This is a genomic window from Polaromonas sp. P1_F6, from assembly GCF_056405695.1.
In genome coordinates this window covers 1-113,520 of the sequence record NZ_JBFUBQ010000004.1, presented here as the reverse complement: position 1 = coordinate 113,520, position 113,520 = coordinate 1, and the positions used below count along the sequence as shown (strand labels likewise).

Genomic DNA, 113,520 nt, shown 5'->3' with positions numbered 1-113,520 from the left:
GCAAGAAGACGCTGGCTTCGCGCGTTGAAGGCCTGGGCAAGGTGGTGTATCACAACAAGCTGGGCACGCAGGGTGAGCGTACGCAGCGCGTACGCGCCATTGCCGAGGCCATTGCCAATCGCCTGAATGCCAATGTGGCCGATGTACAGCGCGCCGCCGAGCTGGCCAAGACCGACCTGGTGACTGACATGGTCGGCGAGTTCCCCGAGCTGCAGGGCACCATGGGCCGCTACTACGCGCTCAACGACGGTCTCAGTGCCGATGTGGCCGACGCGATTGAGGACCACTACAAGCCGCGTTTTGCCGGCGACGAACTGCCGCGCAACACCGTCGGCGTCATCGTCGCGCTGGCCGACAAGCTGGAAACGCTGGTCGGCATGTTCGGCATCGGCAATCTGCCGACCGGCGACAAGGACCCGTTCGCGCTGCGCCGCCATGCGCTGGGCGTGATCCGCATGCTGGTCGAGAAAGACCTGCCTTTGGACCTGCTTGAGCTGGTTCAGGGCGCCCAGCCGGTGTTCGGTGACAAGATCCAGGACGCGTCCATCGCGTTGGTCGATTTCATCTACGACCGCCTCGCCGGTTCCCTGCGCGAGCAGGGCTACAGCGCGCAAGAAGTCGATGCCGTGCTGGCCCTCAAACCCCAGCGCCTGGGCGATGTGGCCAAACGCCTGTCGGCTGTGCGCGCCTTTGCCGCGCTGCCCGAAGCACCGGCTCTCGCTGCGGCCAACAAGCGCGTCGGCAATATCCTGAAGAAGGCTGAAGGCACGGTTGAAGCAGCCGTCAAACCCGAGCTGCTGCAGGAAGCTGCCGAGAAATCCCTCGCGGATGCATTGAAAACAGTGGCGCCCAAAGCCGAAGCCGCTTTTGCCGCCGGTGACTACGCAGCATCGCTGCAGGCATTGGCCGCCCTGAAGGCGCCGGTGGATGCCTTCTTCGACGGCGTGATGGTCAATGCCGAAGACCCGGCGCTGCGCGCCAACCGCCTCGGGCTGCTGGCGACGCTGCACCAGGCCATGAATAAAGTGGCCGACCTGTCGCGCCTGGCGGTGTAACAGCGATGACGACGCCAGAATCGCCAAATAACCCTGAGATGGCGCAAGTGCGTCCGGCTCTGCGGTTTGAGCTTGTGCTTGGCACGTTCGCCGGCGTAGTGGTCCTCGCTTATGTGCTGGCGTATCTGGCGCTGATGTTGTTTGGTTTCGATTATGGGAGTGCCATTTTTGACGTTGCGCCCTTGTTTGGCGCATTGATGGCCAGTTGGCAGTGCGCCAAGCCCTATCGTTTCACGCTGACGAACATGGACTATTGGATACTTATTGTTGGCTGTCTGGTCATCGAAACCGGTATTTCGGCTCTGGTGATTTCCCAGTTCAATCCGCGCATACTGGCGATGCACCTTACCTTACTGCCTATGCGCCTGGGCTTTCATTTGCTGGCCCTGATGTACTTGTATTCGGATAAGCGGATGGCCCGGCAAATAACGTCGCTTGCGTCGGGGCAAAAAAAGTGAAGTGATGCATCACAAATGAAGTACTGTTTATCTAGCTACCAGCCTTATTCACCATGAAACTCGTCATCCTCGACCGCGACGGCACCATCAACAGCGACAGCGACGACTTCGTCAAGGCGCCGGACGAGTGGTTGCCGCTGCCGGGTTCGCTGGAGGCCATTGCGCGCCTGAACCACGCCGGCTGGCACGTCGTGATCGCGTCCAACCAGTCGGGGCTGGGGCGCGGCCTCTTCGACGTGGCGGCGCTCAACGCCATGCACGCCAAGATGCACAAGCTGCTGGCCGCTGTCGGCGGGCGCATCGATGCGGTGTTTTACTGCCCGCATGCCCCCGAGGAAAGCTGTACCTGCCGCAAGCCGTTGCCTGGCCTTTTTGAGCAGATCGGTGCGCGTTTCGGCGTGCCGCTCAAAGGCGTGCCCACCGCAGGGGATTCTTTGCGCGACCTGCAGGCCGGTGCGGCTGCCGGGTGCGAGCCCCACCTGGTCCTGACGGGCAAGTCGGCGCGCTACCGCAGCGGCGGGCGGCCCGAGGGCCTGCCCGAAGGCACCCAGCTGCACACCGATTTATCGGCATTTGCCGATTTCATCCTGGAACGCAGCGCCCGGCCCCTGCAAGTTGCCTTGTAGGTGATGCTATAAAAATGCTAGCTGCCCGCGCTGACCAGATAAGGGTTAGAGCCTTAAAACATCGTGAAAACTGCTGTACACCAGCATCCAAAACCTGCCTGATACCGGAAACCTTGACATGCGCCTGATTCGATCAATTCTTCACCTGCTGTGGATGGCCATCACAGTGATCCCCTGGGCTACTTTCGTGGTGATTGCCTCGGTGTTCGTCAGCAGCAATACCATGTACTGGATGTGCGCGGGCTGGCTGCGCGTGGCGGTCAGCGGCGGTACGTTCATCCTGGGCATCAAGAACCGGGTGACCGGCATGGAAAACCTCCCCACGGGCCAGACCAGCGCAGCCGTGCTGCTGCTCAAGCACCAGAGCACCTGGGAGACCCTGTGCATGCCCACGCTGATGCCGCACCCGCTGGCCTATGTGTTCAAGAAAGAGCTGCTCTACGTGCCGTTCTTCGGCTGGGCCATGGCGCGCATGGACATGATCCACATCGACCGGAGCCAGCGGTCGCAGGCTTTCAACAAGGTCGTGGTGCAGGGCAAGCGCCTGATGGCGCAGGGAACCTGGGTCATCATGTTCCCCGAAGGCACGCGCATCCCGCGCGGCCAGAAGGGCACTTACAAATCCGGCGGTACGCGCCTGGCCATTGAAACCGGCGCTCCCGTGATCCCGATTGCCGTGACCTCGGCCAAATGCTGGCCGCGCAAGGCCTTCATCAAAACCCCGGGCATCGTTGACATCTCCATCGGCAAGCCGATCGACAGCACCGGCCGGCAGCCCGACGAGTTGATGCGCGAGGTGGAAACCTGGATCGAAGCCGAAATGCGGCGCCTTGACCCCGAGGCTTATGCCGGTGAAGTGGTCGCCACGCCCGCCACACCCGTCGTACCCAATACCTGAGCGGCCAGCCTGCCCATGCTGTCAAGCTAAACTGCCATGATGCAACGGCTTCTTCAGTTCACGCTCGACCTGTTTGATTCCGCGCCGGCGCCGCTTGCTGGCGTTCCCAGCGGCTCAAAAGCCAGAAAAAACAGGCAAAAAAGGCCTGTAGCCCCCATAAATACTGCGCCGACAGCTATCGAAAACATAGCGAATGGTGAGTTCGTGGGGCCGCAACTACCCGCCCAAACCTTGCAGCAGGCGCTGGCACCCGCCACCTTCCGCCATCCGCGCGCCACCCGTGAGACCGTGCTGGACGGCATTTTGGTGGCTTATGAGTTCCGCCGCAGCAAACGCAAGACCATCGGCTTTTCTGCCGGCGCCGACGGCCTCACGGTGAGCGCGCCCAAATGGGTGCCGTTGTATGAAATCGACAAGGCGGTGCTGGAAAAATCCGGCTGGATCCTGGCCAAGCTGCAGGAAACCCGCGTGCGCCATGAGCGCCTGGAGTCCGCACGCATTGACTGGAAGGACGGCACCACGCTGCCTTTCCTGGGTGACCAGGTCATTGTGGTGATCGATCCGCGGCACGCTTTCGGCGGCGTCGGCGCCGAACTCAAAACCGGCACCGCGGCTGCCGAAGTCTTGTTGCAGGGCAACGACGATGCGTCCAACGGCACCTTGCCCGGTGTGGCGCAGCTGACGCTGCACGTGGGCCTGCCCCACCATGCCACGCCCGAGCAGATCCGCGACGCCGTGCAGGCCTGGCTGATGCGCCAGGCCAAGCGCATCTTTACCGAGCGGCTCAACCATTTCGCGCCGCACCTGGGCGTGCAGTGGCACAAGCTCAGCCTTTCCAGCGCCGGCACCCGCTGGGGCAGCGCCAGCGCGGATGGCTCCATCCGGCTGAACTGGCGCTTGATCCATTTCAAGCAGTCGGTGATCGACTACGTGGTGGTTCATGAATTGAGCCATTTGCGTGTCATGGACCACAGCCCGCGCTTTTGGGACACCGTGCGCGCGGTGGTGCCCGACTACGCCGAGCTGCGCGGCCAGCTCAAGGACGAAGCAATTCCCCGCTGGTAGGCCGGCGCTGCTGCGTTTTGCACGTCCGTTGAGCGACGTCAAAGGGGGTACAAATCACAGTACTGCGGCGTTTCTTTACTTGGTAATATGAGAAAACACCAAAAACCAGAAAACGACAGGGATTGACTCCGCGCACCTGAAGTCCACATGAACGACAAACTCATACTTGTAGTTGAAGACAACCCGGACCACCTGGAACTGACCGTGCTGACGCTGGAGGAGCAGGGCGTCACAGCCGAGATTGCCGTCGCCCGGGACGGTGTGCAGGCGCTGGACTTTCTGTTCGGCCAGGGTGCCCATGCGGGGCGCGACACGCAAAGGCAGCCGGCTTTCATCCTGCTCGACATGAAGCTGCCCAAGCTGTCCGGCCTGGACGTACTGCGCAGCGTGCGGGCCAATCCCCTGACCGCGCTGGTGCCGGTCGTCATGCTGACATCTTCCAGCGAGCGGTCCGACATCGTGGCGTGTTACCAGAGCGGGGCCAACGGGTTTGTCCGTAAACCCGTCGATTTTGGGGGGCTGACCGAAAAGCTCAACCGCCTGCAGGCGTACTGGCTGGGCGTCAATGAATCCATCGCGGCCGGCTGACATCCCGTGACGCACCGGTGGCCCAGAAACACCCGGTGCCGGTACCTGCGGCGCTGATGCCATGAAGCTTCAAATCACGCTGCGGACCCGCCTTGTCATGCTCGTGCTGGTGGCGATCGTGCCGATGTTTGGCCTGTCCATTTTCAAGGCCGTCTACAACGCCGACACCGCCGTCGAGCGCGCCCAGACCGACCTGCAATTCGCCGCATCGCTGGCCGCATCCAGCCAGCAGCGCCTGGCGGAATCGGCCCGGCAGATACTGACGGCGATTGTTCATGTGCCCGGCCTGCGGGACGGCAACGCCGACCGCTGCAACCGCTACCTTGTAGAGCTCAACAAGCTGTTTCCGCTTTACGCCAATTTCGGCATTGTGGGAACGGACGGCTATGCGCTGTGCAACGGGCAGGAAGGCGTGCGGCTCGGCTACCTGGGCGACCGTGCCTATTTCCGCAATGCTGTTGAGCAGCGCAGCTTTGTGGTGGGTGAATACATTGTGGGACGTGCCACGGGCCGGCCTTCCATCACATTTGCGTTGCCGCTGCTGGACAAGGACGGGCGCGTTGACATTGTGGCTTTTGCGTCGGTAGACCTGGCCGAGATGGCGAAGTCCACCATCGACGTCCAGCTGCCGCCCGGCGGCGCGCTGGGCATACACGACCGTGGTGGCGTGCTGCTGGCTGGCAAGCCCGACCTCCCCATACGAATCGGGCAGGTGGCCAGAAGCCCCGTGCTGAAGGCGGCCGTGCAGCAGATGCGTACCGGAACCAGCGATGGGCCGGACGGCACCGGGCAGCGCCGCCTGTGGGCTTTCATGCCCAGCAGCCCCGACGTGCACGCCGCTTTTTTTGTGGCGGTCAGCCTGGACCGCGAACTGGTCGTGGGCGCCAGCCGGGAACAGCTGTGGCTGGAACTGGTGGTGTTGTTGCTGGTGGCATTTGTGGGCGGCGGCGTCGCCTGGGTCATTGGCGGGCGTGCCATCGTGGAGCCCACCCGAAACATCCTTGAGGCCATCCGGCAGCTCCAGAACGGCCGGCTGGATGTGCGGATACCGCCAGGCCGGCCTGACGACTTCGGGGAGTTTGCGAGGATATCCACAGGTTTTAACCGCATGGCCGAGTCGCTTGAGCAACATCGGAGTGTCCTGGAGGCTGAACTGGCAAACAGCGAAGCCATCCAGCAGAAACTGCGGGACGCCCAGCGCCTGGGCCGCATCGGCTACTGGCAGCTGGACACCGGCACCGATGAAAGCTGGTGGTCCGATGAGGTGTACGAGGTGCTCGGCGTTGACCGCACGACCTTTGACAGGAGCCACGGCAGATTCATGCAACTGGTCCATCCCGGGGACCGCCAGGCCTTCAAGGAACGGCGCGATCTGTCCGTTCGGACCAACCAGCCGCTGGACATTGAGTTCCGCATCGTCACGTCCGCCGGCGAGATTCGATGGGTCCACCTGTTTGGCCGCGCTGACGAAGCACAGCCCGGGGACACCGGGCAGGAGGGGCAAGGCGCGGGCCGCGGCCCGTCGGGGCGCCGCCGCTCCGGCGTGATCCAGGAAATTACCGACCGCAAGCGCGCGGAACTGGTGGTGGCCCGCAGCACGGAGCTGCTGAACCGCACCGGCGCGCTGGGGAAAGTCGGTGGATGGGAGGTCGCTGTCGACACCATGACGCCTTACTGGTCTGAAGAAATTTACCGCATCCACGAACTCGATCCGGCGGCCGGCCTGGGGGTTGAGGAGGCGCTCGACTTTTACGCACCCGAAGCGCGGCGCACCATCCGCTCGGTCGCCCTGGCTGCCCTGAAGCAGGGTACGCCATGGGACCTGGAGCTGCCCCTCATCACGGCAAAGGGCCGGCGCATCTGGGTGCGCACGCAGGGCCGGGCTTTGCAGCGGGACGGCAAGGTTGTGAGCCTGGTCGGCGTGCTGCAGGACATCACGGAACAGCACGAAGCGCAGGCGCACCTGCGCCTTCTGGAAACCGCCGTATCCCGGCTCAACGACATTGTGCTCATCACCGAGGCCGCACCCATCGATGGCGCCGGCCCGCGCATCATCTTTGTCAACGACGCTTTTGAGCGCCGTACCGGTTACACGCGCGAAGAGGTGCTGGGAAAAACGCCACGCCTGATGCAGGGCCCCAAAACGCAGCGGGACGAGCTCGACCGCATCAAGGCTGCACTGGAAAAATGGCAGCCCGTGCGCGCCGAGCTGATCAATTACACCAAGAGCGGCGAGGAGGTCTGGCTGGAGCTCGACATTGTTCCGATCACCGACACCAAAGGCCACTACACCCACTGGGTCGCGGTGCAGCGCGACATCACCCAGCGCAAGCTGGCAGAGCAGGCGCTGGTAGAAAGTGAACACCGCTACTCGGCTCTCTTTGAAATGGCGCCGATCCCGATGTGGGTTTTTGACGCCGAGACCTATCGCTTCCTCATGGTCAACGAAGCCGCCGTCAAGAGCTATGGCTATACGATGGAAGAGTTTCTGTCGATGACGATCTACGACATTCGCAGCGAAGCAGAAGCTCAAAACCTCCGGACCCAGCACGCCGCCTCGCCTTTGATCGTCAAGGAGCGTTGGGAGCATCGCCGCAAGGACGGGTCGTTTTTCACCGCCCGCCCTTTTTCAACCTCGGTGCGGTATGCCGGCCGCCCGGCGCGTTTTGTCCTGGCACTGGATATCTCGGCCCAGGTCAAGGTTGAAAATGAGGTCCAGGAACACCTGTACACCTTGCAGCGCGCCGCTGACGCGGCCCAGGCCATCACCTGGCACCAGACGCTTGAAAGCACCATGCACGAGGTGGCCGAACAGGCCCGGGGGGTGATAGGCGCGCACCAGGCGATCGTCAGCCTCACCGTGAACAGCGACTGGGGGCAGGCCATCAACGCCCTGTCGCTTTCCGAAAAATATGCGAAATACCGGGACATGATCGAGGCGCCCGACGGCACCGGCATTTACGCCCTGGTCTGCCAGACCAACCGGTCCATGCGCATGACACAGGCAGAGCTGGAGGCGCATCCGCGCTGGCGCGGCTTCGGCAGCTACGCCGACAAGCATCCGGCCATGCGCGGCTGGCTGGCCGTACCGCTGACGGGCCGCGACGGCAAAAACATCGGGCTGCTCCAGCTGTCCGACAAATACCAGGGCGAGTTCACGCAGGAGGACGAATATGTGGCGCTCGAACTGGCCCAGCTCGCGTCCATCGCCATCCAGAACTCCCGCCTGATCGAGGAGGTCAGCCAGCTCAACACCGGGCTGGAGCAGAAAGTGGCGGACCGCACGCTGGCGCTGGAACGCCAGCAGGCCCTCTTCAAGGCGCTGGCCGAACAGGCGCCCCAGGTGGTATGGACCAGCGATCCGGACGGCGCGGCCACCTACTTCAACCGCGCCTGGTTTGACCTGGCGGGCGGCAAGATGGAGGACTGGACCGGCACGCAATGGTTTGCCGCCATTCATCCGGACGACCTCCCCGATATCAGGGCCCGCTGGCAGGTCGCCCGGGAGACGCGGTCGCAATATTCGGGCATACGCCGCGTGCTGGCCCGGGACGGCGTGCACACCATGTCCTACCGCGCATCGCCCGTGCTGGACGAACGCGGTGAAGTGGCCTTTTGGGTGGGCATCGACGCGGACATCACCGAGATCAAGGCCATTGAAGCCGCCCTGCGCCTGTCCAACCAGGAACTCGAAGCGTTTTCATACTCCGTGTCGCACGACCTTCGCTCGCCGCTAAACACCGTTGACGGCTTCAGCCGCCTGCTGGGCAAACACCTGGGGGCCGATGCCGGCGAGAAGGTGACGCACTACCTGGCACGTATCCAGGCCGGCGTGGCGCAGATGGGGCAACTGATTGAAGACCTGCTGTCGCTGGCGCAGGTGTCGCGCACCCCCCTGAATAACAAGGTGGTGGACCTGTCGGAGCTTGCCCGCATCATCCTGGACGAATGGCGGGTGCGCGACCCCGAGCGCAAGGTTGCGGTGAACATCGAAAAAGGCCTGAAGGCGCACGGCGACAGCCGGCTGGTCCGGGTGGTGATGGAAAACCTGATCGGCAATGCCTGGAAGTTCAGCGCCCAGCAACCCCTCAGCGAAATCACGGTAGGCTGCCAGCTTGATGCCGCGGGGCTGCCGGAGTTTTTCGTCAGGGACAACGGTGCCGGCTTCGACATGGCTTATGCCGACAAGCTCTTCAAGCCGTTTCAGCGTCTGCATGCTGTCGCGGAGTTTCCGGGCACGGGCATCGGGCTGGCCACCGTCAGCCGCGTGATCAAGCGGCACGGCGGCAGGTTGTGGGCCGAGGCGGCGCCCGGCAAGGGGGCAACGTTCTTCTTCACCCTGCCCACCGCACCGCTGTCTCCCTGACGCTGGCAGTGCCCGCTGGTGTTAGTTGATGCTTACTATCATTTTCTGTGAAGCGATTGAGTCGAATTGATTAAAATGCCCAAAATGAAACACTCCAATCCCCGTTCGGTCTGCCATGGCGCGTGAACCCAAGTCCTTCGAGGCCGCGATCACGGCTGCGGATTTCTCCAGCGAGGATTACTGCGGCACCAGCTATGCAGCCAAGCTTCTGGGGCTCTCCGTTGCGACGGTGCAGTCCCTGGTTGAAAAAGGGGAAATCGAGGCGTGGAAGACGCTGGGTGGGCACCGCCGCATTGCGCTGCAGTCCATCAACGCCTACCTGGCCAAAAACAGCCCACAGCTGTCCCGCGTCGACACCGACCCCAAAAGCCGCCTGCGGGTGCTGATGGTGGAAGACGACGAAGACACCCGCGAGCTGTACCGCTGCCAGTTTGAAGACTGGGACCTGCCGGTTGACTGCACCTGGATGCCATCTGCCCTGGAGGCCATGATGGATATCGCCAGCATGCGGCCCGACCTGCTGATCACGGACCTGTCCATGCCCGGCGTGGACGGCATTGAGATGCTTAAGGCGCTCAAACGCAACGTGCAGCTGGCCGATATGCAAATCGTGGTGATCAGCGGCCTGCCGCCCGACGCCATTGAGGCCCGCGGGGGCCTGCCGCAGCACGCCCACCTGCTGAAAAAACCTGTCAACTTTGAATGGCTGCACGGTTACCTCACCGCTTTGGTGACGGCTAACCGGAAGTGGCGTAGTTAAGCCCCCACGCTTTTCACTTCGCCTTCGGCTTCGTGTAATGCGCTGCCCCCCGAGGGGGCGCTGCGCCTGCGGCCCGGCAAAGCCGGTTCCGCGGCCCCGGCTGGTAAAGAAGGGGTCCCACGATCACTCATTCCTATGTGCCGAATCGGGCTGCAGGCCAATAGGGACGAGCGCGAGCAGCTACTAAAAACATAGCGGCCATGCTTGTGAGTGCAGCTCCGCCTGGCTCTGTTTACGGACCAACGCTGCTGAAACGGTAAATCCCATCGGCATCCAGCCGGCGCGTGAGCTTTTCGCCAAACCACAACGCATGCAGGTGCGCCACGGCTTCGCCCATGGCGAAGGTGGTCTGGTGCAGGTCCAGCTTGCGGGGGAACATAATGGGCAGTATGTCGGCCGCGCTGCAGGGCGCGGCGGTGCAGGCCTGCATGACTTCGGCCAGCCGGTCGCGATGGTGGTCGTGCAGCTGGCCTATGCGTGTGTGCAGGCCGCGAAAGGGTTTGCCGTGTGACGGCAGCACCAGCGTGTCTTCAGGCAGCGGCAGGAATTTGTCGATGGATTCCAGAAACAGCGTGAGCGCGTTCGACTCCGGCTCCATGTCGTACACGCTGACATTGGTCGAAATGCGCGGCAACACCATGTCGCCGCTGATGAGGGTGTTCAACTCTTCGCAGTGCAGCGCGATGTGTTCGGGTGCATGGCCGTAGCCGCTGATGCAGCGCCAGTCGCGCCCACCGATCCGAACCGTCATGCCGTCCATGATGCGGACGTAGCTGGCCGGCACGGCCGGCACCATGCCGGGGTAGTAGCTGGCCCGGCCGCGTATTTTCTCGACGGATTCCGGGTCAACCAGTCCGTGCGCGGCAAAAAAGCGCGCGGCGCTCTCGCCGCCGAAGCCGGTGGTGCTTTGCGAGCCAATGCGGGCTGACAGGTAGTCGGTGGCGCTGATCCACAACATGCAAACGTGTTTGGGCGTGGTCCAGCGCTCACACAGCCAGTGCGCCAGGCCGATGTGGTCGGGGTGCATGTGCGTCACGATGACGCGCAGCACCGGCAGGCCCTCAAGCTGGGTGGCAAAAACCGCCTCCCACTGCGCTATCGACTCGTCCCGGCTGATGCAGCAGTCCACGATGGTCCAGCCCTGGATCTTCGCGCCCGCCCGGTCCGGGTCGTCCATCTCGTCGCGCAGCAGCCACAGGTTGATGTGGTTCAGCGCAAAAGGCAGGGCCATGCGTATCCACTTGACGCCCGGCGCCACCTCCATGGTCATGCCCGACTCGGGCAGGGTGTCTCCAAAGGGGTAATCCAGTTGCTGCTCAAGGAGGTTCATGTCATCATTCGCGGTATATTTGACGTTTACGTAAACGTCATACACAACCATTGTAGGGACCGCGCCTGTTTCGCGCTGTCGCCCGCGTTTGCAAAGACCACATCATGGCCACCACCTACACCATCAGCGACCTGGCAAAAGAGTTTGACCTGACGACGCGCGCCATGCGTTTTTACGAAGACATGGGCTTGCTGCAGCCCCAGCGCGAAGGCGCGGGCGGGCGCAACCGCGTCTACACCGCGCGTGACCGTACCCGGCTCAAGCTTACCCTGCGCGCCAAGCGCCTGGGCCTGTCGCTGACCGAGGCCAAGGACATCATCGACATGTATGACAGCCCGCGCGACACCGGGCCGCAGCTGCGCAAGTTCCTCGCCATCCTGGCGCAGCACCGTGCACAGCTGGAGGAGCAGATGACCGAGCTGCAGGGCAACATCGAGGAGGTGAAAACGCACGAGCGCGAGGCCAAGGCGCTGCTGGCGAAACTTGAGAAGGCGAAGCAGGCGGCGTAGCGGTGACCTGCTTTGCGACTAGCCCCATGACGATCGATTCCCTGCGCCGCGCGGCCCTGGTCCTGTTCGCGGTGGGCCTGCCCGCCCTCGCGGCGGCCCAACAGGGATGCACCGGCTCATTCCTCAACCCTCAGCAGCGATTTCCGTTCAACGAAGCGCGGGCGGCTGCTGCGCCGGCGGTGTTTGGCCATGGCCTGCCATTGGAGAACGTGACGTATCGCGTTGCCGGGGATCCCGAAGCTCATTCGCTCGAGGAGTACCTGGCCCGTTTCTGCACGACGGGACTTCTCGTCCTGCATGAGGACCGGATCGTCTATGAGCGATACCTGCAGGGAACCGGCGCCCAGGACGCGCTGCACTCGGCGTCCATGTCGAAGACGATCCTGTCGCTGCTGGTCGGCGTGGCGATCGCGGAAGGCAAGCTGGCGCTGGACACCACCGTCAGGCAGGTCTTGCCCGACTTCGGAGCCAGCGCATTTGCCGACGACACGGTGGAGGATCTGCTGCGAATGGCCACCTCGGCCAAGCTTCATGCCGCCTACGAGGCGGGCGCAATATCGGACAACCGCGCGACCGACCCCACCGTCTCGCCGCGCCAGAGCATGCGGCGCTACCTGAAGGAGAAGACGGAGCGATCGCCCGCCGGCAAAACCTTCAGCTACAACGGCGCGGTGACCGCGTTGCTCGGCCTCATGCTGAGCGAACGTACCGGCATGAGCAACACCGCGTATCTGGAGGACAGGATATGGTCGCGCCTCGGGGCCGAGGGCGGCGGCTTCTGGATCAAGAACTTCCACGGCGAGGAGGGCGTTCAAGGCCAGTTCGCCGCGCGCCTGCGCGACTACGGCCGGCTGGGAGCGCTGGTGCTGAACCGGGGGCAGGCGGCAGGCGGGCAGGTCGTGCCCGCCGCATGGATCGACGAGATGGTCATGCTGCGGCCGGACAAGCCGCAGCCCAAGGGGGCCCCGTTCTATGGGTTGCACGTCTGGATTCCGCAGGCGGCCGGCGGCCGGTCCTTTTTCTGGGGTGTCGGCGGCCAGAATATCTTTGTCGATCCCGTCGCCCGCATGGTGATTGTCCATACGGGCAATTCGCGGGAAGCGCAATTTGCCGGCGATGCACATCTCTTTCCCCTTCGTGACGCGATCGCACGGACTCTCAGGTCGCGCGCGAAGCTTTCACCGCCCTTGGACAGTGCTTCCGCCAGCAGGCATAATTGACGTTTACGTAAACGTCAACTAAAACAAGAGCCGCCTTTTATCCGTTCAAAGGGTCTTCCATGGATGCAACCGCCGCACCGTCCACACTGTTTCGCCGCATTGAAGCCAGCTTTTTGCGCCAGGGCCTGATGCAGCACCTGGGCGCGCGCCTGCTGCGCGTGGAGCCCGGTCTGTGCGAGGTGGTCTTGCCCTATTCGGAGCGCGTGACGCAGCAGCAGGGCAGCTTTCACGGCGGCGCGATGGGCGCACTGGCCGATATCGCCGGGGGTTACGCCGCGCTGACCATGGCTGCGGAAGATTCCGAGGTCACCACGGTCGAATACAAAATCAACTTCATGGCCGGTTTCAGGGACGGCGAGCTGCGCGCCCTGGGCCGCGTCGTCAAGGCCGGCAAGCGCATCATCGTCACGACCGCTGAAGTCACGCACGTCGGCGCAGCGGGCAAGGAAAGCGCCTGCGCGCTGATGCAGCAGACGCTGGTGCCCGTGCCCAAGACCTACTAATCCAATCCCGTCATACGACTTCAGAAAGCCCACCATGACCAACATGCCCGGACTCAACTTCATGCTCGGTGAAGACATCGACGCACTGCGCGACGCAGTGCGCGAATTCGCACAGGCCGAGATCGCCCCGCGCGCCGCCGAGATCGACCGCAACGACCAGTTCCCGATGGACCTGTGGCAAAAAATGGGCTCGCTCGGCGTGCTCGGCATCACCGTGGGTGAGGAATACGGCGGCGCCAACATGGGCTACCTGGCCCACATGATCGCCATGGAAGAAATCAGCCGTGCCAGCGCCTCGGTGGGGCTGTCCTACGGCGCGCACAGCAACCTCTGCGTCAACCAGATCAAGCGCAACGGCACCGATGAGCAGCGCAAAAAATATTTGCCCAAGCTCATCACGGGTGAGCACGTGGGTGCGCTGGCCATGAGCGAACCCGGCGCCGGCAGCGACGTCATCAGCATGAAGCTCAAAGCCGAAGACAAGGGCGGCTACTACCTGCTCAACGGCAGCAAGATGTGGATCACCAACGGCCCCGACGCCGACACCCTGGTGGTCTATGCCAAGACCGAACCCGAACTCGGCGCGCGCGGCGTGACCGCCTTCCTGATTGAAAAAGGCATGAAGGGTTTTTCCGTTGCGCAAAAGCTCGACAAGCTCGGCATGCGCGGCAGCCATACCGGCGAGCTCGTCTTCAACAACGTCGAAGTCCCGGCCAGCCAGATTCTCGGCGGCCTCAACAGCGGCGCGAAAGTGCTGATGAGCGGGCTCGACTACGAACGCGCCGTGCTCACCGGCGGCCCGCTGGGCATCATGCAGTCCGTCATGGACAACGTCGTCCCCTACATCCACGACCGCAAGCAGTTCGGCCAGAGCATCGGCGAGTTCCAGCTCATCCAGGGCAAGGTCGCCGACATGTACACCGTGCTGCAGGCCGGCCGCTCATTTGCCTATACCGTCGCCAAAAACCTCGACATGCTGGGCACCGACCACGTGCGCCAGGTCCGCAAGGACTGCGCCTCCGTCATCCTCTGGTGCGCTGAAAAAGCCACCTGGATGGCCGGCGAAGGCGTGCAGATCTACGGCGGCAACGGTTACATCAACGAATACCCGCTGGGTCGCCTCTGGCGCGACGCCAAACTCTATGAAATCGGCGCCGGCACCAGCGAAATCCGCCGCATGCTGATCGGGCGCGAATTGTTCGCCGAGACCATGTAAGGCCAGTACCCATGCCAGTGACACATCAGACGGCGAGATGGCTCCTTGTGCTCGTGCTTGCCGCGCTTCTCGGTGCGTGCGAGAAAGATGAGCCCCCGCCCTACGCAGCAGTGCCGCAAGCCGACGCGACGTTCGAATGCGGCGTCCCCGAATCGCTGCGGGGAAAGGCCGTGAACGTCTTTCTTGATGCCTCAAGGGTGGGGGAGGTCTCCGAGGAAGCCGTGCTCGCCCTGAAGGGCCGCTTCGCGGCGTACGCTGTCGGTCTCACCCTGCGGGACGGCACAACCGTCAGCATCGACCTTGACGAGCCCATGGCTTTCACCGCCAAGGGCCAGACGCTTCATACAGGATGTGAGCAGTTCAAGTGGGCCAGCATGGGAAACCTCACGCTGTTTGAATACGCCCATGGCGCCGGAAATCCTTATCCCGCCCAGCAGTTGATGTATTCGCACGGCGCAACGCCTGACTTCAAGAACCTGCGCCCACTCCTTGCGGGAGGCAAGGGCGTATTCTATGAACGCGAAGGAGACCGCTGCCTGACCGGACTGGTCCAGGGTGACGGTGAGGTGGACAGGTGGTGCTACCAGAGCGGCAAGCTGCACCAGACCCGGAAGATGCTGACCGCGTCGCTCACTGACGGCAAATACCGTTTTGTCTGTGATTTTTCCGGAGAAGGCCCTTTGCTGGTCGATGCATCCATCGTGAAGTCCGGGCCGAACCCCACACCCTCGGCCCCGTTCAGCGACAAAGAGCTCGCCACCCTGACCGATAAATGCCTGGGCGAAAAAGCGCTGTTGAAGGCGAGGGCGATCGATGAAACATGACTTTCAGCCGCTTGCCGGACGGCATCCCCGCGGGCAGGCGAAAATACGCCCATGACCACTTCGCTCCAAGACCTCTTCGCCCATAACCGCGCCTGGGCCGCGCAGATGGAAGCCGAGCGCCCAGGCTTCTTCACCAGCCTTGTCAAGCAGCAGACGCCCAGGTATATGTGGATAGGCTGCTCTGACAGCCGCGTGCCCGCCAACCAGATCACCGGCCTTGAGCCCGGCGAGGTGTTCGTTCACCGCAACGTCGCCAACATCGTCGTGCACTCCGACCTCAACGCACTCTCGGCCATCCAGTTCGCCGTCGAGCGGCTCAAGGTCAAGGACATCATGGTGGTCGGGCACTACGGCTGCTCGGGCGTGCAGGCCGCGCTGGAAGGCGCGCGCATCGGCCTGGCCGACAACTGGCTTCGTCACATCCAGGATGTGCGCCACCGCCACCGCCAGCTCCTCGACAGCCTGCCCGAGGAAGTGCGTGCCAAAGCCCTGTGCGATATCAACGTCATCGAGCAGGTGGTCAATGTTTCCGTCAGCACCGTGATGGTTGATGCCTGGGCGCGCGGCCAGGAGGTCACCGTGCATGGCTGGGCCTTCGGTGTGCATGACGGCCTGCTGCAGGACCTGCAGATGAGCGTGTCGGCCCCCGACGAGCTCAACAAGTTCTACGGCAAGGCCATCGACCGTGTGTGGGACACCTGGAACGCCCGCGTCGGCGGCGGTGAACAGCAGCAGCTGGTCTGAACGGCGCAAAGCAAGCCATGTTCCCCCAGCGCCTGGACTCGAGCATTGCCTACGACATCGCCAAGGCGATGATGGACGGCTTCAACCGCCACTACCAACTGTTCCGAACCGAGTCCGCGCGCGCCAAGCACCGCTTTGAAACCGCAGACTGGCATGGCCAGCAGCGTGCCCAGCGCGAACGCATCGAGTTTTACGACTTGCGCGTGCGCGAAGCGTCCATGCGCCTGGAGCGCGAGTTCAAGGCCGGCGAGCAGCCCATGGACGTCTGGCAGCAGGTCAAACTCCATTACATCGGCCTGCTGGTCAACCACCACCAGCCCGAGCTGGCCGAAACGTTTTTCAATTCGGTCACCACCAAGATCCTGCACCGCAGCTACTTCCAGAACGACTTCATCTTCGTGCGGCCCGCCGTCAGCACCGAATACATCGAGAACGACGAGCTGGCTTCGCAGCCGACCTACCGCGCTTACTACCCCACGCGCGACAACATGCGCGAGGTGCTGCTGCAGCTGGTGCGCGACTTCGACCTGCGCCTGCCGTTTGACAACCTCGAGCGCGACGCGGGTTATGTGCTTGAAGCCATCAGCGGGCGGCTCACCGACGTCAAGCTGCGCGCCAACTTCCAGATCCAGGTGCTCACCAGCCTGTTTTTCCGCAACAAGGGCGCGTACGTCGTCGGCAAGATCATCAACGGCTTCAACGAAGTGCCGTTTGCGCTGCCGGTGCTGCACAACAAGGCCGGTAAATTGGTCATCGACGCCGCGCTGTTTGGTGAAGACGACCTGCTCATCCTGTTCAGCTTTGCTCGCGCCTACTTTATGGTCGACATGGGCATCCCATCGGCCTACGTGCAGTTTTTGCGCAGCATGATGCCGCACATGCCGCGCGCTGAAATCTACAACGCGCTGGGCCTGGCCAAGCAGGGCAAGACGCTTTTTTACCGCGACTTTCTGTACCACCTGCGGCATTCCACCGACAAGTTCCGCATCGCGCCCGGCATCAAGGGCATGGTCATGCTGGTGTTCGACTTGCCCTCGTTCCCCTACGTGTTCAAGGTCATCAAGGACTACTACCCGCCGCAAAAAGACACCACGCGCGAACAGATCAAGGGCAAGTACCTGCTGGTCAAGCAGCACGACCGTGTAGGCCGCATGGCCGACACACAGGAATACAGCGAAGTGGCCTTCCCGCGCGAGCGCTTTGATGATGAGCTGATCGCCGAGATCGAGAAATTCGCGCCCAGCCAGCTTGAAATCAGCGACCGCGACGGCGACGGTGCCACCGAAGTCATCATCAAGCACGTCTACATCGAGCGGCGCATGATCCCGCTCAATATCTATTTGCAGGAAGCCTTTGATGCCGGCGTGAAAGAGCCGGCAGCCCAGGACCAGATCGAGCGCGCCGTCGTCGAATACGGCAACGCCATCAAGGACCTGGTAGCCGCCAACATCTTCCCCGGCGACATGCTCTGGAAGAACTTCGGCATCACGCGCCACGGCAAGGTCGTGTTCTACGACTACGACGAGATCGAATACATCACCGACTGCAACTTCCGCAAGGTGCCAGCCGCGCGCAACGAGGAAGAAGAGATGAGCGGCGAGGTCTGGTATACCGTCGGCCCCAAGGACGTGTTCCCCGAGACTTTCGGCCCCTTCCTGCTCGGCAATGACGCGGTGCGCGAAGTCTTCATGAAGCACCATGGCGACCTGCTCGACGCCCATTTCTGGCAAAGCCACCAGGCACGCATCCAGGCCGGCCACGTGCACGACGTATTTCCTTATGAGCGCGAGAAACGCTTTGTCGCGCTGCACAGCCCCGGTGCTCCCCACGATGAAGTCCTCATGCAACTGCCGCCCGAGCCCGTGCTCACTGGCCTCAGCGGCCTGACGCCCTGAGGCGGCGGTGCACGGACAAGCGAATGGCGATGGATGCCTTTCAGACCCTGTGACCTGAAGGAGACGTTGATGATGTCCGGCCTCTTTTCCCCGCGCTTGTTGCCTCTGGCATGGCTCATGACTGTCGTTGCCGGCTCCCTGGTTGCACCCACCTACGCCCAGAGCCCGCCCGCGTCTGAGCAGATTTCCTACGCCATTGGCCAAATTGACGGCATGGCTGAGCAGTTGATGCGGCGCTCGGGGATTCCGGGTATGGCCGTGGCCGTGGTGGAGGGCGATCGCATCGTTTACGCCAAGGGTTTTGGTGTGCGTGCGGCCGGCTCCCCGGAGCCTGTCGATGCCGACACCGTTTTCCAGCTCGCTTCCATGTCCAAGCCGATTGGCGCCACGGTTGTCGCGCAGCAGGTCGGCGCCGAGAAGGTGAAGTGGGAAACACCCATGCGCAAGCACCTGCCCGGCTTTGCCCTGGGCAATGCCTACGTCAGCGAAAACATCACCATCGGCGACCTGTACGCGCACCGCTCCGGCTTGCCCGGCCATGCCGGCGACATGCTCGAAGAGCTCGGTTACCCGCAGCAGGACATCCTGCGCAGCTTCAGCCAGTTGCCGCTGACACCGTTTCGCGCTTCTTACGCCTATACCAACTACGGCATGACCGGCGCCGCGATGGCGGTCGCCGCGGCGGCCGGCACGGACTGGGCCAGCCTTTCGGAACAGGTGCTCTACAAGCCGCTGGGCATGGCATCAACCAGCTCGCGGTTTGCGGATTTCCTGGCCAGGTCGAACCGCGCGCCAGGCCATGTCAAGGAAAACGGCGTGTTTGTCATCGGTCCCGAGCGTGGCTACATCCCCGGCCGCCAGAACTGGTCCACGGGTTTCAACACCGACCGCCAGCAACCCTCCGGCGGCGTCAGTTCTTCGGCCAGGGATGTCGCGCGCTGGATGTCTTTTGTGCTGTCAGGGGGCATCGGCCCTGGCGGGCAACTGGTGCCGGCTGCTGCGTTGATGCCGGCCCTCACACCCAAGAACCTCACCCAGGAAGCCTCCGCGCCGGGCAAGCGTCCCGTGTTTTACGGCTATGGCTTCGCAATAAGCACCACCGAAGCCGGCCGCCCCGTGCTGAGCCACAACGGCGCATTTTCCTGGGGCGCGTCCACCAACTTCGCCGTCATGCCGTCGGCCAATCTGGGCATCGTGGTGCTCACCAATGCCTGGCCCACCGGTGTGGCCGAGGGGCTGGTGGCGCAGTTCTACGACCTGGTAGAGTTCCGCGCCGTGAAGAAGGATTGGTACGCCATTGCCGCCGCACAGATGGCCGAGGTCTTCACGCCGCAGGGCGAACTCGCGGGCAAGCCCCGCCCGGCGCAGCCCGCACCACCGTTGCAGGCCAACACGGGCACCTGGCGCAACGACTACCTCGGCCCGCTGCAGGTCGTGCGCACGGCGCAGGGTGCGCTTGAGCTGCGCATAGGTGCTGCGCCCCAGCTGGTCTTTCCCCTGCAGCATTGGGACGGCGACACCTATACCTTTGTGCCGCTCAACGACAGCGCGCCGCCGGGCTCGCTTTCCAAGGCCACGTTCAGCGGCAACCAGATCACCCTCGAGCACTACAACCAGCAAGGCCTGGGCACTTTCACACGCGTTGCGGCGCAGCCGTAAAGCCCGCCGCATTCTTTTAACTTTTTTTATCCCCCCCGTTTTTTTCAAGGAGAACCTCATGTCTGATTCCATCGTCATCCTCGGCGCAGCCCGCACCCCCATGGGCGGCTTCCAGGGCGACTTCGCCAGCCTGTCGGCCCATGATCTGGGCGGCTACGCCATCAAGGCCGCCATCGAGCGTTCCGGCATCGCGCCTGAAAAGGTCGACGAAGTGCTGTTCGGCAACTGTCTGATGGCCGGCCAGGGCCAGGCGCCTGCACGCCAGGCCGGTTTCAAGGGCGGGCTGCCTGCCAGCGTGGGTGCCGTCACGCTGTCCAAAATGTGCGGCTCCGGCATGGAAGCCACCATGCTCGCGCACGACCAGCTCATCGCAGGCAGCCGCGACGTGATGGTTTCCGGCGGCATGGAAAGCATGACCAACGCACCCCACCTGCTGCTCAAGGGCCGCAGCGGCATCCGCATCGGGCACGACCGCATTTATGACCACATGATGCTCGACGGCCTGGAAGACGCTTATGAACCCGGCCGCGCCATGGGCACCTTCGGCGAGCAGTGCGCCGACAAGTACAAGTTCACCCGCGAGGCGCAGGACGCTTTTGCCACCGCCAGCGTCAACCGCGCCAAGGCCGCCACCGAATCCGGTGCCTTCAAGGCCGAAATCACGCCCATCACCGTCAAGGGCCGCAGCGGTGAAACGGTGATCTCCATCGACGAAGGCCCGGGCAAGGTCAAGCTCGACAAGATACCCACGCTCAAACCGGCCTTCAAGAAAGACGGCACCATCACCGCCGCCTCCAGCTCGTCCATCAACGACGGCGCCGCCGCCCTGGTGCTGGCGCGCGAATCGACCGCCAAAGAACTGGGCGCCACGCCCATCGCGCGCATCCTCGGCCACGCCACGTTTGCGCAAGACCCTGAATGGTTCACCACCGCCCCTGTCGGCGCCGTCAACAAGCTGCTCAAGAAAATCGGCTGGAGCGCCAAAGACGTGGACCTGTGGGAAGTCAATGAAGCCTTCGCCGTGGTGCCCATGGCGGCCATGAAAGAGCTCGGCATCAGCCACGACATCGTCAACGTCAACGGTGGTGCCTGTGCGCTGGGCCATCCCATCGGCGCGTCCGGTGCCCGTATCCTGGTTACGCTGATCCACGCGCTCAAGGCCCGCGGCCTGAAGAAAGGCGTTGCCACCTTGTGCATCGGCGGCGGTGAAGGCACAGCCATGGCGATCGAGCTGGTATGACGCAAGAAGCACCACAAACGCTTTCACCCGCTGAGCTCGCCCAGCGCATTGATGCCTTCTGGCTGAAATTCCAGGAGGGCGAGGCGGAGCTTGTCCGCCAGCCGGTACGCGACCAGGTCGAGAACATCAATGAAGTTCTCGAGGAGTACCTGGAGGGGCTGGCGCTGGAAATGTCGGCTGACGACGGCGACCAGCAGGTCGAACTGATCGCCACCGCGCACGGCAGTACCGAAACCTTTCCGCTGCTGCTGGATTTCGTCAAGCGCGCGCCGCCGCTGAAGCACTACAGCCTCACCGCCTTTCGCGCCCGCACGGAGAGCCCCGACTTTCCCATGCGGATGGATAACTTTGAACTGGCAACCTCCGAGGTGCTGATCGGCCACGTCGCCGATGAAGGGCAGGTGGGCATCGAAGTCATGTTTGCGCGTGAACTGCCCAGCGACATGCAGGACCATGCGCGCAACATGACCTTCATCATGCTCGACCATGTGCTGGGCGAGTACGACTTCGCGGTCAAGGTGGGTTTTGTGGACTTCGTCGATGCGTTCTCGGACGAAGTGGCCGGCTCCACGACGCTCGACAAGTTCGGCGCTGTGCTCGACGCGTTCTGGACGAACGAACTGGGGCACACAGGCTTGTTCCCGAGCGGCGAACACCGGTGGTCTGTCATGACAGTCGTCTTTGGCAACGACGGGGACGGTGACGAAGAGGGCGACGAAGAAGATGACCAGGAGGGCGACAAGGCGATCGTGGCGGTCAACCAGAGCGCCAATGCGATTGCAGCGCGGCCTGACCTTGGTCACGCAATCGAGCTGCGCCTGCCCGTGGATGACCATGCGGCACTGGAGCGTGCCCGCGAAGTCCAGGAGCAGATTGCCACCCGCCTGGAGCTTCAGCATGCCGGCATCCTGTCCCACACCGTGGTCAGGAACGGCCGGCGCCTGGCCAACTATTACGTGGGCGACCTGCCTGCCGCACTCGGCGTGATTGACACCAGCTTGCGCGGCGCATCGTTCGCCGACGTTGAGCTGAGCAATGCGTTCGATCCGTCCTGGTCGAAGTATTTCAATTTTGCGGGCTAGGGCCTGCAAACACAGTGTTAACAGGCCCTAATCCATGAAAGTCCTCGTCATCGGCGCATCACGCGGCATAGGCCTTGAATTCGTCAGCCAATACCTTGCCGACGGTGCCAACGTCATAGCCACCGCGCGCAACGACGAAGGCCTGCAGCGCCTCAAGGCCCTGGGCGCCAAGGCCTTGCGGCTGGACGTGGCCCAGCCTGCCAGCATCAGCGGCCTGGCCTGGCTGCTGGACGGCGAGGAGATCGACATCGCCCTCTACGTGGCCGGCGTCTTTCCGCAGGGCGATGCACTCTCGCCGCCGACGCGTGAGGCGTTTGACCACACCCTGCACACCAATGTGCTGGGCGCCATGCAGGCCATTCCGCAGGTCGCGCCCATGGTCGAAGCCGCACGCGGAGGCAAGGGAGGCTGCTTTGCCTTCATCACCAGCGGCATGGGTTGCATTGGCGAGGTACCGTCCAGCAGCAGCTGGACCTACCGCGTCAGCAAGGCTGCGCTGAACATGGCCGTGGCGTCTGCCCAGCATGACTACCCGCGCGCCATCATGGTGGCCTTGTCGCCCGGCTGGGTTCAAACTGACATGGGCGGCCTGGACGCGCCGCTCACCACGGTTCAAAGTGTCTCGGGCATGCGCAAGACCCTGGCTGGGCTGACCGCCGCACACAAGGGCGCCTTTCTTGACTACGACGGCCGCCGCTTCAGCACATGGTGAGCCCTGCACTCTACTGAAAGATTTCGATGATTCTGACCCAAGACCAAACCATGATCCGCGACGCGGTGCGCGACTTTGCGCAGGCCGAGCTCTGGCCCCACGCCGCGCGATGGGACAAAGAGCACCACTTCCCGGTCGAGGCGCACAAGGGCCTGGCCGCGCTCGGCGCTTACGGCATCTGCGTGCCCGAAGAGTTCGGCGGCGCCAATCTGGACTACCTCACGCTCGCGCTGGTGCTCGAAGAAATCGCCGCCGGCGACGGCGGCACCAGCACGGCCATCAGTGTCACCAACTGCCCGGTCAATGCCATCCTCATGCGCTACGGCAATGCACAACAGAAAAAGCAGTGGCTGACAAAACTCGCGCAGGGCGAAATGCTCGGTGTCTTTTGCCTGACGGAGCCGCATGTGGGCAGCGATGCTTCCTCGCTGCGAACCACGGCAGTCAAAGACGGCGACGAATACGTGATCAACGGCGTCAAGCAGTTCATCACCAGCGGCAAGAACGGCCACGCCGCCATCGTGATTGCGGTCACCGACAAGGGCGCCGGCAAAAAAGGCATGAGCGCCTTCATCGTGCCCACCAGCGCGCCGGGCTATGTCGTCGCGCGGCTTGAAGACAAACTGGGCCAGCACTCCAGCGATACCGCGCAAATCAATTTTGACAACTGCCGCATCCCGGCCGAGAACCTGATCGGCAGCGAAGGCGAAGGCTACAAGATCGCGCTGGGAGCGCTCGAAGGCGGGCGTATCGGCATTGCCGCGCAAAGCGTGGGCATGGCGCGCAGCGCGTTCGAGTTTGCGCTCAGCTATGCCAAAGAACGCCAGAGCTTCGGCACCGCCATCTTCAACCACCAGGCAGTAGGCTTTCGCCTGGCCGACTGCGCGACGAAGATTGAGGCGGCCCGCCAGCTGATCTGGCACGCTGCCAGCCTGCGCGACGCCGGCCTGCCCTGCTTGAAGGAAGCCGCCATGGCCAAGCTTTTTGCCAGCGAAATGGCCGAAGAAGTCTGCAGCGCTGCCATCCAGACCTTGGGCGGCTACGGCTATGTGAGCGACTTTCCGGTAGAGCGTATTTATCGCGACGTGCGGGTATGCCAGATCTATGAAGGCACTTCCGACGTGCAAAAAATAATTATCCAAAGAGGACTTTGAGCACACCCCCGTTGAAGCTCACTGCGTGTAGCTTCCTCCCCCCTTGCAGGGGGCGGCGCCTGCGGCCCGGCAAAGCCGGTTCCGCGGCCCCCGCTGGGTTTGCGGGATTTCTCGCACTGCGCATGGAGTGCACGCCGTAAACTTGCTGATTCAGTTGCTATCCACAGCAGGAGACAGAGCATGCCCATCACCAAAGGATTCCGCGCACTGGTCGACGAGGCCATGGCGCAGGTCAAAACCTATTCCGTTGCAGAGGCCAGGTCAAAACTCGGCGACCCCAAGGTACAGATCGTCGACATCCGCGATGTGCGCGAGCTGGCAGCCGGCACTGTGGTGGACAGCTTTCACGCGCCGCGCGGCATGCTCGAGTTCTGGGTAGACCCCGAGTCGCCATACCACAAGCCCCTGTTTGCCGACGAAGGCAAGGAGTTCATCCTCTTTTGCGGGGCAGGCTGGCGAAGCGCGCTGGCCACCAAGACCCTGCAGGACATGGGCATGCGCAACGTCGCACACATCGACGGCGGTTATGCCGAATGGGTCAAACAGGGCGCGCCCACCGAAACGCTGGAAGAGCGCAAGGCGCGCGCCAACAACAACGCCTGCGGTTGATACCCGCGTGATGCCGACCCCGCAGCCGACCCAGCCATGTCCTTGCGGCCGCCCCGGCCCGGCGAAGAAACCGCTGCTGTTCGAAAATTGCTGCATCCGTTACCTTGACCACTTCGAGGCCTTGCCCGCGCCCGACGCCGAGTCCCTCATGCGTTCGCGCTACACCGCCTTTGTGGCCGGGCGTGCCGACTACCTGCTCGCTACCTGGCATACCAGCCATCGGCCGGCATCGATTGAATTCGATCCCGGTGTGAAATGGCTGGGCCTGGAAGTGCGCAGCCATCGCCAGATCGATGACATCCACGCCGAGGTCGAATTCGTCGCCCGCCAGAAAACCCCCGGCAGCCCGGCCGTGCGCCTGCACGAACGCAGCCGCTTTATTCTCGAGTTAGGTCGTTGGTACTACGTCGACGGCGACCACCTGTGATGAGCTATAAAAGGTGCTTTAAGCCCTTAATTGACGAGTTCTGGTTGCTCCTGTATTAATAGCATCTCGGGTGAAGAATGGATTTCATGAAAGAACAGCGCGCAACCCGTTCGGCTTCGTGGCGGCAGTGCAATCCGCTGCTCTGGACCGGTGTGTTGGGGCTGGTGTTTCTGCTCGGGCTGAATTCCCCGCCCGCCACTGCCGGCAGTCCGGCGTCCTACCCCGCCCCGCTGCAGGTGCTTGAAGGCTTGCCCGCAAGCGCCACCGTTGCGCAGGTTGCGGCCATGGATGCCGCGCTCTTCAAGCCCCTGGTGAGCGGCAAGCGTTATGCAGTGAGTGCGGCCTCGCCGCTTTGGCTGCGCATGACGCTGGCGCCGGGGGGCGTGGTGAATGGCGCCGATTGGCTGCTGGAATTTCCCACCGTGATCGTGGATCGGTATGAGTTCTTCCAGCGCGATGCGGGCGGTGCATGGCGCATGGCTGTGGCCGGCGATTTTGTGGCGCATGTGCGGTGGCCTGTCGATTCGCTGCGGCCGCGTTTTCCGTTGCCGCAGCCCGGCGCGGACGCGCAGGACATTTTTGTCCGCGTGGTACACCGCTTGCCCGTCAATCTGAGTCCCGTGCTGGTAGGTACGGCAGAGGCGTCCCGGCGAGATGTGGTGCAGATGTTGTGGGTGGGCCTGCAGCTGGGGGTGATCATCACGCTGGTTCTCTTCTGCGCCCAGATGGCGCTGGCCTATCGCGACCGCACCTATGCCTGGTATGCCGGCTACCTTGTGTTTACCGTCATGGCCACCCTCTGCTACACCGGCGCGGCCCAGCGTTACCTGTGGCCCCACGCCACAACCTTTGCCAGCCACGCGATTGTGTTGTCTGTGATGGGCGCCCTGGCCTTCAACCTCCAGTTCACCCGGTCCATCTTCGGCGGGCTGCAGGGGCGGAACTTTCACCGCATGGCGCGCGTGCTGGTTGCGCTGTGCCTCATGTACATGACGGCCAGCCCCTTCGTTGAGCAGTACGACCGCATGGTGCCGATGTTTCACGCCATCACACTCAGCGTTTTTGCCTTCACCATCACCTGCGCCTGGCGTGCCTGGCGGCGTGGTGTGGCCTTCGGCGGCTACTGGCTGCTGGTGTACCTGCCCTACCTTGTTTGCGTGGCCCTCGCCCTTGCCGAAAGCTCGGGGCTTATCAACGCGCCCTGGTTGCCCGGCGAAACTCCGGTCGCCGCTGCCCTGGTGGAGGTGGTGGTCATGATGCTGTGCATCAACGCCTGGAGCCGTCTGCGCCACGCCGATACAGTGCGCGAGCAGGCGGCCGAAGAGCACGATCCGCTCACCGGTTTCCTTAACAGGAAAACCTTTCGCGACCGCGCGGCCCGCATCTGGAACGCCGCGCCAGAGCTGAAGCGTGACCTGGCCATCATCTATGTTTCTGTGGAGCCGGCCGACCCGGACGGGCTGAACATCATTGAGGCCGAAGAACTGCTGGCCCGCAGCGTGCGGCTGGTACGCACCATCACGCGCGACTTCGACACCGTGGGGCGGCTTGGCCGCAACATGCTGGGCATTGTGATGGAGGGCGTGATGCCGGGTGAAGCGTTCAGGGCCCGCCTGTCCCGGCTGGTGGCCCTGGGGCTGATGCGTGATGCCGACGACCCCACCTCCATGGCGCTGCGGTTCACCGTGGCGGTGGGTAGCCGCCGTAGCGAGGTCGGAGACTTTGCGGCGCTCGACGCAGCGTTGCAGGGCCTGATGGTGGAGGATGACCAGGCCCAGCGCGCGATCCGTTTCCTGAGTCCGCCCGAAGCCGATGGCGACTCCATTCCCGTGCGCCGTTTCGGCTCCACCCCTGGCCAGTTGCAATGAACCGCCCGCCAGGAGCTCCGGCCCCGTTCGCACGGCAGGCCGTTGGTACCATGTGAGCGGTAGCCTTAACTGGGCGGGGAGCACCAATGTTCAATCAAACCGTGCGCGGCATGTATTGCCTGCGCTGCAGCAGCCGCAAGGTGGTTCGCGGCAATTTCGAAGCGGAGCGGTTCTATCCCTTGCGTGGCTTGCTGCGCTCGCTTGTCGGCAAGCCCGTGCTTTTGCAAAACCAGCATTCACATGCCTGCATGGACTGCGGCCTGGCCTGGAACGAAGTCGATGCCGCCGAGCTGCGCAAAAACCTGCGCGCTTACGGCCTGGCGCCACACAGCACCGGCGTGATGGAGGCCGTGAACGAAGCGGGTGTTGATGTCCGTTTATGAGCGCCTGGTAAAACTGCAAAGGTCTTGCTGGGCCTGCGTTCTGATTCCGGTGATTTTGCTGCTGGGCACATGGGTCGTCATCATCGAACCACGCTGGGTCGCCCACCGCGAGATCAGTGAAACCGTTCCGGACTGGAAAGGGCCGCCCGGCCTGAAAGTGGCCATTGCTTCCGACTGGCACTTCACCAAACGCCCGCTGTGGCGCATCATGACGGTAGAGCGTGCGCGTGACATCGTGGCGCAGATCAATGCCGCCCAACCAGACGTGGTGCTGTTGCCCGGCGACTTCATTGCCGACCGCGACTACAAGCCCGACACCGCCGCCACACCCGAGGACGAGATCGCCCAGGTGCTGGGCGGGCTGAAAGCCCGGCTGGGTGTCTATGCGGTCATGGGTAACCACGACTGGTGGCACGACGGCGAAAAATTCACCGCGGCATTCACCCGCGCGGGCATCACGGTGCTCGAGAACGACGCCGTGCCCTTACCCCTGCCCTTACCCGTGCCACCCGGAGCATCCGCAACGCCCGTCTGGGTGGTGGGCGTGGGCGACGACTACACCGGCCACTCCCAGCCGGCCAAGGCGATGAGCAAGGTGCCCAAGGGCGCGCACGCCCTGGTGTTCATGCACGAGCCGGCCAGCTTGATCGACTTGCCGCCCGCGCGCGGCCTCGTCGTAGCCGGCCACACGCACGGCGGCCAAGTCTACCTGCCCTTTGTCGGCGCGCTGGTCGTGCCCGGCGCCGGCCCGCGCGACTGGGCCTACGGCTGGGTCGGGCACGAAGACAATCGCATGTACATCACCAGCGGCCTGGGCGTCAGCATCTTGCCGGTGCGATTTAACATGAGGCCTGAGTGGGTGATGTTCACCCTCAACGCCGCCGGCGGCAAGCCCAAGGCGACCCCCTGAAAAAGAAAGCTGACAGATGAAGTTCGATGCCGTGTTATTTGACTGTGATGGCGTGCTGGTCGACAGCGAGCCGCTGACCAACGGCGTGCTCCGCGACATGCTGGAAGAGCTCGGCTGGAAGCTCGGCTCGGCCGAATGCATGGCCATGTTTGTCGGCAAGGCCGTCAAGGACGAAGCCGCCACCATCGAAGCCCATACCGGCAAGCCGCTGACCGAAGCGTGGATGCTGGAGTTTCGCGCCCGCCGCAACGAAGCCCTGGTCGAGTCTCTGCTGGCTGTGCATGGCGCGGTGGAGGCCGTCAGCCAGATCCACACGGCCTATCAGGGCCGCATCGCCTGCGCGTCCGGCGCCGACCGCTTCAAGGTCGAGCTGCAGCTGGAAAAGTGCGACCTGATGCCTTTCTTTGAGGGCAACATCTTCAGCGGGCACGAGCTGCCACGCTCCAAGCCCTTCCCCGATGTCTACCTGGCCGCCGCCGCCGCGCTGGGGGTAGACCCGAAGCGCTGCGCCGTGGTCGAAGACACTGTCACCGGCGTCACGGCCGGCGTGGCGGCCGGCTGCACGGTGTTTGGCTACAGCCCGCCCGAGCTGGGCCACGACGCGCCCGCAGCCCTGCGCGCCGCCGGTGCGGTGCATGTGTTCACCGCTATGGCCGACCTGCCGGCGTTGCTGAGCTGAAGCGACCGGGTGATGTCAGATCTTTGATGGGCTGATCTGCCAGTCAGGGCGGTTTGATGAGATCGTCAATGGCCTGCCGGTACTCGGCGATCATCGGTGTTTTCATGGCCTCGCTTCTCGTGATTCTGAGCGGATCTGGACTCGGCGGCGTGTTGACGTACCGGTACATCAAGGTCTGCTTTTCACCCAAGGTCATGACGTGCTTTTCTGTCGCCTTGACCTTGGCCAGATCAAAAATAGTTGTCGACAGCAGGTTGTGAAAAACGATGGATCTGGGGGCTTTCTCCCATGAGATGGGTTTGAATTCTCGACCATCCAATGTCGCAAGCCGATGTCCCATTGTGTTGTAACTGCTGCCCCAATTTTCTTTAGGCAGTGCTTGGTTCAAGCTGTCATCCAGTCCGGCCAGGACGAGATACCAGATTCCATCAAACCGGTTCAGGTAGATCGGCTGAAACTGAGTGATAACGGACACCTTGGGTTCACCCGCCGCCGGTTCAAAACTGAGTTCGGTACTCTGCAGGCGTGCATCCTTGAATTCGTGCAGCCGCCAGCCGGTGCGCTCATAGGTTCTGCGTGTTTCCACGACCTTCAGCTCACCATTGCCCAGCCGGATTTCTTCGCGCCATGCCAGGTCGAAGAATTGGGAGTAGAGCCCGTTCGTGGCAGTAAAAATCGCTGCTATGCCTAACGCAATAGTGACTCCTGTAAAAATGAATTGCGGCCCCGAAGGGGACCTCTGCTGTGGCTGAAAGCCGTAGTTAAGCCACTCCAGCACGTTCTTGAAGAACCACGCAAATACGAAAAATCCAGCCACCAGGCTGGGGATTCCCGTGAAGTAGGGTGAGACCACAAGAATCTCATCACCCCAGATGACAGTGGGTGCAAGATTGATGAGCAGGAAGCACGCGATGCCAATCCCTGCCGCGGTCAGGCCGCTCGACGCCACAAAAAGGACCTTGAAGAAATATCTGGATAACGAGTTCATAAGATGGGAAACCGCTTTTACTCATCGCCATGGATGCATTCCACATTGGCATCAATGTGCCTGATTGTCTACGGGCTGTCATCGCTGCGCGGGGTATGGGCTACCGCGCCAGCTGTGCTGGGGCTGCCGCCTTCCAACATGCGCCATGATGCGACCATGGCCGAATCTGGCATAAAGCCGGAATTTTCCGTGGCCAGCCTGTCGATTCCGGTCGAAGCCATTCGTCGTAGAGGTGTCAGCAACTACTTTTTGAAGGAAACACCGTGAAATACCTTTGCCTCGCCTATTACAACCCCGCCGAATTCGCCGCCATGCCGCCCGCCGACATGCAGGCCCTGGTCAGCCAGTGCCCGCCCAAGGACGCCCAGCTCAAGGCCACCGGCCAGCTGCGCGTCAGCGCCTCGCTGGGCGAGCCCGCCATCCGCCTGCAGCCGCGCGGCAGCAAGACGCAGAAGATCGACGGCCCGTTCACGGAGGCCAAAGAGCTGGTGGGCGGCTTTTTCATCATCGACGCTGCCAACCCCGACGAAGCCGTGAAAACCGCCTCGCTGCATCCCGCGGCCACGCTGGGCGAGCAGGCCGGCTGGCGCATCGACATGCACCCCATCGATTTCTTTGAGCAGTACGACGGCAAGGCCTGACGCGGCTGGGCGGGCGCCTGACCGGCCTTTTTGGGCCATTTTCAGGCACAAAAAAGGCCTCTGACCCAATAACAACGGGCGCAAGCAGCTATTGTTTTGATAGCGTTTCCGTGTGAGCTGAAAACTGGCCTGAGTGCTTTTTGAGCACAAGAAAGTGCCAAAAACAGGCGTTTTCAGGCATTAAAAGTGCCTGCAGCCCAATGGGAATCTGCGCAACCAGCTATCAATTTGATAGTGACTTCGCGCACTTGCCCGCTCCCTCAAATCTGCACCCGCGTCCCCAGCTCAATCACGCAGTTGTTGGGCAGCTTGAAAAACCCCGCCACGCTGCCTGCGTTGCGCGACATCAGGGCGAACAGCGCCTCGCGCCAGTGCACCATGCCCGAGCCGCGCGTGGGCACCACGATTTCGCGGCTTAAAAAGTACGAGGTCTCGAACAGGTTGATGGGCAGGCCCTGGGCCTTGCACAGCTCCAGCGCTTTCGGAATGTCGGGCGTGTTCTTGAAGCCGTAGTTCACCTCTACCCGCCAGAAACCCGGTGCCAGCGGCTGCACCTGCACGCGCTCGGTAAACGGTATCCACGGCACTTCATGAAACACCACCGTCAGGATCAGGTTGCGTTCATGCAAGACCTGGTTGTGCTTGAGGTTGTGCATCAGCGCCTGCGGCACCGTGTCGGGGTTGGCCACCGCATACACCGCAGTGCGCTGTACCCGGTTCACACTGTCGGCCGACAGCGCCGTCACAAAGGGCAACAGCTCCGGGTCGTCGTGGCGGATGCTTTCTACCAGCAACTCGCGTCCGCGCCGCCACGTCGCCATCACGGTGAAGATCGCCACACCCATCACCAGCGGAAACCAGCCGCCCTGCATGAACTTCAGCATGCACGACACCACCAGCAGCAGGTCCAGCGCCACAAAGACGGCGGTGGCGGCAATCGCCAGCGGCAAGGGGTAGCGCCAGCCCTGGCGTATGACAAAGAAGGTCAGCAAGGTAGTGATCAGCATGGTGATCGTCACCGCAATGCCGTAGGCCGCAGCCATCGCAGACGAGCTGCCAAAGCCGAGCACCGTGGCCAGCACCGCCGCCAGCAGCAGCCAGTTCACGCCCGGCATGTAGATTTGCCCGGCCTCGCGCGCCGAGGTGTGCAGCACGCTCATGCGCGGCAGCAGGCCCAGCTGTATGGCCTGCCGCGTCATCGAATAAGCACCCGAGATGACGGCCTGCGATGCAATCACCGTAGCCAGCGTAGCCAGCACCACGGCGGGAATCAGCCAGGCTTCGGCAAACATGCGATAGAAAGGGTTTTCCAGCGCCGCCGGGTCGCGCATCAGCAGCGCGCCCTGGCCCATGTAGTTGATGGCCAGTGCCGGCAGCACCAGGCCGCCCCAGGCAAACTGGATGGGCCGCTTGCCGAAGTGGCCCATGTCGGCATACAGCGCTTCAGCGCCGGTAAAGGCAAGCACGATGGCGCCCACTGCCACAAACATGTGCCAACCCTGCGCGCTCAAAAAGCGAATGGCGTTCAGCGGGTTCAGCGCGGCCAATATGCCGGGTTGCTGCGCGATCTCAATCGCGCCGGTAAAGGCCAGCACGCCAAACCACAGCACGATGACCGGGCCAAACAGCTTGCCGACCAGGCCCGTGCCAAAACGCTGCACCGCAAACAGCCCCACCAGCACCGCCATGCACACCGGCAGCACGTAGGGTTTGAGCGCGGGCGTCACTACCTCCAGGCCTTCGACCGCGCTGAGCACCGAGATCGCAGGCGTGATGACGCTGTCGCCGTAAAACAGCGCCGCGCCCAGCACGCCCGTCAGCAGCAGGGCGGTGCGCGCTTTCGGGTTGTGCCCGGCCGCCTTGGCCGCCAGCGCGGTCAGCGCCATGATGCCGCCTTCGCCGTTGTTGTCGGCCCGCAAGATCAGCAGGATGTACTTGAGCGTGACGATCATCATCAGGCCCCAGAAAATCACCGACACCGCGCCGATGAGGTGAGGCGCATCCAGCGGCACGCCCGTGGCGGGGCTGAAGATTTCCTTCATGGTGTAGAGCGGGCTGGTGCCGATGTCGCCGTACACCACGCCCAGCGCGCCCAGCGTCAGCGCCGCCACGCCTTCGCGGTGGCCTTTTTTACGCGTTGTGTTGTTGGCGGCTGTGGCCTGGCCCTCTGCAGCAGCATTCGCAGTCGTTGCGACATTTCCCATACATTCCATCCCGCAGTGAAGAAGCCCTCACTGTCAGCCGGCAGGCATCAGGAACGCATAAGTGCGCGTAAGGAAACCGCCGTTCAGGCCGGTTTCAGTCCACCGCCAGCCGGTAACCCACGCCGGTTTCGGTCAGTAAATGCCGGGGCTCGGCCGGTTCCTGCTCAATCTTGGCGCGCAGCTGCGCCATATACAGCCGCAGGTAATGCACGTGCTCGGTGTACTCCGGCCCCCACACGTCGGCCAGCAGCTGCCGGTGCGTCACCACGCGGCCCGCGCTGCGAACCAGCCGCGCCAGCAGCTTGAACTCGGTGGGCGTCAGGTGCAGCGTTTCGCCGTGCAGCTGCGCGGTGTGCAGCGTCAGGTCCACACGCAAACCATCAAGTTCATGCACCGTTACGGCCGCAGCCAGGGCCGTGCCGCGGTGGCGCAGCGCCACGCGTATGCGCGCCAGCAGCTCGCTCACGCTGAAGGGCTTGGTCAGGTAGTCGTCGGCGCCCGCGTCCAGCAGCTTGATTTTTTGCGCCTCCTGGTGGCGGGCCGACACCACGAGGATGGGCAGCGAATGCTTTCGCCGCACCTCCTGCACCAGCTCTGCGCCGTCACCGTCGGGCAGGCCCAGGTCCAGCACAATCACGTCGGGCGGGTCGTTGCGCACCAGCGCCGCGGCTTCGCTCAGCGACACGGCCGTCTGCACCTCAAAGCCTTCCACCGAGAGCGAGGCGCGCATCAGCTCGCGCAGGTCGCGGTCGTCTTCCACCACCAGAAGGCGCAGGCTCATGGCTGCATCCCCGCGGGTTGCTGCGCCTCGATGGGCAGCGTCAACGTAAAGACATTGCCTTCACCTGGTTCGCCAACATCACGGCGCGACGATAAAGTGAGCCGGCCCTGGTGCGCCTCTGCAATGGCCCGGCACAGCGCCAGTCCCAGGCCCGCGCCGCGCGGGCCGGATTGGTCACCGCGTGCATAGGGCGCAAAGATGGCCTCGTACTTGTCTTTTGCGATTTGCGGGCCGCTGTCCTTCACGGTCAGCCGCAAGATGTTGCCTTCGCTTCCCTTGTCTTCGCCCACTGTCAACTCAATCGCGCCCGTGCTGTATTTGAGCGCGTTGTCCAGCAGGTTGTCGACCAGCTGCGCCAGCAGCACCGGGTCAGCCTTGATCAGCGGCAGCCCGGCCTGCACGGTGGAGGTAATGCGGCGCTCGGGGTCGCGCTTGCGCACGCGCGCCAGCACGGTGCCGACAATTTCCTCCGGCGACTCCCATTGCCGTGCCGGCGGCTGCGCGGTGTTGGAGAGTTGCACCAGCTGCAGCGTGTTCTCCGTCACGGTCGATAAATAAGAGGCCTCACTCACAATGCTGCCCAGCAGCCGCGCCTGCTCGGCCGGGGCCAGCTTGTCGCCCTGCGTTTGCAGCGCTGATGCCGCGCCCACCACGGTTGCCAACGGCGTGCGCAGGTCATGCGAAATGGCCGCCAGAAAAGTGCTTTGCACCTGCTGGCGTTGCGCCTCGCCCTGCGCCGCCTGCATCGACTGGCTGAGCTGCAGCCGCCACAGCGCCTGCCCCAGCAGCGCGCACAGCGCCTCGGCATGCTCACGCCCGCCGGTGTCGTGTGCCGGTGCGGGCTCTACCCGGGCCGCGCCGTGCATCTGCGTCTTGTCGCCCAGCGGCAGGTACCAGGCGTTCAGCCCCGGCCAGCGCCCGGTGCCGGGCCCCAGCGTGGCCGCTTCGCGCATGCAGCACTTCATGCCGTCCAGCACTGAGGGCTCCAGCACGGCGGCGTTCGAGAGTTCGCCGCCGGCTTGCCGTGTGCCCAGCAGGCAGGGGCCTTCAAAGGCCTCGTCCAGCGCCGCCTGGCCCAGTGCCGCAATTTCTTCAGCGTTTGCTGCAGCTGCCAGCTGTGTGGCCAGGCCCTGCAGCTGGCGCGCCCGCTCTTCGTTCAACCGGGCCACCGCCGTTTCGCGCCGCAGCCGCGCAGACAGGTGGCTGATGGCCAGCGCCACCAGCAGCATGCTGAAAATCGCAATCAGGTGATCCCGGCTTTCCACCTCAAAGGTAAAACGCGGCGGCACAAAAAAGTAGTTCAGCGCGGTCACGGCCACTATCGCGCAGGTCACGGACTCCTTCCAGCCCATGGTGTAAGACACCACCACCACGACCAGCACATACAGCATGGCCTGGCTGGCAATCGTGACTTGCCTGTCTAGCAGCAGCCCGCCGCCGGTGGCGGCCGCCAGCAGCAGGGCCACGATGGCCCAGTGGCGCAAACTTGTACCGGTGGCGGGTGTGGGTTCAGCAGCTTTCATCATCAGAAGCCCAGCGTACCATCGGCCGCATCAGGATTGCATCAGGAAGGGCTGGCGGGGTGTGGCGGCGGGTGTGGTGCACCGCAAGGCGCCCAAACCGCCCAAATTCTTGATTTGTATCAACTTTTGCCTATAAAAAGTGCCTGCAGCCCAATAAGAATCTGCGCGAGCCGCTATGAAATAAATAGCAGACGGTGCCCCTGGAGCGCCCGCCGCACAGCCTTCCCACGCCGCTCCCACACCCTGGGGCCTCCAGCCACCACGCATAACCCCACTGCCAAGATCGCCTCATCCTGTTAAGCTGGCTGCCCGACTTTTAATAACGATTTGAGAGACAACACCATGCCCGGACTCATCCCCAACGTTGACCCTGACGGCCTGCTCGAGTTTTCGGTGGTCTACACCGACCGCGCCCTAAACCACATGTCAAAAAGCTTCCAGGGCGTGATGAGCGACATCTCCCGCATCCTCAAAGACGTGTACAAGGCGCACGCCGTGGCCCTGGTGCCCGGCAGCGGCACCTACGGCATGGAGGCCGTGGCCCGCCAGTTTGCGGGTGGCAAGCACGTCATGGTCATCCGCAACGGCTGGTTCAGCTACCGCTGGACGCAGATCTTTGACATGGGCCACATCCCCGCGTCGCACACCGTGCTCAAGGCCAAACAGACCGGCCCCGGCGCGCAAGCCCCCTGGGCGCCCGCACCCATCGCCGATGTGGTCGCCGCCATCGCCAAAGAAAAGCCCGCACTCGTTTTTGCCCCGCACGTAGAAACCGCTTCCGGCATGATCCTGCCCGACAGCTACCTGCAGGCCGTGGCCGCGGCGGTGCATGCCGTCGGCGGCCTCTTTGTGCTCGACTGCATTGCCTCCGGCGCCATGTGGGTCGACATGAAGGCCACCGGCGTTGACCTGCTCATCTCCGCCCCGCAAAAAGGCTGGAGCAGCTCACCCTGCTGCGCCATGGTCATGCTCAGCGAGCGCGCCCGCGCCGCCATTGACAGCACCGCCAGCTCCAGCTTTGCCTGCGACCTGAAGAAGTGGATGCAGATCATGGAAACGTATGAAAACGGCGGCCATGCCTACCACGCCACCTTGCCCACAGACGCCCTCACGCGCCTGCGCGCCGCCATGAAAGAAACGCAAGACTACGGCTTTGCCAAAGTCAAAGCCGAGCAGGAAGCCTTGGGTAGCAAAGTGCGCAAACTGTTTGAAAGCCGCGGCCTGCCCAGCGTGGCCGCCGAAGGCTTCAAAGCCCCGGGCGTGGTCGTCAGCTACACCACTGACCCAGACATCCAGTCCGGCAAAAAATTTCTTGCACAAGGTTTGCAAACCGCTGCCGGCGTGCCGCTGCAGTGCGATGAGGGCGCCGACTTCAAGACCTTCCGCGTCGGCCTGTTTGGCCTCGAGAAATGGCACCAGTCTGACCGCACGGTCGGCCAGCTCGCTGCCGCACTCGACCAGATCGGCCTGACCGAGAAGGCGCGCCAGGCTGTCGCGGCCTGAGCGGCTGTTTCTCATCGGGAGCTTCGGCTCCCTTTTTTATTTCTTCCTTCCGTTCTATCAATCCATTTATTCCTGAAGAGACGTATCAATGAAATGCGCTTTGGTCGGTTCCCGTTTTTTCGCAGCCTCGGTGTTTGAGGCGCTTCGCAAAGAAGAAGGCATTGAGTTCACCAGCATCGTCGCCCCGGCTGAAGACGACCGGCTGGCGATTGCCGGCCGCGCCGCCGGCATCCCCGTGCACGTGCTGGCCAACCCGAAAATTGTGCCCGGCGAGGCGATTGCCGAAGGCACCGAGCTCATCATCGCCGCGCACACGCATGCCCGCGTGAGCGACGACGCCCTTGCGCGCTCGCGCCTGGGTGGCATCGGCTACCACCCCTCGCTGCTGCCACGCCACCGCGGCATCGCAGCCGTTGAATGGACGATTCTGGAAGGCGACCCGATTGCCGGCGGCTCCGTCTATCACCTGGCCGACGGCTGGGACGCCGGCGCCATCGCCGCGCAAGACTGGTGCTTTGTCAAGAAAGGCGAAACCGCCCGCGAACTGTGGGAACGCGCCCTGGCGCCCATGGGCCTGGCGCTGCTCAGCAAAGTCGTGCACCACGCCCGCCTGCAAGGCAGCCTGCCCGCCGACGTGCAAGACCCGGCCTTCGCCACCCGCGCGCCCATGCTGCGCAAGGCCGTGGTGCTGACCGAAGAGGTCTCATCCGCCAACACATCGTTGGTCGTCTCCATCGTCGGCACAGACCGGCAAGGCATCGTCAGCTCTCTGGCCGACAAAGCCCAACGCTTCGGCGCCAACTGGGCCGCCAGCCGCATGACACGCCTGGCCGGTGAATTCGCCGGCATGGTCCACTTCGAAGTCCCGCGCGAAAACGCCGACAACCTCGCCAACTCACTGCGCGGCCTGCAGTCCAGCGGCCTGCAAGTGGTGGTGGCAAAGAGCGACGGCGCCAACACCCCCGCCGCCCTGCGCGTGTTTGAACTCGAGCTGGTAGGCGAAGACCGCCTGGGCATCGTCAGCAACCTGACAAAGATGCTGGCCGAGCGCGGCATCAGCATCGAGAGCATTCACACCGACATCGTGCGCAGCGGCGTCTCAGGCAAACAGACTTTCAAGGTCGAGGCGCATTTGCTGGTACCGGCCAAGTTGTCGGTGGAGGCGTTGCAGAAGGAACTGGGTACCCTGGCCAGCGAGATGATGCTGGATATTGCGTTGGGGGAGCGGCAGCTTGCTGTCGGGTAAGTCAATACGCATCTCGGGCATGAAGTGAGCTAAGAGTACGGAATAGCAATGGTTGAAATCGTTGTGGCGGTGCTGGTTGTTGGGGGCTTGGGTGTGCTTCCCATCGTTGGGCTCATCATCCAGGTGTGGCGTGACCGCCGGGGCAAGCGGAGGAATGCGCAGGGCAGGTGTTACGCCTGCGGCGGGTCGGGTCTGCTCTTGCCTCTGCCTCACTACAAAGGCGCAACCTTCAATTACTGCCTGCCATGCAGTCAACGCCAGCGCCGGATGTCCACAATGACCGGGCTTGTCGCTGCCGGGGTTCTGGTGGTGGGCTTGTGTGCCTGGTTGATCGTGCGCGAGTTTTAAGATATTTCGCTTGGAAGGGCGGCAGGTTGCCGGCAAGTCAGCTGAGATTCGGTTTGTCCGGCGTGGTGGCTGAGAGTGGTGGCAGTAACGAAAATCATGATTTGCTGTAATAGCCCTGAGTTCAAGCAATACTACAAATCCTGAAACCATGACCAATGACCGCATCTCAAAATTACTCGACGACATACGTCTTCTTGATTCTGAACGCTTCGAGCTTGTGCAAGCACTGAGAAAAATCATCCTTGGCCTGGATTCCTCGATCTCTGAAGAGGTGAAATACGGTGGGCTCCTGTTCTCCGCTGTAAAGCCGTTTTGTGGGGTGTTCTCATACGCAAAACACGTCTCCCTGGAGTTCGGCGAGGGCGCATCACTGCCGGACAAGTTCAAAGTGCTCGAGGGCGAAGGCAAATTCCGTCGCCACATCAAATTGGCATCAGTTGAAGACATCACGGGCAAACATGTTCGTGACTATCTTGCTTTGGCGCTCAAGATGTCGGCGAAGGCGTGAGGATGCAAATGCGCGCCCACCTGAAACAGAAAATAATCGATGTTTGCGAAAACAAGATCAGAGAGAAAGGCGAAAACGTCGGCGTGTCTTTCTACGCGTTTTTTGCCAACAAGAATGACAACCCGGAACTCCTGATGGAAGCCGCAAAATGGTGGATCCAAACGCACCGGCTGGACCACTTTGAGAAAGCGTTGAAGATCAGGCGTCTGGTTGAGCAGGAAGCGGTCGATTGAGAAAAACCGCGCCTTGATGTAAGCGTCCTCCAGGGCCATATCCGCCCCAGGCACCTTTATCCTTCTCAGACGATTGCGAGACAGCTCACAAGCCGCTTTCAAGGATGCCAGCGCGACACCGCCCGTGGCGTCTGAGCCGACTTGCTTCCGGCGAGTGCATACGACAGCTGGTTCGCCGCGCGGATGACGCTTTTTGCGTGCTTCATCAGTTTGGTTTTTGACAGCCGCGCACTCGGGCCCGAGATGCAGATGGACCCCAGCAATCGCCAGTTAAGGCCGAACACCGGCGCCGCCACACTGGCCACTTCGGCTTCGCGTTCGCCCATCGAGATCTGGTACCCCTGCTCTCGGATCGACTCGTAGGGTTCTCCCGCTGCGCCGCTGAATGCCAGGATCACACGCCCCGGCGCGCCCTTGTTCAAGGGCAGCCGCTCGCCGACACGAACGTGGTGCCGCACCGATTGCGGCCCTTCGACGCGCGCCACGCAGGCGCGAATGTCGCCTTCGCGCACGTAGAACGACGCGCTCTCACCGCTTGCCTCGACGAGCGCGTGCAGCGTGGGCTCGACGATGCGGTTGACGTCGAACCCGGCCTGGTAGCGCGCACCCAGCCAGCCGGCGGCCGGCCCCAGCCGCCACTGGCCGTCGTCGGCCTGCACCATGTACTGCGACAAGGCCAGCGTGCGCGCCAGGCGCAGCACCGTCGTCTTGTGCATGTGTGAGCGCCGGCTCAATTCCGCCAGCGAAAGCGTCGACTCGCCCACCTCAAAAGCTTCCATCAGCGAGAGCGCCCGCGTCACCGCGATGACGCCGCCGCCCGCCTCAACTGGCTCATTTGCTGGATCGTTGCGCATGCCGCACCATGGTTCACTGTATGAAACGGTATTGTATGGCGTGCAACGCGCGCCTACAGTCACATCCATACCGCAGCTATTGTTTTAAAGCGGAGCCTTGGAGACATATTCATGAAACTTTCCCGCCGTTGCGTGCTGGCCGCTGCCATCGCGTGTTCCCTGGCCACTGGTGCCTTTGCGCAGGCCTGGCCCACCAAACCCATCCGCCTCGTTGTCCCGTTCCCGGCCGGCGGCGGCACCGACATCATTGCCCGCGAAGTCACGAACAAGGTCACGGGCTCGGGCTACACCTTCATCGTTGACAACAAGCCGGGCTCTGGCGGCAACCTCGGCGTGGACGCCGTGGCGAAGTCGCCGGCAGACGGCTACACGCTGGTGCTCGGCCAGACCAGCAACCTGGCCATCAACACCAGCCTGTATGCCAAACTTCCGTATGACCCCGTGAAGGACCTCACGCCCGTGAGCCTCGTGGCGAGTGCGCCCCTGGTCATCGTCGTCGCGGCGGATTCGCCGTACAAGACGCTCGCCGACATCGTTGCGGCGTCCAGGGCCAAACCCGGCTCCCTGAACTACGCGACCTCCGGCAACGGCACCGTTGCGCACCTTGCAACCGAATCCTTCCAGAAGGCCGCAGACGTCAAGCTGACGCACGTGCCGTACAAGGGCGCGGCGCAGGGCGCCACCGACCTGATTGGCGGGCAGGTGCAGCTCTATGTGTCCTCTATCCCCACGCTCATCGGCCACATCAAGAACGGGAAGATGCGCGCCATCGCCGTCACCTCGGCCAAACGCACCGAAGACCTGCCGCAGGTGCCGACCATTGCCGAGTCCGGCTACAAGGGCTTCGAGGCCGTGACCTGGTTCGGCATCGCCGGGCCTGCGAACCTGCCAAAGGATGTCGTCGCCAAACTCAACGCCGACATCAACAAGGCGCTGCAGGCGGCAGACCTGCGCAAGAAGCTGCGCGACCAGGGCGCCGACGTGGAGGGGAGCACGCCGGAGCAATTCAGCAAACTGATCCGGGAAGACATCACCCGCTGGGGCAAGATTGTTAAAGAATCCGGTGCGAAAGTAGATTGACATGACACAAGACATCATCCGCAAATTTGACCGCGTGCCGGCCGCCGTTGTGCGCCAAGCCGCTGCATTCCAGCCCGCCATCCTGGCCGACGTGGCCGGCCGCCGGGGCGCCATGCACGGGCGTATCAAGGCATTGCGCCCCCGCATGAAATTTGCCGGAACGGCCTTCACCGTTGAAGTTCGCCCTGGCGACAACCTGATGATTCACGCGGCCATGTCACTGGCGCAGCCGGGTGATGTGTTGGTCATTGACGGCAAGGGTGACCTCACCGCCGCGCTGATGGGCACCATCATGATGACCGCCTGCAAACAGCTGGGTATCGCCGGTGTGGTCATTGACGGCGCAGTCCGCGACACCCTCGAAATCGACGAAATGGATTTTCCTGTCTTTGCGGCCGGGTACAACCCGAACGGCCCCACCAAAACCTGCCCGGGGCGCATCGGCCACCCCGTGACGGCAGGCGGTGTCACCGTGCATGCGGGCGACTTCGTGATGGGCGACGCGGACGGCGTTGTCGTCGTTGAACGCGAGAAGATCGAATCCCTGCTGCCGGCCGCTGTGAAGAAGGTGGCTGACGAAAACGCACGGATAGCGGCGATCAAAAAAGGCGACACGGCGGCGAAGTGGCTGGAATCAGCACTGCGCAGTGCCGGCGTACTCAAAGAAGGCGAGTCGCTGTGAGCAACGGGCAACCTGTCATGAAAGCCGTCATGAAACCCGTCATTCTTGTCACTGCGGCAGACCTTGCACCCGAAGCGCTGGCACTTCTGCAAGGCTACGAAGTCATCTACGCCGGCAAGACGCCAACTGAAGAAGACATCGTCGCCCTCTGCAAGCGATACGACCCGGTGGGCATCATCGTGCGCTACAGCAAGGTGGGGTCTGCTGCCATCGCCGCGGCGCCATCCCTGCGCGTGATTTCCAAGCACGGCAGCGGCACCGACACCATCGACAAGGTGGCCGCCGCCGCGCGGGGCGTCGAAGTGCGTGCCGCGGCCGGCGCCAACGCCAATGCCGTCGCCGAACAGGCTCTGGCATTGATGCTCGCCTGTGCAAAGTCAATTCCCGTGCTGGACGCGCGCATGCGCGCCGGCCACTGGGACAAGGCCACTCACAAGAGCGTGGAACTGTATGGCAAGACTGTCGGGCTTGTGGGCCTGGGCGCCATCGGGCTGCGCTTTGCACGCATGGCGAGTGCGTTGGGCATGGAGGTATTGGGCTATGACCCTTACGCCAAAGAGCTGCCGGAATTCATGACACGGATCGAGCTGGAAACGCTTTGGCAAAACGCAGACGTGATTTCGCTGCATTGCCCGCTGACTGACGAGAACCGCAACCTGCTGAATGGCGCCACGCTGGCCAAGTGCAAGAGGGGTGTGATCATCGTCAACACGGCGCGCGGCGGGCTGGTAGACGAGGCCGCTTTGCTCGAAGGCCTTCGCAGCGGACAAGTCCATTCAGCGGGCCTGGACAGCTTCAGCGTGGAACCCATGGCGCCAGGGCACCCCTTCCAGAACGAGCCGGGTCTCGTCCTGAGCCCACATATCGGCGGTGTCACGAGCAACGCGTATGTGAACATGGGCGTTGCGGCTGCAGGCAATGTGCGAAGCGTGATTGAAGGCGTTACCGCTGGGGCTTTGGTTTAGCTACTTATCGACGGCTACTTGGGGCATGCGCCCAGCCCGGCCAGCGCCTTTTGCTTTTTACTGCGGCACCAGGCCGGCGGCTTTCACCAGATCGGCGTGGATGCGAATCTCTTCTGAAATCACTTGCGCCAGGGGCTTGGCCTCATCGGGCGCCGGCTCCATGCCGATTTCCAGCAGTTTGGTTTTGGCATCGCCCCTCAAAAACGCCTTCGCGGATTTGCTGAGCTTGTCGATCACCGGCTGCGGCGTTTTGGCGGGAACCAGCAGGCCGATCCACGCCGACAGCACCACATTGTTCACGCCGCCTTCACGCAGCGTGGGAATGTCAGGCGCAGAAATGGCCCGTTTCTCACTCAGCACACCCACCGCATGCAGCTTGCCCGACTTGATGTGCGGAAGCGCTTCCGGCAGCGGGGCAAAGGCCATGTCCACCACGCCGCCGATCAGGTCGGTAATCGCCGGCGCACCGCCCTTGTAGGGAACGTGCAGCAGCTTCGCGCCGGTCTGGCTTTCAAACATCAGCCCCGCCAGGTGCTGCGGGCTCCCGTCACCTGAAGAGGCATACGTCAGCTTGCCCGGGTTGGCCTTGGCCGCCGCCAGAATGCTCGCCGGCGTTCCATACTTTGCCTTGTCGTTCACCACCAGCACCATGGCCTGGTTGACCAGCTTGGTCACCGCCACAAAGTCGGTTTCGGGGTTGTAGGGCAGCGTCTTGAAGATGCTCTTGTTCGTCGTCAGAAAAGACGCCGGCGACACCATGATGGTGTAGCCATCCGGCACCGCCTTGGCCACCACCGGCACCCCAATCTGCCCCGAGCCGCCAGCACGGTTGTCCACCACAAAGGGCTGGCCCAGGTCGGTGGTCAGCTGCTGGCTGACCTGGCGCGCCACCATGTCGACGCTGCCGCCAGCCGGCAGCGCAACGATGACCTTGACCGGGTGGCTGGGGTAGGGCTCTTGCGCGAAGGAGGGAGCGGCCAGAGTCAGGCTGGATGCGGCGCAAAGGGCCAGGCAAGCTGTGCGGGTGAATGACATGGGTCGCTTTCAGAGTTGGGGGGTGCCGGGCGTCGCCAGTTCGCGCTCTGCAAACCTTGCTCCGCTCAGCGCGTGGGGATGCAATTTGTATGCCTGCGAGCACGTTTCAGAAGTTCAACTTGAGGGCGAAAACCGGTGGGCATCGTCAGCATTTGATAAAGATGCTCGCCGAGGGCGGCATCAGCATCGAGAGTATTCAAGCCGACGCTGTGCGCAGCGGCGTCTCAGGCAAGCAGACCTTCAAGGTGGAGGCGTTGCAGAAGGAGCTGGGGACGCCGGCTAGCGAGATGATGCTGGATATTGCTTCGGGGGAGAGGCAGGTCGCCGGGTCGTGAAAGTCGGTCTGGGCTAACGTTTTGGGAGGATTCGGTGCTACTCCAAGGGGAAAAAAGGCCGAAAGCCCTTTTTTGATGCGAAAAGTCGACATGAGGGCACGATTCGCGTACAAAATCCAATTACGTTTAACCTGACAAACAAGATCGATCACCGTGGCTAGCTCAGAACAACTCAAGGCGCTTATTAAGTCGCATACCAGTCGCGACGACGCGCAGTTTTATTCCGTCGCCATGCAAGTTGCTGCGCATGAAGCTAAGGTTGGCCACGGAAAATTGGCGGGTGAACTTCGCGACTTGATTGATTCCGCAAAGACTCGTCTTGCTCGCGACGCCACTGGAAAGTTGGTCGCGATTGGAAGTGTTGCAAAACCAAAGGGCGAACTCTCAACTCTTCTGACTGTGACTTATCCGGCGAATCGACTGTCCGATATGGTCCTTGAAGATGTGTCATCCAATCAATTGCAGCGGATCGTAAAAGAGCAAAAATTACTATCCAAGATCAAGGAGTACGGCCTGGCTCCGCGTCGCAAGCTATTGTTAGTAGGTCCACCTGGGACGGGAAAAACTATGACTGCTTCGGCGCTCGCCGGAGAGTTAGCGATTCCGTTGTTTTTAGTACGTCTAGATTCTCTGATTACGAAATTTATGGGGGAGACCGCAGCAAAGCTTCGGCAGGTCTTCGATGCGATTGCGGACGTTCGCGGCGTCTATTTTTTTGATGAATTTGACGCCATTGGCTCACAACGCGGAATGGCAAATGACGTCGGTGAAATTCGGCGGGTCTTGAACAGTTTTCTGCAGATGATTGAGCATGACCACTCAAACAGTCTCATCATTGCTGCAACTAATCATCCGGAAGTGCTCGACTACGCGTTGTTCAGACGGTTTGACGACGTGATCGAATATCAGTTGCCAACGCCAACGCAAGCGATTAGTTTGATTCGATCGAGATTAGGACCATTTGCTCCGAAACCATTCAAAAAAACCGGGCTAGGCGCAAAGGTAGATGGATTGAGTTACGCCGAGATTTGCCGAGCAGTTGACGCTTCCATTAAAGATGCAATCATGCATGAGCGCGAAACGGTGCAATCCATGGCCTTAGAGGGGGCACTGGAGGAGCGACGGCTCATAGGCGAAAAGTTGAGTCACAACAACAAATCTATCTCAACCCATGCCGGAACAAAATCCCGATAAACGTCGTCATCTTGTTGCAGCAAATACGGCCCAGGCGCGATCCTTTGTCGCTCATTCTCTTGGTAGAGATGGGGCGAAAAAAGTACCCAAGCTAGATCGTGCGCAGCACGGAGCAGCATTGCGAGCGCAATTGCTTGAGCTTCGCCCTGCTGCGGAGCAAGCGATCAAAGCTCAAGAGGAAGCCGGACTTCAAAGTGGGTTAGGTCTGCAGGTTCAGTTTGTCGGGCTACCTGACGTCGCTCTTGCATTTGAAAGCCTTGGCGATGAGCGCGGCAAGAATCAAAAAAAACATATAGAGGTGTTCAGTGTTAAGACAGAAGGCGACGTCACAGTAGCAAATGTCTTCGTGCCAGACGGGAAGTTAGAGCACTTCGAGAAGTATGTTGCAGAGTATTTGGCAGAAAGAAAAAATAAAAATGGCGACCTGATCGATCACGGGACGCTCTTGAACGCAATATCCTCAATAAGAGGCGCTGAGCTTGATGCGCTATGGACGGATGAGCTAGCGTTGCCGGAAGATCCAAATGAAGCTTTTTGGTGGGAGGTTTGGCTTCCTGTTCGCGGTGCGCGAAATGAAGTGGTCGCAGACTTTCGAAAATTAGCCGCACTGGCTAATTGCCAAGTAGGCGATCACCAACTCAACTTCCCAGAGCGGACTGTTGTGCTTATGTTTGGGTCGCAAAAGCAATTGACAACTTCAGTTATGACGCTAAATTGCGTCGCGGAACTGCGCAAAGCGAAGGATACGGCGGAGTTCTTTGATGGCATGGCTCCATTGGAGCAGCAAGAATGGGTTGGTGAAACCCTAGCAAAACTCAACTCGCCAGATGAGGGTGACGAAACACCGCGTGTGTGCCTGTTGGATTCGGGCGTTAATCGAGGGCATCCATTATTGGCGCCGTTAATTGCTAGCGGCGACTTGCACACGGTAAATGTCGCTTGGGGAACGGACGACACCGCTAACCATGGATCGGGCCTTGCCGGACTGGTTGCGTTTGGAGATCTGATTGATGCCTTGGCGTCAGCTGCTCCGGTGTATGTGGGGCACCGACTCGAGTCCGTAAAGTTGACCCCGGAGCAAGGTGCCAATGAAGGTGACGCCAAGCATCACGGCTACTTGTTTGCTGAGGCTGTTAGCCGGCCTGAGATTTCGGCACCGAACCGGTCAAGAGTTTTTACCTCTGCCGTAACTTCTTCAGATGATCGAGACAGAGGTCGGCCCTCTTCCTGGTCGGCGACAGTGGACAGGCTTGCCGCTGACTTTGACGGAAATGGTCAGTTTCCTCGTTTGTTCGTTTTATCTGCTGGCAATACTGAAGACGAGGCAGCATGGAGTGCGTACCCCGATAGTTTGACCACAAATCGCGTCCGTGATCCAGGGCAAGCATGGAACGCACTCACGGTTGGGGCGTACACAAACAAAGTTGCCATATCTGAAGCCGATGCTCAGCATTACCAGCCCATCGCTGGGGTCGGTGGACTTAGTCCATATACGACCACCTCCGGAGATTGGGATCAAGCATGGCCTTTGAAGCCGGATGTGGTGTTTGAGGGGGGGAATGCTGGGAAAAGTGATTTAGGGTCTGCAGGTATTTCTAGTCTTCATTTGTTAACGACAAATAACTTACCTGTCGAGCGGATGTTTACTACGACAAACGCAACGAGCGCGGCCTCCGCTTTGGCTGCCCGAATGGCGGCGCAGATCATGAAGTCCTATCCTGCGCTGCGTCCGGAAACCGTTCGCGGTCTGATCGTGCATTCGGCCGAGTGGACTGATGCGATGCGGGGGGCTTATCTGCCGGCGCATGGCACGCCAAACAAGTCAGATCACATTCACCTCATCCGTCATTGCGGATGGGGTGCTCCGAATCTCGACCGCGCACTGTGGAGTGCTGGCAATTCACTCACATTAATTGCTGAGGATCTTGTGCGCCCCTATAAAAAAGATAAAGGAAAGATGGCAAGTCGACATATGAATTTGCACTCATTGCCTTGGCCTAAAGATCAGCTACAAGCACTTCCTCCTGCTACTAAAGTAGAGCTTCGAATTACGCTTTCATATTTCATCGAGCCTAATCCTTCAGCCCGTGGAACCGCATCAAAATTTCACTATCCTTCCCATCGCCTTCGCTTTGATGTTCAGCGTCCGCTGGATCCAACTACCGAAGATTTTGTCGCTCGTATTAACGCTGCAGTCGAAAACGATCATGAGGATGGTGGGGACGCGGCCGACTCAAAGGATCCTCACTGGATTTTGGGGGAGAGGAAGCGGCACCGAGGCTCACTCCATCAAGATGTTTGGGTCGGAACCGCAGCTGAGTTGGCCAGTCGCGGCTTTATCGCCGTATATCCCGCGATGGGCTGGTGGCGGACTCGCCAGGCGCAAGAGCGGTATGATCTTCCTGCTCGCTATAGCCTCATCGTTTCAATAAGAACACCCGAAACTGAGGTGGATCTTTACACTCCGGTAGCACAGCAGATTGAACTTCAAGCTGGGGTACCTGTTGAGGTGGCCGTATAACTACTTGATCATCAAGTAGTTGGTGACTGGCTGTAGTTTGTTTCTGAATTCTCCCGGTACTATCCCTGCCCACTCCCGAAACGCCCGAATAAAACTCTTCTCATTCCGAAACCCCGAAGCCTCCGCCACCTGCTTGATCGGCTTTGAGGTTCGCAGCAATAACTCCTTCGCCTTCTCAAACCGCACTTCATCCTTAAGCTGCTGCAGCGAAGCCCCTTCTTCCTGAAGCTGTCGGTGCAACGAGCGCGCAGACATATTCAGCGCGGTCGCCAAAGTCTCCGCATTGTGCGAAGCCACCGCAGGATTCGCCAGTGCCTGCCGCACCTGTTCCACCAACAATCTGTCTCGCCGGTACTGCAGCACCGTGAGCGGCAGGGCGCGCTGCAGCATTTGCTGCAAAGCCTTTTCATCACGGCGCAGCGGCAAGCCCAGGTAGCGCGCGTCAAACCGGATCTCTGCCTGCGCGGCGTTGAACTGCAGCGGCCCGGGGAACATCAGCCCATAGGCCTCCACATGCGGTGGCGCGGCAAACGGAAATCTCGCGCCTTGCAGCGGAATGCGCGAATCCACATACCAGCAGGCCAGGCCATGGATATTGCGCAGCACGTGAACCAAAGCAAACTCACCGACCTGGCCGGGGTCTTTTTCTTCGACCGTGATGGCGGCGGTGTCGCCGGAGGTGGTGACGCGCAGGGTGATGTCGTCGGCAATCAGTGCGTGGTGGCGGCACCAGCGTTTCAGGGCCACGCCCAGGTTGGGTGAGCTGATGGATGCGCGGGCCAGCATGCCGTAGCTGCCCCAGGGCAGTTTGCGGCTGAAGGCACCCAGGCCTTCGTCGTTCAGTTCCTGCATGGCGGCGCCTGAAAGCAGCTCCATCTGGCGGGCGGTGATGTGGGCACTGGCTTGCTTGAGATGGGTTGGCGTGATCTGTGCCAGTTTCAGGGCGTCGGCCGGGCTTTGGCCGCGGCGCTTGTAGGCGACCGCAATGCTTCTGGCAAAGGCCATGGGCGTGGCGGCTTTGGGCGGATTGGTGGGCCTTGTGGCGGCTTTCGTGGGCATGGCGGTAATTTTCCGCGCACGTGGCAGGATTTGCAACCTCGTTGGCTGTGTGGATGGGGCGGGTTTTCGCTAAGCTGGCTCTTTAGCGCTAATCTGGCGCTAAGGTAGGGCCCACGCGCCCGAAGGTCTGGCGCAGGCCAGCCCCGTTTCAGCGCCTTTCACCCGTATTTCAGGAATTGCCATGCCCGCTCTGGAGACAAAACTCAACGCCCGTTCTGCCGACTTTCAGGCCAATGCCGCCGCCATGCAGGCGCAGGTAGACGACCTGAACGCGCAAGTCGCCAAGGCCGCCTTGGGCGGCGGTGAGGCCACGCGGGCGCGGCATGTGTCGCGCGGCAAGCTGCTGCCGCGTGACCGCGTGCAGATGCTGCTGGACCCGGGCACGCCTTTCCTCGAGCTCGGCCCCCTGGCCGCCAAAGACATGTACCCCGACCGTGACGGCACCGACAGCGCACCCTGCGCGGGTGTCATCACCGGCATCGGCCGCGTCAATGGGGTCGACTGCATGATCGTGTGCAACGACGCCACGGTCAAAGGCGGCACCTACTACCCGATGACGGTGAAAAAGCATTTGCGCGCGCAGGAAGTGGCGATGCAGAACAACCTCACCTGCATCTACCTGGTCGATTCGGGCGGCGCCAACCTGCCGAATCAAGACGACGTGTTTCCTGATCGCGACCACTTTGGCCGCATCTTTTATAACCAGGCCAACATGAGCGCGCAGGGCATTGCGCAGATTGCCGTGGTCATGGGCAGCTGCACGGCCGGCGGCGCGTACGTGCCGGCCATGAGCGACGAAACCATCATCGTCAAGAACCAGGGCACCATCTTTCTGGGCGGCCCGCCGCTGGTGAAGGCGGCCATTGGCGAAATCGTTTCAGCGGAAGATCTGGGCGGTGGAGATGTGCACACGCGCCTTTCAGGCGTGGCAGACCACCTGGCGCAAAACGACGCGCATGCGCTGGCCCTGGCCCGCCAGGCGGTGGCCAGCCTCAACAAGACCAAGCGCTTCGACCAGGCCCTGCGCACACCGGTGCCGCCGCTGCACAGCCCGCAAGAGCTGCATGGCGTGATTCCGGTGGACCCGAAAAAGCCGTATGACGTGCGCGAGGTGATTGCCCGCATCGTGGACGGCAGCGAGTTCCATGAGTTCAAGGCGCGCTTTGGCCCCACGCTGGTCTGCGGCTTTGCGCACATTGAGGGCATGCCGGTCGGCATCATCGCCAACAACGGCATTCTGTTCAGCGAATCAGCCCAGAAGGGCGCGCACTTTATCGAGCTGTGCTGCCAGCGCAAGGTGCCGCTGGTGTTTCTGCAGAACATCACCGGCTTCATGATCGGCCGCAAATACGAAGCCGAAGGCATTGCCCGCCACGGCGCCAAGATGGTGACGGCCGTGGCCACGGCCCAGGTGCCCAAATTCACCGTGATCATTGGCGGCAGCTACGGCGCCGGCAACTACGGCATGTGCGGCCGGGCGTATTCGCCGCGCTTCTTGTGGATGTGGCCGAACGCGCGCATCTGCGTCATGGGCGGCGAGCAGGCCGCCGGCGTGCTGGCCACCGTGAAGCGCGACGCGATTGAAGCCAAGGGCGGCAGCTGGAGCGCCGAAGAAGAGGCCACCTTCAAGCAGCCGGTGCTGGACCAGTTTGGCCAGCAGTCGCACCCGTATTACTCCACCGCGCGCGGCTGGGACGACGGCGTGATTGACCCGGCGGATACGCGGCGTGTACTGGCGCTGGGGCTGTCGGCCACGCTCAATCAGCCCATCCCGGATACGAAGTTTGGCGTGTTCCGCATGTAAGCCTGCGGAGCGAATAAAGACCATGAACACCTACGTCATTCTGAGCATACGGAAATCGTGTGGGAAAGAAATGGCCAAAAAGGTATTGACGTGAAACAGTATCGACTTTGGCCCTTCCTGTTATGTGCCGCAATGCTTGTCACCACCGGCACCGCGCAGGCTCGCTTGCGTGAAGACCAGTTCGACTTGCCGGTGAAGGTGGTCGACGCGTACGGCAAGACGATCGAGCACACCATCAAGGTGACCGTCTTCTCTGACGGCGTGAATCCCTGGCCGGCCCCGGTGCTGGTGCTCAACCACGGGCGTGCTGTCGAGCCGGAAGACCGGGTGAAAGTCGGGCGGGCACGGTTCAGCAACGCGTCGAAGTTTTTTGTCCAGCGCGGCTTTATCGTCGCCGTACCGACACGTATCGGCTACGGCGTGAGCGGTGGCGAGGACGTGGAATACAGCGGTGCCTGTAATCGCAAGAACTATCCACCGGGCTATGCGGCTGCGGCTGCGCAGACTCTGGCGGTGCTTGAGGCCGTGCGGCAACGTCCGGACGCTGCGAAGAACCGGGCTGTTGTGATGGGGCAATCGTACGGCGGAACTACGGCGGCTACCGTCGCTGCGCTCAACCCGCCGGGTGTGCAGGCCAGCATTAATTTCGCCGGAGGCGGGGGAGGCAACCCCAAAACCCACCCGCAACAACCCTGCCAGCCGCAAATGCTGGAACGCCTGTTTCGCGACTACGGGGCAACGGCGCGCATCCCCATGCTCTGGGTCTATACCGAAAACGACATGTACTCTGGCCCGAAGCTGCCAAGGGAGTGGTTCGACGCCTATGTGGCTGCGGGTGGCAAGGCCGAGATGACGCAATACCCTCCGCATGGCGAAGACGGGCACAGCCTGTTTTCCCGCTTTCCCGAGGTGTGGCAGCCGCGGGTTGCCGAGTTTCTTGATACCGTGGGCTTTAGCAAGCCAGCCGGAAAGGACAAATGAGATGAATCATCTGAACATCCAGATCGAGGCGCTGGTGGCGACCGTCACACTGAACCGCCCCGACGTGCGCAATGCTTTCAACCAGGAGGTCATTGCCGAGATGACCCAGGCTTTTGTCGAGCTGGGCATGCACGACGAGGTGCGCTGCGTTGTGCTGGCGGCCAACGGCCCGGCCTTTTGCGCAGGTGCCGACCTGAACTGGATGCGCAGCATGGCCGACTACACCCATGCGCAAAACCTGGAAGACGCGGGCCGCCTGGCGACCATGCTGCAGGCTGTTTATGAATGCCCCAAGCCGGTGGTTGCCCGCATACAGGGCGACGTGTATGCCGGTGGCATGGGCCTGGTGGCGGCTTGCGACATGGCTGTGTCGGTGGACACGGCAGGGTATTGCCTCAGTGAGGTGAAGCTGGGCCTGATACCCGCCACCATCAGCCCGTATGTGATTCGCGCCATGGGCGCGCGGGCCGCGCACCGTTACTTCCTCACGGCCGAGCGTTTTGATGCGGCGGAGGCCTTGCGCATTGGTTTTGTTCATGAAGTGGTGGCGGCCGACGTACTGGACGCCAAGGTGGCCGAGATGGTGAAGGCCCTTGTCAACGCCGGCCCGGAGGCCGTGAAGCTGTGCAAACAACTGGTGCAGGACGTGGGCGGCCAGCCCATCACGCCGGACCTGGTGCAGATGACGGTGGAAAGCATTGCCGATGTGCGCGTGAGCCCGGAAGGGCGTGAGGGGGTTCAATCCTTCCTGCAAAAACGCAAGCCCTCGTGGCTGCCTTCAAAACCCGAATGACGCCATGAACACGCTGGACACCGCACAACTGATTGCTCTCGCCGGTGCATTGGGCTGGGCCAGTGGTGTGCGCCTGTACCTTGTCGTGCTGCTGACCGGTCTGGCCGGCTTTATGGGCTGGGTAGAGCTTCCGCAGGGCCTGCACCTGCTGTCCAACCCGGTGGTGCTGGGCATCAGTGGCTTCATGGTGTTCATTGAATTTTTTGCCGACAAAATTCCGGGTCTTGATTCGCTGTGGGATGTGGTGCACGGCGTGATCCGCATCCCTGCGGGTGCGGCGCTGGCCGCCGCCGTGTTTGGCGCTGACAACGGCCTCGGCGCGTTGGTAGCGGCGCTGCTGGGCGGCACATTGGCCGCTACCAGCTTTGCCGCCAAGGCCACCACGCGCGCAGCCATCAACACCTCGCCCGAGCCTTTCAGCAATATTGGCGCCTCGCTGGTCGAAGACTCGCTGGTGCCGGCCGGCCTGTGGCTGGCGATTGCCCACCCGCTGGTGTTTGTGGTGGTGCTGGCTTTGGTGCTGGCGCTCAGCATCTGGCTGATCCGCGTTTGCTGGCGGTTCCTGCGTCAGCTGTTTATCCGCGTGGCCCGCATCTTCAGCGGGCGGCCCGACCCCGGCACCACTTCCGCATTTACCTTGAAGTCTCCTTTCTCAAAGAACGACCATGTTTAAAAAAATTCTTATTGCCAACAGAGGCGAGATCGCTTGCCGCGTTGCAGCAACTGCGCGCCGCATGGCCATTCAATCTGTCGCGGTGTATTCCGATGCCGATGCGGGTGCGAAGCATGTTGGCTTTTGCGACGAGGCTGTGCACATCGGCGGTAGCGCACCCAAAGACAGCTATCTGCGCTGGGAACGCATCATTGAAGCGGCCAAAGCCACGGGCGCCGAGGCAATCCACCCGGGGTATGGTTTTCTGAGCGAGAACGAGGAATTTGCCCAGGCCTGTGCCGACGCAGGGCTGGTCTTTATCGGCCCACCGGCGTCGGCCATCAAGGCCATGGGCCTGAAGGCCGAGTCCAAACAGCTGATGGAAAAAGCCGGCGTACCGCTGGTGCCCGGCTACCACGGCAGCGATCAGGACCCGGCGCTGCTCAAACGCGAGGCTGACCGCATTGGCTACCCGGTGCTGATCAAGGCCAGCGCAGGCGGCGGCGGCAAGGGCATGCGCGCTGTCGACAAGACGGAAGACTTCGACGCCGCTTTGGCATCGTGCAAACGCGAGGCCATCAACAGCTTTGGTGATGACGCGGTGCTGGTGGAAAAATATGCCCAGCGCCCGCGCCACATCGAAATCCAGGTGTTCGGCGACACGCATGGCAATTACGTTTACCTGTTTGAGCGCGACTGCTCGGTGCAGCGCCGCCACCAGAAGGTGCTGGAAGAGGCGCCAGCGCCCGGCATGACGGAAGCCATGCGCAAGCAGATGGGTGAGGCCGCTGTGGCCGCTGCGCGTGCTGTGAATTACGTGGGCGCGGGTACGGTGGAATTCATTGTTGAGCAGCGCGCAGATGGCTCCATGAATTTTTTCTTTATGGAAATGAACACACGACTGCAGGTGGAGCACCCGGTGACCGAAGCCATCACCGGCCTTGACCTGGTGGAGTGGCAACTGCGCGTGGCCTCAGGCGAAAAACTGCCGCTGGCGCAAGAGCAACTGCGAATCCACGGCCATGCCATCGAAGCGCGCATCTGCGCCGAAACGCCCGACAACAACTTTCTGCCTGCTACCGGCACACTGCATGTCTACAAGAAGCCGGTGCATACGGCGTTTGAAAGAGGACAGGTCCGGGTGGATGACGGCGTGCGCGAAGGCGACGCGATTTCGCCGTATTACGACTCCATGGTGGCCAAGCTCATCGTGCATGGCGCCACGCGCGAAGAAGCGCTGGCCCGGCTGGACGACGCGCTGGCGCAGACCCGCATCGTCGGCCTGAGCACCAATGTGCAGTTCTTGCGCTATGTGGTGCGCAGCCCGTCGTTTGCCAAAGCCAACCTCGACACCGCGCTGATCCAGCGCGAAGAAGCTGTGCTCTTCAGGCAGGAGCCGGTGGGCCTGGCCATGGCGGGTGCGGCGGCGGTGGCCAAAGCCCTGCTGGATGAGCGGGCCCTGGAAGGCGCAGACCCTTTCAGCCGCCGCGATGGCTGGCGCTCGCATGGTGTGATGGAGCGCCGCTTTGAGTTTGAATTTCACGGCGAACCCGCCAAGGCAACGCTTGCCTATCTGCACGACGGTGCGCTGCGCCTCACGATGGGCGAGGCATCGGGCCCGCTGGTGTTTGCCGAAACCGCCCAGGGCATTGACGTGCAGTTTGCCGGCCAGCGCATGACGGCTGCCGTGTATGCCCAGGGCGAGCTGGACCATGTGTTCACCGCCAAAGGCGCCACGCAAATCCTTTCCATCGACCTGCTGGCCCATGCGGGTGAAGCGCAGGCCGAAGGCGGCCGCCTCACGGCGCCCATGCCGGGCAAGGTGGTGTCGTTTGCCGTCAAGGCCGGTGACAAGGTGAGCAAGGGCCAGCCGCTGGCAGTGATGGAAGCCATGAAGATGGAGCACACCATTGCCGCGCCGGCCGATGGTGTAGTGCAGGAGTTGCTGTATGCGCCGGGCGACCAGGTGAGCGAGGGTTCGGAATTGTTGAAAATAGCCGTTTGATTTTTACTTTGCTTTGATTCAAACGGGATTTTCTTCATGCGCATCAGTTTTTGCTGTTCCGATATCAAACCCCAGCCTTGGGTAGACGGCCTGAAGGCCGAGTTTCCCGATGCGCAGGTGGAGTTGTGGTCCGCCGGCGCGGCGCCGGCCGACTACGCGGTGGTCTGGGCGCCGCCCCAGCAGTTCTTTGACGAGCAGCCAAAGCTCAAAGGCATCTTCAACATTGGCGCCGGTGTCGATGCGCTGATGAAGCTGCGGCTGCCAGCCGGCGTACCGGTGGTGCGGCTGGACGATGCCGGCATGTCCGTGCAGATGGCCGAGTTTGTGTGCCATGCGGTGATTCGCCACTTTCGCGAGCTCGATGGTTATGAGGCCGATATTGCCGAAGGCAAGTGGTCGTACCGCAAGCCGCGCCTGCGCACCGACTACCCCATTGGCGTGATGGGCCTGGGCGTGCTGGGCGAGCGCGTCGGCCGCGCGCTGGCGCAGTTTGACTTCCCGGTCAATGGCTGGAGCCGGTCGCCCAAGACGATTGAGGGCGTGCAGTGTTTTTCGGGCGATGCGGGCGGGCAGGGTTTTCAGGATTTCCTGGCGGCCAGCCGCATCCTGGTGTGCCTGCTTCCGCTGACGTCTGAAACGCGGGGCATCATGAACCTGGACACGCTGTCGCGGTTGCGGCCGGGCGGCTATGTCATCAACGTGGCGCGCGGCAGCCACCTGGTCGATGGCGACCTGATCACGCTGATCGACAACGGCCACCTGGCGGGCGCCACGCTGGATGTGTTTCACACCGAGCCGTTACCGGCAGACCACCCTTTCTGGAAACACCCGAAGGTCACGGTAACCCCGCACACCTCGGCCCGCACGTTGCGCGAGGAAAGCATCACCCAGATTGCGGGCAAGGTGCGTGCCGTCGAACGCGGGGAGCGGGTTGCTGGTATTGTTGATCCACTGCGTGGCTATTGAAGTGACCGTTGAAGCGCAGGCCCCGGAGTTTCATTGATGCCATCGTCCACATCTCACCGCCTGCTCAGTGTTTTGGGCTGGTTGTTGCTGGTGCCTAGCGGGCTGACAGCCCTGGCAGCGGCCTGGCTGCTGGCCTCAAGCCTGGGCCTTGGCAGCGACACCCGCACGGTAGCCGGGCGGGTGGTGGGACATGAAGCTTCCCGCCTGAAGCTCAGCACGGGCCAGAAAAGCATTGTCGAATTTTCCGCGCACGATGGCCGTACCCTGCGTGTGGCTGATCCGCTGGTGCGCCAGGGCGGCGCCGTCCATAAAGTGGGTGAGGCCGTGAAGGTGCGTTATCCGGTGGCAGATCCGGTGCAGGCCCAGATCGTGGGGTCGGTGCTGGTGCAGGGCTTTATCGGTGGGGTTCTTTTGGTGTTCAGTGCGCTGGGTGTGCTGGCCGGTTGGCTGCTTTTGTGGTTGCGCCCGCGCGGTGCGGCACCTGCGGCCGCCTGATACTTGAAATCGAATACGGAAAAACCATGTCCTTGCCCTCCAAAGTCAAAATTGTCGATGTCGGCCCGCGCGACGGCTTGCAAAATGAAAAAGCCCAGGTGCCTGCCGCCGTAAAGATCGAGCTGGTGCACCGCCTGCAGGATGCGGGCCTGACCGAGATTGAGGTGACCAGTTATGTGTCGCCCAAGTGGGTGCCGCAGATGGCCGATAACGCCGAGGTGATGGCGGGCATCAAACGCAAGCCCGGTGTGCGCTATTCGGTGCTGACGCCCAACATGAAAGGCTTTGAAGCCGCGATTGCGACGCCGCGCGAACTGTGGCCCGACGAGATCGTGGTGTTCGGCGCGGCCAGCGAGGCTTTCAGCCAGAAGAACATCAACTGCTCGATCACCGAAAGCATTGAGCGCTTTCGCCCCGTGGTCGAGGCCGCGCGTGAAAAAGGAATCTATGTGCGAGGCGCGATGTCCTGCACCGTGGGCTGCCCCTATGAAGGCGACATTGCGCCTGAACGTGTGGACATGCTCGCCGGCCTGATGAAGGGCATAGGCGTGCAGCATGTGGGTGTGGCCGACACGATTGGCGTGGGCACGCCGCTCAAGGTGCAGCGTGCCATGGAGGCGACGCTCAAACATTTCGACATCAACGATGTCTCCGGGCATTTTCACGATACCTACGGCCAGGCACTGGGCAATACGCTGATGGCATTGCAGATGGGCGTATGGCAATACGACACCTCATCGGCCGGCCTGGGCGGCTGCCCGTTTGCCAAGGGCGCGACGGGCAATGTGGCGACCGAAGATGTCGTATACATGCTGCATGGCATGGGCATTGAGACGGGCATTGACCTGGACAAGCTCATTGATGCGGGAAAATTCATCAGCGATTTTCTGGGGCGCAAGCCGAACTCCCGCGCGGCAACCGCGCTTCTTAACAAACGAATGAATTGACATGTGTGGCGCTGAATTGAAATCGTTACCGGAAGGCGTGCAGCGGGTTGCCGCAGTGCTGCTGGACAGCGGCCACCTGCATGCACCCGTCATGCTCGACGATGCCGCGCGCACCGCGCAGCAGGCGGCCGATGCATTGGGTGTGCAGGTGGGCCAGATTGCCAAGAGCATTATTTTTCGCCGCAAGTCCGACGATGCCGCCGTGCTGGTGGTGACGTCCGGCGACCAGCGGGTCGATGAAAAAAAGGTCGAGGCCATGGTGTGTATCGATGGCAAGCGCCTGGCACGGGCCGATGCGGAGTTTGTGAAGGCGCGCACGGGGTTCTCCATAGGCGGTGTGTCGCCGCTGGCGCATGCCACGCCCTCCGTGACGCTGATTGACCGCTCGCTGTTCCGCTTTGAAACCGTGTGGGCGGCCGCGGGCCATCCGCATGCGGTGTTCCAGCTGTCGCCGCAGGAGCTTGAGCTGCTGACGGGCGCACCGGTGGCGGACTTTGCGGTGAATGTGGACGAAGACAAACTGGCGAGGAAGCACGCGATCGAACTGGTGTCCCTGCGCGCGGCCACACTCGACGATGAGCCGGACGTTCCGTCGCCCTGCATTTCCGTGTGCCGCATGAATTCGACTTCGGGCCTGTGCGAAGGCTGCTTTCGCACGCGCGATGAAATTGCGCAGTGGAGTGGGGCCGACGACACCGCAAAGCGCCATATCTGGACATCCATAGGGCAGCGCATGGCTGCGATGCAGCCATGACCGGCGAGAACACAACGATGAAGCCGGCAGCCGGTGATGCACCCGCGATCAAGCACATCACATGCTACTTCGACGTCATTTCGCCCTATGCCTTTTTGGCTTTTGAGCGCCTTCCAGAAGCGCTGAAGGGTGTGAGCTACAGCGTGGCGTACACGCCGGTGCTGTTCGCGGGCATGCTCAAGCACTATGGCCAGCTGGGCCCTGCGGAGATCGCCCCCAAACGCGACTGGACCTACCGGCAGGTGTTGTGGCTGGCGCACAGCCTGGGTATCGCGATGAAGATGCCGGTCAGCCACCCCTTCAACCCATTGCCCTTGCTGCGCCTGGCTGTGGCCTGCGGCCCCGAGGGGCATGGTGGCACGCCCAACCGCTATGCGTGCGAAACCATCTTTCGTCATGTCTGGGGCGAAGGCGGTGAAGCCGGCGATGCGGCCCGTTACGAAGCGCTGCTCAAGCAGCTTGCGCCGGTACGCGATGTGCAGGACGATGGCGTGAAGGCGCAGCTTAAAAGCAATACGGAAGCGGCGATTGCCAAGGGCGTTTTTGGCGTGCCGGCGTTTGAGGTGGACGGCAAAATTTTCTGGGGCCTGGATGCGTTGCCGATGCTGCGCGAGTACCTGCTCGGCAGCCCCTGGTTTGATGGTGATGGCTGGAATGCCGTGTGTAAGGTTGCGACGGGCATCAAACGCGGGGCCTAAGAAGGTTTTAAGCGTTTTCCCTGAGGTGCTTCGCATGCTGAAAAGTTCTTCAAGGGTTTCCCCTTGACTTGTCAGCCAAGCATAAGTTTCGTGAAAGCTCCTGTTAGTTTCACGTCAGAGCTAGGTCAGGCACAACCAAAATAATGAAGGTAGCTTCCATACCGGAAGTCTCATTATTTTGGAGACAACATCATGGCAACAGCCGTCGACAACAGGCCGATGACAGCCGAGCAGAAGAAGGTGATTTTCGCCTCCTCGCTCGGCACCGTATTTGAGTGGTACGACTTCTATCTCTACGGTTCATTGGCAGCCATCATTGCCAAGCAGTTCTTCAGCGGACTGGATGCAGGCTCTGCCTTCATCTTTGCGCTGCTCGCTTTTGCAGCCGGCTTCATCGTGCGCCCCTTCGGCGCGCTGGTGTTCGGCCGCCTGGGCGACATGATCGGCCGCAAGTACACCTTCCTGGTCACCATCGTGATCATGGGCTTGTCGACCTTCATCGTCGGCCTCTTGCCCAACTACGCATCCATCGGTGTCGCCGCTCCGGTGATCCTGATTGCCCTGCGCATGCTGCAAGGCCTGGCGCTCGGCGGTGAATACGGCGGTGCAGCTGTCTATGTGGCCGAGCACTCGCCACAGGGCAAGCGCGGTGCCTATACCTCCTGGATCCAGACCACAGCCACGCTGGGCCTGTTCCTGAGTCTGCTGGTCATCCTGGGTGTGCGTACCGCCATGGGCGAAGTCGCATTCGCCGACTGGGGCTGGCGCATTCCGTTCATCGTCTCCATCCTGCTGCTGGCCGTGTCGGTCTACATCCGGTTGTCGATGAACGAATCTCCTGCCTTCCAGAAAATGAAGGCTGAGGGCAAGACCTCCAAGGCACCCTTGTCCGAGTCTTTCGGCCAGTGGAAAAACCTGAAGATCGTGATCCTGGCGCTGATCGGCCTGACCGCCGGCCAGGCTGTGGTGTGGTACTCCGGCCAGTTCTACGCGCTGTTCTTCCTGACGCAGGCGCTCAAGGTCGACGGCCCCACGGCCAACATCCTGGTGGCTTATTCGCTGATCCTGGGTACGCCTTTCTTCGTGATCTTCGGAACGCTGTCCGACAAGATCGGCCGCAAGCCCATCATCATGGCCGGCTGCCTGCTGGCTGTGGTCACCTACTTCCCCGTGTTCACTGCGCTGACCAAAGCCGCCAACCCTGACCTGGCCGCGGCACAAGCCAAGAACAAGGTGGTTGTGACCGCCGATCCGAAAGAGTGCTCGTTCCAGTTCAACCCGACCGGCACCGTCAAGTTCACCAGCTCTTGCGACATCGCCAAGCAGGTGCTGGCAGGCGCTTCGGTGAGCTATGACAACGTCGCAGCACCCGCCGGCACCGTGGCCACCATCAAGATCGGCGAAACCGCCATCCCCAGCTACAACGCCAAGGGCCTGAGCGCCGACGACGCCAAGAAGAAGGACGCCGAGTTCAAGAAAGCGGTCGCGGACGACCTGAAGGCTGCCGGCTACCCGAGCAAGGCTGATCCAGCCAAGGTCGACAAGGTCATGGTCACGGTCATCCTGTTCTATCTGGTGCTGCTGGTCACCATGGTGTACGGCCCGATCGCCGCCATGCTGGTGGAGCTGTTCCCGACGCGCATCCGCTACACCTCCATGAGCCTGCCGTACCACATCGGTAACGGCTGGTTCGGTGGCTTGCTTCCCACCACGGCTTTTGCCATCGTGGCGCAGACCGGCAATATGTACAACGGCCTCTGGTACCCGATCATCGTCGCCGCCATGACGCTGGTGGTTGGCACCTTGTTCATCAAGGAAACCAAGGACGTGGATATTTACGCCAACGACTGATGGGTATTTGCGCCGGTGCGGGCCAGGAGCCCGCACCGGCCTTTTCAGGCTGAAAAGCCTTGTGTTTTTTACGGGCCCTCGTCATCCATTTGCCGGGGGCTTTTTTTTGGGAGAAAGAAAGATGTGGAAAATTGTTGTGGGTTTTATCGTGATTGCCGGGCTGGCATTATTTCTGTTGAACAAGGGCGGCGATATTGATCTGAGTGGTGAAAAACATGGTGCTTCGCGGCTGGATGTACCTGTTGTTGCGGCTGCTTTTGGGGTTGATGCGGGCGGTTGAGTGAAGGGATCAGGCTGGCAGCGCGTGGCGCATTCGCAGGCAGGACAGTGCCGCGACATGCCCGAAATAGGTGCGGCGCAGGTAAAAATGAGGTAAATTGAATTAACAGAGACAAAACAAGCCATTACAGCGTCTCTGAATATCAAGCACCGCATGGTGGCGCCCTCGCGCATTTACTGGAGACCAGCCGATGATTTACACCAAGACGGAAGCCGGCCAGACCGCCGTACAGAACCGAACCGTCGCATTGACCCCCCGGCAGCGCTCTGCCTTTATCATGTTTGACGGCAAACGCAGCATGGCCGATGTGGTCAAGGCCACCTCAGGATTCGGCGTAACCGCAGAAGACATCAACCACCTGATTTCGCTGGGCCTGCTGGCGCCGCTGGCAGTGCAGCCGCCTGCCGAGCCAGCCCCTGAGGTGTCGGCGCACAACGCCGACGGCAGTCCCACCCTGAATGCACAAGAGCATTATTCAAGGGCCTATCCCATCGCCACACGGTTGACGGCCGCCTTGGGCCTTCGGGGTTTCAGGTTGAACCTGGCGGTGGAAGCCGCAGGCGATATCGACAAGCTCAAGGAACTGGCACCCAAGATCAAGGACGCTGTAGGCCCCGAGAAGTTCAAGGAACTTGAGCAGGCTCTGTACGGCTGAGCAAACCCGTACGGCTTGGCGCCGCAGGTGTGCGAATTCGCAAGCAGGGGCCGCGATCCGGCTATGCCGGGCGCAAGGCGCCCGTCCCCCCACAGGGGGAGGTGACGCTACACGAAGTGAGCGTCGGCAGGGGGTATCTTCAAACCTGCATGGCTTGGCCGCGGGTCTGCGAATTCGCAAGCAGGGGCCGCGATCCGGCTATGCCGGGCGCAAGGCGCCTGTCCCCCTGGGGGGAGGTGACGCTACACGAAGTGAGCGTCGGCAGGGGGGATTCTCTTTCCAAGCAGGGGCCGCGATCCGGCTATGCCGGGCGCAAGGCGCCTGTCCCCCTGGGGGGAGGTGACGCTACACGAAGTGAGCGTCGGCAGGGGGGGTGCTATTTATCTCTTGAATTTTCCATCGGTGCCGATGATGGACAGATCGGCAAAGTCCAGCCCGGTATGGTCTTCGGGGCTGTAGCTCACCTCAAGCCCGCCGATATCCAGCTTGCGCATGCCTTCCAGCGCGGCCTGGAGTTTCTCGCGCGTGGGTTTGGCGCCTGCCCGGCGCAAACCCTCCACCAACACCTTTGCGGCGGCAAAACCTTCCAGCATCGCGGGGCTCACGTCGGCTTGCCCCTTGGCCTTGGCCAGCTCTTGTGCCTCCTTCACCATGGGAAAGGCGATGGAGCGCTCATACGGAAACACCTGCGTGACGATCACGCCGCGGGCGTTGTCGCCCAGGCTTTTCACAAAGCCGCCCGAGGCATTGTTCGAAAGCGTCACGATTTGCGCCGTAGAGCCACCCGCGCGGAAGGCCTTGATGCCGTCGACCACAGCCTGCCCTGAGGCCACCATGATGACGGCCTGCGCATTGGACTGGTAAACCTTGGGTGCGATGGGTCCGAAGTCGGGTTTGGAGCGGTCGAATTTTTCCAGTACAGCGGGCTGCAGCTTGGCAGTCGTCAGCCCTTTTTGCGCACCCGTCACGCCGTCAGCGCCGAAGCTGTCGTCGGCATACACGATGCCGATACGCGTGATGCCCATGGAATGCAGGTGGGTGACCGCCTTCTCGGCTTCACGCTGGTAGGTGGCGCGTACGTTGAACACATGTTTTTTGACGGGCTGGTGCAGCACCATGGCGCCGGTGGAGGGGCCAACCAGCGGCACGCCGTTCTTGTCGAGCAGCGGGATGATGGCTTCGGTATGGGGTGTGCCGCGCGTCAGGAACATGGCCAGCACGTTTTGTTCTTCAATCAGCTTGCGTGCGTTTTCGACTGCCAGCTTGGGATCGAACTTGTCGTCGAGTGACACCAGCTCAATCTTTTGCCCGCCCACACCGCCCTTGGCATTGACGGCGTCGATGTAGAGCTTGGCGCCTTCCGTGGTTTCCTTGACGCCGGCGCCCACGGCACCGGTGAACCCCGCGGTTTGCCCGACAAGGAGTTGCGCATGGCTGGCCTGGGCCACGGCCACCATCGCGATGGCGGCGCACCATCTGCTGAGTTTTGTCATGTTGTTCACAGTGTTTCCATCCGGGGTGAAATGATGTATCCATAAGTGAAGCATGAAAGCGCAAAAAATGCGATCAGGAAAACCAGAAGCCGCCCTAATTGGCGTAGCAAAAAGTGTGCAAAAAGGACATTAATCCCTACGCCCTGCACAGCCGGTTGCCCTGTCTAGAATGTTTGACCTCTTCAGGAAAGACTGCACTCATGTCCCAGGGAATCATCCGCATTCGCGGCGCGCGCCAGCACAACCTCAAAAACCTCGATCTGGATATTCGCACCGGTGAAATGACGGTCGTCACCGGCCCCAGCGGCTCGGGCAAATCTTCCCTGGTGTTCGATACCTTGTTTGCCGAAGGCCAGCGCCGTTATGTGGAAACCTTCTCTGCCTATGCGCGGCAGTTCCTGGATCGCATGGACAAGCCGGCCGTCGACAAGGTGGAAGGCGTGCCGCCCGCCATCGCCATCGACCAGACCAACCCGGTGCGCAGCTCGCGCTCCACCGTGGGCACCATGACGGAGCTCAACGACCACCTGAAGCTGCTCTACGCGCGCGCCGCGCAGCTCTTCGACAAGCAGACTGCGCAGAACGTGCGCCACGACACACCCGAATCGATTTACGCCGAACTGATGGCACGCACCAAAGAGGGCGACCCACGCGTCGTGCTGACCTTCCCGGTCGAACTGCCCGGCAACACCAGTGCCGAACAGGTCGAGCAGTGGCTCTCTGTCAGCGGCTTTACACGCGTTCATGCCCAGCGCGACGTCGCCACGCCCGCCGGTCCGCACAAGTTGCTGGATGTGGTGGCAGACCGCTTTCGCACGCACGCAGTGGAAAAAGCCCGGGTCATGGAAGCCATCGAGACCGCGCTTAAACGCGGCGGCAGGCTCAATATCTATGTGCAGCACGCTGAGGACGGTCAGCCCGATGTCATGTGGCGTTTCTCCACCGGCCTGCATTGCCCCGACAGCGACTTGCGCTACACCAACCCCACGCCTTCGCTGTTCTCCTTCAACTCGGCCATGGGCGCGTGCGAAACCTGCCGCGGCTTTGGCCGTGTCATCGGCGTTGACTACGGCCTGGTGATTCCCAACGACAAACTCACCCTGCGCGCCGGCGCGATCAAGACCATCCAGACCCCGGCCTGGAAAGAAGCGCAGGACGACCTGCTGCGCCACGCCGAAGCGGCCGGCGTTCCGCGCGACACGCCCTGGTACAAGCTCACGCCAGAGCAGCAGGGCTGGGTCATCAACGGCACGCCGGGCTACAAGGACGGCAACTGGAACAAGCAGTGGTACGGCATCAAGCGCTTCTTCGAATACCTCGAAAGCAAGGCCTACAAGATGCATATTCGTGTGCTGCTGTCCAAATACCGCAGCTACACGCAATGCGAGACCTGCGGCGGTGCACGCCTCAAGCTCGAGTCTTTGCTCTGGCGCCTCGGTTCCAAAGAAGCCGCAGATGCGGTGCTGCCGCCCAGCCAGCGCTTCATGCCGGTGGGTGTGCAGTGGAGCCGCGAGCAGCTCGAAGCCCTGCCGGGCCTGGCGCTGCACGACCTGATGCGCCTGCCGATCGACAGGCTGCGACAGTTCTTCAGCGGCCTGTCACTCGACGTGATGGGCGACGATGCCGAGTTGCAGGCGCTCAAGTCGCTGTTCGAAGAAATCCAGACGCGCGTCAAATACCTGTGTGATGTCGGCATCGGCTACCTCACGCTCGACCGGCAAAGCCGCACGCTCTCGGGCGGCGAGGTGCAGCGTATCAACCTCACGACCGCACTCGGCACCTCGCTGGTCAACACGCTGTTTGTGCTGGATGAGCCCTCCATCGGCCTGCACCCCCGCGACATGAACCGCATCACCCAGGCCATGCACCGCCTGCGCGATGCCGGCAACACGCTGGTGGTGGTCGAGCATGACCCCGCCGTCATGCTGGCGGCCGACCGCCTGATCGACATGGGCCCGGGCCCGGGCGAGAAGGGCGGCCAGATCGTGTTTGACGGCACGCCCGACGACATCAAACACGCCGACACGCTGACCGGCGTCTACCTCGGCTCGCGCAAGCAGGTGGGTATGGGCTTCAAGCGCGCGGTGACCGACAACACCCCGCGCCTCATCCTCGAAGGCGCGCGCGACCACAACCTGAAGAACCTGACCGTCGACTTTCCTCTGCAGCGTCTGGTGTGCGTTACCGGCGTCAGCGGCTCGGGCAAGTCCACGCTGATGCAGGACATCCTCGCGCCCGCGCTGCTGCGCCAGTTCGGCAAGGCGACCGAAACGCCAGGCCTGCACGACCGCCTCATGGGCGCAGACCACCTGACCGATGTGGTGTTTGTCGACCAGTCGCCCATCGGCAAGACAGCACGCTCCAACCCCGCCAGCTATGTGGGGGCGTGGGACGCCGTGCGTGACCTGTTCGCGCTGGCACCGCTGGCCAAACAACGCAGCTACACCGCCACCAAGTTCAGCTTCAACAACGGCGACGGGCGTTGCCCGACCTGCGGCGGCTCGGGTTTCGAGCACGTCGAGATGCAGTTTTTGAGCGACGTTTACCTGCGCTGCCCGGACTGCGACGGCAAGCGTTACCGCGCCGAGATCCTCGAAGTGACGATTGAACGCAAGGCGATAGGCGACGTGAAGCCGCGCCTGCTCAATGTGTCCGACGTACTGGACCTCACGGTGAGCGAGGCGGTTGCCCTCTTTGCGCAAGACCGCGAAGTGGTGCGCGCGCTGCAGCCCATCGTGGACGTGGGCCTGGAATACGTGAAGCTGGGCCAGCCCGTGCCTACGCTTTCGGGTGGCGAGGCGCAGCGCCTCAAGCTCGCGGGTTTCCTCGCCAATGCCAGCAAAACCACCAGCGCCAGCAAGCAGGCGCTGGCGCTCAGGCAACCGGGCCGTGGCACGCTGTTTTTGTTTGACGAGCCGACCACTGGCCTGCACTTTGACGACATCGCCAAGCTGATGCGCGCGCTGCGCAAGCTGCTCGAAGCCGGCCACTCCCTGATCGTCATTGAGCACAACCTTGACGTGATCCGCTCGGCCGACTGGCTGATCGACCTCGGACCTGAAGGCGGCGAGGCCGGCGGCCTGCTGGTGGCCCAGGGCACGCCCGAAGAAGTGCGCCAACACCCGACATCGCACACCGCACTGGCATTGCGCGAGTACGAGCAGGCCATGGGCAAGGTGCACGGCGTCGAAGAGTCGCGACCCAAGGTTTGGGCCACGCGCCCGGCCTTCTCCAACCTGATCCAGATCGTCAACGCCAAAGAAAACAACCTCAAGAGCCTGTCGGTCGACATTCCGCGCGGCAAGTTCAACGTGGTGACTGGCGTGTCGGGCTCGGGCAAGTCCACGCTGGCCTTTGACATCCTGTTCAACGAAGGGCAGCGGCGCTACCTCGAATCGCTGAACGCCTATGCGCGCAGCATCGTGCAGCCGGCGGGCCGGCCCGAGGTGGATGCGGTCTATGGCATTCCGCCCACCGTGGCGATTGAGCAGCGCCTCTCTCGCGGCGGCCGCAAGTCCACCGTGGGAACGACGACCGAAGTCTGGCATTTCCTGCGCCTGCTCTACGTGAAGCTGGGCATCCAGCACTGCACCAAAGACGGCGCGGCCGTGATGCCGCAAAGCCCCGAAAGCATTGCCGCGCAGTTGATCAAAACCTACCGCGGCCAGCACATAGGCCTGCTGGCCCCGCTGGTGATTGCGCGCAAGGGCGTCTACACCGAGCTGGCCGACTGGGCGCGCCCGCGCGGCTACACGCATTTGCGCATCGACGGCGAATTTTTGCCGACCACCGGCTTTCCGCGCATTGACCGATTCAAGGAACATACGGTCGAATTGCCGATTGCCGACATTCATGTCTCGCCCGACAACGAAGCGGCCTTGCGTGCCGCGCTGGCGACCGCGCTGGAACATGGCAAGGGCGTGGTCCATGTGCTGGCCCCGCTTGATGGCCTGCGCGGTGCGATGATGGCCGGCGCCAGCGCCAAAAACATCGGCAAGCTGATCGCCTTTTCCACCAAGCGCGCCTGCCCGATTTGCGCCACCTCGTATGCCGAACTGGACCCGCGCCTCTTCAGCTACAACAGCAAGCACGGCTGGTGCCCCGACTGCGTGGGCACGGGCGTGAAGCTCACCAAAGAGCAGCGCAAGGTGTTTGATGACTCGGTGATGGACGACGACAACAAGGGCCGTGAGCAAAGTTTTGCCGAGCCCGAGGTGGAAGACGTGGCCGGCACCGCCTGCCCGTCCTGCGAAGGCACGCGCCTCAATGCCAAGGCCCGCGCGGTGAAGTTCGCGGGTGTCGGCATTGCCGACATCGCAGCGCTGTCGGTGACTGACGTGCGGGGGTGGGTCGAAAAACTCGCGCTGCTGGGCCGTGAGGCCGGTATCGCGCGCGACCTGATTCCCGAGATCAAGAGCCGCCTCGAATTCCTCGAGGACGTGGGCCTGGGCTACCTCACGCTGGACCGCGGCGCGCCCACGCTCTCGGGCGGCGAGGCGCAACGCATACGCCTGGCGGCGCAACTCGGCTCCAACCTGCAAGGCGTTTGTTATGTGCTGGACGAGCCGACTATCGGCCTGCACCCGCGCGACAACCAGATTTTGCTGAGCGCGCTGGGCAAGCTCAGCGACCGCGGCAATACCCTGGTGGTCGTCGAGCATGACGAAGACACCATTCGCCGCGCCGACAACATCATCGACATCGGCCCCGGTGCAGGCAAGCGCGGCGGCACGCTGGTGGCGCAGGGCACGGCGGCACAGCTGTCTGCCGTGCCGGAATCGCTGACGGGCCGCTACCTGGCGAACCCCTTGATTCATCCGCTGCAGTTGCGGCGCGAAACCCGCAAGGGTGCGGCGCCTGCGGCCGCGGTGAAAGAAGCAGCCGTTGATGTGAATGCCAAGCCGGTGAGCAAGCAAAAGGCGGCCACGCTCAAGGCCGCGGCGCTCAAGGCCGCTGCAGCCAGCGCCAGCGCGCTGCACAACGCGGCGCCGGCGGCCGCGGGGCCTTTCACCTCCTGGCTCACCGTGGTCAATGCCGATCTGCACAACCTCAAGGACGTGTCAGTCACCGTGCCGCTGTACCGGCTGGTGGCGGTGACGGGTGTGTCGGGCTCCGGCAAATCAACGCTGGCGCGCGATGTGCTGCTGACCAATGTGCACGCGGGTGTCATGCAGCGCTCGACCAAATCCGGGCGCGACGCCGACGACAAGGGCAAGACGCCCGACTGGACCGGCTGCGAACGCATCGAAGGTTATGCGGCGGTAGACCGCGTGCTGGAAGTCGACCAGACGCCGATTGGCAAAACGCCGCGTTCCTGCCCGGCCACCTACATCGGCTTCTGGGACACCATACGCAAGCTCTTTGCCGACACGCTGGAAGCCCGCGCGCGCGGCTACAGCGCCGGGCGCTTTTCGTTCAACACCGGCGAAGGCCGCTGCCCCACCTGCGAAGGCGCGGGCGTGCGCACCATCGGCATGAGCTTTCTGCCCGACGTGAAGGTGTTGTGCGAAACCTGCCACGGCGCGCGCTTTAACCCTGAAACGCAGGCCGTGACCTGGCGCGGCAAAAACATCGGCGACGTGCTGAAGATGGAAGTGGACGAGGCGGTGGATTTCTTCTCTTCCATGCCCAACATCAGCCATCCGCTGCAACTACTCAAAGACGTGGGCCTGGGTTACCTCACGCTGGGCCAGCCGTCGCCGACGCTCTCGGGCGGCGAGGCGCAGCGCATCAAGCTGGTGACCGAGCTGAGCAAGGTGCGCGACGACATCACGCGCCGCGGCCAGAAGGCGCCGCACACGCTCTACGTGCTGGACGAGCCCACGGTGGGCCTGCACATGGCCGATGTGGAAAAGCTGATCCACGTGCTGCACCGCCTGGTCAACGGCGGCCACAGCGTGGTGGTGATCGAACACGACCTGGATGTGATCGCCGAAGCCGACTGGGTGATTGACCTGGGGCCGGACGGCGGCAATGCGGGTGGACGCGTGGTGGCTTCGGCTCCGCCCGAGGCTGTCGTCAAGCTCGGCACGCATACCGGGAAAGCCTTGGGAAGCGTATTGAACAGATAGCACCCCCGTCGGATGCTCGCTTCGCGTAGCACCTTCCCCCCTCGAGGGGGCGGCGCCTGCGGCCTGGCTAAGCCAGTTCCGCGGCCCCTGCTGGCAGAGATGGAGTCAACGCTGCGGCAGGCTTTGCTATTGAATTAATAGCTGCTTGCGCTGGTCCTGTATGGTTGAAACGCTTAAAACACCCAAAACGCCGAAGAAAGTGCTGACGCCGACGTGACAAGCTTTCAGGTGTTGCCCTGATGCGATGGCGGCTTGCTGCACGCATGATATGGGCTCAAGCCGCCATACTTTCAGGATCAGGAGATACACCGATGCAACGCCGCCCTTTACTGCAGATCACCGCCGCCCTGGCCATTTCACTCGCCGGCGCGTGGGGTGCGGCCCATGCGCAAAATTTCCCGGTCAAACCGATCAAGCTGATCATCGCCTTCCCGGCGGGCGGGCCCACCGACATCACCATGCGTTCGCTTGCCGACAATGCCTCGAAGATTCTGGGCCAGACGGTGATCGTTGAGAACAAGCCCGGCGCGGGCGGCACCCTGCCGGCCCAGCAACTGCAAAGCGCGCAGGCCGACGGCTACACGCTGGCGCAGATTCCGCTGGGCGTGTTCCGCCTTGGCTACACCACCAAGATCAACTGGGACCCGGTCAAGGACATCAGCTACGTGATCAACGTGACCGGCTACGCCTTCGGCATCGTGGTGCCGGCCGACAGCCCTTTCAAGACCTGGGCCGACTTTGTCGCCTATGCGAAGGCCAACCCCGGCAAGCTGACCTACGGCTCGACGGGCACACTCACCAGCCCGCACCTGACGACCGAACTCATCGCGCAAAAAGCGGGCATCACATTGCAGCACGTGCCCTACAAAGGCAGCGCCGACCTGATGCTGGCGCTGGTCAGCGGCCAGCTGATGGCAGGCGCCGACAGCACCGGTTTTGCGCCGCAGGTCGAGGCGGGCAAGCTGCGCGTGCTCAATACCTGGGGCGAGAAGCGGCTCGACAAATTCCCGAACGCACCCACCCTGAAAGAGCTGGGCTATGACATCGTGCAGAACTCGCCCTTCGGGATAGGCGCGCCCAAAGGCACGCCGCCCGAAGTGGTCAAGCGCCTGCACGACGCCTTCAAGAAAGCAATGGAAGAACCCAGCTACGTCGCGGCGCTGGGCCGCTACGACATGCTGCCCAACTACCTGAGCTCGGCCGACTACACCAAGTTTGCGCAAGACACCGTTGGGCGGGAGAAGGTGCTGATCGATAAGTTAGGCCTCGCCAAGCCCAACTAAAAGTAGGCACACCCCTATCGGGATTCACTTCGTGTAATCCCTTTTCCCCTTGCAGGGGACGAGGCTTGCGGCCCGGCGAAGCCGGTTCCGCGGCCTCCCCGGCTTTTTCGGGTCTATTTGCTGACCGGGTTTGCCAAGACAAACAATTCGTCGGCTAACTGTTCCGCCAGCGCGGGCGCGACGCCAGCGCCAAAAATCAAACGGTAAATGATGGGGGCCATCATGTGGTCCAGCACCTGCTGCACGGTGGGCGTGGCGTCGCCGCGGGCCTGGGCGCGTTTGACCAGAACTGTGGCTTCGTTGCGGCGGTTTTTCAGGCAGTTGGTTTCTTCTGATCCCGCCAGCGCGGCCGCGGCCTTCAGCAGCGAGGCATTGCCCGGCTTGTTGAGGTGGTTGATCAGTTCTTTGGCCCAGGCCGTGAGTTCGGCTTTCAGGTCGCCCGTCTCAGGCAAGGGGCGGTTCGGGTCCAGCCGCTGCTGGGCGGTTTCGCCGAGCAGGCCGTTCACGTCGCCCCAGCGCCGGTAAATGCTGGAGGCGCTCACGCCGGCGCGCTCGGCCACGGCCGGCACAGTGACTTTATCGCGGCCCTCCTGGGCAATCAATTCTTCCAGCGCCTTGCGCACCACGATTTGCACCTGGGCGCTGCGTCCGCCGGGGCGTTTGTTCTGGGGCGTTTGGAGGGTGCTCATCAGGGCGAATTCTAGCCTAAAAGCAACGATATTTGCGTTAATTTTTGAACGGGTATAGAATTTGCAAACGCGAATAAATTAGCTTTAAGAAAGTTGAGCGTTCCCCATGGCTACCCCTGTTGCTCCCGCCAATCCCTCATTGCAGCCATCCCGCTCGACGGCGGCCCGCTGGCAACTGCCGCCCGCAGCCGCCTTCCCCCTGCTGGCGATCCTGTTGTTCGCGTTCTTCGTGGCGGGCAGTGCGCCGTCGCCGCTGTTTGTCGTCTTCCAGCAGCAGTGGGGCTTTTCCCCCGCGCTGCTGACAGTGGCGTTTGCGATTTACGCGATTGCGCTCCTGGCCTCGCTGCTGGTGGCCGGTTCGCTGTCTGACCACATAGGCCGCCGGCCCGTGGTGTTTACCGCTTTGTTGCTGCAGGCCGGCGCGATGCTGACCTTTTTGCTGGCCGAAGGCATAGGCGGCATCATCGCCGCGCGCATCGTGCAGGGCATCGCCACCGGCATGGTCGGCGGCGCGCTGACGGCGGCGGTGGTGGAAGCCGCCCCCGCCGCGCAGAAACGCCTGGGCGCGATGATCGGCAGCGTCTCGCCGCTGGCGGGCTTGGCCGTGGGCGCGTTGCTCACCGGTATCGCCGTCAAGTTCACCTTGCACCCGGTGCCGCTGGTGTTTGGCGTGCTGGTCGCCATCTGCGTGGTGGGTGCGGTGGCCACGCTGTTCTTGCCCGAAAGCGTCACGCCGCGCCCCGGCGCGCTGGCTTCGCTGGTGCCGCGCATCTCGGTGCCGGTGCAGGCGCGCGCCGAATTTGTGCGCGGCGTGCCGACAATGCTGGCGGTGTGGTCGCTTGCGGGCCTGTACCTGTCGCTGGTGCCTTCCGTGCTGCAGCAAATCTTTGGCATCCACGACGGCATCGTTAACGGCCTGGCCATTGCGGCCTTCTTCGGCCTGGGCGCTGCTTCGCCGACTTTGTTGAGGCGCTTTTCGCCCGTGCGCATGAGCGCCATCGGCATGAGCTTGCTCGCCGTGGGCGCAGGTCTGGTGGTCCTGTCGCTGGCCACCCGTTCCGTGGCGCTGTTTTTCGCGGGGACGGCGCTGGCCGGTTTCGGCGGCGGCTCGGCTTTCTCCGCGCAGGTGCAGACGCTGGCGCCGATGGCACAGCCGCACCAGCGGGCGGAGTTGTTTTCTGCGCTGTACGCCATCAGCTACCTGGCCTTCAGCGTGCCCGCCATGCTGGCAGGCCGCTTGATCGCACCGCTGGGATTRCCGGCCACGGTAGAGGGTTATGCTGCACTGGTTCTGGCGGTAGCGGCCCTCGGCGCCTGGCTGCGCTGGGGCTCGGTGCGCCGCCAATATAGCTAACCCCTGCTGACGCTCACTTCGTGTAGCGTCCCCTCCCCTTCAGGGGACGGTGCCTGCGGCCAGGCAAAGCCCGATCCGCGGCACCCGCTGAGGTAACGCGGGGCAGCTGCGGTTGTTAATCCAGTAAAGCGCGGACTACTTCAGTGAAGCCCGCGCCGCGCTCACCCCGCGTGACATAACGCGGCAGGTGCGCCAGCTGCGGCACAAAGCGCGCGATGTTGGCAACGCCCACGCTGTTGGCAAAGGTCTTGAACATTAATTGGTCGTTGGTCGAATCGCCCACATAGACCCATTGGTCCATCTCGGCGTCCAGGTCGCTCTGCCAGAGCTGCCGGACTATCCAGCGCGCGCCTTCGAGCTTGTTGTGGCTGCCATACCAGCCGTTGATGTGGATGCTGCTGACGGTGGCGTGCATGCCCTCGCTTTTCATCATTGCCACCACTGCGGCGATTTGCGCGTCGCTCAGTTGCACAAACTCACTGTGATCGATGGCGATGTCGGTTTCACGGCCCGGCGAGTCGGTGGCGCGGGTGATGCCCGGCATCTCGCGCTCGATGCGCGCCAGCACGGCCTGCATGCGGGCGAAGTTGGCAGCGCGTGTCGCGGAATCCTGTTGGTATATTTTTGATAGCTGATTGCGCAAGGCTGGTGCGGCTTGCGGGGCTTTTTTGTCTAAAACCTGCGCCGGCAGCAGCGCCACCGCACCGTTCTCCGCCACGATGGCATCGACCGGCCAGCTTGCCGCGAAGGGCTCACTCCAGCCTACGGGCCGCCCGGTGATGGCTACCACCTTGAGCCCGGCGGCATTCAACGCACCCAAAGCCTCCAGCGCATCGGCGGTGATCGCTCCCTCGGTGGTCAGTGTGTCGTCGATGTCGGTGAAGACGCCGGTGATCTGTGCGCGCTCGGTGAGCGCCCAGGATGTGAGGTCCTTCATCGTTGCTTTCTCAGTATCTCGATGCCCATCAGAACGGCAATGCCTGTGATCAACAAGCCCGCGATCCCCTGGATCCAATCGTTGAACCACAGTTCCCCGGGCTCGAGCACCGCTTCGGAGGCATTTTCGGGATCGTAGCGCACGGCCACCGTGTCGCCTTTCTTGAACGCAGCCTCGAATAGCTCGGACTCTTCCTTCGAAAGGCAGCTGTCCGCCGCGCGCACACGTTGGCCGGTGAAGGTTCGGCCCTGCACCTTGTAGCTATAGGTGGCAAGCTGCTCATAGCAACTGGCTCGCTTGTCGGACGTGGCCTTCACGCTGGACGAAAGTATTTGCGCGCTGCCTGTTTCCCAATCGAGGGTTTGCAAGGCCCGGTATGCCTTTGATGCGAAGCTGGCGCTCATTCCCGCACCCATGATCAGGAACAAGGCACAGTAGACGGGCGCCAGACGGGGGTACATCAGGCCGCCCCGAAACCTGGATGCCCTACGGAAGAGGGGCGAAAGTGGCGGGCTGCGGACTCTTGCATGGTGAAATTCTCGCATGGTGTGGGCCCCCACGGTCGCTCACTGCGTGTAGCTCCCTGCCCCCTCGAGGGGGCCGCCCGCCTGCGGCCCGGCAAAGCCGAAAAATTGGCACACCCCTATCGGGCTCACTGTGTGTAGCCCTTTTCCCCTTGCAGGGGACTGAGCCTGCGGCCCGGCAAAGCCGGTTCCGCGGCCCATGCGGGTTGAAGCGCTCTTTGGGCGCGATCGGTGATGGCGTATTTCACCAGCGGGGGCCGAGGGTCCGGCTTCGCCGGCCCCAGGCGCCGCCCCCTTGAGGGGGGAGCAGGCTACACGAAGTGAGCCTGAACGGGGGAGTTCGGTATAATCGTGGCTTCCTGAGGAGCGTTGCAAGCCACACCATGTGGACCAGGCTCAGGACTTCATTGCAACCACGCTCACCCGCAAGTGCTCTCTCAAGCCGGGTGAATGACTGAATTCCCCCGCTGTTTCGAAAGCGCCTTGCCCGTGGCGATTTTGCCCAGTTGACGTTTGAATTTGGAGAACCGTATGAGCGCCGTCCTGAAACCTTCCACCGACTACACCATTGCCGATATTTCGCTTGCCGCCTGGGGCCGCAAGGAACTGAACATCGCGCAAACCGAAATGCCTGGCCTGATGGCCATCCGCGAAGAATTCGCGAAGGCGCAGCCGCTGAAGGGCGCGCGCATCACCGGTTCGCTGCACATGACGATCCAGACCGGCGTGCTGATCGAAACCCTGCAAGCCCTGGGCGCTGAAGTGCGCTGGGCTTCGTGCAATATTTTCTCGACACAAGACCACGCCGCCGCCGCGATCGCCGCCGCCGGCACGCCGGTGTTCGCCATCAAGGGCGAAACCCTGGCCGATTACTGGGACTACACCCACAAGATCTTCGAATTCAGCGGCGCCAAGGGCACGCCTGAAGAAGGTCCCAACATGATCCTGGACGACGGCGGCGACGCGACGCTGCTGATGCACCTGGGCACCAAGGCCGAAAAAGACGCGAGCCTCATTTCCAAGCCCGGCAGCGAAGAAGAAATCTGCCTGTTCAATTCGATCAAGGCCAAGCTGGCGCAAGACCCGACCTGGTACAGCCGCCGCCTGAAAAACATCATCGGCGTGACTGAAGAAACCACCACCGGCGTGTTGCGTTTGAATGAAATGTCGGCCAAGGGCACGCTGGCCTTGCGCGCCATCAACGTGAACGATTCCGTCACCAAGAGCAAGTTCGACAACCTGTACGGCTGCCGCGAATCCCTGGTTGACGCGATCAAGCGCGCCACCGACGTGATGGTCGCCGGCAAGGTCGCACTCGTGGCCGGTTACGGCGACGTGGGCAAGGGCTCCGCACAAGCCTTGCGCGCACTGAGCGCCCAGGTGTGGGTGACCGAGATCGACCCCATCAACGCCCTGCAGGCCGCGATGGAAGGTTACAAGGTCGTGACCATGGAATACGCTGCCGACAAGGCTGACATTTTTGTGTCCGCCACCGGCAACAAGAACGTCATCACTTATGAGCACATGGCGAAGATGAAAGACCAGGCCATCGTCTGCAACATCGGCCATTTCGACAACGAGATCGACGTCGCATCGCTCGAAAAATGCACCTGGGAAGAGATCAAGCCGCAAGTCGACCACGTGATCTTCCCGGACGGCAAGCGCATCATCCTGCTGGCCAAGGGCCGCCTCGTGAACCTGGGTTGCGGCACCGGCCACCCGAGCTTCGTGATGTCGTCGAGCTTTGCGAACCAGACCATCGCGCAGATCGAGCTCTTCACCAAGAAAGATGCGTACGAAGTGGGCAAGGTTTATGTGTTGCCCAAGCATCTTGACGAAAAGGTTGCCCGTTTGCACCTGAAGAAGGTTGGCGCTGTGCTGACTGAACTGAGCGACGAGCAGGCTGCGTACATCGGTGTCTCTAAAGCCGGCCCGTACAAGGCCAACACCTATCGCTACTGATTTTTCCTGGCTACTGCGCGACCCGATAGCGGCGTTGCGGGTCCCGATCAGGCAATCCTCATGCACCTCAAGTGCATTCCGGTTGCCTGGCGCCCGCGCCTTGCTCTCGGGCCGCTCGCTACGCCCTTAAGGCTGTTGCTGGAATACCGGAAGACACTACATGCGCGCTGACCTATTCCTCGTCGAACACGGCCATGCCGCCACCCGCTCGCAGGCCCAGCGCCTGATCGCTTCGGGGGTGCAGTGGCGTCCTGAAGCCGACGCTGCCTGGAAGAAGGTCGCCAAGAACGGCGACGAGATTCCGCCCGGCGCTGAGCTGCAGTTGCTGGACACCACCGAAGCCAAGTACATCTCGCGCGGCGGGCTCAAGCTCGAAGGCGCGCTGAAAGCTACCGGCCTGAAGGTGGATGGCTTGCGCTGCCTTGACGTGGGCCAGTCCACCGGCGGCTTTACCGACTGCCTGCTGCAGCACGGCGCCATGCAGGTGGTGGGCGTCGATGTGGGCCATGGCCAGCTGCACGCCAGCCTGCGTGAAGACCCGCGTGTGGTTTGCGTCGAGGGTCTGAATGCCCGTTCCATGACCGCCGCCGACCTGGTGGCCGGCCATGCAGGCGACAGCGGCGACATGGATTTTCCGGATGACTTCGATGGCGATGGGGATGACGCCGACCTGGACGAAGCGAGCCTGGCCGCAGAAGCCAACTTCGACTTCCTGACGGGTGATTTGTCCTTCATCTCGCTCACGCTGGTGTTGCCCGCCGTGGTTCGCCTGCTCAAGCCCGGCGGCGACCTGCTCATGCTGGTCAAGCCGCAGTTTGAATTGCAGCCCGGCCAGATCGGCAAGGGTGGCATTGTGCGTGACCCGGCGCATTTCGAGTTTGTCGAAAAGCGCTTGCGCGATGCCTGCGCATCGCTGGGGCTGGAAGTGAAAGCCTGGCTGGCGTCGCCGATTGAAGGCGGCGACGGCAACCGCGAATTTTTTATCCAGGCTGTCAAGGGCCAGGACGTGGCGGGCGAAGACCAGCCGCTGCCGGCCGCACCGCAGCGCAAGATTGCCAAGCGCGTGCCACGCAGCGAAATGCGCGCCTCCCGCGCGCCGCACGAAGACTCCGAACTTGCGCATGCCGGCCAGCCTGGCCCTGCGCGTGGCAAGCGGCGTGACAGCAAAACCGACACGACAAATAACGACGAGTGAGATCCGTGATGAGCCTGAATCTTCCCCTCAGTTTTGAATTCTTCCCGCCCAAGACACCTGAAGGCGCCGAGAAGCTGCGTGTGGCGCGCCAGGCGCTCTATGCGCACAAGCCCGAGTTTTGCTCGGTGACGTTTGGCGCGGGTGGTTCCACGCAAGACGGCACTTTCGGCACGGTGAACGAAATCCTGGCCGAAGGCGTGGCGGCGGCCTGCCATTTCTCGTGCGTGGGCGCCACCAAGGCCACGGTGCGCCAGCAGCTCACCACCTTGCAAATCATGGGTGTGAAACGCCTGGTCGCCCTGCGCGGTGACCTGCCCAGCGGCTACGGCGCGGGCGGTGAGTTCCACTACGCCAGCGACCTGGTGGCCTTCATCCGCGCTGAAACCGGCGACACTTTCCACATCGAAGTGGCCGCTTACCCGGAAATCCATCCCCAGGCCAGATCGGCCGATGCCGACTTGCAGGCCTTTGTGCAAAAGGTCAAGGCCGGCGCCAACTCGGCCATCACACAGTATTTTTTCAACGCCGACGCCTACTACCGTTTTGTCGACGACGCGCAGGCTCTGGGTGTGGACGTGCCCATCGTGCCCGGCATCATGCCCATCACCAGCTCTACGCAACTCATGCGCTTTTCCGATGCCTGCGGCGCCGAGATTCCGCGCTGGATCCGCCTGCGCCTGCAGGGCTTTGGCGACGACACCGCGTCCATCAAGAGCTTCGGCCTGGACGTAATCACCGGCCTGTGCGAGCAGCTCTACGCCGCAGGCGTGCCCGGCATTCATTTCTACACGATGAACCAGGCCGCAGCGACGACCGAAATCATCGGGCGACTGCAGCGCGCCTGAGGCTACACGCCATGCAGCAGGGTGCACGCCGGTCTGCCGTCACCCTCAGTGCTGCGGTGCTGCTGGCCTTGCTGGCCGCATGCACCACGCCGCCACCCAACAAGCCATCCACCGTGCCGGGTGCTGCTGCACCGGCGCCGCGTCCTTCACGTCCCGCCACCGATGCATCACCCGCGACCGGTGAGATAGCCGACGAGGTGCAGCCTTCTGCCGCTGCACCCAGGCCGTCGCTGCTGGCCGGCGAAGTGCCCCGCGAATTCCAGCGCGGCCAGGCTTCCTGGTACGGCCCGCGTTTTAACGGCCGGCGCACCGCCAGCGGAGAACGCTTTGACATGCAGGAGTTCACCGCTGCGCACCGCACGCTGCCTTTTGGCACCATGGTGCGTGTGCACAGCCTGGTCAACGGCCGTGATGTGGACGTCCGCATCACCGACCGCGGACCCTACAGCGGCAACCGCATCATCGACCTGAGCCGCGCCGCGGCGGAAGAGCTCGGCATGTTGGGCATGGGGCTGAAGGAAGTTGTGCTGCTGGTGCCGGAGTCCACACCGGAGGTCGCGACGACACCCGCGCCTGCGGTCCGGAAGCGCCCGCCTGCAAGGCGGCGCCCAGCGGCGCCGCGTACGCCGCGCTAAATCGCCCCGCTGACGAGGCGCGTTCGCTCAGTTCACAAAAGTCACGTCGTCCCTGGCCTGCGGCGGGATCTTGATGGCCAGCGCCTTGACGGGCCCGCTGGTCACCAGCGTGCCGCCGTGTGCCGTGCCTTTGGGAATGATGATCAGCGTGCCCGGCTTGAACTCCTTGCGCTCGCCGCCCAGCCACATGGCACCGCTGCCTTCGATGATGTACTGGATCTCGTCGGTTTTCGGGTGAATGTGTTTGGCCACATTGCCGGACTGAATGCCGATGGTGGCGTTGTCGGTGATGACCAGCCCTTTCGCATTCATTTCAGGGTTTGGGGTGCCGGGAATGTCGCCGTGCTTGAGCGCCGCAAGGTCAATCATCGCCGGCGCCAGGGGCACGGCCTGCGCATGCGCATCGGGCAGGGCGTGCTGGGCCAGCGGCGACAGCGCAATCCCGGCCACAAAGGCAACGGTGACGGAAAAGCCGAGGACGGTGGTGGTGTGGCGCATGGAATCCTTTTTGTGGGGTGTTGTGTATGGGCGGGCCAGTATGCCCATGTTGCGACGGGCTTGCCAATAGCGGTGACCCGACCCGGCAACCGGTCGTTTCGTTTCAGCGCAAATCCCGCTGCCACAGCTTGGGTTGTATGTTGGGAGTGCTATATATTTGATAGCTTATTGCGCTTGTCTGGATTGGCCTGAAGGCTGTTTTCATGCTGAAAATAGCCTTGAAACCGGCGAAAAACAGCTTTAGCTCGCACATGAACGTTTGCGGAGCCGCTTTTGACGCTGTTTTGGGGCTTTTTCACGCATGAGATTGGCCTCTAGCCCAATAGATACAAGCGCAAGCAGCTACGAATTCGATAGCAACCTGCCGGCACAAACTGGTGTCGGGTCAGGTCAGCGTTCGACGGCTACACCCGATTTCACCCGGCTGCACACAAGGTCAATCCGGTCGCCAGCGCAAATCGTTTCAATTTATTAGAATTTCAGTAATTCCTGAAAATTCAATAAACCAAAGAGGCCCTGCGCCATGAACCTTGCCCCCTTAACCCAGCGATTTGTCCTCCATTTCGGTGAAATGGGCAGCCGTTGGGGCATTAACCGGACTGTTGGGCAGATTTATGCCTTGCTGTACGTCTCGCCGCGGGCCCTGAATGCCGACGAAATCGGCGAGGCGCTGGCGTTTTCGCGCTCCAACGTCAGCATGGGGCTGAAGGAATTGCAGTCGTGGAACCTGGTGCGGCTGCAGCACCTGCCGAACGACAGGCGCGAGTATTTCAGTGCGCCGGAAGACGTCTGGGCCATCTTCCGCACACTGGCCGAGGAACGCCGCAAGCGCGAGATTGACCCGACGCTTTCCATGCTGCGCGATGCGCTGATGGAACACCCGGCCAACCAGGACGACATTCACGCCCAGGCGCGCATGAAGCAGATGCACGATTTGATCGAGCTGATGACAGGCTGGCTGGCCGATGTGCAGAAGATGGACTCGGCCACGCTGATGAGCCTGATGAAGATGGGCGCCAAGGTGCAGAAGCTGCTGGAGGTCAAAGACAAGGTCGCCAGCAGCATGAAGGCCGGTTTGACAGGCCGCACCGCATCCAGCAAAGTGGCGGCGAAGCCTTCCGGCGAGCTTCCCGGCCCAGCAGCACCCGCTGCCAACCTTCCCGACGAAAACAGGAGTTGATGATGGACGGTTTAGACGCATTCCTGTTGGCCCGCATCCAGTTCGCGGCCAACATCACCTTCCACATTCTGTTTCCCACCATCAGCATTTCGCTGGGCTGGGTGCTGCTGTACTTCAAGCTGCGCTTCGTGAAAACCAAAGCGCAATACTGGATGGACGCCTACCAGTTCTGGGTGAAAATTTTCGCGCTGACCTTTGCCCTCGGTGTGGTCAGCGGCATCACCATGAGCTTCCAGTTCGGCACCAACTGGCCGGGCTACATGCAGAAAGTGGGCAACATCGCCGGGCCGCTGCTGGCCTACGAAGTGCTGACGGCCTTCTTTCTGGAGGCCACCATGCTGGGCGTGATGCTGTTTGCGCGTGAACGCGTGAGCGAAACCATGCACACCATCGCCACGCTGCTGGTGGCGGGCGGCACCACGCTGTCGGCTTTCTGGATATTGGCGCTCAACTCCTGGATGCAGACGCCGGCGGGTTTTGAAATGATCAACGGCCAGGCGCATGTGACGAGCTGGTTCGAGGTGATCTTCAACCCGTCCTTTCCTTACCGCCTCACGCACATGCTGCTGGCGTCGGGGCTGACGGTGGCATTTCTGGTGGCGGGTGTTTCGGCCTACCGCTGGCTGCGCAACGATCGCGGGGCAGAAGTCATGGCCGGCCTGAAGACGGGCATCTACATGGCTGCGATGCTGATTCCGCTGCAGATCGTCGCGGGCGATCAGCACGGCCTGAACACGATGGAACACCAGCCGGCCAAGCTGGCCGCCATGGAAGGCATCTGGAAGACCGAAAAAGGCGTGCCCGCGATTCTGTTCGCATTGCCGGACGAAAAGGCCAAGGCCAACCACTACGAAATCGCAATTCCCAAGCTGGCCTCGCTCTACCTCACGCACAGCCTGGACGGCGAGGTCAAGGGCTTGAACGAGTTCGAGGGAAAACATCCGCCGGTTGCGCCGGTGTTCTGGGCGTTTCGCATCATGGTAGGCGTGGGCATGCTGATGTTGGCCGTGAGCTGGGCCAGTGTGTTGCAACTGGCCCCATGGAAGAAGGACCCGGCGCGCACGCTCACGGTGTGGCATGCCCGCGTGCTGGTCGCCATGACATTCGCCGGCTGGATTGCGCTCATCGCCGGCTGGTATGTGACCGAAATCGGCCGGCAGCCCTGGCTGGTGACGGGTGTGCTGACGGCGGCTGAGGCGGCTTCAAAAGTGCCGGCGCCGCGCATCGCGTTGACGTTGACGCTCTACCTCGCGCTGTATGCGGTGCTGCTGGTGTCTTATGTGTCGGTGGTCTTCTACCTCGCGCGGCACAGGAAACATGCGGACAAACCGTTCGGCGATGACAGCACCGCCGGTGCGACCGAGAAGGACCTCAACGTTGTGAACTACCCCGAAAAAGAAGGAGCTCCCCATGCTTGACCTTGCCCCTGACCTGACGCAAGCCGCCGGCTGGATGCCCATTGTTTTCCTGGTGGTGATGGGCCTGGCCATGCTGGCCTATGTGATTCTTGACGGCTACGACCTGGGCGTGGGCGTGTTGATGCGCACCGCCGGCGATGATGACAAGGACACCATGATCGCCAGCATCGGCCCCTTCTGGGATGCCAACGAAACCTGGCTGGTGCTGGGCGTAGGCATCTTGCTCACGGTGTTTCCGTTGGCGCATGGCGTCATCCTGGGTGCGCTGTATTTGCCTGTGGCGTTCATGCTCATCGGCCTCACGCTGCGCGGTGTGGCCTTTGACTTCCGCGTGAAGGCGCGCGCCAGCCACAAGCCCTTGTGGAACCGCATGTTCTACACCGGTTCGCTGCTCGCAAGCTGGTCGCAGGGCTACATGCTGGGTTCGCTGATCACCGGTTTTGCGGCGACCTGGTGGACGATTGTGTTCAACGCCGTCATCGGCGCGGCGCTGGTCGCGGCGTATTGCCTGCTCGGCGCCGGCTGGCTCATCATCAAATCCGAAGGCGAATTGCAACTGCAAGCCGTGCGCTGGGCCAGGCGCAGCCTCCTGTTCACCGTGATCGGTATCGGCGCCATCTCGGTGGCCACACCGCTGGTGAGCCAGAGCATTTTCGACAAATGGTTTTCGTTTCCGAACATCGTGCTGCTGCTGCCAATCCCGGCGGCCACGGCGGTGCTGTTTGGCGTGATTTTCCGCAGCCTGCAGCGCCTGCCGGTGCGCCTGGCACAAGGCAATGAATACGGCGCATGGGTACCTTTTGGTGCGACGGTGGGCGTGTTTTTGCTGGCCTTCTACGGCCTGGCTTACAGCCTCTTCCCGTGGCTGGTGATCGACAAGCTGACGATCTGGCAGTCGGCCAGCGCGCCCGAGGCCATGGGCGTGATCCTGGCCGGCGCAGCGGTGGTGCTACCGATGATCATCGGCTACACCGTGTTCGCTTACCGTGTGTTCTGGGGCAAGAGCACTGCATTGAAGTATTAGCCCCACGGTCGCTCACTGCGTGTAGCTCCCTGCCCCCAAGGGGCCGCTGCGCCTGCGGCCCGGCAAAGCCGGTTCCGCGGCCCTGCTTGGTTGAAGAGTTCTATGGGCGCTACCAGCGGGGGTATTCACCAGTGGGGGCCGAGGGTCCGGCTTTGCCGGCCCCAGGCGCCGCCCCCTGAAAGGGGGGAACGGGCTACACGAAGTGAGCCTGGACGGGGGTTACAAACTGATCTCAGGCGCGGGCGCGATGGATTCGAGTTCGAGCAGAAAGGCTTCGGCTGATTCGTAGCGGTGCTCGGGGCTTTTGGCCATCAGCTTGTTGACGACGCCTTGCAATTCCGCATGCACTTCGGGAAGTGCGGGGGTATCGGCATTCAGGTGTTTGGCCAGCAGCAGCTCGAGCGATTCGGCAACGTAGGGCCTGCGGTTGGCCAGCATTTCGAACAGCATCACACCCAGGCTGTAGAGGTCGGACTGCGCCGTCACTTTGCGACCGGTGGCCTGCTCGGGGCTCATGTAGTAGGGCGTTCCCACGACGTCGCCGTGGTGGGTTTGGGTCAGGCCCATGCTGGGGGCCTGCAGCATGGATTTGGCGATGCCGAAGTCGGCCAGCGCCACGCTGCCATCGGCGCGCAGCATGACGTTTTCAGGCTTGATGTCGCGGTGAACAATGCCGTGCGCGTGGATGGCCGACAGCGCCTGGGCGACCTCGCGCGCCACCGTCAGCGCCTGCGAGCGGGCCAGGTCGGGCCCGAACAGGCTGCGCAGGTCACCGCGTTCGAAGTACTCCATCGCGATGTAGGCGTGCTCGTCGGTGAATCCCTGGTCGTAGATCTTGATCACGTGCGGATGGTCGATCTTGCAGAGCAGGGCGTATTCCTGGATGAAGCGCACCAGGTGTTCCGAGGCTTCCTTGCCCCGAGAGTCCAGCACTTTGAGCACGATCGGCAGGCCGTCGGATTCACGTTCGCTCAGGTAGACCTCGGTCATGCCGCCGGCGCCGATCTTGCGCGTGATGCGGTAGCCCTTGAGGCGTACCGCCTCGCTGCTGGCGTCAAAGCGCAGGTCTTTCAGGGCCGAGAGCTTGGCGTCCAGCGCGCCCTTGACCGCGCGTGCGGTGATGTCCGAATTGGCGCGCACGGCGTCGCTGATCTCGCTGGCGCGCTCGGTCAGGCTGGCCATGCCATGGATCTTGTCGTCCATGGTGGTGATGAGGCCTGTGACCTCGGCCACATCGATGGCGAGGTTGCGCCCGGGCAGCGAGAGCGAGGTGTGGATGCCGGTCTGGATGCCGGTGCCGGCTTCGCCGAGCGTCTGCTCGCTGGCCATCACTGTCCAGCCCTTTTCTTCGGTGGCGTCTTCCAGCCGCGAGGCCAGGGTTACGGTTTCGCCCACGGGCGTGAGTTCCTTGGTCTGCTGCGTGCCGAGCTGGCACAGCGTGACGGCGCCGCTGTGGATGCCGATGCCCATGGCAAACGGCGGCAGCGCGCGGCCGCCGAAGCGCTGCTCCAGCCAGTCGCGGAATTCGTGCGTGGCCAGTGCCATGGCAAGGGCCGCAGAAATAGCGCGGCGCGGGGCCGGCAGCGGCGAACCGGTGAGGGTGTCGACAAACACCGCCATCAGCCCATCGCCGACAAACTTGATGTGCCGACCACTGTTTTTCAGTACCGGTTCGGAGATACGTTCAAAATATTCGGTGAGCAGTTGCGACACTTCCGCAGCATTGAGTTTTTCAGCCAGCGAGGTGAAATTGCGGATGCTGGCCACCAGCACAGTGGCATTGGCCAGTTCTTCGGTTTGCGCGCTGGCCGGAATATCAACCGGTACGCTGTCGGGACGGCTGCCGCTGATGCGGCTGGCAAAAGCTGCACGCAGGCGTTCTTCGCCGGCGGCAACACCCGAGTCGATGGCTTCACGCACCCGTGCTTTTTTCTTCAGCTGTGCATTGACGGCGTCGAGCAGTTCTGCGCGGCTGAAGGGTTTTGACAAATAATCGTCGGCGCCGGCCGTCATGCCGCGGCGCATGCTCTCGCGGTCGTCCAGCGCGGTCAGCAACATGAAGGGGGTGTTGACCAGCAGCGGGTCGGCGCGCACGGCTGCCAGCAGTTCAAAGCCGTTCATGCCGGGCATGCCGACGTCGGAGACGATCAGGTCGGGGCGGCTTGCGCGGGCCTGCTCCAGGCCTTGCCGGCCATCTGCGGCCGCGGCCGTTTCAAAACCTTCAAGTTTGAGCAGCCGCACGATGTTGCTGCGGATGGCGTCGTCGTCCTCAACGATCAGGATCAGGGTCATGGGGTTCCTTGAGAAATGGGCAGGCTGATCGTGAACTGTGTGCCCGTTCCCGGCATGCTTGCCACCTCGATTTTGCCGTGATGCAGGTCAACGGCGTGTTTGACAATGGCCAGGCCCAGTCCGGAACCCTGGCGGTTGCCTACATTGGAGCCGCGGTGAAAGCTCTCGAACAGGCGCGGCAGGTCCGAGGGCGGAATGCCGATGCCTTCGTCACTGACGCGCAGGATCAGGTGGTCCCCGGACTCGTCCTGCCGGCGGTCCAGCGTGAGCACCACCACACTGCCGGCGGGCGAATATTTGCAGGCGTTGGCCAGCAGGTTGCTGGCAATGTGCCGGACCAGCCGTTCGTCGAGCATGACCAGCTGTGAAAAAGCGTCGTGGCCGATAGGGGCTTCAAATTCAATCGCATGCTGGCCGGCGTCGCTGGTGTGCATTTCGGTCACGAGCTTGCGGCACAGCGCYGCGATATCCAGCGGTTTCAGGTTGAGCTTGAGTTTGCCGGCGTCGGCCTGCCCGACGGTGAGCATGTCTTCAAGCATGCCCTGCATGCGTTTGACCGCGATCACCAGGTCGGCCATGATGTCCTGGCGCTCGCGGTGCGTGATTTTTTCGCCGTAGTGTTCGATCAACTCTGCGGACGACAGGATCGTGGCAAGCGGCGTGYGGAATTCATGCGAGGCCATCGACACAAAGCGCGTCTTGAGCTCACCCAGCTCGCGTTCGCGCGCCAGGGCCCGCCGGGCTTCTTCGTCGGCTACCTTGCGCCGGGTGATGTCCACGTAAGTCCACACCGAGCCTTCCTGCGGGCGGTTGCGGTCGAGCGCCGAGCCGTCAAGCTGAACCCAGATCAGCTCACCGCTTTTGCGGCGCATGCGCGTTTCCAGCGAGAACGATCCGGTTTGCGCGATCTGCGCGTAGGCGAGTTCGCCGGTACGTTCGAAATCCTCGTCACTGGGATAGTGAACGCGCGTCTCCTTGCCCAGCAGCTCGGCCGGGCTGTAGCCGAGCATGGCGGCCAGCGTGCGGTTCAGCCACTGGTGGCGCCGGCTTTTGAGGAAGGTGACGCCGACGGCGGTGGTTTCGAGGATGGCTTCGCGCTGCGTCAGCGCGGTCTTGAGTTCTTCGTCCAGCCGGCGGCGCTCGCTGATGTCGGACATGAGCACGAGCAGGGCAGGTTCGCCGTCCCATTCAATGCGCGTGCCGTAGATGCTGGCCCATCCGGTGCGCAGGTCCGGCGCCATGGTCTCGCGCGGTGGCGTGATGAAGCGGGCCTCGTAGGCGCTGACCATGGTGCCTGACTGCATGAGCTCGCGCTGGCGTTGCACCATGCCGCGGTCGTCGGGATGGATCAGGTGCATGGACGGCAGCCCGGTGAGCGTCAGGCCGAACATGGACTGGGCGCTGGTATTGGAAAAGCGCACGATGCCTTTTTGCACCACCAGGATCACGTCGTTGACGTTTTCCACGACCGCCCGGTAGCGCTCGGCGGCTGATCGGGTCAGGGCCTCGAGTCTTTTGCGCTCGGTGACATCTTTCAGGAAAAAAAGGTCCGCCGGCGCACCTTCCCAGTCCACCAGCACGCCATTGATTTCCACCCAGGAAATCGTGCCGTCGTCGCGCTGGAATCTCGCCTCAAAAGCCGGGACGACGTTGCCGGCGGCGCGCAGCTTGTGCTTGCCGGAAACAAAGTTGCGGTCTTCCGGATGGATGAACTCGATCATGGGCCGGTCGGCCATGGTGCCGACCTCTGTACCCAGCAAGGCCAGGCACGGCGGATTGGCAAAGCGCAGCAGGCCTTCCTGCCCGACGCAGATGTTTTCGGTTGCGAGGTCCACCATCGTCTGGTAGCGCGCCAGCGATGCACGAAGCTCCTGGGTGCGAAGCGCAACCCGGCGCTCGATTTCACTTTCCATGTCCTCTGGCGTGCCCATCGCCATCCCGCTTGCTGAGTCGGCGTTGACTCCCTTTTCCGCCGGTCTGGCCGTTTTCCCACGCACGCGCGGTCCACGGCCCGGCGTATCCGGGGCGGCGGATGGGAGAGCTTGAGCCTGGACGGGCATGTTAGTGGTGGAGCACCGAGGGAGCGGGGAGAGCCAAGAGGAAAGGAAGAAAAGAAAGCGGAAATCAGGACACAGGAAGCAGGGGAAACACGGCGGGACAATGGAGGCGCAGACTTTGGGAAAGTTTACGGGGCAACCTTGCCACAACTCACTGCGGCGGTAAAGACAGGAAAGTCTGGGCGCACAACACAGCCAACCTGGCATAACCGGCTGGCGGTGCCGGCTGCCATGCTCCCCTTGCAGGGCGTCGTCCTGAAAGCCCTAGCCGCCATGCTCCAGCGTGAAGCCGGCATTGCGGTCTTGCCCCAGCAGGGCCACCATTTGCGGCAAGGCCGCTTGCAGCTCTGCCTTGAGGGTGTGGGGCGGGTTGATGACAAACATGCCGCTGGCAGGAAGGCCTGGCCGCACCACGTCACCGGCGGTATCTGTTGTTAATTTGCTCGATTTCACCGTTAAAGCGGCATTCAGCCAGCTTCGGCTGGCTTTCACGGCCAGCGTCTTGAGCTTGCGGGGCAAGTCATGGGCTTCCGGCCGCGGAATGATGGGGTACCAGACGACATAGGTGCCAGTGGCGAAGCGCTTGACGGCGTCTGCCATGCAGGCCGACACACGCGCATAGTCGCTTTTCATTTCATAGCTGGGGTCACACAGCACCATCGCCCGGCGGGCGGGTGGCGGCAAAAAGGTTTTCAGCGCTTCAAAGCCGTCTTCGCGCGAAACCGCCACCTGGCGGCCGACACCCAACTGTTCAATGTTGCCGGAAAGCGACTTGAAATCGGTGGGATGCAATTCAAACAACTTGAGCTTGTCGCGCCCGCTCAGGAATTGCTGCTCGATGAAAGGGGAGCCCGGATAGATCTTCAGGTGCGCGATGTCGCCGCTTTCGGCGAATTGCGGGTTCAGGCCGCGCAGCAGGTCGATGTAGTCCTGCAGGGCAGGCGCCCAGCCGCCTGCGGCTGGTTTGGTGGTGGCGGGTTTTGCTATGGTTTTAGGAGCTGCTTGCGCACGCTGTACTTGGGCTGGAGCCGGCTTTGTCTGGGAAACAGGTTGGGAAAGCAGTCTGAAAATGCCCTCTTGAGCTTCCCCGCTGGTTTCGGTGTAATCTCCGTCAAGCCGGTACAGGCCCGCGCCTGCATGTGTGTCGATCACGGTCAGCGCCGTGTCTTTCTGGGTCAAATACTTCATCAACGCGATCAGCGTGGTGTGCTTGAGCACGTCGGCGTGGTTGCCTGCGTGGAAGGCGTGGCGATAGGAAAACATGGGTCTATCCTACCTTCTTGCATGGGGGAAATGCCTCATACCCGGCTGAATATTGACGCAAGTCCTTGATTTTTCATATAATCGTGGGCTCTGCAGCGCCTAGTGGTTCCGCGGCAGAGCTTGAAATACTGCCTAAGAGGTTCTCATCAGAAGAACACCGACCGCAGAAAAGAACCCGACAAACCATTTTTTCGAAAGAAAACTCATGAAAACGTTCAGCGCAAAACCCGCTGACGTGACGCACGAGTGGTTTGTGATTGACGCGACCGACAAGGTCCTCGGACGAGTAGCCAGCGAAGTTGCTCTCCGTTTGCGCGGCAAACACAAGGCCATTTATACGCCTCACGTCGATACCGGTGACTTCATCGTCATCATCAATGCAGCCCAGCTGCGCGTCACCGGCGCCAAGTCGACTGACAAGATCTACTATCGCCATTCCGGTTATCCAGGCGGCATCACTGCCACCAATTTCCGCGACATGCAAGCCAAGCACCCCGGCCGCGCTTTGGAAAAAGCCGTCAAGGGCATGCTGCCCAAGGGCCCGCTCGGCTACGCCATGATCAAGAAACTCAAGGTGTACGGTGGTGCAGAGCACCCGCATACCGCCCAACAGCCTAAAGTGCTGGACATCTAAGGAGCCATTGATGATTGGTGAATGGAACAATGGCACCGGCCGTCGCAAATCCAGCGTCGCCCGTGTGTTTATCAAAAAAGGCACCGGCAAGATCACGATCAATGACCGTGACATCCAGGTGTTCTTCGGTCGTGAAACCTCGATCATGATCTGCCGCCAGCCCCTGTTTCTGACGAACCACGTCGAGACGTTTGACATCATGGTCAACGTCCACGGCGGCGGCGAGTCCGGCCAGGCCGGCGCAGTGCGCCACGGTATCACCCGTGCCCTGATCGATTACGACGCAACGCTCAAGCCGGCCCTGAGCCAGGCTGGCTTTGTGACCCGCGATGCACGTGAAGTCGAACGTAAAAAAGTCGGTTTCCGCTCAGCTCGCCGCCGCAAGCAGTTCAGCAAGCGCTAATCCGCTCTCGCTGTTCCCCAAAAGCCGCCTGGTTCACCTGGCGGCTTTTTTCATGGCCGAAGCATTTGTGTGGCGCCCGCAACGCCCTGTCAATGCTTTGTAAGCGTTTAGTTTTCCTGATGCAAAGCCTTACCCGGCTTTACGGCTGAATCGGGCGGTTCAGCGGATGTCTGCGTGCACAATGCAGCTCCTCGAACCGAAAACTGCAGGGCCCCCGATTTGAAATTTCGCCTGTTTCGCCGCCGGCTGACGATCAGCTCTCCGCGCATGTCGGTGCGCAGCTCGCTCCCCTGGCCCTTGCGGTGGATCGCCGGTGCCCTGATGCTGGGTTTTTCCGCAGCGGTCGCCCTCTGGGCCTTCGAGTTCGGCAAGGGGATTGCGGGCGTGGATACCGATGCCAGGGAAGAGATCAGCGTGTTGCGTCAGGAAGTGGTCACTTTGCGTGCAGACCGCGACAGGGCGCAATCGATTGCCAATACTTCAGGCAGCCTGCTCACGGCCGAAAAAGCGGTGCAGGAAAAGATGATGAGCCAGATCCGGCAGCTGGAGAGCGACAACCGCAGCCTGCGTGACGACCTGGGATTCTTTCAGAAGCTTTTGCCGGCTGGTAGCGCCGAGGTTGTCGCCATCCGCAGCCTGCAGGCCGAGGTATTGTCGGGAACCCAGCTCAAATGGCAGGTCCTGGTGATCCAGCCCGTCAAGGGTGCACCTAATTTCAACGGGAAACTTGATCTGACGGTTCATGGCACGCAGGACGGAAAACCCTGGACGATGACTTTGCCCGGCGGACCGCAAACTTTACAGTTCAAACAGTACCTTCGTGTGGAAGGTGTCCTCGACTTGCCCCCCCAAGCCATGGTACAAACAGTTACAGCTAAAGTCATTGAGGGGACAGCGGTCAGATCTGCCCAGACCTTCAAGCTTTGAGAATTCCCCCGATTTCCCTTCCACCGCCACCCCCAGCACAGGAACCTTTGTATGTTTGGAAAAAAGAAGCAGCCGCCCATCAAAAGCCTGATCGCCCAAGGCAGCTGCATTGAGGGCAACCTGAAATTCACCGACGGCCTGCGGATCGACGGTGAAGTGATCGGCGACATCCGCGCCGCCGAAGGCAGCTCCAGCATTCTGGTGATCAGCGAGTCCGCCATCGTGACTGGCCATATTCATGCCGACCATGTGATCATCAATGGCCGGGTGATGGGCCCTGTCCACGCATCCGAGCTGCTTGAATTGCAGCCCAAAGCCAAAATCGAGGGCGATGTGTCTTACAAGGCGCTTGAAATGCACCAGGGTGCCGTCATCTTTGGACAGTTGCGCGCTACAAGCCACGCGGAGCTGGAAGAAAAACCCACGCTCAAACTGGCCGCCAACAACATCTGATTGATTGGGGTTAATTGAGCGAGTAAGCGCTCACAAATAGACCGAACGGCCTAACACGCATGGGCGTTATGGTTGATTGAATTGCTGTACTATTTGCCCATAAGTGTCGCCAGAGGCCTGAACGCCTCGAATCGCGAACCCTGATTCGCTTTATGTATTGGAGTCCCCATGAGTGCCGTTGCCGAAAATATCCAGACCGAAATGCCCGCGCCCTTTGTCTTCACCGACAGCGCCGCGTCCAAAGTGGCTGAGCTGATTGCTGAAGAAGGCAACCCGGATCTGAAGCTGCGCGTCTTTGTGCAGGGCGGGGGCTGCTCCGGTTTCCAGTACGGTTTCACCTTCGATGAAATCACCAACGAAGACGACACCACCATGACCAAAAATGGCGTGTCCCTGCTGATCGACGCCATGAGCTACCAGTATCTGGTGGGCGCCGAAATCGACTACAAGGACGACCTTGAAGGCGCGCAATTCGTCATCAAGAACCCCAACGCCACCAGCACCTGCGGTTGCGGATCCAGCTTCTCGGCCTGAGGCGGAACTCAACGCCTTCGCTTTAAAAGCCGCCTTCGAGGCGGCTTTTTGCTGTCCGGCCATCCTCTTGTCTTCTTGATTCCCCATGCGGTGAACCAAGTTCGCCTTTTCGCATCTCTCATCCATGCAGGCAGAAGAAAAATCATTGCGCATGCTGCTCTGGCTGGTGGCCATCGGCTTTTTCATGCAGACGCTGGACGCCACCATCGTCAACACCACCTTGCCGGCCATGGCCCGCAGCTTTGGCGAAAGCCCTTTGCGCATGCAGTCGGTGGTGGTGGCCTATTCCCTCACCATGGCCATGCTGATTCCCGCGTCCGGCTGGATCGCCGACCGCTTTGGCACGCGGCGGGTGTATGTGGGGGCGATCTCGCTGTTCGTCATTGGCTCCATCGCCTGCGCGCTGTCCGGCAACCTGATGCAGCTGGTGGCGGCGCGGGTGGTGCAGGGGATGGGCGGGGCGCTGCTGCTGCCGGTGGGCCGGCTGGCGGTGCTGCGCGCCTTTCCGCGTGAGCGCTTTTTACAGGCCATGAGCTTCATTGCCATTCCGGGCCTGGTTGGCCCGCTGATCGGGCCCACGCTGGGCGGCTGGCTGGTCCAGGTGGCTTCCTGGCACTGGGTGTTCCTCATCAACATTCCGGTGGGGGTACTGGGCTGCGTGGCGACGCTTTTCTACATGGAGGACAACCCACGACTTCAAATGCCGCGTTTCGACTTGCCGGGCTACCTTTTGCTGGCCTTCGGCATGGTGGCCGTGTCGCTGGCGGTGGATGGGCTGTCGGGCCTGGGCCTGAAACAGGCCAGCGTGCTGGTGCTGCTGGTGTTTGGCATGGCCAGCCTTACCGCGTACTGGCTGCATGCCGCCAAACGGCCTGACCCGTTGTTTTCGCCGCGGCTGTTCTCGATTCCCACACTCAGCATCGGACTGCTGGGCAATTTGTTCTCACGCCTGGGCAGCTCGTGCATGCCTTTCCTGGTGCCACTCCTGCTGCAGGTCAGCCTGGACTATTCGCCGTTGCAGGCGGGAATGATGATGGTGCCGGTTGCCGTGGCGAGCATGCTGGTCAAGCGCGTCACCACACCGCTGATCACGCGCTACGGCTATCGCAGGGTGTTGGTGAGCAACACCGCGCTGGTGGGCCTGACGATGGCGAGTTTTGCTTTCGTGACGCCGGCGCAGCCGCTGTGGCTGCACATCCTCCAGCTGGCGTGTTTTGGCGCGGTCAACTCGATGCAATTCACGGCGATGAACACCGTGACCCTGCGTGACCTGGACAGCAGCATGGCCAGCAGCGGCAACAGTTTGCTGTCGATGGTGCAGATGCTGGCGATGAGCATGGGCGTGGCCGCCGCGGGCGCGGTGCTGGCCGCGTTCACCGGCTTCTTCGGCGCGGGCGAGGCCGTGCAGACGCTGCATTCCTTCCAGGCAACGTTCGCCGCGATGGGGCTGATCACGCTGGCGTCGGCGGGGATTTTCTGGCAGCTGTCGCCGCAGGTGAGGGTGGTGAAGAAGGCTGAAGCGACCGAGGCTTCGGGGCAGGGCTAGTTTTATCTGCCGGCAGCCGCGTCAACTCACCAGTGCCAAGGCTGCAAAGTCCCCGACCCGTTCGCCCAGCCCGGCCGTCACCAGTTCAACGCCATCCGTCAGGGCGGGCAGCTTGCCCTGTATCTGGGCCCGAAGGCGCGGCAAAAGATAGTCGTGGTGATTCAGGAACACGCTCCCTCCGAGGCTGATGCGCTGGAGATCCAGCGTGACCACAAGGTTGTAAAGGGCGCGACCCATCACCCGGCAAAGCTCGTCGACCATCACCGTTGCGCTGGCATCGCCCGCGCGCGCGGCGGCAAAGAGGTTGATCGCGCCGGCGTGGCCCGCGCCGGCAAACCGCCGCTCTATCGCATTGCCGGCCACCAAGGCTTCCAGGTCGCCGATATTGCCGCAGCCGCACAGCGCGTCATGGCTGTCGCTCACAAACATGTGGCCGGCGTGGCCCGCATTGCCGTGCTTGCCGTGCAGCACCCGGCCATCAACACACAGGCCAACGCCGACGCCGGTGCTCCAGGTCACATAGGCGCAGTGCTCCAGACCCTGCAGGGCGCCCCAGCGGCGCTCGGCCTCGAGTGCGGCGATGCCGTCGTTTTCTACGCGTACGTTGGGAAAGGCCTGGCGCAGCGGTGCTTCCAGCGGCACGCTGAGCCAGTCGTTGGGCAGGCCACGCGCCTTGCCGGCCATGCCGCCGCAGATGTTTGGGGTTGTCAGCTCGATCAGACCGTCGTGCAGCGCAAACGGTCCGCACGATGCGACGCCCACTGCCGAAACGGCTGAGGGATCGATGCCCGCCTCGGCGCAGCTGCGTGCCATCAACACCAGAACCTGCTGGCCCAGTGCGTCGCGGCTGCCCTGTTTGACGGTGGCTTCGGTCACCCGGCCCCGCACGCCGTGCTCATCGGCCACGCTGACGGCCACCTTGGTTCCGCCTACGTCAACGCACAGCAAGGGTGCGGAGCCTTTGGGCAGCACGGGAATCTGAACGGGTGTCGGGAAGGGGGAGTTTGCGTTCAAGGCCGGGTCTCCAGAGGTGGGCCGATGGATGGATCAGTCAATGCGCATTGAGGATAGATGCTATCTGTCATCAGAGGGGGTGCGCGTAGTCTTTTGGCGTGATTTGTTTCATATGAGTTTGGCAACCAGCGTGGCGATCAGGCTCAGCAACACCGTGGTCGCCAATGGAATAAACCATTCCCGGCCAAACAGCCTGAAGCGGAAATCGCCAGGCAGCCTGCCGAAGCCCAGCTTGTGCAGCCAGGGCGTGAGGCCGCTGATGACTACCAGGACCAGGAAAATCACGATCATCCAGCGAATCATGGAGGTGCTTTCATGTGGGGCATTGTGGCGTGGGGCTCTACAGGGTGTGGCTTCTGTCGCCCTGAGAAAACCCCGATGCTTCCCATCCTGAATAAGGAGCGTCCGGAGAATCCACCGCAAACCCGATCACCTTGAACAGCTCACCCATTTCATGTTCGTTCACCAGCTTTTGCAGCATCGCCCGGTCCTGCAGGCTGGCGTTTTCCATGCCGTCCAGCAAGCCGCAATTGAGCAAAAACCGCCCCTGGCTGGTATAGCCCAGCACCTGCAGGCCGGCTTCCTGCCCTGCCAGGGCAACGCCGGTGAAGTTGACATGCGCCGTGATGTCCTTGTTGCCCACATCCGCCAGCGTATCGGCATCGGCCAGGTGGCCGCGGTGGCACATCAGCGTGCCCATGCTGCGTTGCGGATGGTAGTACTCGTGTTCGGGGAAGCCGTAGTCGAGCAGGAACACGGCGCCGGCGTCCAGCCGGTCGGCCAGTGTCCGCATGAAGCCTTCCGCCTGCGGATGGATTTCTGTGACGTAATCGTGTTCGCCTTCCACTTCAATGGGAGGCCGGAGATCGGTCGGGCTGTCGGCATGGACAAATCCTCCCTCAAGGCGGGCCACGCCGCGCTCGTGCCAGATGTTGTTGAGCCGCGCGAGCAGCTTCACCGGCATGGCGTCCAGCACTTCGTTGCCCACCACCACGCCCCGCATCTGCGCCGGGAGCTCCGCTACCCAGTCCACCTTGCCGGCAAAAGCCTGCAACCGTTCCTGCTGGCGCTCGCGCAGGCTGCCCGACAAATCGACGATGCGGTACTGCGTGACCGAGTCGCCCAGCGCATCCAGCAACTGGTGCGCCAGGGCGCCCGAGCCGGCGCCGAATTCCCAGATTTCCGTGGTGCCGGTTGCCGCCAGGGCTTCTTTCACCTGCCGGGACAGCGCGCGGCCAAAGTGGGCGGACATCTCTGGGGCCGTCGCAAAATCGCTGCCCGACTGCGGCATCAGGCCGAATTTGCGCGAGGTATTGGCGTAATAACCCCAGCCGGGCGTGTAAAGCGCCATGTCCATGAAACGGTCAAACCCGATCCAGCCGCCGGCAGCGTCAATGGCCTTGGCGATGTGGTCGGCAAGGCTGGTCGGTAAAATGGGGGGATTGGTCGTCTGGGTCATGTTTGTCACCGCCTGCAATTGTCGGCGATACGTCCCTGACCTTTTTGCCAACCCTAACCACCCATGACCCCAACCCCGCCATCATCCCGACCCGTTGTCCTCGTGACCGGCGCCGCCAGGCGGCTGGGCCGCGACATCGCGCTGGCGCTCGCGGCCGGCGGCTGGCAGGTGGCGGTGCATTACCGCAGCTCCGAAGAAGATGCTATTAAAACAGTAGCTGCTTGCGCACAACTGTCGGGCGCTGCAGCCGCTTTTCATGCAGATTTAAACGACGAAACGGCGGTGCGCGGCCTGTTGCCGGCCGTGGTGGAGCGCATGGGCCAGGTCGATGCCGTGGTGAACAACGCCTCGACCTTTGAGCAAGACAGTGCCGCCAGCTTCGGTTTCGCCGCCATGGACCGGCATCTGCACAGCAACACCGGCGCCGCCATCGTGCTGGCCCAGGCCCTGCATGCGCATGTGGCCTCGCGCGGTGCCAGGGGGGCCGTCGTCAACCTGCTGGACCAGAAGCTCTGGAACCAGAACCCCGACTTTTTCAGCTACACGCTTTCCAAGGCCGCGCTGGAAGCGGCCGGCACCATGCTGGCGCTGGCGCTGGCGCCGCAGGTTCGTGTGGTCGGCGTTGCGCCGGGGCTGACGCTGACCAGCCACCTGCTCACCGACGAACAATTCGAGGCCCGTCACAAACTGTCGCCGCTGGGCCGGTCGTCCACCCCCGCCGACGTGGCGGCCGCGGTGAAGTTTGCACTGGAGAACAGCTCCATCACCGGCACCACGCTGCTGGTGGATGGCGGCCAGCACCTGATGAAGTTCGAGCGCGATTTTTCGCTGATGTAAGCCATCGGCAACGGCTTACACATCACCACAACTGACCCACTACAGACTGGCACCATGTTCAATTCCCGGGGCACCCAGATCCTGAACCTCACCGGTTTGCGCTTTGACGCCAACCTGGGCATTCTGGATCACGAAAAAACCGCGCCGCAACCGATCCAGGTCGATGCCGAACTGAACCTGGGCACACAGCCGCTGCTGCCCCATGACGACGACATCCACCATGTGCTGGATTACCGCAAGGTGCGGCAGATCATCATCACCGAATGCACCTCGGAACACGTCAACTTGCTGGAAAGCCTGATCGGCAAGCTGGCGCACCGGCTGATGAAGTTGCCCGGCGTGCTGGGCGTGCGGGTGAAGATCGCCAAACTTGAAATTTTTGACGACTGCGAAGTAGCCATTCGCATCGAGACGGGACAGTGGTGAACGATATGGGAGTGAATGATATGAGTGCTGTTTGGGAAGATGCTGTCGCGGAACACGAGCAGCAGGAAAGCTCCGCGCGCGTGCAAAACAGCATGAAGATCGAGCGCGAAGACCACAAGCTTGAAAAACGCCTGTGCCGCGAAGTCGGCCGCGCCATTGTCGACTTCAACATGATTGAAGAAGGCGACAAGGTCATGGTGTGCGTCTCGGGCGGCAAAGACAGCTACGCCATGCTCGACATTTTGCTGAAGCTGCAAAAGCGAGCGCCCATCAACTTCGAACTGGTGGCCGTCAATCTCGACCAGAAACAGCCCGGTTTCCCGGAGCACATCCTGCCGGACTATCTCGGCAAGCTGGGCGTACCCTTTCACATCGAAAACCAGGACACCTACAGCATCGTCAAGCGCGTGATCCCTGAAGGCAAAACACTGTGCTCGCTGTGCTCGCGCCTGCGCCGCGGCATTTTGTACCGCGTGGCGGGCGAATTGGGCTGTACCAAGGTTGCGCTGGGCCATCACCGCGACGACATGCTGCAGACGTTTTTCCTCAACATGTTTTTTGCGGCCAAGCTCAAGGGCATGCCGCCCAAGCTGGTGAGCGACGACGGCAAGAACATCGTTATCCGCCCCATGGCCTACGTGACCGAGAAAGACCTGACGCGCTGGGCGCAGGTGCGCGAATTTCCCATCATCCCGTGCACGCTGTGCGGCAGCCAGGAAAACCTGCAGCGCAAGCAGGTCGGCAACATGCTGCGCGAATGGGAGAAAAAATTCCCCGGACGGCTGGAGAACATGTTCGCCTCGCTGCAAAACATCGTGCCGTCGCACCTGATGGACAACAAGCGCCACGATTTCAGGGGCATCAAGACAACGGGCATTGCCGACCCGGAAGGCGACAAGGCTTTTGACGCAGAAGAGTTCCGGGAGCCGGTGCCTCCGGGATTGTCCGTGATCGGCGTGCATTCGGGCTGATTGACTTTTTCAACGTTCTTCGTTTTCAACGCATTACCCTGGAGGCCCCATGAGACGTGCACTGGCGATTTTCTTCATGGCAGCCATGGCCCTTGTCATGGCGGGTTGTTCCACCGTGCGCCTGGTCGACAGTGATGTCACTGCCTTCTACAACTGGAACGGCCCGCCGCCTGCGCCTGGCACACCGTATCGCTTTGAGCGCCTGCCTTCCCAGCAGGCCGCCGGCTCGCCGCAGGATGCCGTTGAAGGCATGGCACGCAGCGCCCTGGCCAAGGTGGGAATGGAGCTCAACCCGCCCGTCGCACGCTACAGCGTGCAGATTGTGGCCACCACCCAGATCATCGACCGCGGCCCCTATGGCTACAGCCCCTACGGCGGTTTTGGGTTTGGAAGCGGTGTGTTCATGGGCGGCGGCAGCCGCGGCGTCGGGGTCGGCCTGTCGTTCCCAATCGGCGGCGGAATCTCGGAGCCGACCTATTTCAAGCGCGAGCTGAGCATCGTGATGCGCGACCTTCGCACCAACCAGGTCGCCTATGAAACACGGGCGCTGCACGACGGCGTCTGGTCGGATACCCCGGCTGTGCTGCCCGCCATGCTGGACTCGGCTCTGCGCGGCTTCCCGCAGCCGCCGCCGGGTACGCGCCGCATCAATGTCGAGATTCCCCGATAACAATGGAATCAACGCGCGTCATTGCCATACGTCACGGTGAAACCACCTGGAATGTGGATACCCGCATTCAGGGCCACCTGGACATCCCCCTCAACGACACCGGCCGCCGGCAGGCCGAACGCATGGCGCTCGCGCTGGCCGACGAACCGATCACTGCCATCTACGCCAGCGACCTGACACGCGCCTGGGAAACCGCGGAGTACCTGGGCCGTGTGCTGGGCATCGAGGTGACGCGTGAGGAAGGCCTGCGGGAGCGCGGCTTCGGCGACTTTGAAGGGAAAACCTTTTCGGAGATCGAGGCCCTGCTGCCCGAGCAGTCGATGCGATGGCGCAAGCGGGATCCGGAGTTTGCGCCTGCCGGCGGCGAGTCGCTGCTGGATTTGCGCAGCCGGGTGGTGGCCACCGCCGAGCGTCTGGCGGCCGCGCACCCGGGCGAGCTGATCGCCATGGTCGGCCACGGAGGGGTGATGGATGTGCTTTACCGCGCCGCCACGCGGCTGGACATCCAGGCCCCGCGCACCTGGGCGCTGGGCAACACGGCCATCAACCGCCTGCTCTGGACGCCCCAGGGCTTTTCCCTGGTGGGCTGGGCCGACACGCAGCACCTGGAAAACGACGCACTGGACGACAACGGATTTTCCGGCGGCGATGCCGGCGCCCGTCTCAGCGCACAATAAGCGCAGAATAAACATCAACGCACTCATGAGCACACAGCCGCCCCGCCTGGCCGAACTGATCGGGAAACCGGTCAACGACATCGACACGCCCGCCCTGGTCATCGACCTGGACGCAATGAAGCGCAACCTTGCGCGCATGGCTGAATTTGCCAAGAAGCACAATGTCCGCTGGCGTCCCCATGCCAAGCTGCACAAAAGCGTCGCGCTGGCCAAGGCGCAGATGCGGGCCGGCGCCATTGGCGTGTGCGTGCAAAAAACGTCCGAAGCCGAAATTATGGTGGCTGGCGGTGTGTACAACGTCTACATCAGCAATGAGGTCATCGCCCCGGCCAAGCTGGCCCGTGTGGCGGCGCTCACCCAAAAAGTCGCGGCCCAAGGCGGCCACCTTGCTATTGCGGTGGACAGCACCGAGGGTGTGATCCGTCTGGCGCAGGCCATGACGGAGGCCCGCATCAACAACAAGAATGCGGGTGCCACCGTGATCGACGTGTTTGTGGAAATCGACGTCGGCCAGGGGCGCTGCGGTGTCGAGCCCGGCGCCGCCGCCGTCACGCTGGTGCTGGAAATCCGCAAACACCCTGCGCTGCGTTTTGCCGGCTTGCAGGCCTACCACGGCAAGGCCCAGCACATGCGCAGCGCCCAGGAAAGGCGCGACGCCATTGCCAGGGCGGTGGAGGCCGTGCTCCTGACGCGCAAACTGGTAGAAGCCCAGGGCATCACGGTAGACCTGGTTACGGGTGCGGGCACCGGTAGCCTGATGCTGGAGGCCGCCAGCGGCGTCTACGGCGAACTGCAGGCCGGCTCTTTCATGTTCATGGACGCCGACTACGCCCAAAACGAACGGGACCCGTCGCAGCCGCAGTTCGAACACGCACTGTTCGTCAAAACCCAGGTGATCAGCACGCACGGCAGCCATGCGGTGTGCGACGCCGGCCACAAAAGCCACGCCATTGATTCCGGCCTGCCGCTGGTGCATGCCTTTGACAGCGAAAGCGAGCTGGCCTATTTCAATGGCGGCGACGAGCACGGTATCTTGCGGCCCGCGGGCGACAGCAAGCGCCTGCCGGGCCTGGGTAGCATGCTGTGGCTGATTCCCGGCCACTGCGACCCTACCGTGAATTTGCACGACGCCATGATCGGCGTGGCCGGTGGCCTGCGCCACGGTACGGTGCAGCGCATTTACCAGGTCGACGCCCGCGGCGCGCTGACCTGACTCCCCTGCGCGTAAAACAGCGCGCCTAGAAGTTCACGCCGTAGACTGCATACATCGGCGAGGGCGCGCCATTGATGCGCCCGCCCCGGTACTCCGCTTCGCGTGCCGACTGCAGCACGACCCCATTGAGCTCGGCATGTGTGGACGACAGCACCCGCGCATCGAGCAGCTTGCCCTCGGCGTCCAGCAGTGTGATCACGACGACGCGGCCATGGATGCCCTGCGCACGGTAAGCCTGCAAGGCGTCGAGCGCGCCGGGCTTGCGCACGCGCGCGATGGAAATTTTTTGCCCCATACCGTCGCCGTCCTGCATCTGTGGCGCCTGCGGATGATCAGCGTAGAGTTTTCCCATCTGCCGGAACAGCTCGGGGAATTCCGGCAGGCTGGACGTGGAAGCGAGAGGCACGGCTGGATTGGGCGTGCGCGGTCCCGGTGCCGGGACCGCGCAGCCCCCGACCGCCATTGCCCAACAAAACATCAGGCCCGGCGAAATCAGGGAACGGCGAGACATGGCTATTTTTCTCAGGGGTTGGATTTGGATTTGGATTTGGGCTTGGCGGCACTCACACGCTCGGAAATCCGCGCATCAATGGCCTTGAGCTCCGCGCTGATCACCCGTACGCGGGCCTGGCCGGCTGCGGCGGTGACATCGCCCTGCACGGCACGTGCAGTGGCCAGCTGGATTTGCATCAGTTCCACCATCAGATTGTTGGCGCGCTTGACGTCGCGCATGCCGGCGCCGATTTTGTCATTGGCGGGAATGTCCAGCGGGGCCAGGGCGCGCTGGACGGCCTGGTAACCCGGCAGGTGCCGTGCTTCTATCGCCTGGACAAATTCAGGCTCCGGCATCTTGCCTTCCCGAAAAGCTTTGACGTCGGCCTGAAAGGCTTTCTCCGCGGCTTGCATCGCGGGCAAAATGCGGGTCAACCCGGCCTGGAATTCAAACAGCTGCCGATGGTGCACGGAAGGGGTGGGTGTTGTGACTACCAGTGCGGCCACCGCCATGGCCGACACCAGCGCACCGATGGTTGCCGTTGAAAGCCGCCGCGCCGGCGTGACCGCATCAGCGATCTTCTCTGTCAGCAGCCAGGCCAGTACACATCCCGCAACGAGGCCACCCACGTGAGCGGCGTTGTCGATGCCCTGCTGGCTGAAACCCTGGACAAGGGCATAGGCCAGAAAAACCCCCTGGCTGGTCATCACCTTCTTGGTGGTGAGACCGGGTATCTGCCCGCGGTGCTGGTGCATCGCGACCAGCAAGGCCCCCAGGACACCGAACACCGCGCCGGAAGCGCCCACTGAAACCGATTGCTGTGCGGAAAAGTGCAGGCTGAGCGCACTACCGGTGAGTGCGCTGGCCAGATAAATCAGCAGGAACTGGAAATTGCCGTGAAGCCGGTTGAGTTGCCTGCCGGCCTCCCACAGGCCCAGCATGTTCAGCGCGAGATGCAAAAAACCGCCATGCAGGAAAGCGGCCGTCAGCAGGCGCCAGTATTGCCGGTCTTCCACTACCGAGGCCGCCGAATTGGCGCCCCAGGCCAGAAGCTCCGACGGCAAGGGCTTCAATGCGTTCAATCCGGAACCCAGATTGGCCAGCCAAACGGCAACATTCAGGCACACGACCAGGTAAAGCGCCCACGTCACGGGCGTGAGCTGTTTGAGCCGGGCCTCAAAGTCCTCGGCCGCCTTGAGTTCTGCCGTTCGTTGTGCCATGGCCTGCATGAAGCCGCGCCCGCCGTAAGCGGCAAAGGCCTGCGTCACAGCCGCTATCGCCTGGGTGTGGTCTTTGGTCTTGATGCTGCTCAATGGAACACCGAGGCGCTTTTTACGGCTGCCCCACCACCATTTTTCGTTCACGTGCGGCGCGAGCGACACGATGATCGACGTGTTGCCATGCACAGTCTGCGACTCAATGTCGGAAACCTCGGACCACGCGATGCACCTGTTTTTCAATACGGCGGCGCTGATGCCTTCCGGACCCACGCGAAGCGCGGGACGCTTGCTGACAAGCTGCCGCCCGAGAAGCCAGGCAAGCCACAGCAGGCCACCCAGGGAGAACACCCGCCACCCCGGAAAGCCGGTGAACGGGACAAACACGAGCATCAAGGCCGGAATGGCCGCGAGGAACAAAAAGAGGATCGTCAAGGTACCCGTCGTGCTGCGCCACGATGGGGAAAACTCACGCACATAAGCATCGAGAGTGGCGCCGGCAGCTACATCGCCATTCAGCTCTGCCGACGGAACGGTATCCGGAAATTCCATTATTCCCCCTCCTGCCCTTGCCACCCCGGTGAGCGGGCCTGTTTTTCAAAGGTGTTACGCGCCGAAAAAGTCCTGTCCCTGCTGCGGCGGCGCCACGCCCAGGTGGCGGTAGGCGGCCAGCGTGGCGATGCGCCCGCGCGGCGTGCGCTGCAGATAGCCCTGCTGGATCAAATAGGGTTCGATCACGTCTTCGATCGTGTCGCGCTCCTCGCCGATGCTGGCGGCGATGTTGTCCAGCCCCACCGGGCCGCCGTCGAAGCGGTGGATGACAGCCTCCAGCAGCTTTCTGTCCATCACGTCAAAGCCCTGCGGGTCCACGTCGAGCATGGCAAGCGCCTTGTTGGCGATGTCCAGCGAGATGTGGCCGGTGCCCTTCACGTCGGCATAGTCGCGCACACGGCGCAGCAGGCGGTTGGCGATGCGCGGTGTGCCGCGTGACCGGCGGGCAATTTCAAAACCGCCTTCTTCATCCATGGGCGCATTGAGCAGCTTGGCGCTGCGCCGCACGATGCGCGCGAGTTCGTCGGGCGTATAAAACTCCAGCCTCGCGACGATGCCGAAGCGGTCGCGCAGCGGGTTGGTCAGCATGCCGGCGCGCGTGGTGGCGCCCACCAGCGTGAAGGGCTGCAGATCGAGCTTGATGCTGCGTGCCGCCGGGCCTTCGCCGATCATGATGTCGATCTGGTAGTCCTCCAGCGCGGGGTAGAGGATTTCTTCGACCACCGGGCTCAGGCGGTGGATTTCGTCGATGAAGAGAACGTCGTTCTTTTCAAGGTTGGTCAGCAGTGCGGCCAGGTCCTTGGGCTTTTCCAGCACCGGGCCCGATGTTTGCCGCAGGTTCACGCCGAGTTCGTGCGCAATGATGTGGGACAGCGTGGTCTTGCCCAGGCCGGGCGGGCCGAACAGCAGCACGTGGTCCAGCGCCTCGCTGCGCTTTTTGGCCGCGCCAATGAAAATTTCCAGCTGGTCGCGCACCTTGGTCTGGCCGACGTACTCGTCAAACAGCTTGGGGCGCAAGGCGCGCTCGATCGCCTCCTCACCGGGTGAGGCCGGCGCGGCCGACATCACGCGCTTGGTGGGCGGAAAATCACCCGGAGAGAAGTCGTCAGTCTGAATGGTCATGCTGGACTACTTCGGCTATTTAGCCAAGGCCTTCAATGCCAGCTTGATGCCGTCGCTCACGCCAATGTCCTTGGGCAGTGCCTTCAGTGCCAGCGCCGCATCGCGGTCGCTGTAGCCCAGCGCCACCAAGGCCTGCAGGATGTCTGACTGGGCATCGTTGGCGACGCTGACCTGGATACCGATGTCGGCGCCCAGTTTGCCCTTGAGTTCCAGTAACAGGCGTTCGGCGGTCTTTTTGCCGATGCCGGGCACCTTGATGATGCGGCCGGCTTCCTGCTGGGTGACGGCTTGGGCAAGCTCTTCAACACTCATGCCGCTGAGCACGCTGAGCGCGGTGCGCGGGCCCACGCCGGAGATCTTGATGAGCTGGCGAAAGGCCGCGCGTTCGGTGGCGCTGCCGAAACCGTAGAGGATTTGTGCGTCTTCGCGCACCACAAAGTGCGTCAGCAGGCTGACTTTTTCGCCCAGGCCGGGCAGGTTGTAGAAGGTGCTCATGGGTACCAGCACTTCATAGCCGACGCCGTTGCAGTCCACCAGGATTTCCGGGGGATTTTTTTCGGCCAGCTGGCCAGAGAGTCTTCCAATCATGGGCAAATCTTATCAGTCAGACGCAGGCGGCTGTTTGGGCGGACAATTGTGTTTTAGGCCGTTATCAGCCTCCTTTTCAGGAAAACCATCGCCTTGATTCTTCGCCACACCTTTACGCCGCCGAACAACACCCGCATGGGCCACCTGTGCGGACCCATGGACAGCCACATCCGCACCATCGAAGTGGCGCTGGATGTCACGATTGCCCACCGCTTCGAGCAGTTCAAGATCGACGGCACCAAGGTGAAGGCCAACCAGGCGCTGGAAGTGCTCCAGGCCCTGTACGAAATCGCCCAGCGCCCCATAGAGCCCGAAACCGTGCAGCTGATGCTGGCCGGCGACACCGCGCTCAGCATCGCACCCGACGGCGCCATGGCGCTGTCGACCCGCCGCGCCGACCTGCGCGCCCGCACCACCAACCAGGGCACCTACCTGGAAAACATCGCCACCCACGACATCACTTTCGGTATCGGCCCGGCCGGCACCGGCAAAACCTATCTGGCCGTGGCCTGCGCCGTGGATGCGCTGGAGCGCAGCACGGTGCAGCGCATCGTGCTGACCCGCCCGGCGGTCGAGGCCGGCGAGCGCCTGGGTTTCCTGCCGGGTGACTTGAGCCAGAAGGTGGACCCTTACCTGCGCCCGCTGTATGACGCGCTGCATGAGCTGATGGGCTTTGAGCGCGTGCAAAAGGCCTTTGAGCGCCAGCAGATCGAGATCGCGCCGCTGGCCTTCATGCGCGGCCGCACGCTGAACCACGCCTTCGTCATCCTCGACGAAGCGCAAAACACCACGCCCGAGCAGATGAAGATGTTTTTGACCCGCATCGGCTTTGGCAGCAAGGCTGTGGTGACGGGCGATATCAGCCAGGTGGACTTGCCGCGCACGCAGCTCAGCGGCCTGGTAGACGCGGAGCGCGTGCTCAAGCGCGTCAAAGGCATTGCGATCACCCGCCTGACGAGTGCCGACGTGGTGCGCCACCCGTTGGTTGCGCGCATTGTGGATGCGTATGACAAATCGCCGGGCGCCGCCGGGCCCGCCGGCGAAGCCGACGCGGAACCCGTTGCCGCCCCAGCCCGCCGCGCCAGCGCCCGGAGCCGCAATGGCTCTTAAGCAGCTCAGCCTGTCGCTGCAGTTTGGCGACCTGAAGGACGCCGCCCGCCACCGCGCCGCCCTTCCGCGCCACAGCGTGGCCCGATGGATTCGCCACGCGCTGGCGCACGACGGTGAGATCACCGTGCGCATCGTCGACGCCGAAGAAGGCCGGGCATTGAACCGCGACTACCGCCAGCGCGACTACGCCACCAACGTGCTGACCTTTGATTACACGCAAGAGCCCGTGGTGACCGCCGACCTGGTGCTGTGCGCACCGGTGGTGGCCAAAGAGGCAAAAGAGAACAAAAAGACGCTGCAGGCCCACTACGCCCATCTGCTGGTGCACGGCACGCTGCACGCGCAGGGTTGGGACCACGAGACTGGCGAAGCCGATGCCGAAGCCATGGAAGCGCGTGAAATCGAGATCCTGGCCGGCCTGGGTATCCAAAATCCTTACCGCTGAGGTTCAAGGATTATTTGGCTGTAACCCAATAGGGACGAGCGCAAGCAGCTATTGAATTAATAGCAAATTCATGTGCCCGGTACGACCTGCAGGGGAATCGTCACCGGCCCGTCGTTGATCAGGTGCACCTGCATGTCGGCTGCGAATTGCCCGGTTTCGACTTGCGGATGCAGGCCGCGGGCCTGGGCCACGAAGTAGTCGTAGAGCCTGCGACCTTCGTCCGGCGCAGCCGCACCGGTGAAGCTGGGCCGGTTGCCGCCCGATGCGTCCGCCGCCAAGGTGAACTGGCTCACCACAAGCAGGCCGCCTTTGACGTCCTGCACGCTCAAATTCATCTTCCCCGCGCTGTCCGAAAAAATCCGCAGCTTGAGAATCTTGGCCAGCAGCTTGTCGGCCTGCGCTTCAGCGTCACCGCGCTCAGCGCACACCAGCACCAGCAGCCCGCCGCCAATCTGGCCGACGGTCTCGCCGGCAATCACCACGCTGGCCTCGGCCACGCGCTGCAGCACGGCCTTCATCAGTCAGTCACACCAGCAGCCACAAACAGCGGCTTGCCGACGGGGCCGGAAAGGAAACTGACGAACTGCTGGGCCACATCCTGCTGTTTGCCGGAAGCCAGCGGCGCGGCGGTGTACGACGTGTAGTTCTGCACTTCGGCCGGCACCGGCCCGACGAACTTCAGGCCCTTGTCCTTGTACAGAAGAATCTCGGTCATCGCACCGAAGCCGATCTCGCGCCCCTTGCCCTTGAGCACGTGCTCCATCACCGAGGCGCCGTCGGGGTAACGCGTGGTTTTGCTTTCCACCTGCGCATACACATCCATCTTCTTGAGCAGGCCTTCCAGGTACAAGCCGGTGGATGCGCGGTTGAACACCAGCGAGTCGGCGGCCAGCACCGAGCGTTTGAGTGCCTCGGCATTGGCGATGTCGGGCACAGGCGCGCCTTCGCGCACCGCCACACCCATGCCGACACGGCCGACGTTGGCGCGCGTTTCCGCCAGCTTGCTAGCCGCGGCAAATTCGCCAATGACGGCGGGCGGCGCGATCACCACGTCAAACGCCGGATTGCTGTCCATGCGCTTTTTCAGCTCGGGTGCGGTGTTGAAGGTGATTTTGGCGGTGTGGCCGGTCTGCTTTTCAAAAGCGGCCGCGGCCGCCTTGAGGCCGGGCTCGATGGCACCGGCGCTCAGCACCTGGAGCTCCGCCGCCTGCGCGGCGGCGCTGAGCAGTGCGCAGGCAAGGACGCGGGCGGCAAACGTAAGAGGGGTTCGTTTCATCAAGGCTCCTGGACTCATGGATAGAAGGTCGGAAGGTCGGGGAAATTATCGGTGGCCGGAAGAGGGCGGCAGGCCGTCAGATCAGGTCGGCCTCGTCGTCGAAATGGGCTTCCACATCGCTGGGCAGCAGCTGGATGCTGGCGCGCAGGCCGGGCACGGCGCTCATCAGGGCCTGCTCAACGCTGGTGCGCACGGCCGCCGCGCGGCCCAGTGACCAGCTGGCCGGCATGTGCATGTGCAGGTCGACAAAGCGCCGCTGGCCGGCGCGGCGCGTGCTCAGGTGGTCAAAGCGGATGGTGGGGTGGCTGAAGCCTGCGAGCGTTTTCTGGATCTCGGCCAGCACTTCGGGCTCCACCGCCTCGTCCATCAGGCCCTGTGACGAGCGCCAGACCAGCCGGCCGCCCTCCCACAGGATATTCAGGGCCACGCCGATCGCCACCACGGCGTCCAGCCAAAGCCAGCCGGTCAACATGACAGCGCCTATGCCGACCACCACACCAACAGAGGTCCAGACGTCGGTCACCAGGTGTCTGGCGTCGGCCTCAAGCGCGATGGACCGGTGCAGCCGGGCCGCACGGAACATCGCCCAGGCCAGCAAGCCGTTGAGCGCCGAGCTGCCCACCGACAACGCCAGGCCCCAGCCAAGCTGCTGCAGCGGCCGCGGGTCCAGCACGCGGTGCGCGGCAGCCCAGATGATGGCCACAGCCGCACCGACGATCAGTGCGCCCTCGAAGCCGGACGAAAAATACTCGGCCTTGTGGTGGCCATAAGGGTGGTCGTCGTCGGCAGGGCGCTGCGCAATCGTGACCATGGCCAGGCCAAAGAGGGCGCTGGCCAGGTTGACGAAAGACTCCATGGCGTCAGACAGCAGGCCCACCGAATCCGTGATGTACCAGGCCGCTGTCTTGAGGACGATGGTGACTGCGGCCACTGCGACGGAAGCGCGCAGCAGCCGTTGCGGCGTCAGGGACTGCCAGGCGGGAAAATTCATCTGTGCATTGTGAGGTATGGGGGCATGCCGGGTAACAAACCGGAGAAGGGTGGCGGGGTGGCAAGACTTGCCCGGCGAATCGTAACCAAAGGTAATGGATAATCCGCCCAAAGAGGTCTTCATGAAACATCGCTACCTGACAGCCTTGGCCGGACTGATGCTTGCAGCCGTGCAAGCCGCCGCACAAACCCAGCCGGAGCCTGCCGCGGCCGTTCCGGCCACGCCGGCAGCCGCGCCAGCCGAGGCATCGGCCCCAACCGCTTCTGTACCCTTGCCCCCACCTCCACTCGCCCCCGGGCAGGCCGGCTTTCTGAAAACCCTGCGCGGTGACGTCAAGCTGCTGGAGGCCGGCGGCGCAGCGCGGCCGGCAAAGGCCGGAGACCCTGTATTGCCCGCCGGCCGCATCGTCACAGGCGCCGACTCCGCCGCCAGCCTGGTCCTGCGCGACGGCACCACGGTGGTGGTGGGTCCGGCTTCGCAGCTGGACATCAAGGGTTTCAGCTTTGATGCCACCACACAAGAGGGCGGCCTGCTGCTCTCCCTGCTGCAGGGTTCGCTGCGCATGATGAGTGGCCTGGTGGGCAAGGCCCACCCCGAGACTGTGCGCATCGAGACCAAGACCGCTTTCATCGGCATTCGCGGCACCGACTTCATCGTGCAGGCGGACCCACAGCCATGAGAATCCATTTCCCCCTTCTCTCCGCCATTCTCCTGAGCACGCTGCTGGCGGCTTGTTCCACCGGCACCCGTGTTGTGCTGCTGCCGCAGGAAGACGGAACGCCGTCTGCCGTGGTGGTGCGCGCCAGGGAAGGCGCAGGCGGCGAAGCTGTGCTGTCCGTGCCTTTCCAGCGTGCCACGGCAGCGCGGGGTTCAACGGGTGCCCCCAGGGTGGACCAGGCTGATCCGGCCAAGGTTCGCGCCGATAACGCTGCGCTGTATGACATGGCGCCGCCCAGGGGCAAGCGTTACACCGTGTACTTTGATGCGGGCGGCACGGTGCTGACGGCCGAGTCGCAGAAAATCATGGAAGACGTGCTCGTCGATGCGCTGGCCCGAAGTGGCGGCGACATCGTGATCACCGGCCATACCGACACTGTGGGCGCCGGGGCCAGCAACGACGTGCTGTCGGCCCAGCGGGCGCAGCAGGTGCGCCAGATATTGATTGACCGCCAGTTTCCGGCGGAGCGCATCGAAGCGGCGGGCCGGGGTGAACGCGACCTGGCCGTGCCTACCGCCGATGAGGTGGAAGAGCCGCGCAACCGGCGCGTGGCCATCGAGGTTCGGTAACAAGATGACTGGTGTTCAGGCTAAATGCCTGTAGACCAATAGGGGTAAGCGCAAGCAGCTATTAAAACTGTAGCGCTCGGTCGCCGCCCCGAGTCTGCGGAAAGCGCCCCGTGCCGCAGTTCAGGCCAGCGTGACCCGGGCAAACTTGCGTTTGCCCACCTGCACCACATACGTTCCGCTGTTCAGCTTGAGCGCCTTGTCGCTCACCACGCTGGAGTCAATCCGCACGCCGCCGCCTTCAATCAGGCGCGTGGCTTCGCTGCCCGAGGGCGCGAGGCCAGCCGCCTTGAGAAGCGCGCCTATCCCCATCGGCGAACCGGACAGCGACACCTCGGGAATCTCGTCCGGCACGCCGCCCTTGCTGCGGTTGATGAAGTCCTGCTCGGCGGTGTCGGCTGCTGCAGCCGAGTGAAAGCGTGCCGTGATTTCCTTGGCCAGCGCGACCTTGGCGTCCTTGGGGTTGCGTCCGCCGTCCACTTCGGCCTTCAGTGCGGCGATGTCGGCTTCACTTTTGAACGACAGCAGCGTGTACCACTTCCACATCAGCACATCGGAGATCGACAGCACCTTGGCGAACATGGTGTTGGCGTCTTCGCTGATGCCGATGTAGTTGTTCTTGCTCTTGGACATCTTCTCGATGCCGTCCAGGCCTTCGAGCAGCGGCATGGTCAAAATGCACTGCGGCTCCTGGCCGTATTCCTGCTGCAGGTGCCGGCCCATCAGCAGGTTGAACTTCTGGTCGGTGCCGCCGAGTTCCAGGTCGCTCCTGAGCGCGACCGAGTCGTAGCCCTGCATCAGCGGGTACAAAAACTCGTGCACGCTAATAGGGGTGCCGGCCTTGAAGCGGTCGTTGAAGTCGTTGCGCTCCATCATGCGGGCCACGGTGTAATGCGAAGCCAGCTTGATCATGCCGGTGGCGCCCAGCGGTTCGCTCCATTCGCTGTTGTAGCGCAGCTCGGTTTTGGCGGGGTCCAGGATCTTGTCGGCCTGGGCGCGGTAGGTTTCGGCGTTGACCTTGATCTGCTCGGGCGTGAGCGGGGGTCGTGTGGTGTTGCGCCCGGACGGGTCGCCGATCAGGCTGGTGAAGTCGCCTATAAGAAAAATGACTGTATGGCCCAGATCCTGGAGCTGACGCATTTTGTTCAGCACCACGGTATGTCCGACATGAATGTCAGGCGCCGTCGGGTCCAGCCCCAGTTTGATGCGCAGCGGGACGCCCGTGGCCTCCGATTTGGCCAGTTTTTGTATCCAATCGTTTTCCGGGATCAGCTCATCGCAGCCGCGCAGGGACACAGCCAGGGCCTCCCTGACGCGGTCGGTGACGGGGAATTTTGTAACAAGCTCTTGATTCATAAGGGTTTTTCACATGTCGGGGAATTGTCCGACAGATATACTGGCGGCTCTCCTGCAGCGGCGGAGCCATTTTAGTTGGCCTGCAATTTGCTGATCAGGAAACTCATAACCGGATGGCTCCGGCCCCACCCCTGCATCCAGGGCTGGCCGCCAAAGCTCTCCACCTTTTATACAGCAGTCCGGTGCTCGCGCAGCGCCCGATGCACTTTTGTTGGGAATACTGCTTTGCCACTGCCATCTCCCTCCCAGATACTGCTGCCGATCGCCGACAGCCTCCGTCGCCATCCCAAACGGGTCACCGCCAGCCTTGCAGCGCTGCTGCTGGGCACAGGTGTCACCGCATTCGGCGTTGCGCCCCTGGCACCCGATGCGGCCAACCTGCCGGTCCGCCAGATACTCGAAGCGGTCGAGCCTTTGCCCACGCAGATACAGACCGATTCCCTCACCGATTTCCGTTTCAAGCTGTTCCGCACGGAAAGCACCCGCAGCAGCGATACCGCCGACACCCTGCTCAAGCGCCTGAACATCGACGACAGCGCCGCAGCCGCCTTTTTGCGCAGCGACGCCAATGCGCGCCTGCTGCTGTCGGGCCGTGCCGGAAAGAACGTAACCGCCGAAGCCAGCGACAGCCAGCAACTGCTCAAGCTCAGCATGCGTTGGCCCACTGACGACGAAACGATGTTCAAGCGCCTGGTGGTCGAGCGCGGCGCCGCCGGTTTCAGCTCGCGCATTGAAACCGCCCCGTACGCGGCTACTGCGCGCCTGTCCAGCGGCAGCATCCAGACCTCGCTGTTCGCCGCCACCGACGACGCCCGCATCCCCGACGGCGTGGCGGTGCAGATCGCCGAAATTTTCTCCAGTGACATTGATTTTCGCCGCGCACTGCGCAAGGGCGACCGCTTCAACGTGGTCTATGAAAGCCTGGAAGCCGACGGCGAGCCGCTGCGCACCGGTCGCGTGCTGTCGGCCGAGTTTGTCAACGCCGGCAAGGCCTACCAGGCCATGTGGTTCCAGCCTCCGGGCGTGGACGCCACGGGCGCTGCCAACAGGGGCGGCTATTACACGCTCGACGGCCGGAGCCTGCGCCGCGCCTACCTGAGCTCGCCCGTCGAGTTCTCGCGCATCAGCAGCGGCTTTTCAATGCGCTTTCACCCCATCCTGCAAAAATGGCGCGCCCACCTGGGCACCGACTTCGCAGCGGCTACGGGAACACCTGCACGTACCGTCGGCGATGGCGTGGTGGAGTTCTCGGGTGTCCAAAACGGGTATGGCAACGTGGTGTTCGTTCGCCACCGCAACGGCCATGAAACTGTTTATGCCCACCTGAGCAAAATCATGGTGCAGCGCGGCCAGAACGTCAGCCAGGGCCAGACCATCGGTCTCGTCGGCTCCACCGGCTGGGCCACCGGCCCACACCTGCATTTCGAGTTCCGCGTCAACGGTACCCAGCAGGACCCGATGACGATCGCCAAGCAGAGCGAGACCATTCCCGTGTCTACGGCTGCCATGCCGGCATTCAGGGAGCTCTCAGCGGGCGTGAAGACTCAGCTTCTGGCAGCCTCGACCATCACCCAGACCCGCGCTGAGTAAGTGACCCCCACGGTCGCTCACTTCGTGTAGCTCCCTGCCCCCCGAGGGGGCCGCTGCGCGTGCGGCCTGGCAAAGCCAGTCCCGCGGCCCCGGCTGGCAAAAACCGGAATCCTTTGCCCACTGCGTGTAGCTCCTGCCTCTTGAAGGTTGCCGTGTCTGCAGCTCCGCTAGATGGGAGCCTTGCGGCAGAATAGGCAAATGTCCGATTACTACATTGGCCTGATGTCAGGCACTTCGCTCGACGGTGCCGATGGTGTGCTGGTCGATCTTTCCGGTGGAAAGCTGCGCGTCCTTGCCGCGGCGACGGAATCCTTTGATGGGGTGTTTCGCGCGGAGCTGCTGGCGCTGAATTCGCCCACGGACAACGAACTGCACCGGGCCGCCGTTGCTGCCAATCACATCGCGGCGGCGTATGCCAAAGTCGTCGCTGCGCTGCTTGTCCAGGCTGCTGCACAGGGGATCGTCGCCTCGCAGGTTCGCGCCATTGGCGCGCATGGCCAAACCGTGCGGCACCAGCCGCACAGAACATCCCCCGACCCGGCGGGCGCAGGCTACACGCTCCAGCTCAACAATCCGGCTTTGCTGGCAGAGCTCACGGGCATCGATGTGGTGGCTGATCTTCGCAGCCGCGATGTGGCGGCCGGTGGCCAGGGCGCACCTCTGGTGCCGGCATTTCATCAGGGCGTTTTCGGCCATGCCGACGCCACGGTGTCGGTGCTGAATTTGGGTGGCATTTCCAACCTCAGCGTGCTGCCGCCTGGCGCGTCGTCACCCGTGCTGGGTTTTGACTGCGGACCGGGCAACGCCCTGATGGATGCATGGTGCCTGCAACACACCGGTCAGCCTTATGACGCCGGCGGCGCCTGGGCGGCCACGGGCAAGCTGTTGCCGGACCTGCTGGCCAGCCTGCTGGACGAACCATACTTTGCGCAACCGATTCCCAAAAGCACCGGCCGCGATCTTTTCAGCATGACCTGGCTGGCCGGCAAACTCGCGCCCTTTTCTGCGGCGCGGCCGCAAGATGTCCAGAACACCCTCGCTGAATTCACGGCCAGCGCCTGCGCGGCGGACGTCAACAGCCATGGAAAAGCCAGCAGCCTGCTGATCGTCTGCGGCGGCGGCGCGTTCAATACCCATCTTCTTGGGCGCCTGCAGGCCGGGTTGCCGCAGCTAAAGGTTGAGACTTCCGGCCAGCATGGTTTGCCACCTTTGCAGGTGGAGGCGGCGGCCTTTGCGTGGCTGGCACAGCAGGCGGTGTTGCGCAGGCCCGGTAATTTGCCAAGCGTGACGGGGGCGAAGGGGTTGCGGGTGCTGGGGGCGGTCTATCCTGCTTAGGCTGGGCAGGATAGTGGTCGGTTCTTGCTCCGGGTTGGATGTTCTCGTCTAAGGGTAGATGGCCGGGGGTAGCCCGGCGGCTACTCACTTTTCTTTTGGGTCGCCAAAAGAAAAGTAAGCAAAAGAAAAGGCGACCCTGCTGTCTGCGTCCCTCCGCTTCGCTACGGGCAACCTGCGGTGCTCGGTCCAGGCGGGGTCTCGCTCGAACTCGCTTCGCTCAGACAATCGCGATCCCTGATCCGCCTGGCCCTGCGCTCCTCGGCGCAGACAGAAGGGATGGGGAGAAGGAATACCCAACAGCCGAAGACAGGAATCC

107 protein-coding genes and 1 riboswitch (1 of these 108 only partly in view) are annotated in these 113,520 nt (G+C 62.5%); of the genes, 80 read left to right on the top strand and 27 right to left on the bottom strand.

What is annotated here, in order from left to right; genetic code table 11:
* From glyS to AC1DY9_RS13815, 8 genes are all read left to right on the top strand, one after another.
* Positions 1-1,055, top strand: the 3' portion of a protein-coding gene (glyS, locus tag AC1DY9_RS13850) for a glycine--tRNA ligase subunit beta (RefSeq protein WP_477666840.1). The gene continues 1,048 nt to the left of window position 1, outside the view; only the last 1,055 of its 2,103 coding nucleotides appear in the window; its start codon lies beyond the left edge, outside the window; the stop codon is at positions 1,053-1,055.
* Between the two features lie 5 nt (positions 1,056-1,060).
* Positions 1,061-1,513, top strand: a complete 453-nt coding sequence (locus tag AC1DY9_RS13845; RefSeq protein WP_477666839.1) for a hypothetical protein — start codon at positions 1,061-1,063, stop codon at positions 1,511-1,513.
* Positions 1,514-1,566: 53 nt separating this feature from the next.
* Positions 1,567-2,139 (top strand): D-glycero-beta-D-manno-heptose 1,7-bisphosphate 7-phosphatase, encoded by a 573-nt coding sequence (gene gmhB / locus AC1DY9_RS13840; RefSeq protein WP_457282820.1) that lies wholly within the window; start codon positions 1,567-1,569, stop codon positions 2,137-2,139.
* 118 nt (positions 2,140-2,257) lie between these two features.
* A complete protein-coding gene (locus AC1DY9_RS13835; protein ID WP_477666838.1) occupies positions 2,258-3,037 on the top strand; it encodes a lysophospholipid acyltransferase family protein in 780 nt (259 codons plus the stop codon).
* A 39-nt stretch (positions 3,038-3,076) separates the two neighbouring features.
* Positions 3,077-4,102, top strand: a complete 1,026-nt coding sequence (locus AC1DY9_RS13830) for a M48 family metallopeptidase (RefSeq protein WP_477666837.1) — start codon at positions 3,077-3,079, stop codon at positions 4,100-4,102.
* Positions 4,103-4,249: 147 nt separating this feature from the next.
* On the top strand, positions 4,250-4,690 hold the full coding sequence (locus AC1DY9_RS13825) for a response regulator (RefSeq protein ID WP_348049366.1): 441 nt from the start codon (positions 4,250-4,252) through the stop codon (positions 4,688-4,690).
* 61 nt (positions 4,691-4,751) lie between these two features.
* Positions 4,752-9,056: a PAS domain S-box protein gene (locus AC1DY9_RS13820; RefSeq protein ID WP_477666836.1), complete on the top strand. Its 4,305-nt coding sequence runs from the start codon at positions 4,752-4,754 to the stop codon at positions 9,054-9,056.
* A 115-nt stretch (positions 9,057-9,171) separates the two neighbouring features.
* Positions 9,172-9,816, top strand: a complete 645-nt coding sequence (locus AC1DY9_RS13815; protein WP_457282824.1) for a response regulator — start codon at positions 9,172-9,174, stop codon at positions 9,814-9,816.
* Between the two features lie 232 nt (positions 9,817-10,048).
* On the opposite strand, the gene AC1DY9_RS13810 is transcribed toward AC1DY9_RS13815, so the two are convergent.
* Positions 10,049-11,146 carry an MBL fold metallo-hydrolase gene (locus AC1DY9_RS13810; protein ID WP_477666835.1) on the bottom strand — a complete coding sequence of 366 codons (1,098 nt, stop codon included), beginning with the start codon at positions 11,144-11,146 and terminating at the stop codon, positions 10,049-10,051.
* Between the two features lie 104 nt (positions 11,147-11,250).
* Here AC1DY9_RS13810 and AC1DY9_RS13805 point away from each other — a divergent pair, with 104 nt between their 5' ends.
* The 18 genes from AC1DY9_RS13805 to AC1DY9_RS13720 all read left to right on the top strand — a co-directional run bounded on the left by AC1DY9_RS13805 (position 11,251) and on the right by AC1DY9_RS13720 (position 28,780).
* Entirely contained in the window at positions 11,251-11,655 is a 405-nt protein-coding gene (locus AC1DY9_RS13805) for a MerR family transcriptional regulator (protein WP_477666834.1), read from the top strand.
* Between the two features lie 26 nt (positions 11,656-11,681).
* Complete coding sequence (locus tag AC1DY9_RS13800) at positions 11,682-12,875, top strand: serine hydrolase domain-containing protein (RefSeq protein WP_477666833.1); 1,194 nt, start codon at positions 11,682-11,684, stop codon at positions 12,873-12,875.
* Between the two features lie 59 nt (positions 12,876-12,934).
* Positions 12,935-13,378 carry a PaaI family thioesterase gene (locus tag AC1DY9_RS13795; RefSeq protein ID WP_457282828.1) on the top strand — a complete coding sequence of 148 codons (444 nt, stop codon included), beginning with the start codon at positions 12,935-12,937 and terminating at the stop codon, positions 13,376-13,378.
* 34 nt (positions 13,379-13,412) lie between these two features.
* Positions 13,413-14,594, top strand: coding sequence for an isovaleryl-CoA dehydrogenase (locus AC1DY9_RS13790; protein WP_457282829.1), 1,182 nt, complete (start codon positions 13,413-13,415; stop codon positions 14,592-14,594).
* 11 nt (positions 14,595-14,605) lie between these two features.
* Complete coding sequence (locus AC1DY9_RS13785; RefSeq protein ID WP_477666832.1) at positions 14,606-15,418, top strand: hypothetical protein; 813 nt, start codon at positions 14,606-14,608, stop codon at positions 15,416-15,418.
* Positions 15,419-15,469: 51 nt separating this feature from the next.
* Positions 15,470-16,162, top strand: a complete 693-nt coding sequence (gene can, locus AC1DY9_RS13780; RefSeq protein WP_477666831.1) for a carbonate dehydratase — start codon at positions 15,470-15,472, stop codon at positions 16,160-16,162.
* A gap of 17 nt (positions 16,163-16,179) precedes the next feature.
* Complete coding sequence (gene aceK / locus AC1DY9_RS13775; protein ID WP_457282832.1) at positions 16,180-18,057, top strand: bifunctional isocitrate dehydrogenase kinase/phosphatase; 1,878 nt, start codon at positions 16,180-16,182, stop codon at positions 18,055-18,057.
* A 69-nt stretch (positions 18,058-18,126) separates the two neighbouring features.
* Entirely contained in the window at positions 18,127-19,716 is a 1,590-nt protein-coding gene (locus tag AC1DY9_RS13770; RefSeq protein ID WP_477666830.1) for a serine hydrolase, read from the top strand.
* A 58-nt stretch (positions 19,717-19,774) separates the two neighbouring features.
* Positions 19,775-20,956, top strand: a complete 1,182-nt coding sequence (locus AC1DY9_RS13765) for an acetyl-CoA C-acyltransferase (RefSeq protein ID WP_477649773.1) — start codon at positions 19,775-19,777, stop codon at positions 20,954-20,956.
* Entirely contained in the window at positions 20,953-22,038 is a 1,086-nt protein-coding gene (locus AC1DY9_RS13760) for a DUF695 domain-containing protein (protein WP_477666829.1), read from the top strand. Before AC1DY9_RS13765 ends, AC1DY9_RS13760 begins: the two co-directional genes overlap by 4 nt.
* Positions 22,039-22,072: 34 nt before the next feature.
* Positions 22,073-22,750 (top strand): SDR family oxidoreductase, encoded by a 678-nt coding sequence (locus AC1DY9_RS13755; RefSeq protein WP_477666828.1) that lies wholly within the window; start codon positions 22,073-22,075, stop codon positions 22,748-22,750.
* Between the two features lie 26 nt (positions 22,751-22,776).
* Positions 22,777-23,904: an acyl-CoA dehydrogenase family protein gene (locus tag AC1DY9_RS13750; RefSeq protein WP_477666827.1), complete on the top strand. Its 1,128-nt coding sequence runs from the start codon at positions 22,777-22,779 to the stop codon at positions 23,902-23,904.
* 180 nt (positions 23,905-24,084) lie between these two features.
* Entirely contained in the window at positions 24,085-24,513 is a 429-nt protein-coding gene (locus AC1DY9_RS13745; protein ID WP_477666826.1) for a rhodanese-like domain-containing protein, read from the top strand.
* 10 nt (positions 24,514-24,523) lie between these two features.
* A complete protein-coding gene (locus tag AC1DY9_RS13740; protein WP_477666825.1) occupies positions 24,524-24,940 on the top strand; it encodes a YchJ family protein in 417 nt (138 codons plus the stop codon).
* Between the two features lie 86 nt (positions 24,941-25,026).
* Positions 25,027-26,808: a sensor domain-containing diguanylate cyclase gene (locus AC1DY9_RS13735; protein WP_477666824.1), complete on the top strand. Its 1,782-nt coding sequence runs from the start codon at positions 25,027-25,029 to the stop codon at positions 26,806-26,808.
* 86 nt (positions 26,809-26,894) lie between these two features.
* Complete coding sequence (locus AC1DY9_RS13730; RefSeq protein WP_477666823.1) at positions 26,895-27,191, top strand: hypothetical protein; 297 nt, start codon at positions 26,895-26,897, stop codon at positions 27,189-27,191.
* Positions 27,192-27,240: 49 nt separating this feature from the next.
* Entirely contained in the window at positions 27,241-28,101 is an 861-nt protein-coding gene (locus AC1DY9_RS13725) for a metallophosphoesterase (protein ID WP_477666822.1), read from the top strand.
* Between the two features lie 16 nt (positions 28,102-28,117).
* Positions 28,118-28,780 (top strand): HAD family hydrolase, encoded by a 663-nt coding sequence (locus AC1DY9_RS13720; RefSeq protein WP_477666821.1) that lies wholly within the window; start codon positions 28,118-28,120, stop codon positions 28,778-28,780.
* Positions 28,781-28,823: 43 nt separating this feature from the next.
* Here AC1DY9_RS13720 and AC1DY9_RS13715 read toward each other — a convergent pair whose 3' ends face one another.
* Positions 28,824-29,768: a hypothetical protein gene (locus AC1DY9_RS13715; protein WP_457282844.1), complete on the bottom strand. Its 945-nt coding sequence runs from the start codon at positions 29,766-29,768 to the stop codon at positions 28,824-28,826.
* 54 nt (positions 29,769-29,822) lie between these two features.
* Here AC1DY9_RS13715 and AC1DY9_RS13710 point away from each other — a divergent pair, with 54 nt between their 5' ends.
* Both AC1DY9_RS13710 and AC1DY9_RS13705 read left to right on the top strand, forming a co-directional pair.
* Positions 29,823-30,035, top strand: a complete 213-nt coding sequence (locus tag AC1DY9_RS13710; RefSeq protein ID WP_457282845.1) for a hypothetical protein — start codon at positions 29,823-29,825, stop codon at positions 30,033-30,035.
* Positions 30,032-30,409 carry a YciI family protein gene (locus tag AC1DY9_RS13705; protein WP_457282846.1) on the top strand — a complete coding sequence of 126 codons (378 nt, stop codon included), beginning with the start codon at positions 30,032-30,034 and terminating at the stop codon, positions 30,407-30,409. The genes AC1DY9_RS13710 and AC1DY9_RS13705 overlap by 4 nt, the downstream gene beginning before the upstream one ends.
* 260 nt (positions 30,410-30,669) lie before the next feature.
* Here the strand turns inward: AC1DY9_RS13705 and AC1DY9_RS13700 are convergent, their stop codons facing one another.
* From AC1DY9_RS13700 to AC1DY9_RS13690, 3 genes are all read right to left on the bottom strand, one after another.
* Positions 30,670-32,613 carry a potassium transporter Kup gene (locus tag AC1DY9_RS13700; protein WP_477666820.1) on the bottom strand — a complete coding sequence of 648 codons (1,944 nt, stop codon included), beginning with the start codon at positions 32,611-32,613 and terminating at the stop codon, positions 30,670-30,672.
* 94 nt (positions 32,614-32,707) lie between these two features.
* Complete coding sequence (locus AC1DY9_RS13695) at positions 32,708-33,394, bottom strand: response regulator (protein ID WP_457282848.1); 687 nt, start codon at positions 33,392-33,394, stop codon at positions 32,708-32,710.
* Complete coding sequence (locus AC1DY9_RS13690; RefSeq protein ID WP_477666819.1) at positions 33,391-34,917, bottom strand: sensor histidine kinase; 1,527 nt, start codon at positions 34,915-34,917, stop codon at positions 33,391-33,393. The genes AC1DY9_RS13695 and AC1DY9_RS13690 overlap by 4 nt, the downstream gene beginning before the upstream one ends.
* A gap of 342 nt (positions 34,918-35,259) precedes the next feature.
* Between AC1DY9_RS13690 and AC1DY9_RS13685 the strand changes: the two genes are divergently transcribed.
* From AC1DY9_RS13685 to AC1DY9_RS13665, 5 genes are all read left to right on the top strand, one after another.
* On the top strand, positions 35,260-36,420 hold the full coding sequence (locus tag AC1DY9_RS13685; protein ID WP_477666818.1) for an aminotransferase class V-fold PLP-dependent enzyme: 1,161 nt from the start codon (positions 35,260-35,262) through the stop codon (positions 36,418-36,420).
* An 88-nt stretch (positions 36,421-36,508) separates the two neighbouring features.
* Positions 36,509-37,666: a formyltransferase family protein gene (locus AC1DY9_RS13680; protein WP_477666817.1), complete on the top strand. Its 1,158-nt coding sequence runs from the start codon at positions 36,509-36,511 to the stop codon at positions 37,664-37,666.
* A gap of 48 nt (positions 37,667-37,714) precedes the next feature.
* Positions 37,715-38,014 carry a hypothetical protein gene (locus tag AC1DY9_RS13675; RefSeq protein ID WP_477666816.1) on the top strand — a complete coding sequence of 100 codons (300 nt, stop codon included), beginning with the start codon at positions 37,715-37,717 and terminating at the stop codon, positions 38,012-38,014.
* Positions 38,015-38,162: 148 nt separating this feature from the next.
* The gene (locus AC1DY9_RS13670) at positions 38,163-38,522 is read left to right on the top strand and encodes a DUF1801 domain-containing protein (RefSeq protein ID WP_477666815.1); all 360 of its coding nucleotides are present in this window, start codon (positions 38,163-38,165) and stop codon (positions 38,520-38,522) included.
* Positions 38,523-38,530: 8 nt separating this feature from the next.
* Positions 38,531-38,755: a DUF6500 family protein gene (locus AC1DY9_RS13665; protein WP_477666814.1), complete on the top strand. Its 225-nt coding sequence runs from the start codon at positions 38,531-38,533 to the stop codon at positions 38,753-38,755.
* A 98-nt stretch (positions 38,756-38,853) separates the two neighbouring features.
* Here AC1DY9_RS13665 and AC1DY9_RS13660 read toward each other — a convergent pair whose 3' ends face one another.
* A complete protein-coding gene (locus AC1DY9_RS13660) occupies positions 38,854-39,609 on the bottom strand; it encodes an IclR family transcriptional regulator (protein ID WP_477666813.1) in 756 nt (251 codons plus the stop codon).
* A gap of 111 nt (positions 39,610-39,720) precedes the next feature.
* Between AC1DY9_RS13660 and AC1DY9_RS13655 the strand changes: the two genes are divergently transcribed.
* From AC1DY9_RS13655 to AC1DY9_RS13645, 3 genes are read left to right on the top strand one after another with little or no spacing between them, the layout of a single operon-like run.
* Entirely contained in the window at positions 39,721-40,689 is a 969-nt protein-coding gene (locus AC1DY9_RS13655; RefSeq protein WP_477666812.1) for a Bug family tripartite tricarboxylate transporter substrate binding protein, read from the top strand.
* 1 nt (position 40,690) lies between these two features.
* Positions 40,691-41,371 carry an RraA family protein gene (locus AC1DY9_RS13650; protein ID WP_477666811.1) on the top strand — a complete coding sequence of 227 codons (681 nt, stop codon included), beginning with the start codon at positions 40,691-40,693 and terminating at the stop codon, positions 41,369-41,371.
* A 29-nt stretch (positions 41,372-41,400) separates the two neighbouring features.
* A complete protein-coding gene (locus AC1DY9_RS13645) occupies positions 41,401-42,336 on the top strand; it encodes a hydroxyacid dehydrogenase (RefSeq protein ID WP_477666810.1) in 936 nt (311 codons plus the stop codon).
* 57 nt (positions 42,337-42,393) lie between these two features.
* Here the strand turns inward: AC1DY9_RS13645 and AC1DY9_RS13640 are convergent, their stop codons facing one another.
* Entirely contained in the window at positions 42,394-43,371 is a 978-nt protein-coding gene (locus AC1DY9_RS13640; RefSeq protein WP_477666809.1) for a Bug family tripartite tricarboxylate transporter substrate binding protein, read from the bottom strand.
* 89 nt (positions 43,372-43,460) lie between these two features.
* On the opposite strand from AC1DY9_RS13640, the gene AC1DY9_RS13635 reads away from it, so the two are divergent.
* The 3 genes from AC1DY9_RS13635 (at position 43,461) to AC1DY9_RS13625 (ending at position 47,421) form a co-directional block, all read left to right on the top strand.
* Entirely contained in the window at positions 43,461-43,706 is a 246-nt protein-coding gene (locus tag AC1DY9_RS13635; RefSeq protein ID WP_477666808.1) for a hypothetical protein, read from the top strand.
* A 153-nt stretch (positions 43,707-43,859) separates the two neighbouring features.
* A complete protein-coding gene (locus tag AC1DY9_RS13630; protein WP_477666807.1) occupies positions 43,860-44,900 on the top strand; it encodes an AAA family ATPase in 1,041 nt (346 codons plus the stop codon).
* The gene (locus AC1DY9_RS13625) at positions 44,878-47,421 is read left to right on the top strand and encodes a S8 family peptidase (RefSeq protein ID WP_477666806.1); all 2,544 of its coding nucleotides are present in this window, start codon (positions 44,878-44,880) and stop codon (positions 47,419-47,421) included. The genes AC1DY9_RS13630 and AC1DY9_RS13625 overlap by 23 nt, the downstream gene beginning before the upstream one ends.
* Here the strand turns inward: AC1DY9_RS13625 and AC1DY9_RS13620 are convergent, their stop codons facing one another.
* A complete protein-coding gene (locus AC1DY9_RS13620) occupies positions 47,422-48,480 on the bottom strand; it encodes an AraC family transcriptional regulator (protein WP_477666805.1) in 1,059 nt (352 codons plus the stop codon).
* 181 nt (positions 48,481-48,661) lie between these two features.
* Here AC1DY9_RS13620 and AC1DY9_RS13615 point away from each other — a divergent pair, with 181 nt between their 5' ends.
* The 13 genes from AC1DY9_RS13615 (at position 48,662) to AC1DY9_RS13555 (ending at position 61,361) form a co-directional block, all read left to right on the top strand.
* A complete protein-coding gene (locus tag AC1DY9_RS13615) occupies positions 48,662-50,284 on the top strand; it encodes a carboxyl transferase domain-containing protein (protein WP_477666804.1) in 1,623 nt (540 codons plus the stop codon).
* 132 nt (positions 50,285-50,416) lie between these two features.
* Complete coding sequence (locus AC1DY9_RS13610; protein WP_477666803.1) at positions 50,417-51,265, top strand: alpha/beta hydrolase family protein; 849 nt, start codon at positions 50,417-50,419, stop codon at positions 51,263-51,265.
* Position 51,266: 1 nt separating this feature from the next.
* Positions 51,267-52,058 carry an enoyl-CoA hydratase/isomerase family protein gene (locus tag AC1DY9_RS13605; protein WP_477666802.1) on the top strand — a complete coding sequence of 264 codons (792 nt, stop codon included), beginning with the start codon at positions 51,267-51,269 and terminating at the stop codon, positions 52,056-52,058.
* Positions 52,059-52,062: 4 nt separating this feature from the next.
* Positions 52,063-52,731, top strand: coding sequence for a DUF4126 domain-containing protein (locus AC1DY9_RS13600; protein WP_477666801.1), 669 nt, complete (start codon positions 52,063-52,065; stop codon positions 52,729-52,731).
* A complete protein-coding gene (locus AC1DY9_RS13595) occupies positions 52,724-54,715 on the top strand; it encodes an acetyl/propionyl/methylcrotonyl-CoA carboxylase subunit alpha (protein WP_477666800.1) in 1,992 nt (663 codons plus the stop codon). Before AC1DY9_RS13600 ends, AC1DY9_RS13595 begins: the two co-directional genes overlap by 8 nt.
* Before the next feature lie 36 nt (positions 54,716-54,751).
* Positions 54,752-55,681 (top strand): 2-hydroxyacid dehydrogenase, encoded by a 930-nt coding sequence (locus tag AC1DY9_RS13590; RefSeq protein WP_477666799.1) that lies wholly within the window; start codon positions 54,752-54,754, stop codon positions 55,679-55,681.
* 36 nt (positions 55,682-55,717) lie between these two features.
* On the top strand, positions 55,718-56,176 hold the full coding sequence (locus AC1DY9_RS13585) for a DUF3592 domain-containing protein (protein WP_477666798.1): 459 nt from the start codon (positions 55,718-55,720) through the stop codon (positions 56,174-56,176).
* A 26-nt stretch (positions 56,177-56,202) separates the two neighbouring features.
* Complete coding sequence (locus AC1DY9_RS13580; RefSeq protein ID WP_477666797.1) at positions 56,203-57,123, top strand: hydroxymethylglutaryl-CoA lyase; 921 nt, start codon at positions 56,203-56,205, stop codon at positions 57,121-57,123.
* A 16-nt stretch (positions 57,124-57,139) separates the two neighbouring features.
* The gene (locus tag AC1DY9_RS13575) at positions 57,140-57,877 is read left to right on the top strand and encodes a YbaK/EbsC family protein (protein WP_477666796.1); all 738 of its coding nucleotides are present in this window, start codon (positions 57,140-57,142) and stop codon (positions 57,875-57,877) included.
* Between the two features lie 47 nt (positions 57,878-57,924).
* Positions 57,925-58,575 (top strand): 2-hydroxychromene-2-carboxylate isomerase, encoded by a 651-nt coding sequence (locus tag AC1DY9_RS13570; protein WP_477666968.1) that lies wholly within the window; start codon positions 57,925-57,927, stop codon positions 58,573-58,575.
* 192 nt (positions 58,576-58,767) lie between these two features.
* Positions 58,768-60,426 (top strand): MFS transporter, encoded by a 1,659-nt coding sequence (locus AC1DY9_RS13565; protein WP_457282873.1) that lies wholly within the window; start codon positions 58,768-58,770, stop codon positions 60,424-60,426.
* 121 nt (positions 60,427-60,547) lie between these two features.
* On the top strand, positions 60,548-60,706 hold the full coding sequence (locus tag AC1DY9_RS13560) for a hypothetical protein (RefSeq protein ID WP_457282874.1): 159 nt from the start codon (positions 60,548-60,550) through the stop codon (positions 60,704-60,706).
* 190 nt (positions 60,707-60,896) lie between these two features.
* Positions 60,897-61,361, top strand: a complete 465-nt coding sequence (locus AC1DY9_RS13555) for a hypothetical protein (protein WP_477666795.1) — start codon at positions 60,897-60,899, stop codon at positions 61,359-61,361.
* 380 nt (positions 61,362-61,741) lie between these two features.
* Here AC1DY9_RS13555 and AC1DY9_RS13550 read toward each other — a convergent pair whose 3' ends face one another.
* A complete protein-coding gene (locus AC1DY9_RS13550) occupies positions 61,742-62,854 on the bottom strand; it encodes an ABC transporter substrate-binding protein (RefSeq protein ID WP_457282879.1) in 1,113 nt (370 codons plus the stop codon).
* 200 nt (positions 62,855-63,054) lie between these two features.
* Between AC1DY9_RS13550 and uvrA the strand changes: the two genes are divergently transcribed.
* Both uvrA and AC1DY9_RS13540 read left to right on the top strand, forming a co-directional pair.
* Positions 63,055-68,925 carry an excinuclease ABC subunit UvrA gene (gene uvrA, locus AC1DY9_RS13545; protein WP_477666794.1) on the top strand — a complete coding sequence of 1,957 codons (5,871 nt, stop codon included), beginning with the start codon at positions 63,055-63,057 and terminating at the stop codon, positions 68,923-68,925.
* Positions 68,926-69,236: 311 nt separating this feature from the next.
* On the top strand, positions 69,237-70,208 hold the full coding sequence (locus AC1DY9_RS13540; RefSeq protein WP_457282881.1) for a Bug family tripartite tricarboxylate transporter substrate binding protein: 972 nt from the start codon (positions 69,237-69,239) through the stop codon (positions 70,206-70,208).
* 113 nt (positions 70,209-70,321) lie between these two features.
* On the opposite strand, the gene AC1DY9_RS13535 is transcribed toward AC1DY9_RS13540, so the two are convergent.
* Positions 70,322-70,897: a TetR/AcrR family transcriptional regulator gene (locus AC1DY9_RS13535; RefSeq protein ID WP_477666793.1), complete on the bottom strand. Its 576-nt coding sequence runs from the start codon at positions 70,895-70,897 to the stop codon at positions 70,322-70,324.
* A 106-nt stretch (positions 70,898-71,003) separates the two neighbouring features.
* Between AC1DY9_RS13535 and AC1DY9_RS13530 the strand changes: the two genes are divergently transcribed.
* Positions 71,004-72,251, top strand: coding sequence for an MFS transporter (locus tag AC1DY9_RS13530; RefSeq protein WP_477666792.1), 1,248 nt, complete (start codon positions 71,004-71,006; stop codon positions 72,249-72,251).
* Between the two features lie 115 nt (positions 72,252-72,366).
* On the opposite strand, the gene AC1DY9_RS13525 is transcribed toward AC1DY9_RS13530, so the two are convergent.
* Positions 72,367-73,188 (bottom strand): HAD-IIB family hydrolase, encoded by an 822-nt coding sequence (locus AC1DY9_RS13525; protein ID WP_477666791.1) that lies wholly within the window; start codon positions 73,186-73,188, stop codon positions 72,367-72,369.
* Entirely contained in the window at positions 73,185-73,616 is a 432-nt protein-coding gene (locus AC1DY9_RS13520) for a DUF3592 domain-containing protein (protein WP_457306586.1), read from the bottom strand. The genes AC1DY9_RS13525 and AC1DY9_RS13520 overlap by 4 nt, the downstream gene beginning before the upstream one ends.
* 451 nt (positions 73,617-74,067) lie before the next feature.
* Positions 74,068-74,140: riboswitch (S-adenosyl-L-homocysteine riboswitch) on the top strand.
* 103 nt (positions 74,141-74,243) lie between these two features.
* Between AC1DY9_RS13520 and ahcY the strand changes: the two genes are divergently transcribed.
* The 4 genes from ahcY to AC1DY9_RS13500 all read left to right on the top strand — a co-directional run bounded on the left by ahcY (position 74,244) and on the right by AC1DY9_RS13500 (position 78,349).
* Positions 74,244-75,674, top strand: coding sequence for an adenosylhomocysteinase (gene ahcY / locus AC1DY9_RS13515; RefSeq protein WP_457282886.1), 1,431 nt, complete (start codon positions 74,244-74,246; stop codon positions 75,672-75,674).
* Between the two features lie 160 nt (positions 75,675-75,834).
* Entirely contained in the window at positions 75,835-76,869 is a 1,035-nt protein-coding gene (locus AC1DY9_RS13510; RefSeq protein WP_477666790.1) for a TlyA family RNA methyltransferase, read from the top strand.
* An 8-nt stretch (positions 76,870-76,877) separates the two neighbouring features.
* Positions 76,878-77,714 (top strand): methylenetetrahydrofolate reductase [NAD(P)H], encoded by an 837-nt coding sequence (gene metF / locus AC1DY9_RS13505; RefSeq protein WP_457282888.1) that lies wholly within the window; start codon positions 76,878-76,880, stop codon positions 77,712-77,714.
* A gap of 11 nt (positions 77,715-77,725) precedes the next feature.
* Positions 77,726-78,349 (top strand): septal ring lytic transglycosylase RlpA family protein, encoded by a 624-nt coding sequence (locus AC1DY9_RS13500; protein WP_477666789.1) that lies wholly within the window; start codon positions 77,726-77,728, stop codon positions 78,347-78,349.
* Between the two features lie 27 nt (positions 78,350-78,376).
* Here AC1DY9_RS13500 and AC1DY9_RS13495 read toward each other — a convergent pair whose 3' ends face one another.
* Positions 78,377-78,847, bottom strand: a complete 471-nt coding sequence (locus tag AC1DY9_RS13495; RefSeq protein ID WP_457282890.1) for a cupin domain-containing protein — start codon at positions 78,845-78,847, stop codon at positions 78,377-78,379.
* 523 nt (positions 78,848-79,370) lie between these two features.
* On the opposite strand from AC1DY9_RS13495, the gene AC1DY9_RS13490 reads away from it, so the two are divergent.
* The 3 genes from AC1DY9_RS13490 to AC1DY9_RS13480 are packed head-to-tail and all read left to right on the top strand — an operon-like array spanning position 79,371 to position 82,469.
* The gene (locus AC1DY9_RS13490) at positions 79,371-80,027 is read left to right on the top strand and encodes a GbsR/MarR family transcriptional regulator (protein WP_477651344.1); all 657 of its coding nucleotides are present in this window, start codon (positions 79,371-79,373) and stop codon (positions 80,025-80,027) included.
* Positions 80,028-80,029: 2 nt separating this feature from the next.
* Positions 80,030-81,445 (top strand): cytochrome ubiquinol oxidase subunit I, encoded by a 1,416-nt coding sequence (locus AC1DY9_RS13485; RefSeq protein WP_457282892.1) that lies wholly within the window; start codon positions 80,030-80,032, stop codon positions 81,443-81,445.
* Complete coding sequence (locus AC1DY9_RS13480; protein WP_457282893.1) at positions 81,438-82,469, top strand: cytochrome d ubiquinol oxidase subunit II; 1,032 nt, start codon at positions 81,438-81,440, stop codon at positions 82,467-82,469. Before AC1DY9_RS13485 ends, AC1DY9_RS13480 begins: the two co-directional genes overlap by 8 nt.
* A gap of 219 nt (positions 82,470-82,688) precedes the next feature.
* Here AC1DY9_RS13480 and AC1DY9_RS13475 read toward each other — a convergent pair whose 3' ends face one another.
* The 3 genes from AC1DY9_RS13475 to AC1DY9_RS13465 form a co-directional block, all read right to left on the bottom strand.
* Positions 82,689-84,761 (bottom strand): protein kinase domain-containing protein, encoded by a 2,073-nt coding sequence (locus AC1DY9_RS13475; RefSeq protein ID WP_457282894.1) that lies wholly within the window; start codon positions 84,759-84,761, stop codon positions 82,689-82,691.
* Positions 84,758-86,674 carry a sensor histidine kinase gene (locus AC1DY9_RS13470; RefSeq protein WP_477666788.1) on the bottom strand — a complete coding sequence of 639 codons (1,917 nt, stop codon included), beginning with the start codon at positions 86,672-86,674 and terminating at the stop codon, positions 84,758-84,760. Before AC1DY9_RS13470 ends, AC1DY9_RS13475 begins: the two co-directional genes overlap by 4 nt.
* Positions 86,675-87,082: 408 nt before the next feature.
* Entirely contained in the window at positions 87,083-88,081 is a 999-nt protein-coding gene (locus tag AC1DY9_RS13465) for a 23S rRNA (adenine(2030)-N(6))-methyltransferase RlmJ (protein ID WP_477666787.1), read from the bottom strand.
* A 205-nt stretch (positions 88,082-88,286) separates the two neighbouring features.
* Here AC1DY9_RS13465 and rplM point away from each other — a divergent pair, with 205 nt between their 5' ends.
* The 6 genes from rplM to mdtD all read left to right on the top strand — a co-directional run bounded on the left by rplM (position 88,287) and on the right by mdtD (position 92,578).
* Positions 88,287-88,715, top strand: a complete 429-nt coding sequence (rplM, locus tag AC1DY9_RS13460) for a 50S ribosomal protein L13 (protein ID WP_007867557.1) — start codon at positions 88,287-88,289, stop codon at positions 88,713-88,715.
* 10 nt (positions 88,716-88,725) lie between these two features.
* A complete protein-coding gene (gene rpsI / locus AC1DY9_RS13455) occupies positions 88,726-89,118 on the top strand; it encodes a 30S ribosomal protein S9 (RefSeq protein WP_007867568.1) in 393 nt (130 codons plus the stop codon).
* A gap of 219 nt (positions 89,119-89,337) precedes the next feature.
* Entirely contained in the window at positions 89,338-90,045 is a 708-nt protein-coding gene (locus AC1DY9_RS13450) for a DUF6776 family protein (RefSeq protein ID WP_477666786.1), read from the top strand.
* A 51-nt stretch (positions 90,046-90,096) separates the two neighbouring features.
* On the top strand, positions 90,097-90,498 hold the full coding sequence (locus AC1DY9_RS13445; RefSeq protein WP_477666785.1) for a bactofilin family protein: 402 nt from the start codon (positions 90,097-90,099) through the stop codon (positions 90,496-90,498).
* Positions 90,499-90,666: 168 nt separating this feature from the next.
* On the top strand, positions 90,667-91,032 hold the full coding sequence (gene erpA, locus AC1DY9_RS13440) for an iron-sulfur cluster insertion protein ErpA (protein WP_122955163.1): 366 nt from the start codon (positions 90,667-90,669) through the stop codon (positions 91,030-91,032).
* Between the two features lie 124 nt (positions 91,033-91,156).
* Complete coding sequence (gene mdtD / locus AC1DY9_RS13435) at positions 91,157-92,578, top strand: multidrug transporter subunit MdtD (protein WP_457282899.1); 1,422 nt, start codon at positions 91,157-91,159, stop codon at positions 92,576-92,578.
* A 21-nt stretch (positions 92,579-92,599) separates the two neighbouring features.
* Here mdtD and AC1DY9_RS13430 read toward each other — a convergent pair whose 3' ends face one another.
* From AC1DY9_RS13430 to AC1DY9_RS13420, 3 genes are all read right to left on the bottom strand, one after another.
* Positions 92,600-93,556, bottom strand: coding sequence for an ROK family protein (locus AC1DY9_RS13430; RefSeq protein WP_457282921.1), 957 nt, complete (start codon positions 93,554-93,556; stop codon positions 92,600-92,602).
* A 144-nt stretch (positions 93,557-93,700) separates the two neighbouring features.
* Positions 93,701-93,895 carry a DUF2905 domain-containing protein gene (locus tag AC1DY9_RS13425; RefSeq protein ID WP_457282900.1) on the bottom strand — a complete coding sequence of 65 codons (195 nt, stop codon included), beginning with the start codon at positions 93,893-93,895 and terminating at the stop codon, positions 93,701-93,703.
* Between the two features lie 37 nt (positions 93,896-93,932).
* The gene (locus AC1DY9_RS13420; protein ID WP_477666784.1) at positions 93,933-95,051 is read right to left on the bottom strand and encodes a class I SAM-dependent methyltransferase; all 1,119 of its coding nucleotides are present in this window, start codon (positions 95,049-95,051) and stop codon (positions 93,933-93,935) included.
* A 63-nt stretch (positions 95,052-95,114) separates the two neighbouring features.
* Between AC1DY9_RS13420 and AC1DY9_RS13415 the strand changes: the two genes are divergently transcribed.
* From AC1DY9_RS13415 to AC1DY9_RS13390, 6 genes are read left to right on the top strand one after another with little or no spacing between them, the layout of a single operon-like run.
* A complete protein-coding gene (locus tag AC1DY9_RS13415; RefSeq protein ID WP_457282902.1) occupies positions 95,115-95,888 on the top strand; it encodes an SDR family oxidoreductase in 774 nt (257 codons plus the stop codon).
* A 54-nt stretch (positions 95,889-95,942) separates the two neighbouring features.
* A complete protein-coding gene (locus AC1DY9_RS13410) occupies positions 95,943-96,314 on the top strand; it encodes a dihydroneopterin aldolase (RefSeq protein WP_431094939.1) in 372 nt (123 codons plus the stop codon).
* 20 nt (positions 96,315-96,334) lie between these two features.
* Positions 96,335-97,285 carry a tRNA 2-thiocytidine(32) synthetase TtcA gene (gene ttcA, locus AC1DY9_RS13405; protein WP_457282903.1) on the top strand — a complete coding sequence of 317 codons (951 nt, stop codon included), beginning with the start codon at positions 96,335-96,337 and terminating at the stop codon, positions 97,283-97,285.
* A gap of 49 nt (positions 97,286-97,334) precedes the next feature.
* Positions 97,335-97,955 carry a DUF4136 domain-containing protein gene (locus AC1DY9_RS13400; protein WP_457282904.1) on the top strand — a complete coding sequence of 207 codons (621 nt, stop codon included), beginning with the start codon at positions 97,335-97,337 and terminating at the stop codon, positions 97,953-97,955.
* Between the two features lie 2 nt (positions 97,956-97,957).
* Positions 97,958-98,632 (top strand): histidine phosphatase family protein, encoded by a 675-nt coding sequence (locus AC1DY9_RS13395; protein ID WP_457282905.1) that lies wholly within the window; start codon positions 97,958-97,960, stop codon positions 98,630-98,632.
* A gap of 25 nt (positions 98,633-98,657) precedes the next feature.
* Positions 98,658-99,845, top strand: a complete 1,188-nt coding sequence (locus AC1DY9_RS13390) for a DSD1 family PLP-dependent enzyme (RefSeq protein ID WP_457282906.1) — start codon at positions 98,658-98,660, stop codon at positions 99,843-99,845.
* Positions 99,846-99,870: 25 nt separating this feature from the next.
* Here the strand turns inward: AC1DY9_RS13390 and AC1DY9_RS13385 are convergent, their stop codons facing one another.
* The 4 genes from AC1DY9_RS13385 to ruvA form a co-directional block, all read right to left on the bottom strand.
* Positions 99,871-100,251, bottom strand: a complete 381-nt coding sequence (locus AC1DY9_RS13385) for an energy transducer TonB family protein (protein WP_457306587.1) — start codon at positions 100,249-100,251, stop codon at positions 99,871-99,873.
* Between the two features lie 116 nt (positions 100,252-100,367).
* The gene (locus AC1DY9_RS13380) at positions 100,368-102,107 is read right to left on the bottom strand and encodes a rhomboid family intramembrane serine protease (protein WP_477666783.1); all 1,740 of its coding nucleotides are present in this window, start codon (positions 102,105-102,107) and stop codon (positions 100,368-100,370) included.
* 54 nt (positions 102,108-102,161) lie between these two features.
* Positions 102,162-103,229, bottom strand: coding sequence for a Holliday junction branch migration DNA helicase RuvB (gene ruvB / locus AC1DY9_RS13375; protein ID WP_457282909.1), 1,068 nt, complete (start codon positions 103,227-103,229; stop codon positions 102,162-102,164).
* Positions 103,230-103,244: 15 nt separating this feature from the next.
* Entirely contained in the window at positions 103,245-103,817 is a 573-nt protein-coding gene (gene ruvA / locus AC1DY9_RS13370; protein ID WP_457282910.1) for a Holliday junction branch migration protein RuvA, read from the bottom strand.
* A gap of 93 nt (positions 103,818-103,910) precedes the next feature.
* Between ruvA and AC1DY9_RS13365 the strand changes: the two genes are divergently transcribed.
* Positions 103,911-104,927 (top strand): PhoH family protein, encoded by a 1,017-nt coding sequence (locus tag AC1DY9_RS13365; RefSeq protein ID WP_457282911.1) that lies wholly within the window; start codon positions 103,911-103,913, stop codon positions 104,925-104,927.
* Positions 104,917-105,372 carry an rRNA maturation RNase YbeY gene (gene ybeY / locus AC1DY9_RS13360; protein WP_477666782.1) on the top strand — a complete coding sequence of 152 codons (456 nt, stop codon included), beginning with the start codon at positions 104,917-104,919 and terminating at the stop codon, positions 105,370-105,372. Before AC1DY9_RS13365 ends, ybeY begins: the two co-directional genes overlap by 11 nt.
* A gap of 68 nt (positions 105,373-105,440) precedes the next feature.
* Here the strand turns inward: ybeY and dtd are convergent, their stop codons facing one another.
* From dtd to AC1DY9_RS13345, 3 genes are all read right to left on the bottom strand, one after another.
* Positions 105,441-105,890: a D-aminoacyl-tRNA deacylase gene (gene dtd / locus AC1DY9_RS13355; protein WP_477666781.1), complete on the bottom strand. Its 450-nt coding sequence runs from the start codon at positions 105,888-105,890 to the stop codon at positions 105,441-105,443.
* Positions 105,890-106,648 (bottom strand): substrate-binding domain-containing protein, encoded by a 759-nt coding sequence (locus AC1DY9_RS13350; RefSeq protein ID WP_457282914.1) that lies wholly within the window; start codon positions 106,646-106,648, stop codon positions 105,890-105,892. The genes dtd and AC1DY9_RS13350 overlap by 1 nt, the downstream gene beginning before the upstream one ends.
* A 76-nt stretch (positions 106,649-106,724) precedes the next feature.
* Complete coding sequence (locus AC1DY9_RS13345) at positions 106,725-107,639, bottom strand: cation diffusion facilitator family transporter (protein WP_477666780.1); 915 nt, start codon at positions 107,637-107,639, stop codon at positions 106,725-106,727.
* Positions 107,640-107,760: 121 nt separating this feature from the next.
* Here AC1DY9_RS13345 and AC1DY9_RS13340 point away from each other — a divergent pair, with 121 nt between their 5' ends.
* Complete coding sequence (locus AC1DY9_RS13340; RefSeq protein WP_457282916.1) at positions 107,761-108,318, top strand: FecR family protein; 558 nt, start codon at positions 107,761-107,763, stop codon at positions 108,316-108,318.
* A complete protein-coding gene (locus AC1DY9_RS13335) occupies positions 108,315-108,926 on the top strand; it encodes an OmpA family protein (RefSeq protein ID WP_477666779.1) in 612 nt (203 codons plus the stop codon). Before AC1DY9_RS13340 ends, AC1DY9_RS13335 begins: the two co-directional genes overlap by 4 nt.
* Positions 108,927-109,046: 120 nt before the next feature.
* Here AC1DY9_RS13335 and tyrS read toward each other — a convergent pair whose 3' ends face one another.
* Positions 109,047-110,279, bottom strand: coding sequence for a tyrosine--tRNA ligase (tyrS, locus tag AC1DY9_RS13330; RefSeq protein ID WP_457282918.1), 1,233 nt, complete (start codon positions 110,277-110,279; stop codon positions 109,047-109,049).
* 225 nt (positions 110,280-110,504) lie between these two features.
* Here tyrS and AC1DY9_RS13325 point away from each other — a divergent pair, with 225 nt between their 5' ends.
* Positions 110,505-111,869 carry a peptidoglycan DD-metalloendopeptidase family protein gene (locus AC1DY9_RS13325; RefSeq protein WP_477666778.1) on the top strand — a complete coding sequence of 455 codons (1,365 nt, stop codon included), beginning with the start codon at positions 110,505-110,507 and terminating at the stop codon, positions 111,867-111,869.
* A gap of 198 nt (positions 111,870-112,067) precedes the next feature.
* The gene (locus AC1DY9_RS13320) at positions 112,068-113,204 is read left to right on the top strand and encodes an anhydro-N-acetylmuramic acid kinase (protein WP_477666777.1); all 1,137 of its coding nucleotides are present in this window, start codon (positions 112,068-112,070) and stop codon (positions 113,202-113,204) included.
* Positions 113,205-113,520 lie beyond the last annotated feature (316 nt).

Coding starts and splice junctions, on each gene's coding strand:
- AC1DY9_RS13770 (WP_477666830.1), top strand. CDS start 18,127: ATGATGTCCGGCCTCTTTTCCCCGCGCTTGTTGCCTCTGGCATGGCTC.
- AC1DY9_RS13555 (WP_477666795.1), top strand. CDS start 60,897: ATGATTTACACCAAGACGGAAGCCGGCCAGACCGCCGTACAGAACCGA.
- AC1DY9_RS13830 (WP_477666837.1), top strand. CDS start 3,077: ATGCAACGGCTTCTTCAGTTCACGCTCGACCTGTTTGATTCCGCGCCG.
- AC1DY9_RS13660 (WP_477666813.1), bottom strand. CDS start 39,609: ATGCGCAACGATCCAGCAAATGAGCCAGTTGAGGCGGGCGGCGGCGTC.
- AC1DY9_RS13415 (WP_457282902.1), top strand. CDS start 95,115: ATGACCCCAACCCCGCCATCATCCCGACCCGTTGTCCTCGTGACCGGC.
- AC1DY9_RS13580 (WP_477666797.1), top strand. CDS start 56,203: ATGTCCTTGCCCTCCAAAGTCAAAATTGTCGATGTCGGCCCGCGCGAC.
- ybeY (WP_477666782.1), top strand. CDS start 104,917: ATGGCTCTTAAGCAGCTCAGCCTGTCGCTGCAGTTTGGCGACCTGAAG.
- AC1DY9_RS13655 (WP_477666812.1), top strand. CDS start 39,721: ATGAAACTTTCCCGCCGTTGCGTGCTGGCCGCTGCCATCGCGTGTTCC.
- AC1DY9_RS13635 (WP_477666808.1), top strand. CDS start 43,461: ATGCCTGCGAGCACGTTTCAGAAGTTCAACTTGAGGGCGAAAACCGGT.
- AC1DY9_RS13420 (WP_477666784.1), bottom strand. CDS start 95,051: ATGACCCAGACGACCAATCCCCCCATTTTACCGACCAGCCTTGCCGAC.
- AC1DY9_RS13710 (WP_457282845.1), top strand. CDS start 29,823: ATGTGCCTGATTGTCTACGGGCTGTCATCGCTGCGCGGGGTATGGGCT.
- AC1DY9_RS13740 (WP_477666825.1), top strand. CDS start 24,524: ATGCCGACCCCGCAGCCGACCCAGCCATGTCCTTGCGGCCGCCCCGGC.
- AC1DY9_RS13720 (WP_477666821.1), top strand. CDS start 28,118: ATGAAGTTCGATGCCGTGTTATTTGACTGTGATGGCGTGCTGGTCGAC.
- AC1DY9_RS13805 (WP_477666834.1), top strand. CDS start 11,251: ATGGCCACCACCTACACCATCAGCGACCTGGCAAAAGAGTTTGACCTG.
- gmhB (WP_457282820.1), top strand. CDS start 1,567: ATGAAACTCGTCATCCTCGACCGCGACGGCACCATCAACAGCGACAGC.
- AC1DY9_RS13610 (WP_477666803.1), top strand. CDS start 50,417: ATGCTTGTCACCACCGGCACCGCGCAGGCTCGCTTGCGTGAAGACCAG.
- AC1DY9_RS13760 (WP_477666829.1), top strand. CDS start 20,953: ATGACGCAAGAAGCACCACAAACGCTTTCACCCGCTGAGCTCGCCCAG.
- AC1DY9_RS13645 (WP_477666810.1), top strand. CDS start 41,401: ATGAAACCCGTCATTCTTGTCACTGCGGCAGACCTTGCACCCGAAGCG.
- rplM (WP_007867557.1), top strand. CDS start 88,287: ATGAAAACGTTCAGCGCAAAACCCGCTGACGTGACGCACGAGTGGTTT.
- AC1DY9_RS13565 (WP_457282873.1), top strand. CDS start 58,768: ATGGCAACAGCCGTCGACAACAGGCCGATGACAGCCGAGCAGAAGAAG.
- AC1DY9_RS13600 (WP_477666801.1), top strand. CDS start 52,063: ATGAACACGCTGGACACCGCACAACTGATTGCTCTCGCCGGTGCATTG.
- AC1DY9_RS13755 (WP_477666828.1), top strand. CDS start 22,073: ATGAAAGTCCTCGTCATCGGCGCATCACGCGGCATAGGCCTTGAATTC.
- tyrS (WP_457282918.1), bottom strand. CDS start 110,279: ATGAATCAAGAGCTTGTTACAAAATTCCCCGTCACCGACCGCGTCAGG.
- AC1DY9_RS13485 (WP_457282892.1), top strand. CDS start 80,030: ATGGACGGTTTAGACGCATTCCTGTTGGCCCGCATCCAGTTCGCGGCC.
- AC1DY9_RS13695 (WP_457282848.1), bottom strand. CDS start 33,394: ATGAGCCTGCGCCTTCTGGTGGTGGAAGACGACCGCGACCTGCGCGAG.
- AC1DY9_RS13835 (WP_477666838.1), top strand. CDS start 2,258: ATGCGCCTGATTCGATCAATTCTTCACCTGCTGTGGATGGCCATCACA.
- AC1DY9_RS13785 (WP_477666832.1), top strand. CDS start 14,606: ATGCCAGTGACACATCAGACGGCGAGATGGCTCCTTGTGCTCGTGCTT.
- AC1DY9_RS13500 (WP_477666789.1), top strand. CDS start 77,726: ATGCAGCAGGGTGCACGCCGGTCTGCCGTCACCCTCAGTGCTGCGGTG.
- AC1DY9_RS13685 (WP_477666818.1), top strand. CDS start 35,260: ATGCCCGGACTCATCCCCAACGTTGACCCTGACGGCCTGCTCGAGTTT.
- AC1DY9_RS13640 (WP_477666809.1), bottom strand. CDS start 43,371: ATGTCATTCACCCGCACAGCTTGCCTGGCCCTTTGCGCCGCATCCAGC.
- mdtD (WP_457282899.1), top strand. CDS start 91,157: ATGCAGGCAGAAGAAAAATCATTGCGCATGCTGCTCTGGCTGGTGGCC.
- AC1DY9_RS13845 (WP_477666839.1), top strand. CDS start 1,061: ATGACGACGCCAGAATCGCCAAATAACCCTGAGATGGCGCAAGTGCGT.
- AC1DY9_RS13390 (WP_457282906.1), top strand. CDS start 98,658: ATGAGCACACAGCCGCCCCGCCTGGCCGAACTGATCGGGAAACCGGTC.
- AC1DY9_RS13665 (WP_477666814.1), top strand. CDS start 38,531: ATGCGCGCCCACCTGAAACAGAAAATAATCGATGTTTGCGAAAACAAG.
- AC1DY9_RS13550 (WP_457282879.1), bottom strand. CDS start 62,854: ATGACAAAACTCAGCAGATGGTGCGCCGCCATCGCGATGGTGGCCGTG.
- ttcA (WP_457282903.1), top strand. CDS start 96,335: ATGAGTGCTGTTTGGGAAGATGCTGTCGCGGAACACGAGCAGCAGGAA.
- can (WP_477666831.1), top strand. CDS start 15,470: ATGACCACTTCGCTCCAAGACCTCTTCGCCCATAACCGCGCCTGGGCC.
- AC1DY9_RS13625 (WP_477666806.1), top strand. CDS start 44,878: ATGCCGGAACAAAATCCCGATAAACGTCGTCATCTTGTTGCAGCAAAT.
- AC1DY9_RS13560 (WP_457282874.1), top strand. CDS start 60,548: ATGTGGAAAATTGTTGTGGGTTTTATCGTGATTGCCGGGCTGGCATTA.
- AC1DY9_RS13400 (WP_457282904.1), top strand. CDS start 97,335: ATGAGACGTGCACTGGCGATTTTCTTCATGGCAGCCATGGCCCTTGTC.
- AC1DY9_RS13650 (WP_477666811.1), top strand. CDS start 40,691: ATGACACAAGACATCATCCGCAAATTTGACCGCGTGCCGGCCGCCGTT.
- AC1DY9_RS13810 (WP_477666835.1), bottom strand. CDS start 11,146: ATGAACCTCCTTGAGCAGCAACTGGATTACCCCTTTGGAGACACCCTG.
- AC1DY9_RS13745 (WP_477666826.1), top strand. CDS start 24,085: ATGCCCATCACCAAAGGATTCCGCGCACTGGTCGACGAGGCCATGGCG.
- AC1DY9_RS13735 (WP_477666824.1), top strand. CDS start 25,027: ATGAAAGAACAGCGCGCAACCCGTTCGGCTTCGTGGCGGCAGTGCAAT.
- rpsI (WP_007867568.1), top strand. CDS start 88,726: ATGATTGGTGAATGGAACAATGGCACCGGCCGTCGCAAATCCAGCGTC.
- AC1DY9_RS13535 (WP_477666793.1), bottom strand. CDS start 70,897: ATGAGCACCCTCCAAACGCCCCAGAACAAACGCCCCGGCGGACGCAGC.
- ruvA (WP_457282910.1), bottom strand. CDS start 103,817: ATGATTGGAAGACTCTCTGGCCAGCTGGCCGAAAAAAATCCCCCGGAA.
- ruvB (WP_457282909.1), bottom strand. CDS start 103,229: ATGACCATTCAGACTGACGACTTCTCTCCGGGTGATTTTCCGCCCACC.
- AC1DY9_RS13675 (WP_477666816.1), top strand. CDS start 37,715: ATGGTTGAAATCGTTGTGGCGGTGCTGGTTGTTGGGGGCTTGGGTGTG.
- AC1DY9_RS13680 (WP_477666817.1), top strand. CDS start 36,509: ATGAAATGCGCTTTGGTCGGTTCCCGTTTTTTCGCAGCCTCGGTGTTT.
- AC1DY9_RS13615 (WP_477666804.1), top strand. CDS start 48,662: ATGCCCGCTCTGGAGACAAAACTCAACGCCCGTTCTGCCGACTTTCAG.
- AC1DY9_RS13395 (WP_457282905.1), top strand. CDS start 97,958: ATGGAATCAACGCGCGTCATTGCCATACGTCACGGTGAAACCACCTGG.
- AC1DY9_RS13475 (WP_457282894.1), bottom strand. CDS start 84,761: ATGACCCTGATCCTGATCGTTGAGGACGACGACGCCATCCGCAGCAAC.
- AC1DY9_RS13340 (WP_457282916.1), top strand. CDS start 107,761: ATGAAACATCGCTACCTGACAGCCTTGGCCGGACTGATGCTTGCAGCC.
- AC1DY9_RS13425 (WP_457282900.1), bottom strand. CDS start 93,895: ATGATTCGCTGGATGATCGTGATTTTCCTGGTCCTGGTAGTCATCAGC.
- AC1DY9_RS13620 (WP_477666805.1), bottom strand. CDS start 48,480: ATGCCCACGAAAGCCGCCACAAGGCCCACCAATCCGCCCAAAGCCGCC.
- AC1DY9_RS13595 (WP_477666800.1), top strand. CDS start 52,724: ATGTTTAAAAAAATTCTTATTGCCAACAGAGGCGAGATCGCTTGCCGC.
- AC1DY9_RS13750 (WP_477666827.1), top strand. CDS start 22,777: ATGATTCTGACCCAAGACCAAACCATGATCCGCGACGCGGTGCGCGAC.
- AC1DY9_RS13445 (WP_477666785.1), top strand. CDS start 90,097: ATGTTTGGAAAAAAGAAGCAGCCGCCCATCAAAAGCCTGATCGCCCAA.
- AC1DY9_RS13815 (WP_457282824.1), top strand. CDS start 9,172: ATGGCGCGTGAACCCAAGTCCTTCGAGGCCGCGATCACGGCTGCGGAT.
- AC1DY9_RS13410 (WP_431094939.1), top strand. CDS start 95,943: ATGTTCAATTCCCGGGGCACCCAGATCCTGAACCTCACCGGTTTGCGC.
- AC1DY9_RS13590 (WP_477666799.1), top strand. CDS start 54,752: ATGCGCATCAGTTTTTGCTGTTCCGATATCAAACCCCAGCCTTGGGTA.
- AC1DY9_RS13345 (WP_477666780.1), bottom strand. CDS start 107,639: ATGAATTTTCCCGCCTGGCAGTCCCTGACGCCGCAACGGCTGCTGCGC.
- AC1DY9_RS13700 (WP_477666820.1), bottom strand. CDS start 32,613: ATGGGAAATGTCGCAACGACTGCGAATGCTGCTGCAGAGGGCCAGGCC.
- AC1DY9_RS13790 (WP_457282829.1), top strand. CDS start 13,413: ATGACCAACATGCCCGGACTCAACTTCATGCTCGGTGAAGACATCGAC.
- AC1DY9_RS13320 (WP_477666777.1), top strand. CDS start 112,068: ATGTCCGATTACTACATTGGCCTGATGTCAGGCACTTCGCTCGACGGT.
- AC1DY9_RS13480 (WP_457282893.1), top strand. CDS start 81,438: ATGCTTGACCTTGCCCCTGACCTGACGCAAGCCGCCGGCTGGATGCCC.
- AC1DY9_RS13820 (WP_477666836.1), top strand. CDS start 4,752: ATGAAGCTTCAAATCACGCTGCGGACCCGCCTTGTCATGCTCGTGCTG.
- AC1DY9_RS13510 (WP_477666790.1), top strand. CDS start 75,835: ATGCGCGCTGACCTATTCCTCGTCGAACACGGCCATGCCGCCACCCGC.
- dtd (WP_477666781.1), bottom strand. CDS start 105,890: ATGAAGGCCGTGCTGCAGCGCGTGGCCGAGGCCAGCGTGGTGATTGCC.
- aceK (WP_457282832.1), top strand. CDS start 16,180: ATGTTCCCCCAGCGCCTGGACTCGAGCATTGCCTACGACATCGCCAAG.
- AC1DY9_RS13540 (WP_457282881.1), top strand. CDS start 69,237: ATGCAACGCCGCCCTTTACTGCAGATCACCGCCGCCCTGGCCATTTCA.
- AC1DY9_RS13670 (WP_477666815.1), top strand. CDS start 38,163: ATGACCAATGACCGCATCTCAAAATTACTCGACGACATACGTCTTCTT.
- AC1DY9_RS13825 (WP_348049366.1), top strand. CDS start 4,250: ATGAACGACAAACTCATACTTGTAGTTGAAGACAACCCGGACCACCTG.
- AC1DY9_RS13380 (WP_477666783.1), bottom strand. CDS start 102,107: ATGGAATTTCCGGATACCGTTCCGTCGGCAGAGCTGAATGGCGATGTA.
- AC1DY9_RS13525 (WP_477666791.1), bottom strand. CDS start 73,188: ATGAAGGACCTCACATCCTGGGCGCTCACCGAGCGCGCACAGATCACC.
- AC1DY9_RS13765 (WP_477649773.1), top strand. CDS start 19,775: ATGTCTGATTCCATCGTCATCCTCGGCGCAGCCCGCACCCCCATGGGC.
- metF (WP_457282888.1), top strand. CDS start 76,878: ATGAGCCTGAATCTTCCCCTCAGTTTTGAATTCTTCCCGCCCAAGACA.
- AC1DY9_RS13605 (WP_477666802.1), top strand. CDS start 51,267: ATGAATCATCTGAACATCCAGATCGAGGCGCTGGTGGCGACCGTCACA.
- AC1DY9_RS13730 (WP_477666823.1), top strand. CDS start 26,895: ATGTTCAATCAAACCGTGCGCGGCATGTATTGCCTGCGCTGCAGCAGC.
- uvrA (WP_477666794.1), top strand. CDS start 63,055: ATGTCCCAGGGAATCATCCGCATTCGCGGCGCGCGCCAGCACAACCTC.
- AC1DY9_RS13585 (WP_477666798.1), top strand. CDS start 55,718: ATGCCATCGTCCACATCTCACCGCCTGCTCAGTGTTTTGGGCTGGTTG.
- AC1DY9_RS13335 (WP_477666779.1), top strand. CDS start 108,315: ATGAGAATCCATTTCCCCCTTCTCTCCGCCATTCTCCTGAGCACGCTG.
- AC1DY9_RS13690 (WP_477666819.1), bottom strand. CDS start 34,917: ATGAAAGCTGCTGAACCCACACCCGCCACCGGTACAAGTTTGCGCCAC.
- AC1DY9_RS13795 (WP_457282828.1), top strand. CDS start 12,935: ATGGATGCAACCGCCGCACCGTCCACACTGTTTCGCCGCATTGAAGCC.
- AC1DY9_RS13715 (WP_457282844.1), bottom strand. CDS start 29,768: ATGAACTCGTTATCCAGATATTTCTTCAAGGTCCTTTTTGTGGCGTCG.
- ahcY (WP_457282886.1), top strand. CDS start 74,244: ATGAGCGCCGTCCTGAAACCTTCCACCGACTACACCATTGCCGATATT.
- erpA (WP_122955163.1), top strand. CDS start 90,667: ATGAGTGCCGTTGCCGAAAATATCCAGACCGAAATGCCCGCGCCCTTT.
- AC1DY9_RS13350 (WP_457282914.1), bottom strand. CDS start 106,648: ATGAAACGAACCCCTCTTACGTTTGCCGCCCGCGTCCTTGCCTGCGCA.
- AC1DY9_RS13800 (WP_477666833.1), top strand. CDS start 11,682: ATGACGATCGATTCCCTGCGCCGCGCGGCCCTGGTCCTGTTCGCGGTG.
- AC1DY9_RS13490 (WP_477651344.1), top strand. CDS start 79,371: ATGAACCTTGCCCCCTTAACCCAGCGATTTGTCCTCCATTTCGGTGAA.
- AC1DY9_RS13465 (WP_477666787.1), bottom strand. CDS start 88,081: ATGTTTTCCTATCGCCACGCCTTCCACGCAGGCAACCACGCCGACGTG.
- AC1DY9_RS13495 (WP_457282890.1), bottom strand. CDS start 78,847: ATGCGCCACACCACCACCGTCCTCGGCTTTTCCGTCACCGTTGCCTTT.